At 70.4% G+C, this 112,699-nt stretch carries 111 protein-coding genes and 1 pseudogene (2 of these 112 only partly in view); 71 read left to right on the top strand and 41 right to left on the bottom strand.

Features of this window, described 5'->3' with window-relative positions; genetic code table 11:
* Positions 1–9, bottom strand: the 5' end (the start) of a protein-coding gene (locus ACIBL4_RS06815; protein ID WP_399407208.1) for a DUF4307 domain-containing protein. The gene continues 390 nt to the left of window position 1, outside the view; 9 of the gene's 399 nt are visible here — the first part of the coding sequence; it begins with the start codon at positions 7–9; its stop codon lies off the left edge, out of view.
* A 147-nt stretch (positions 10–156) separates the two neighbouring features.
* On the opposite strand from ACIBL4_RS06815, the gene mca reads away from it, so the two are divergent.
* Both mca and ACIBL4_RS06805 read left to right on the top strand, forming a co-directional pair.
* Positions 157–1,038 (top strand): mycothiol conjugate amidase Mca, encoded by an 882-nt coding sequence (mca, locus tag ACIBL4_RS06810; RefSeq protein WP_399407206.1) that lies wholly within the window; start codon positions 157–159, stop codon positions 1,036–1,038.
* On the top strand, positions 1,031–1,318 hold the full coding sequence (locus tag ACIBL4_RS06805) for a hypothetical protein (protein ID WP_399407204.1): 288 nt from the start codon (positions 1,031–1,033) through the stop codon (positions 1,316–1,318). Before mca ends, ACIBL4_RS06805 begins: the two co-directional genes overlap by 8 nt.
* 336 nt (positions 1,319–1,654) lie before the next feature.
* Here ACIBL4_RS06805 and ACIBL4_RS06800 read toward each other — a convergent pair whose 3' ends face one another.
* Positions 1,655–4,852, bottom strand: coding sequence for a tetratricopeptide repeat protein (locus ACIBL4_RS06800; RefSeq protein WP_399407202.1), 3,198 nt, complete (start codon positions 4,850–4,852; stop codon positions 1,655–1,657).
* Positions 4,853–5,079: 227 nt separating this feature from the next.
* Here ACIBL4_RS06800 and ACIBL4_RS06795 point away from each other — a divergent pair, with 227 nt between their 5' ends.
* Together ACIBL4_RS06795 and ACIBL4_RS06790 are read left to right on the top strand one after the other, a co-directional pair.
* Positions 5,080–7,113 (top strand): thioredoxin domain-containing protein, encoded by a 2,034-nt coding sequence (locus tag ACIBL4_RS06795; RefSeq protein ID WP_399407200.1) that lies wholly within the window; start codon positions 5,080–5,082, stop codon positions 7,111–7,113.
* Between the two features lie 116 nt (positions 7,114–7,229).
* Positions 7,230–8,660, top strand: a complete 1,431-nt coding sequence (locus tag ACIBL4_RS06790; protein WP_399408102.1) for a galactose oxidase-like domain-containing protein — start codon at positions 7,230–7,232, stop codon at positions 8,658–8,660.
* Positions 8,661–8,736: 76 nt separating this feature from the next.
* Here ACIBL4_RS06790 and ACIBL4_RS06785 read toward each other — a convergent pair whose 3' ends face one another.
* From ACIBL4_RS06785 to ACIBL4_RS06775, 3 genes are all read right to left on the bottom strand, one after another.
* Positions 8,737–9,468 carry a Mut7-C RNAse domain-containing protein gene (locus ACIBL4_RS06785; RefSeq protein ID WP_399407198.1) on the bottom strand — a complete coding sequence of 244 codons (732 nt, stop codon included), beginning with the start codon at positions 9,466–9,468 and terminating at the stop codon, positions 8,737–8,739.
* A 33-nt stretch (positions 9,469–9,501) separates the two neighbouring features.
* Complete coding sequence (locus ACIBL4_RS06780) at positions 9,502–10,122, bottom strand: TetR/AcrR family transcriptional regulator (RefSeq protein WP_399407196.1); 621 nt, start codon at positions 10,120–10,122, stop codon at positions 9,502–9,504.
* 104 nt (positions 10,123–10,226) lie between these two features.
* Positions 10,227–10,940 (bottom strand): hemolysin III family protein, encoded by a 714-nt coding sequence (locus ACIBL4_RS06775; RefSeq protein ID WP_399407194.1) that lies wholly within the window; start codon positions 10,938–10,940, stop codon positions 10,227–10,229.
* Positions 10,941–11,267: 327 nt separating this feature from the next.
* Between ACIBL4_RS06775 and ACIBL4_RS06770 the strand changes: the two genes are divergently transcribed.
* On the top strand, positions 11,268–13,097 hold the full coding sequence (locus ACIBL4_RS06770) for a phosphoenolpyruvate carboxykinase (GTP) (RefSeq protein ID WP_399407192.1): 1,830 nt from the start codon (positions 11,268–11,270) through the stop codon (positions 13,095–13,097).
* Positions 13,098–13,405: 308 nt separating this feature from the next.
* Here ACIBL4_RS06770 and ACIBL4_RS06765 read toward each other — a convergent pair whose 3' ends face one another.
* Positions 13,406–13,828, bottom strand: coding sequence for a hypothetical protein (locus ACIBL4_RS06765; RefSeq protein ID WP_399407190.1), 423 nt, complete (start codon positions 13,826–13,828; stop codon positions 13,406–13,408).
* Positions 13,829–13,939: 111 nt separating this feature from the next.
* Positions 13,940–15,151: a pyridoxal phosphate-dependent aminotransferase gene (locus ACIBL4_RS06760; protein WP_356927985.1), complete on the bottom strand. Its 1,212-nt coding sequence runs from the start codon at positions 15,149–15,151 to the stop codon at positions 13,940–13,942.
* A 126-nt stretch (positions 15,152–15,277) separates the two neighbouring features.
* On the opposite strand from ACIBL4_RS06760, the gene ACIBL4_RS06755 reads away from it, so the two are divergent.
* Positions 15,278–16,036 (top strand): hypothetical protein, encoded by a 759-nt coding sequence (locus ACIBL4_RS06755; protein ID WP_399407188.1) that lies wholly within the window; start codon positions 15,278–15,280, stop codon positions 16,034–16,036.
* Positions 16,037–16,292: 256 nt separating this feature from the next.
* On the top strand, positions 16,293–17,219 hold the full coding sequence (locus ACIBL4_RS06750) for a serine protease (protein WP_399407186.1): 927 nt from the start codon (positions 16,293–16,295) through the stop codon (positions 17,217–17,219).
* Between the two features lie 30 nt (positions 17,220–17,249).
* Here ACIBL4_RS06750 and ACIBL4_RS06745 read toward each other — a convergent pair whose 3' ends face one another.
* Together ACIBL4_RS06745 and ACIBL4_RS06740 are read right to left on the bottom strand one after the other, a co-directional pair.
* Positions 17,250–18,860: an amidohydrolase family protein gene (locus ACIBL4_RS06745; RefSeq protein ID WP_399407184.1), complete on the bottom strand. Its 1,611-nt coding sequence runs from the start codon at positions 18,858–18,860 to the stop codon at positions 17,250–17,252.
* A gap of 13 nt (positions 18,861–18,873) precedes the next feature.
* On the bottom strand, positions 18,874–20,151 hold the full coding sequence (locus tag ACIBL4_RS06740; RefSeq protein ID WP_399407182.1) for an amino acid deaminase: 1,278 nt from the start codon (positions 20,149–20,151) through the stop codon (positions 18,874–18,876).
* A gap of 145 nt (positions 20,152–20,296) precedes the next feature.
* Between ACIBL4_RS06740 and ACIBL4_RS06735 the strand changes: the two genes are divergently transcribed.
* From ACIBL4_RS06735 to ACIBL4_RS06715, 5 genes are all read left to right on the top strand, one after another.
* A complete protein-coding gene (locus ACIBL4_RS06735; RefSeq protein ID WP_399407180.1) occupies positions 20,297–21,331 on the top strand; it encodes a sugar kinase in 1,035 nt (344 codons plus the stop codon).
* A complete protein-coding gene (locus tag ACIBL4_RS06730; protein ID WP_356927992.1) occupies positions 21,328–22,089 on the top strand; it encodes an IclR family transcriptional regulator in 762 nt (253 codons plus the stop codon). The genes ACIBL4_RS06735 and ACIBL4_RS06730 overlap by 4 nt, the downstream gene beginning before the upstream one ends.
* Complete coding sequence (locus ACIBL4_RS06725) at positions 22,086–22,496, top strand: RidA family protein (protein ID WP_399407178.1); 411 nt, start codon at positions 22,086–22,088, stop codon at positions 22,494–22,496. Before ACIBL4_RS06730 ends, ACIBL4_RS06725 begins: the two co-directional genes overlap by 4 nt.
* Positions 22,497–22,601: 105 nt before the next feature.
* On the top strand, positions 22,602–24,080 hold the full coding sequence (locus ACIBL4_RS06720) for a GntP family permease (protein WP_399407176.1): 1,479 nt from the start codon (positions 22,602–22,604) through the stop codon (positions 24,078–24,080).
* Positions 24,081–24,145: 65 nt separating this feature from the next.
* On the top strand, positions 24,146–24,655 hold the full coding sequence (locus ACIBL4_RS06715) for a hypothetical protein (RefSeq protein ID WP_399407174.1): 510 nt from the start codon (positions 24,146–24,148) through the stop codon (positions 24,653–24,655).
* A gap of 12 nt (positions 24,656–24,667) precedes the next feature.
* On the opposite strand, the gene ACIBL4_RS06710 is transcribed toward ACIBL4_RS06715, so the two are convergent.
* Positions 24,668–26,020 (bottom strand): M14 family metallopeptidase, encoded by a 1,353-nt coding sequence (locus ACIBL4_RS06710; protein WP_399407172.1) that lies wholly within the window; start codon positions 26,018–26,020, stop codon positions 24,668–24,670.
* Positions 26,021–26,283: 263 nt separating this feature from the next.
* Here ACIBL4_RS06710 and ACIBL4_RS06705 point away from each other — a divergent pair, with 263 nt between their 5' ends.
* The 5 genes from ACIBL4_RS06705 to ACIBL4_RS06685 all read left to right on the top strand — a co-directional run bounded on the left by ACIBL4_RS06705 (position 26,284) and on the right by ACIBL4_RS06685 (position 30,844).
* Positions 26,284–27,405, top strand: coding sequence for an ATP-binding protein (locus tag ACIBL4_RS06705; protein ID WP_399407170.1), 1,122 nt, complete (start codon positions 26,284–26,286; stop codon positions 27,403–27,405).
* A gap of 46 nt (positions 27,406–27,451) precedes the next feature.
* Positions 27,452–28,363, top strand: coding sequence for an anti-sigma factor RsbA family regulatory protein (locus ACIBL4_RS06700; protein ID WP_399407168.1), 912 nt, complete (start codon positions 27,452–27,454; stop codon positions 28,361–28,363).
* Between the two features lie 286 nt (positions 28,364–28,649).
* A complete protein-coding gene (locus ACIBL4_RS06695) occupies positions 28,650–28,910 on the top strand; it encodes a hypothetical protein (protein WP_399407166.1) in 261 nt (86 codons plus the stop codon).
* Between the two features lie 186 nt (positions 28,911–29,096).
* Complete coding sequence (locus tag ACIBL4_RS06690) at positions 29,097–30,413, top strand: Nramp family divalent metal transporter (protein ID WP_399407164.1); 1,317 nt, start codon at positions 29,097–29,099, stop codon at positions 30,411–30,413.
* 17 nt (positions 30,414–30,430) lie between these two features.
* On the top strand, positions 30,431–30,844 hold the full coding sequence (locus ACIBL4_RS06685) for a hypothetical protein (protein WP_399407162.1): 414 nt from the start codon (positions 30,431–30,433) through the stop codon (positions 30,842–30,844).
* Positions 30,845–30,850: 6 nt separating this feature from the next.
* On the opposite strand, the gene ACIBL4_RS06680 is transcribed toward ACIBL4_RS06685, so the two are convergent.
* The 5 genes from ACIBL4_RS06680 to ACIBL4_RS06660 are packed head-to-tail and all read right to left on the bottom strand — an operon-like array spanning position 30,851 to position 34,906.
* Positions 30,851–32,539 (bottom strand): chitinase, encoded by a 1,689-nt coding sequence (locus ACIBL4_RS06680; protein ID WP_399407160.1) that lies wholly within the window; start codon positions 32,537–32,539, stop codon positions 30,851–30,853.
* Between the two features lie 31 nt (positions 32,540–32,570).
* Positions 32,571–32,960: a hypothetical protein gene (locus ACIBL4_RS06675; RefSeq protein WP_399407158.1), complete on the bottom strand. Its 390-nt coding sequence runs from the start codon at positions 32,958–32,960 to the stop codon at positions 32,571–32,573.
* On the bottom strand, positions 32,960–33,391 hold the full coding sequence (locus ACIBL4_RS06670; RefSeq protein WP_399407156.1) for a DUF3592 domain-containing protein: 432 nt from the start codon (positions 33,389–33,391) through the stop codon (positions 32,960–32,962). The genes ACIBL4_RS06675 and ACIBL4_RS06670 overlap by 1 nt, the downstream gene beginning before the upstream one ends.
* A 2-nt stretch (positions 33,392–33,393) precedes the next feature.
* Positions 33,394–33,948 (bottom strand): hypothetical protein, encoded by a 555-nt coding sequence (locus ACIBL4_RS06665; protein WP_399407154.1) that lies wholly within the window; start codon positions 33,946–33,948, stop codon positions 33,394–33,396.
* A gap of 19 nt (positions 33,949–33,967) precedes the next feature.
* Positions 33,968–34,906, bottom strand: a complete 939-nt coding sequence (locus ACIBL4_RS06660; RefSeq protein WP_399407152.1) for a hypothetical protein — start codon at positions 34,904–34,906, stop codon at positions 33,968–33,970.
* Between the two features lie 1,003 nt (positions 34,907–35,909).
* Between ACIBL4_RS06660 and ACIBL4_RS06655 the strand changes: the two genes are divergently transcribed.
* From ACIBL4_RS06655 to ACIBL4_RS06560, 20 genes are all read left to right on the top strand, one after another.
* Positions 35,910–36,743: a hypothetical protein gene (locus tag ACIBL4_RS06655; protein WP_399408100.1), complete on the top strand. Its 834-nt coding sequence runs from the start codon at positions 35,910–35,912 to the stop codon at positions 36,741–36,743.
* Between the two features lie 124 nt (positions 36,744–36,867).
* Positions 36,868–37,575 carry a Flp pilus assembly protein CpaB gene (gene cpaB, locus ACIBL4_RS06650; RefSeq protein ID WP_399407150.1) on the top strand — a complete coding sequence of 236 codons (708 nt, stop codon included), beginning with the start codon at positions 36,868–36,870 and terminating at the stop codon, positions 37,573–37,575.
* A 9-nt stretch (positions 37,576–37,584) separates the two neighbouring features.
* Positions 37,585–38,838, top strand: coding sequence for a CpaE family protein (locus tag ACIBL4_RS06645; protein WP_399407148.1), 1,254 nt, complete (start codon positions 37,585–37,587; stop codon positions 38,836–38,838).
* The gene (locus tag ACIBL4_RS06640; RefSeq protein WP_399407146.1) at positions 38,835–39,221 is read left to right on the top strand and encodes a TadE/TadG family type IV pilus assembly protein; all 387 of its coding nucleotides are present in this window, start codon (positions 38,835–38,837) and stop codon (positions 39,219–39,221) included. The genes ACIBL4_RS06645 and ACIBL4_RS06640 overlap by 4 nt, the downstream gene beginning before the upstream one ends.
* Before the next feature lies 1 nt (position 39,222).
* Positions 39,223–39,582 carry a TadE/TadG family type IV pilus assembly protein gene (locus ACIBL4_RS06635; protein WP_399407144.1) on the top strand — a complete coding sequence of 120 codons (360 nt, stop codon included), beginning with the start codon at positions 39,223–39,225 and terminating at the stop codon, positions 39,580–39,582.
* Between the two features lie 25 nt (positions 39,583–39,607).
* The gene (locus tag ACIBL4_RS06630) at positions 39,608–40,945 is read left to right on the top strand and encodes a CpaF family protein (protein ID WP_399407142.1); all 1,338 of its coding nucleotides are present in this window, start codon (positions 39,608–39,610) and stop codon (positions 40,943–40,945) included.
* Positions 40,946–40,956: 11 nt separating this feature from the next.
* The gene (locus ACIBL4_RS06625; RefSeq protein ID WP_399407140.1) at positions 40,957–41,901 is read left to right on the top strand and encodes a type II secretion system F family protein; all 945 of its coding nucleotides are present in this window, start codon (positions 40,957–40,959) and stop codon (positions 41,899–41,901) included.
* A gap of 18 nt (positions 41,902–41,919) precedes the next feature.
* Positions 41,920–42,807, top strand: a complete 888-nt coding sequence (locus ACIBL4_RS06620) for a DUF5936 domain-containing protein (RefSeq protein WP_399407138.1) — start codon at positions 41,920–41,922, stop codon at positions 42,805–42,807.
* A gap of 594 nt (positions 42,808–43,401) precedes the next feature.
* Positions 43,402–44,595 carry a sensor histidine kinase gene (locus tag ACIBL4_RS06615; RefSeq protein ID WP_399408098.1) on the top strand — a complete coding sequence of 398 codons (1,194 nt, stop codon included), beginning with the start codon at positions 43,402–43,404 and terminating at the stop codon, positions 44,593–44,595.
* A gap of 75 nt (positions 44,596–44,670) precedes the next feature.
* Positions 44,671–45,633 carry a response regulator gene (locus ACIBL4_RS06610; RefSeq protein WP_399407136.1) on the top strand — a complete coding sequence of 321 codons (963 nt, stop codon included), beginning with the start codon at positions 44,671–44,673 and terminating at the stop codon, positions 45,631–45,633.
* Between the two features lie 145 nt (positions 45,634–45,778).
* Positions 45,779–46,012 (top strand): Flp family type IVb pilin, encoded by a 234-nt coding sequence (locus ACIBL4_RS06605; RefSeq protein ID WP_399407134.1) that lies wholly within the window; start codon positions 45,779–45,781, stop codon positions 46,010–46,012.
* Positions 46,009–46,620 (top strand): pilus assembly protein TadG-related protein, encoded by a 612-nt coding sequence (locus ACIBL4_RS06600; RefSeq protein ID WP_399407132.1) that lies wholly within the window; start codon positions 46,009–46,011, stop codon positions 46,618–46,620. Before ACIBL4_RS06605 ends, ACIBL4_RS06600 begins: the two co-directional genes overlap by 4 nt.
* A gap of 37 nt (positions 46,621–46,657) precedes the next feature.
* Positions 46,658–47,236, top strand: coding sequence for a hypothetical protein (locus ACIBL4_RS06595; protein ID WP_399407130.1), 579 nt, complete (start codon positions 46,658–46,660; stop codon positions 47,234–47,236).
* Positions 47,237–47,316: 80 nt separating this feature from the next.
* On the top strand, positions 47,317–47,898 hold the full coding sequence (locus ACIBL4_RS06590; RefSeq protein WP_399407128.1) for an OmpA family protein: 582 nt from the start codon (positions 47,317–47,319) through the stop codon (positions 47,896–47,898).
* A gap of 112 nt (positions 47,899–48,010) precedes the next feature.
* Positions 48,011–48,292, top strand: a complete 282-nt coding sequence (locus ACIBL4_RS06585) for an Arc family DNA-binding protein (protein WP_399407126.1) — start codon at positions 48,011–48,013, stop codon at positions 48,290–48,292.
* Complete coding sequence (locus ACIBL4_RS06580; protein ID WP_399407124.1) at positions 48,289–48,681, top strand: hypothetical protein; 393 nt, start codon at positions 48,289–48,291, stop codon at positions 48,679–48,681. Before ACIBL4_RS06585 ends, ACIBL4_RS06580 begins: the two co-directional genes overlap by 4 nt.
* 311 nt (positions 48,682–48,992) lie before the next feature.
* On the top strand, positions 48,993–51,506 hold the full coding sequence (locus ACIBL4_RS06575) for a hypothetical protein (RefSeq protein ID WP_399407123.1): 2,514 nt from the start codon (positions 48,993–48,995) through the stop codon (positions 51,504–51,506).
* 46 nt (positions 51,507–51,552) lie between these two features.
* Complete coding sequence (locus ACIBL4_RS06570; RefSeq protein WP_399407121.1) at positions 51,553–52,305, top strand: hypothetical protein; 753 nt, start codon at positions 51,553–51,555, stop codon at positions 52,303–52,305.
* A gap of 280 nt (positions 52,306–52,585) precedes the next feature.
* Entirely contained in the window at positions 52,586–53,341 is a 756-nt protein-coding gene (locus ACIBL4_RS06565; RefSeq protein WP_399408096.1) for a hypothetical protein, read from the top strand.
* A gap of 442 nt (positions 53,342–53,783) precedes the next feature.
* Positions 53,784–54,080, top strand: a complete 297-nt coding sequence (locus tag ACIBL4_RS06560) for a hypothetical protein (RefSeq protein WP_399407119.1) — start codon at positions 53,784–53,786, stop codon at positions 54,078–54,080.
* Positions 54,081–54,121: 41 nt separating this feature from the next.
* On the opposite strand, the pseudogene ACIBL4_RS06555 reads toward ACIBL4_RS06560, so the two are convergent.
* The 3 genes and pseudogenes from ACIBL4_RS06555 to ACIBL4_RS06545 all read right to left on the bottom strand — a co-directional run.
* Positions 54,122–54,518: pseudogene (locus ACIBL4_RS06555) on the bottom strand (transposase); the annotation flags it as partial.
* 247 nt (positions 54,519–54,765) lie between these two features.
* A complete protein-coding gene (locus ACIBL4_RS06550) occupies positions 54,766–54,957 on the bottom strand; it encodes a hypothetical protein (RefSeq protein ID WP_399407117.1) in 192 nt (63 codons plus the stop codon).
* A 17-nt stretch (positions 54,958–54,974) separates the two neighbouring features.
* On the bottom strand, positions 54,975–55,826 hold the full coding sequence (locus ACIBL4_RS06545) for a helix-turn-helix domain-containing protein (RefSeq protein ID WP_399407115.1): 852 nt from the start codon (positions 55,824–55,826) through the stop codon (positions 54,975–54,977).
* A gap of 269 nt (positions 55,827–56,095) precedes the next feature.
* Between ACIBL4_RS06545 and ACIBL4_RS06540 the strand changes: the two genes are divergently transcribed.
* The 6 genes from ACIBL4_RS06540 (at position 56,096) to ACIBL4_RS06515 (ending at position 61,875) form a co-directional block, all read left to right on the top strand.
* Complete coding sequence (locus ACIBL4_RS06540; RefSeq protein WP_399407113.1) at positions 56,096–56,599, top strand: ATP-binding protein; 504 nt, start codon at positions 56,096–56,098, stop codon at positions 56,597–56,599.
* A gap of 99 nt (positions 56,600–56,698) precedes the next feature.
* Positions 56,699–59,134 carry a Tox-REase-5 domain-containing protein gene (locus tag ACIBL4_RS06535; RefSeq protein ID WP_399407111.1) on the top strand — a complete coding sequence of 812 codons (2,436 nt, stop codon included), beginning with the start codon at positions 56,699–56,701 and terminating at the stop codon, positions 59,132–59,134.
* A gap of 15 nt (positions 59,135–59,149) precedes the next feature.
* Positions 59,150–59,890: a hypothetical protein gene (locus ACIBL4_RS06530; protein ID WP_399407109.1), complete on the top strand. Its 741-nt coding sequence runs from the start codon at positions 59,150–59,152 to the stop codon at positions 59,888–59,890.
* 61 nt (positions 59,891–59,951) lie between these two features.
* On the top strand, positions 59,952–60,386 hold the full coding sequence (locus tag ACIBL4_RS06525) for a hypothetical protein (protein ID WP_399407107.1): 435 nt from the start codon (positions 59,952–59,954) through the stop codon (positions 60,384–60,386).
* A gap of 100 nt (positions 60,387–60,486) precedes the next feature.
* Positions 60,487–61,143 (top strand): hypothetical protein, encoded by a 657-nt coding sequence (locus ACIBL4_RS06520; RefSeq protein WP_399407105.1) that lies wholly within the window; start codon positions 60,487–60,489, stop codon positions 61,141–61,143.
* Between the two features lie 177 nt (positions 61,144–61,320).
* Complete coding sequence (locus tag ACIBL4_RS06515) at positions 61,321–61,875, top strand: hypothetical protein (RefSeq protein ID WP_399407103.1); 555 nt, start codon at positions 61,321–61,323, stop codon at positions 61,873–61,875.
* Positions 61,876–62,105: 230 nt separating this feature from the next.
* Here ACIBL4_RS06515 and ACIBL4_RS06510 read toward each other — a convergent pair whose 3' ends face one another.
* Positions 62,106–62,471, bottom strand: a complete 366-nt coding sequence (locus tag ACIBL4_RS06510) for a DUF192 domain-containing protein (RefSeq protein ID WP_356929341.1) — start codon at positions 62,469–62,471, stop codon at positions 62,106–62,108.
* A 318-nt stretch (positions 62,472–62,789) separates the two neighbouring features.
* Here ACIBL4_RS06510 and ACIBL4_RS06505 point away from each other — a divergent pair, with 318 nt between their 5' ends.
* From ACIBL4_RS06505 to ACIBL4_RS06480, 6 genes are all read left to right on the top strand, one after another.
* Positions 62,790–63,449, top strand: coding sequence for a hypothetical protein (locus tag ACIBL4_RS06505; RefSeq protein ID WP_399407101.1), 660 nt, complete (start codon positions 62,790–62,792; stop codon positions 63,447–63,449).
* Positions 63,446–64,474 carry a hypothetical protein gene (locus ACIBL4_RS06500; protein WP_399407099.1) on the top strand — a complete coding sequence of 343 codons (1,029 nt, stop codon included), beginning with the start codon at positions 63,446–63,448 and terminating at the stop codon, positions 64,472–64,474. The genes ACIBL4_RS06505 and ACIBL4_RS06500 overlap by 4 nt, the downstream gene beginning before the upstream one ends.
* A gap of 225 nt (positions 64,475–64,699) precedes the next feature.
* The gene (locus ACIBL4_RS06495; protein WP_399407097.1) at positions 64,700–65,107 is read left to right on the top strand and encodes a hypothetical protein; all 408 of its coding nucleotides are present in this window, start codon (positions 64,700–64,702) and stop codon (positions 65,105–65,107) included.
* Between the two features lie 78 nt (positions 65,108–65,185).
* Positions 65,186–66,064 (top strand): LLM class flavin-dependent oxidoreductase, encoded by an 879-nt coding sequence (locus ACIBL4_RS06490; protein WP_399407095.1) that lies wholly within the window; start codon positions 65,186–65,188, stop codon positions 66,062–66,064.
* A gap of 90 nt (positions 66,065–66,154) precedes the next feature.
* Complete coding sequence (locus ACIBL4_RS06485) at positions 66,155–66,607, top strand: GNAT family N-acetyltransferase (protein WP_399407093.1); 453 nt, start codon at positions 66,155–66,157, stop codon at positions 66,605–66,607.
* Positions 66,604–67,404: a class I SAM-dependent methyltransferase gene (locus ACIBL4_RS06480; protein WP_399407091.1), complete on the top strand. Its 801-nt coding sequence runs from the start codon at positions 66,604–66,606 to the stop codon at positions 67,402–67,404. Before ACIBL4_RS06485 ends, ACIBL4_RS06480 begins: the two co-directional genes overlap by 4 nt.
* 28 nt (positions 67,405–67,432) lie before the next feature.
* Here the strand turns inward: ACIBL4_RS06480 and ACIBL4_RS06475 are convergent, their stop codons facing one another.
* On the bottom strand, positions 67,433–68,617 hold the full coding sequence (locus tag ACIBL4_RS06475) for a winged helix DNA-binding domain-containing protein (protein WP_399407089.1): 1,185 nt from the start codon (positions 68,615–68,617) through the stop codon (positions 67,433–67,435).
* Between the two features lie 555 nt (positions 68,618–69,172).
* Between ACIBL4_RS06475 and ACIBL4_RS06470 the strand changes: the two genes are divergently transcribed.
* The 4 genes from ACIBL4_RS06470 to ACIBL4_RS06455 all read left to right on the top strand — a co-directional run bounded on the left by ACIBL4_RS06470 (position 69,173) and on the right by ACIBL4_RS06455 (position 74,797).
* A complete protein-coding gene (locus tag ACIBL4_RS06470; protein ID WP_399407087.1) occupies positions 69,173–69,946 on the top strand; it encodes an isoprenyl transferase in 774 nt (257 codons plus the stop codon).
* A gap of 944 nt (positions 69,947–70,890) precedes the next feature.
* On the top strand, positions 70,891–72,216 hold the full coding sequence (locus tag ACIBL4_RS06465) for a PhoH family protein (RefSeq protein ID WP_356929349.1): 1,326 nt from the start codon (positions 70,891–70,893) through the stop codon (positions 72,214–72,216).
* 419 nt (positions 72,217–72,635) lie between these two features.
* Positions 72,636–73,340: a transglycosylase SLT domain-containing protein gene (locus tag ACIBL4_RS06460; protein WP_399407085.1), complete on the top strand. Its 705-nt coding sequence runs from the start codon at positions 72,636–72,638 to the stop codon at positions 73,338–73,340.
* 137 nt (positions 73,341–73,477) lie between these two features.
* Entirely contained in the window at positions 73,478–74,797 is a 1,320-nt protein-coding gene (locus ACIBL4_RS06455; protein ID WP_399407083.1) for an AI-2E family transporter, read from the top strand.
* A 158-nt stretch (positions 74,798–74,955) separates the two neighbouring features.
* Here the strand turns inward: ACIBL4_RS06455 and ACIBL4_RS06450 are convergent, their stop codons facing one another.
* Positions 74,956–75,489, bottom strand: a complete 534-nt coding sequence (locus tag ACIBL4_RS06450) for an alkyl hydroperoxide reductase (protein ID WP_397628169.1) — start codon at positions 75,487–75,489, stop codon at positions 74,956–74,958.
* Between the two features lie 6 nt (positions 75,490–75,495).
* A complete protein-coding gene (locus ACIBL4_RS06445; protein WP_399407080.1) occupies positions 75,496–76,050 on the bottom strand; it encodes a peroxiredoxin in 555 nt (184 codons plus the stop codon).
* A 139-nt stretch (positions 76,051–76,189) separates the two neighbouring features.
* On the opposite strand from ACIBL4_RS06445, the gene ACIBL4_RS06440 reads away from it, so the two are divergent.
* Positions 76,190–77,134: a LysR substrate-binding domain-containing protein gene (locus tag ACIBL4_RS06440; protein WP_399408094.1), complete on the top strand. Its 945-nt coding sequence runs from the start codon at positions 76,190–76,192 to the stop codon at positions 77,132–77,134.
* 28 nt (positions 77,135–77,162) lie between these two features.
* On the opposite strand, the gene ACIBL4_RS06435 is transcribed toward ACIBL4_RS06440, so the two are convergent.
* The 5 genes from ACIBL4_RS06435 to ACIBL4_RS06415 all read right to left on the bottom strand — a co-directional run bounded on the left by ACIBL4_RS06435 (position 77,163) and on the right by ACIBL4_RS06415 (position 82,038).
* Positions 77,163–79,502 carry an ABC transporter permease gene (locus ACIBL4_RS06435; protein WP_399407078.1) on the bottom strand — a complete coding sequence of 780 codons (2,340 nt, stop codon included), beginning with the start codon at positions 79,500–79,502 and terminating at the stop codon, positions 77,163–77,165.
* A complete protein-coding gene (locus tag ACIBL4_RS06430; RefSeq protein ID WP_399407076.1) occupies positions 79,499–80,188 on the bottom strand; it encodes an ABC transporter ATP-binding protein in 690 nt (229 codons plus the stop codon). The genes ACIBL4_RS06435 and ACIBL4_RS06430 overlap by 4 nt, the downstream gene beginning before the upstream one ends.
* Positions 80,185–80,709, bottom strand: coding sequence for a PadR family transcriptional regulator (locus ACIBL4_RS06425; RefSeq protein WP_382590125.1), 525 nt, complete (start codon positions 80,707–80,709; stop codon positions 80,185–80,187). Before ACIBL4_RS06425 ends, ACIBL4_RS06430 begins: the two co-directional genes overlap by 4 nt.
* A 127-nt stretch (positions 80,710–80,836) precedes the next feature.
* Positions 80,837–81,106, bottom strand: coding sequence for a hypothetical protein (locus ACIBL4_RS06420; RefSeq protein WP_283969479.1), 270 nt, complete (start codon positions 81,104–81,106; stop codon positions 80,837–80,839).
* Positions 81,103–82,038, bottom strand: coding sequence for an SPFH domain-containing protein (locus tag ACIBL4_RS06415; protein WP_390988197.1), 936 nt, complete (start codon positions 82,036–82,038; stop codon positions 81,103–81,105). The genes ACIBL4_RS06420 and ACIBL4_RS06415 overlap by 4 nt, the downstream gene beginning before the upstream one ends.
* 260 nt (positions 82,039–82,298) lie before the next feature.
* On the opposite strand from ACIBL4_RS06415, the gene ACIBL4_RS06410 reads away from it, so the two are divergent.
* Both ACIBL4_RS06410 and ACIBL4_RS06405 read left to right on the top strand, forming a co-directional pair.
* A complete protein-coding gene (locus tag ACIBL4_RS06410) occupies positions 82,299–84,599 on the top strand; it encodes a transglycosylase domain-containing protein (protein ID WP_399407073.1) in 2,301 nt (766 codons plus the stop codon).
* A 12-nt stretch (positions 84,600–84,611) separates the two neighbouring features.
* On the top strand, positions 84,612–84,977 hold the full coding sequence (locus tag ACIBL4_RS06405; RefSeq protein ID WP_399407071.1) for a hypothetical protein: 366 nt from the start codon (positions 84,612–84,614) through the stop codon (positions 84,975–84,977).
* 111 nt (positions 84,978–85,088) lie between these two features.
* Here ACIBL4_RS06405 and ACIBL4_RS06400 read toward each other — a convergent pair whose 3' ends face one another.
* From ACIBL4_RS06400 to ACIBL4_RS06385, 4 genes are all read right to left on the bottom strand, one after another.
* Complete coding sequence (locus tag ACIBL4_RS06400) at positions 85,089–87,233, bottom strand: SpoIIE family protein phosphatase (protein ID WP_399407069.1); 2,145 nt, start codon at positions 87,231–87,233, stop codon at positions 85,089–85,091.
* A gap of 322 nt (positions 87,234–87,555) precedes the next feature.
* On the bottom strand, positions 87,556–88,248 hold the full coding sequence (locus ACIBL4_RS06395; RefSeq protein WP_399407067.1) for a DUF402 domain-containing protein: 693 nt from the start codon (positions 88,246–88,248) through the stop codon (positions 87,556–87,558).
* Between the two features lie 83 nt (positions 88,249–88,331).
* Complete coding sequence (locus ACIBL4_RS06390) at positions 88,332–89,720, bottom strand: class II fumarate hydratase (protein WP_399407065.1); 1,389 nt, start codon at positions 89,718–89,720, stop codon at positions 88,332–88,334.
* 290 nt (positions 89,721–90,010) lie between these two features.
* Positions 90,011–91,681, bottom strand: coding sequence for a fumarate hydratase (locus ACIBL4_RS06385; RefSeq protein ID WP_399407063.1), 1,671 nt, complete (start codon positions 91,679–91,681; stop codon positions 90,011–90,013).
* Between the two features lie 179 nt (positions 91,682–91,860).
* Here ACIBL4_RS06385 and ACIBL4_RS06380 point away from each other — a divergent pair, with 179 nt between their 5' ends.
* Entirely contained in the window at positions 91,861–92,547 is a 687-nt protein-coding gene (locus tag ACIBL4_RS06380) for a DUF1707 domain-containing protein (RefSeq protein ID WP_399407061.1), read from the top strand.
* 174 nt (positions 92,548–92,721) lie between these two features.
* A complete protein-coding gene (locus tag ACIBL4_RS06375) occupies positions 92,722–93,096 on the top strand; it encodes a WhiB family transcriptional regulator (protein ID WP_078945338.1) in 375 nt (124 codons plus the stop codon).
* A gap of 98 nt (positions 93,097–93,194) precedes the next feature.
* Here the strand turns inward: ACIBL4_RS06375 and glpX are convergent, their stop codons facing one another.
* A complete protein-coding gene (gene glpX / locus ACIBL4_RS06370) occupies positions 93,195–94,229 on the bottom strand; it encodes a class II fructose-bisphosphatase (RefSeq protein ID WP_020275873.1) in 1,035 nt (344 codons plus the stop codon).
* Positions 94,230–94,356: 127 nt separating this feature from the next.
* Between glpX and ACIBL4_RS06365 the strand changes: the two genes are divergently transcribed.
* Complete coding sequence (locus ACIBL4_RS06365; protein WP_399407059.1) at positions 94,357–94,881, top strand: DUF4245 domain-containing protein; 525 nt, start codon at positions 94,357–94,359, stop codon at positions 94,879–94,881.
* A 71-nt stretch (positions 94,882–94,952) separates the two neighbouring features.
* Here ACIBL4_RS06365 and ACIBL4_RS06360 read toward each other — a convergent pair whose 3' ends face one another.
* The 3 genes from ACIBL4_RS06360 to xseA all read right to left on the bottom strand — a co-directional run bounded on the left by ACIBL4_RS06360 (position 94,953) and on the right by xseA (position 97,147).
* Positions 94,953–95,543 carry a malonic semialdehyde reductase gene (locus ACIBL4_RS06360; protein WP_399407057.1) on the bottom strand — a complete coding sequence of 197 codons (591 nt, stop codon included), beginning with the start codon at positions 95,541–95,543 and terminating at the stop codon, positions 94,953–94,955.
* Positions 95,544–95,683: 140 nt separating this feature from the next.
* A complete protein-coding gene (locus ACIBL4_RS06355; RefSeq protein WP_399407055.1) occupies positions 95,684–95,929 on the bottom strand; it encodes an exodeoxyribonuclease VII small subunit in 246 nt (81 codons plus the stop codon).
* A 9-nt stretch (positions 95,930–95,938) separates the two neighbouring features.
* Positions 95,939–97,147: an exodeoxyribonuclease VII large subunit gene (xseA, locus tag ACIBL4_RS06350; RefSeq protein WP_399407053.1), complete on the bottom strand. Its 1,209-nt coding sequence runs from the start codon at positions 97,145–97,147 to the stop codon at positions 95,939–95,941.
* Between the two features lie 442 nt (positions 97,148–97,589).
* Here xseA and ACIBL4_RS06345 point away from each other — a divergent pair, with 442 nt between their 5' ends.
* Both ACIBL4_RS06345 and ppgK read left to right on the top strand, forming a co-directional pair.
* Positions 97,590–98,615, top strand: a complete 1,026-nt coding sequence (locus ACIBL4_RS06345; protein ID WP_399407051.1) for a 4-hydroxy-3-methylbut-2-enyl diphosphate reductase — start codon at positions 97,590–97,592, stop codon at positions 98,613–98,615.
* Between the two features lie 79 nt (positions 98,616–98,694).
* Entirely contained in the window at positions 98,695–99,441 is a 747-nt protein-coding gene (gene ppgK, locus ACIBL4_RS06340) for a polyphosphate--glucose phosphotransferase (protein ID WP_399407049.1), read from the top strand.
* A gap of 6 nt (positions 99,442–99,447) precedes the next feature.
* On the opposite strand, the gene ACIBL4_RS06335 is transcribed toward ppgK, so the two are convergent.
* Complete coding sequence (locus tag ACIBL4_RS06335) at positions 99,448–100,053, bottom strand: DUF6542 domain-containing protein (RefSeq protein WP_399407047.1); 606 nt, start codon at positions 100,051–100,053, stop codon at positions 99,448–99,450.
* A 169-nt stretch (positions 100,054–100,222) separates the two neighbouring features.
* On the opposite strand from ACIBL4_RS06335, the gene ychF reads away from it, so the two are divergent.
* On the top strand, positions 100,223–101,311 hold the full coding sequence (gene ychF / locus ACIBL4_RS06330) for a redox-regulated ATPase YchF (RefSeq protein WP_399407045.1): 1,089 nt from the start codon (positions 100,223–100,225) through the stop codon (positions 101,309–101,311).
* Positions 101,312–101,444: 133 nt separating this feature from the next.
* On the opposite strand, the gene ACIBL4_RS06325 is transcribed toward ychF, so the two are convergent.
* From ACIBL4_RS06325 to ACIBL4_RS06310, 4 genes are all read right to left on the bottom strand, one after another.
* On the bottom strand, positions 101,445–101,708 hold the full coding sequence (locus ACIBL4_RS06325; protein ID WP_033311173.1) for a type II toxin-antitoxin system RelE/ParE family toxin: 264 nt from the start codon (positions 101,706–101,708) through the stop codon (positions 101,445–101,447).
* Complete coding sequence (locus ACIBL4_RS06320; protein WP_399407043.1) at positions 101,701–101,970, bottom strand: type II toxin-antitoxin system Phd/YefM family antitoxin; 270 nt, start codon at positions 101,968–101,970, stop codon at positions 101,701–101,703. The genes ACIBL4_RS06325 and ACIBL4_RS06320 overlap by 8 nt, the downstream gene beginning before the upstream one ends.
* A gap of 73 nt (positions 101,971–102,043) precedes the next feature.
* On the bottom strand, positions 102,044–102,829 hold the full coding sequence (locus tag ACIBL4_RS06315) for a sulfite exporter TauE/SafE family protein (RefSeq protein WP_399407041.1): 786 nt from the start codon (positions 102,827–102,829) through the stop codon (positions 102,044–102,046).
* A 160-nt stretch (positions 102,830–102,989) separates the two neighbouring features.
* Positions 102,990–103,895 carry a LysR family transcriptional regulator gene (locus ACIBL4_RS06310; RefSeq protein ID WP_399407039.1) on the bottom strand — a complete coding sequence of 302 codons (906 nt, stop codon included), beginning with the start codon at positions 103,893–103,895 and terminating at the stop codon, positions 102,990–102,992.
* 99 nt (positions 103,896–103,994) lie between these two features.
* On the opposite strand from ACIBL4_RS06310, the gene ACIBL4_RS06305 reads away from it, so the two are divergent.
* The 3 genes from ACIBL4_RS06305 (at position 103,995) to ACIBL4_RS06295 (ending at position 107,324) form a co-directional block, all read left to right on the top strand.
* Positions 103,995–104,825 (top strand): oxidoreductase, encoded by an 831-nt coding sequence (locus tag ACIBL4_RS06305; RefSeq protein ID WP_399407037.1) that lies wholly within the window; start codon positions 103,995–103,997, stop codon positions 104,823–104,825.
* A 77-nt stretch (positions 104,826–104,902) separates the two neighbouring features.
* Positions 104,903–105,508 (top strand): dihydrofolate reductase family protein, encoded by a 606-nt coding sequence (locus ACIBL4_RS06300; RefSeq protein WP_399407035.1) that lies wholly within the window; start codon positions 104,903–104,905, stop codon positions 105,506–105,508.
* A 235-nt stretch (positions 105,509–105,743) separates the two neighbouring features.
* The gene (locus ACIBL4_RS06295) at positions 105,744–107,324 is read left to right on the top strand and encodes a S8 family peptidase (RefSeq protein WP_399407033.1); all 1,581 of its coding nucleotides are present in this window, start codon (positions 105,744–105,746) and stop codon (positions 107,322–107,324) included.
* 20 nt (positions 107,325–107,344) lie between these two features.
* Here the strand turns inward: ACIBL4_RS06295 and ACIBL4_RS06290 are convergent, their stop codons facing one another.
* The gene (locus ACIBL4_RS06290; protein WP_399407031.1) at positions 107,345–108,562 is read right to left on the bottom strand and encodes a serpin family protein; all 1,218 of its coding nucleotides are present in this window, start codon (positions 108,560–108,562) and stop codon (positions 107,345–107,347) included.
* 98 nt (positions 108,563–108,660) lie between these two features.
* Between ACIBL4_RS06290 and ACIBL4_RS06285 the strand changes: the two genes are divergently transcribed.
* From ACIBL4_RS06285 to ACIBL4_RS06260, 6 genes are all read left to right on the top strand, one after another.
* A complete protein-coding gene (locus ACIBL4_RS06285; protein ID WP_399407029.1) occupies positions 108,661–109,830 on the top strand; it encodes a DUF4190 domain-containing protein in 1,170 nt (389 codons plus the stop codon).
* Between the two features lie 147 nt (positions 109,831–109,977).
* Positions 109,978–110,730: a GntR family transcriptional regulator gene (locus tag ACIBL4_RS06280; protein ID WP_356928479.1), complete on the top strand. Its 753-nt coding sequence runs from the start codon at positions 109,978–109,980 to the stop codon at positions 110,728–110,730.
* A 340-nt stretch (positions 110,731–111,070) separates the two neighbouring features.
* Entirely contained in the window at positions 111,071–111,265 is a 195-nt protein-coding gene (locus ACIBL4_RS06275) for an SPOR domain-containing protein (protein ID WP_399407027.1), read from the top strand.
* Positions 111,266–111,332: 67 nt separating this feature from the next.
* Positions 111,333–111,773: a (deoxy)nucleoside triphosphate pyrophosphohydrolase gene (locus ACIBL4_RS06270; RefSeq protein ID WP_399407025.1), complete on the top strand. Its 441-nt coding sequence runs from the start codon at positions 111,333–111,335 to the stop codon at positions 111,771–111,773.
* A gap of 118 nt (positions 111,774–111,891) precedes the next feature.
* A complete protein-coding gene (locus tag ACIBL4_RS06265) occupies positions 111,892–112,323 on the top strand; it encodes an ATP-binding protein (protein ID WP_399407023.1) in 432 nt (143 codons plus the stop codon).
* Between the two features lie 252 nt (positions 112,324–112,575).
* Positions 112,576–112,699, top strand: the beginning of a protein-coding gene (locus ACIBL4_RS06260; RefSeq protein ID WP_356928475.1) for a SpoIIE family protein phosphatase. 2,513 nt of this gene lie beyond the right edge of the window; the window shows 124 of its 2,637 coding nt (coding positions 1–124); it begins with the start codon at positions 112,576–112,578; the stop codon falls past the right edge of the window.

Below are 112,699 nucleotides of genomic sequence, written 5' to 3'. Positions count from 1 at the left end.
CGTACTCATGATCGTCCTCCAGACAGGGCCGGGACGAACGTCCCGTAAGGCGACCCGGGACCGGGGCCCGGAATTATTCGCCCCCCGGTTCGGTCACTATAGAAGCCGCTGATTGCGCCGACGCACACAGGGCGCCGACTTACTGAGGAATGAGTCTTGACTGACCAGTTGCGACTGATGGCCGTTCACGCCCACCCCGACGACGAGTCGAGCAAGGGCGCGGCGACCATGGCCAAGTACGTGTCCGAGGGGGTGGACGTGCTGGTCGTGACCTGCACGGGCGGGGAACGCGGCTCCATCCTCAATCCGAAGCTCCAGGGGGACAAATACGTCGAGGAGCACATCCACGAGGTACGCAAGAAGGAGATGGACGAGGCCCGGGAGATCCTGGGCGTCAGGCAGGAGTGGCTCGGCTTCGTCGACTCGGGCCTGCCCGAGGGCGACCCGCTGCCGCCGCTGCCGGAGGGCTGCTTCGCCCTGCAGGACGTCGACCACGCGGCCGGTGAGCTGGTACGGAAGATCCGCGCCTTCCGTCCCCAGGTGATCACGACCTACGACGAGAACGGCGGCTACCCGCACCCCGACCACATCATGACCCACAAGATCTCGATGGTGGCGTTCGAGGGGGCGGCGGACACCGAGAAGTACCCGGAGGCCGAGTACGGCCCCGCGTACCAGCCGCAGAAGCTCTACTACAACCAGGGCTTCAACCGCCCCCGCACCGAGGCGCTGCACCAGGCGATGCTCGACCGGGGTCTGGAGTCGCCCTACGGGGACTGGCTCAAGCGCTGGGACGAGTTCGGCATGAAGGAGCGCACGCTCACCACGCACGTGCCCTGCGGTGATTTCTACGAGATCCGCGACAAGGCGCTGATCGCGCACGCCACGCAGATCGACCCGGACGGCGGCTGGTTCAAGGTGCCGATGGACATCCAGAGGGAGGTCTGGCCGACGGAGGAGTACGAGCTGGCGAAGTCCCTCGTCGATACCTCCCTCCCCGAGGACGACCTCTTCGCGGGCGTCCGCGACAATGCCTGATATGAGCGCAAGCGCAAGCCTGGCAATGACGCACCTCGTCACCTTCGCCAAGGAGGTCGACGAGGACAAGGTCACCCCCGGCGTCCTCGGCTTCATCGTCTTCGCGGCGATGGCCCTGGCGGTGTGGGCCCTGATGAAGTCCATGAGCCGGCACATGAACAGGGTCGACTTCACACAGGTCCCGGACCCCAAGGCCGAGCAGGCGGAGCAGGCCGAGCAGGCGGAGCCGGAGTCCGCGGACGCGGAGACCTCCGGCCAGGGCAAGCAGAAGCAGGGCTGACCTCCCTCCCGGGGCGGGGCGATTCCTCCCTCCCCGGGAGGACACCCGTCGGCGGCCGACCGCCGCTGACGGGTACGTCGCGCGCCTGCCCTGGGTGTGTCCCTAGGGGTGTCCGCAAAGTCCCGCCTGCCCTGCGACGCCCGGCACGCTCCCCCACTGCCTTAAGGGCGTGGGAGGTGCCCCCCACTCGCCGCACCGGTCGAACACCCGCGTGAAACCAGTACGCGGGCGTCCGCCCGGCACTCCCCCAGCCTTCGGCCGGGGGGACCCCAGAGCACGCACCGGACGCCGCATGGCCCGCCCTCCGGGCGGACGACGGGACTTTGCGGACACCCCCTAGGCCTTCGACTCCACGGCCACCCCCATCACCTCCCGCGCATGCCGGTTCGGCACCATGCCCAGGCGCCAGGCCTGCCAGCCCGCCTCCAGGGTCACGCCGCGCTCCAGCAGCAGGGCGTACGCGTCGAGGTAGTCGTCCAGTTTCGGGTCGCGCAGCGGATGGCTCGCGCGGGACAGCTGGGCCAGTTCCTCCTGGGCCACGGCCGTGCCGACCTCCATGCCGCCGGGGGCCGCGTACGGCAGCAGGGTGCAGCGCAGGAAGCGGGCCCAGTCCTCGCCCCGGCGGTCGCCGTACGACGCGAAGAGGCCGGCCGCCTCGTCGCACAGGGCCAGGGCCTGCTGGGTGCGGGCGTTGCCCGCGTCCACCACCGCCAGCTCCAGGCAGGTCCACGCCTCGCCGTGGGCGACGCCGATGCGCTGGAAGTCGGCGCGGGCGTCCACCAGCAGCTGGCGGGCGAAGCCGGAGTTGCGCAGGGAGCCCGTCTGGGCGGCGCGCTGGTCGCGGGTGACGCGGGCCGAGTGGTGGCGGGCGCAGGCCAGGCCGTAGACGTCCCGCATGCGGGAGAACATCGTGCGGGAGCGTTCCAGTTCGCGGACGGCCTGGTCCAGGTTGCCCGTCTCCTCCAAGGCCTGGCCGAGGTAGTACAGCGTCCACGCCTCGCCGCGCGCGTCCTCGTTCTCGCGGTGCCGGGCGGCGGCCCCGCGCAGTTCCTCCACGGCCGGCGACGCGTCACCGGCGACCAGCAGGGCGCGGGCCAGCTGGGTCAGGGCCCAGGCCTCGCCGCGGGCGTCACGGGTGCGGCCGTACAGCTCCAGGGCCGCCCGCAGCTCGGCCTCGGCCCGTGGGACGTCGCCCATGCGCAGGCCCAGCTGGCCGAGCTGGAAGTGCGCCCAGGCCTGGCCGTGCACGGACTCGCCCCGCCGGTGCAGCACCAGCGACTCGGTCAGCAGGTCCAGCGCCTCCGCCACCCGGGCCCGGTCCCGCTCCACCGCCGCGAGGGCGTGCATCGTCCACGCCCGGTCCGTCGCCAGCTCGGGGGAGGACTGCATGGCCAGCGCCTCGCGGAGCTTCGCCGACGCCTCCGTCAGATTGCCCTGGTGGTGCAGGGTGATGCCGAGGGAGCACAAGGCCCGGGCGGCCCCCGCGTCGTGATGGGCCTCCCGGTACAGGTCGACGACCGAGGCGAGGGTCGTCCGCGCCTTGTCCAGTTCGCCGAGCTGCCGTGCCGCGATGCCGGTGCGCCACTGCACGGAGCGGACCAGCAGGCCCTCGTCCACCGCCTGGGCCAGTTCGCTGATCTCGCCCAGGCGGTAGAGGTCACCGCGCAGCAGGCAGTAGTCGCACAGGGCGCCCAGGAGGTTCAGTACCGCCGCCTGGTTCACGCCCTCGGCGTGCCGCAGGGCCGCTGTGATGAAGCTCGACTCGTCGTCCAGCCAGCGCAGCGCCTCGTCGAGGGAGGGGAAGCCGTACGGGCTGAAGCGGTTCGTGCGCGTCGACATGTTGCCGTCGACCATGCGCAGCACCGAGTCGGCCAGCTCGGCGTAGTTCACGATCAGCCGTTCCTGCGCCGCCGTGCGCTCGGCCGGTTCCTCCTCGTCGAGGAGCCGGGCCCGGGCGAAGGCACGGACCAGGTCGTGCAGCCGGTAGCGATCGCCCCGGACGTGGTCGATCAGACCCGCCCGGGTCAGGGCCTGGAGGTGGCGTGTCGCCTCGGCCTCGTCGGTGGCCAGCAGGGCGGCGGCCGCGGCGGCGCCCAGCGAGGCCCGGCCGGCCAGGGCCAGTCGGCGCAGCAGCCGCCGTACGGGCTCCGGCTGGTCGGTGTAGCGCAGCCACAGGGCGCGCTCGACCGGATCGACCGGGCCGTACGCCCCGAGGTCCGTGGCGAGCGCGCGCGGGGAGCGCGGGCCGAGGCACGAGCCGGCGATGCGCAGCGCCAGCGGCAGCCCGCCGCACAGCTCCCGGACCCGGTCGGCGGACTCGGCGTCGTACGGCCCGGACCGGTCCTGGGCCGCCGCGCCCAGCAGTTCCTCCGCACCCGCGGCGTCCAGCGGCGCTACCGCCAGCTGGTGTACCCGCGCGGGCAGCTCGCCCAGCTCCAGCGGGCCCCGCGCGGTCACCAGCACCAGGCTGTCGGACCGCTCCGGGACCAGGGCGCGGACCTGCCCGGCGTCCGAGGCGTCGTCCAGGACGACCGTGACCGGCAGGCCGGTCAGATGCTGGTGGTACAGCTCGCCCAGCCGCTTGACCTGCTGGTCGGGGGAGGAGCGCTCGCGGAACAGCAGTTGCTCGCGGGGCGCTCCGAGCCGGTTGAGCAGGTGCAGCAGGGCGTCGCGGGTGGACAGCGGGGACTCGCCCGGGCCGTCGGCGCGCAGGTCGACGACGCAGGCGCCGCGGAAGTAGTCCTTCAGTTCGTGCGTGGCGTGCACGGCGAGGGTCGTGCGGCCGCTGCCGGGCGTGCCGTGCAGGACGACCACCGTCGGCTGCGTCTCCGTGCTCGCTCGGGCCGCCTGCACCCACTGCCGGATCTGCGCCAGCTCGTGTCGCCGCCCCGCGAACGGCTGAGCCGGTTCGGGGAGCTGCGCGAAGGACTGCTCCAGCACGTTGCGCCCGCGCGCCGCCGCGCTCTTGTCGGCGCCCCGCAGCCGCGGCCCGGTCTTCTTCGGCCCCGTGGAGGCGGCGAGCACCCGCTGCTGGTCCAGGAACGGCCGGATGCCCCGCACCTCCAGTGCCGTCAGCCACTGCAGCCGCAGCTGTTCGGGCCCGCCCGGCTGGCTCGCGGCCCCGGCCCGGTGGTGTGCGGCCGGCAGATGCGAGCCGACGACCTTCACGACGGTCGCCGCGGCGCCCACGACACCCACGGTCAGGCCCGCGCCCAGCGCCGTCCCGGTGTCCGTGCCGAGGGCCATGTCGGCGACGACGGCCGCGACCGCCGCGACCGCGGCCACCAGCAGCGGTGTCCCGCCGCCCTCCCGGGCGTAGCGCTGCCCGAAGGTGAGCTGACCGGCCGCCGCCTCGTCCAGGGCACGCGTGTAGGCCTCGTACTCCTCGGCCGCGCTCTGCGCCATGGTGTCGAGCGCCCCGCGCGCCCGCGCGAGCAGCACCTTCCCGTCCGTGCGCCCGCCCGTCCGGCGCACCTCCTCCTCCACGGCCCGTGCCAACAGCCGCTCGGCATCCGCCCGATGACTGTCCCGCATGTCACGTCCCCCTCCGGCGGCACCGGCGTACCTAGGTCGTCGTACCGGTCGTTTCCTTGGTCAAGTGTGCTGCCCGCGGCGCATCGGGGCGAGGGGGCGTGCCCGGCCCGATTATGTGAAGACACGGGCGGGTTGAGGTGCCGTGCGTCCGTCGGGCGTGCGTCCCGGACGGCGCCCGTGCGGCGCCTGACGCGTGCCGGACCGGGTACTGCGGCAGGATGGGAACCATGCCGAACCGACTGGCGCACGAGACGTCCCCCTACCTCCTTCAGCACGCCGACAACCCCGTGGACTGGTGGCCCTGGTCGGCGGAGGCCTTCGAGGAGGCCCGTAAGCGGAACGTGCCCGTGCTGCTCAGTGTCGGCTACAGCAGCTGTCACTGGTGTCACGTGATGGCTCACGAGTCCTTCGAGGACCAGCAGACCGCCGAGTACCTCAACGCGCACTTCGTGAGCGTGAAGGTCGACCGCGAGGAGCGCCCGGACGTCGACGCGGTCTACATGGAGGCCGTGCAGGCGGCGACCGGCCAGGGCGGCTGGCCCATGACCGTCTTCCTCACCCCGGACGCCGAGCCGTTCTACTTCGGCACGTACTTCCCGCCCGCCCCGCGCCAGGGCATGCCGTCCTTCCGGCAGGTGCTCCAGGGCGTCCACCAGGCGTGGGAGGACCGGCGGGACGAGGTCACCGAGGTCGCCGGGAAGATCGTCCGGGACCTGGCCGGGCGGGAGATCTCCTACGGCGACGCGCAGACGCCCGGCGAGCAGGAACTCGCGCAGGCGCTGCTCGCGCTCACCCGTGAGTACGACCCGCAGCGCGGCGGATTCGGCGGGGCGCCGAAGTTCCCGCCGTCGATGGTGCTGGAGTTCCTGCTGCGGCATCATGCGCGGACCGGCGCCGAGGGCGCCCTGCAGATGGCGCAGGACACCTGCGAGCGCATGGCCCGCGGCGGCATCTACGACCAGCTCGGCGGCGGCTTCGCCCGCTACTCGGTCGACCGCGACTGGATCGTGCCGCACTTCGAGAAGATGCTGTACGACAACGCCCTGCTGTGCCGGGTCTACGCCCACCTCTGGCGTGCCACCGGCTCGGAGCTCGCCCGCCGGGTCGCCCTGGAGACCGCCGACTTCATGGTGCGCGAACTGCGCACCGCCGAGGGCGGGTTCGCCTCCGCGCTGGACGCCGACAGCGACGACGGAACGGGCAAGCACGTCGAGGGCGCGTACTACGTGTGGACGCCGGAGCAGTTGCGCGAGGTGCTCGGCGAGCAGGACGCCGAGTTCGCGGTCCAGTACTTCGGGGTGACCGAGGAGGGCACCTTCGAGCACGGTCAGTCCGTCCTCCAACTGCCGCAGCAGGACGGGCTGTTCGACGCCGACAAGATCGCCTCCATCCGGGAGCGGCTGCTGGCGGCGCGGGCCGGGCGTCCTGCTCCGGGCCGGGACGACAAGGTCGTCGCCGCCTGGAACGGGCTCGCGATCGCCGCCCTCGCCGAGACCGGCGCCTACTTCGACCGGCCCGACCTCGTCGAGGCCGCCCTCGCCGCCGCCGACCTCCTCGTCCGGCTGCACCTCGACGAGCAGGCCCGGCTCACCCGCACCAGCAAGGACGGTCACGCCGGCGCCAACGCGGGCGTGCTGGAGGACTACGGCGACGTGGCGGAGGGTTTCCTCGCGCTGGCGTCCGTCACGGGGGAGGGTGTCTGGCTGGAGTTCGCCGGGTTCCTGCTCGACCACGTCCTGGCGCGTTTCACCGACGAGGAGTCGGGCGCGATGTTCGACACGGCCGCCGACGCCGAGCGGCTGATCCGCCGCCCGCAGGACCCGACCGACAACGCCGCCCCGTCCGGCTGGAGCGCGGCGGCGGGCGCCCTGCTGAGCTACGCCGCGCACACCGGGTCGGAGCCCCACCGCACCGCCGCGGAGAAGGCCCTGGGCGTCGTCAAGGCGCTCGGGCCGCGCGTGCCGCGCTTCATCGGCTGGGGGCTCGCCGCCGCCGAGGCCGCGCTGGACGGGCCGCGCGAGGTCGCCATCGTGGGGCCGTCCCTCGATCACGAGGGGACGAGGGCCCTGCACCGCACGGCACTTCTGGGCACCGCGCCGGGCGCGGTCGTCGCCGTCGGCGCCCCCGGGAGCGAGGAGTTTCCGCTGCTCGCGGACCGTCCGCTGGTCGGCGGTGAACCGGCCGCGTATGTCTGCCGTAACTTCACATGTGACGCTCCGACGACCGAAGTCGAGAGGTTGCGGGCGGCGTTGACCAACTGAAGTCGGGAATCAGCGGAAGCATGCTCTTTATCTGAACAGGCCCCAGGCTTCACAGTTCCCCCTTGATCTCTGCACAGTGCCGTGACGGATGAGGTAAGCCGTCACGGCGGGGGGTTCTGGGATCTGGGGGGATCTGTTTGCTGACGTCTGTCTTCATCGCTGCCGTTTCACTGGCCCTGTTCTGGATGGCGGCGTTCACCCTGTGGTGGCAGATGCACGCCTGGCGAAGCCCGGCCCTCAGCGACGACGAGGGCACCTACCTCGCCCAGGCCTGGTCGGTCCAGCAGGGCGACGGCCTCGCCCACTACACCTACTGGTACGACCACCCGCCGCTGGGCTGGATCCAGATCGCCGTGCTGACCTGGATCCCCGCGCTGATCAGCCCCGAGTCGATGACCGTCGGCACCATGCGCGCCACGATGCTGGTGATCAGTGGCATCAGCGCGGTCCTCGTCTACGTCCTGGGCCGCCGCCTCGCCCTGCCCCGCTGGGCGGCCGCGCTCGGCATGGTGTTCTTCGGCCTCTCGCCGCTGGCGGTCGTCCTCCAGCGGGAGATCTTCCTCGACAACCTCGCGGTGATGTGGACGCTGCTGGCCTTCACGCTGGCCGCCTCCCCGAGCCGGCCCGTCCCGCAGACCGGGAACCAGGGCAAGATGTACGTCTCCGCCGTGCTCCTGCCCGACGGCAAGGTGCTGGAGACGGGCGGCGCGCTGCACAACCGCGCCAACCCGGTCTACGAGACGTCGGTCTTCGACCCCGAGTCGGAGACCTTCGACCCGGTGGCCGTCGACCCCGAGGCGCGCGGCTACCACTCCTGCGCGTTCCTGCTCCCCGACGGCCGCGTGATGACCACCGGCGACAACCCGGGCAACGGCTCCTGGAACCACGACGTGTCGGTCTACAGCCCGCCCTACCTGTTCAAGGGCCCGCGACCGGCGATCACCTCGGTGATCGACACCGAGTGGAACTACGGCGACACTCAGCGGATCACCGTCGACCGGCCCATCGCCAAGGCCGAGCTGATCCGCCCGGCCGCCGTCACCCACTCCTCCGATCCGAACCAGCGGCTCGTGGACCTGCCGCTGTCGGTCGACGGGAACAACGTCGACCTGAACGTGACGAGCAACCCCAACCTCGCCCCGCCCGGCTGGTACGTGCTCTTCGCGGTGGACGCGAACGGGGTGCCGTCGGTGGCGAAGTGGGTGCACCTGAAGGGCCCTCAGGCCCTCGAGGCGACGGACGCCTCGGCCCACGTCCACGACTTCGCGGACGCCCCGGAGGGCAAGGTCGCGGGACCGGGCAAGAAGCGCACGTCGCAGAAGGTCAGCCCGACGATCTCCGGCTGCGACCGCCACTACGGCTCGGTCAACGTCTGCGTGCCGACCGGCTTCCCGACGGAGGTGAAGAAGACGACGGCGTCCCGCTGCGCGTGGCTGAAGGCGAACGACTACGGCCGCCTGAAGGTCAACGGCAGGGACGATCCGCTGGGCCTGGACCGCGACGGGGACGGGATCGCCTGCGGCAAGAAGGACGTGGCCAGACGCTAGAAAGCGCCCCCGAAGGGGCGCGGGGAACTGCGCGACCAGCCACGACGGCCGCGCAGTCCCCCACGGCGTTCAACCGTCAACGGCGCTCGGACCGAAACTCCAACGCCCGCTCCACGATCGCCTCGAGCTGATCGTGATGCGCACCCTTCCAATACGCTCGACCGCACTCGGCACACTGCGCGAACACGTCATACGTGGCGTGCGTCCCGTGCTTCAGCTGGTCGGCGACCTCGTCCTTGGTCGCCTTGCGCAGCAGCCCGTTGCAGGCCGTGCACCGCGTCCAGGGGAGCAGCTCGGGCCGGAACCGGTCCAGCACGTCCCGGAGCTGCTCCTCGGGGCGCGTGCTGTAGACGAACGCCCCGGCCCACAGCTCCCGGCGCCGCAGCAGGCCCCGGTCCCGGCTCAGCATGACCCGCTGTTCCGCCGCCGACCGCGCGGCCAGCGCCGGGTCGCCGATGTCGGTCGACTCGTAGGCCGTGTCGACACCGAGCAGCCGCAGCCGGCGGGCCAGCGTGCCGAGGTGTACGTCGAGGAGGAACCGCAGGGGCGCGCCCGGCACCCGCTGGGGGCGGGCCACGGTCCGTACGGTCACCGACTCGCCGGCCGCCGGGACGTGCGAGACGGGCACTTCGCGGCCGTCCACGACCAGGGCGCCCACCTCGGTCAGCGGCACACCCAGCGACTCGACGACATGGCCCAGGCTGGAGACGCCGTCCGTGGTGGCCCGCAGGGTGCCCGCCCGCCGGGCCTGGGGGACGAACACGTGCAGCTCGGGGGCGAACTCGACGTGGATCTCGGGACCGTTCACCCGGTCAGGATGTCACGGCGGCGGGCGCCGGCCTCAGGGTTTTCGGGTCGGCAGGCCGTGTTCCAGGACGTCCAGGGCACGGTCGACCAGTTCCCGGATGTCGTCCCGGTGGCCGGTCTCGGCCCAGTAGCGGGAGACCTCCGTCAGCCCGCCCAGCACGGACATGGCGAAGACCCGTAGCTCCAGGCTGTCGGGGTCGAGCCCCGAGCGCTCGGCGAGGGCCTCGCGGAGCAGCCGCCCCGTCGCCGCCATGCTCTCCATCATCCGGGCCCGGACGGCGGGGACCTCGACCGCGAGCCGGCTCCGCAGCCGGGTCACCCCGGGCTCCTCGGCGAGGCTCAGGTCGAGGGCCGTGCGCATCACGTGCCGCAGGACGTCGGCCCATGACTCGTCCTCCGGCCGGGCCCGCATTTCCGCCAGTATCACCGGGTCCCACTCGTCCGTGACGACGATGTCCTCTTTGGTCGGGAAGTACCGGAAGACGGTCGACGGCGACACCTCGGCCCGGTCGGCGATCCGCTCGATCGTCGCGGCGTCGTAGCCCTGCTCCTCGATCAGCGCGTAGGTCGCGGCGCGGATCGCCTGGCGGGTCTTGATCTTCTTCCGCTCCCGGAGCCCCAGTGGGGGCCGGTCGGCGGGGGTGACACTAGCCATGAACTGACAGTAACTTTCAGTCATCACCCACTGTCAATTTCGCCTCGGGTGCAAGGAAAACGGCCACGGCTCGAAAGCCGTGGCCGGGAAGGTGGAGCGGATTTCTATCCGTGCTGGTACGCCACCAGTGAGATCCCCACGTAGTGCGCGATGAAGGCCGCCAGGGTGAAGGAGTGGAACACCTCGTGGAAGCCGAACCAGCGCGGTGACGGGTTGGGCCGCTGGAGCCCGTAGATCACGCCGCCCGCGCTGTAGAGCAGGCCGCCGACGACGACCAGGACGAGGACGGCGACGCCGCCGGTCCGCATGAAGTCCGGCAGGTAGAAGACGGCCGCCCAGCCCATGGCGATGTAACAGGGCGTGTAGAGCCAGCGAGGGGCGCCGACCCAGAAGACGCGGAAGAGGATGCCGGCCGCCGCCGCGGCCCAGATGCCCCACAGCAGCCACTCGCCCTTGGCGCCCGGCAGGAGCAGCATGGCCAGCGGTGTGTAGGTGCCCGCGATGATCAGAAAGATGTTGGCGTGATCCAGGCGGCGCAGCACGCCGTCCATGCGCGGGCTCCAGTCGCCCCGGTGGTACAGCGCGCTCACACCGAACAGCAGGCACGCCGTCAGGGCGAAGATCCCGCAGGCGATGCGCCCTCTGGTCGAGTCGGCGAGGGCGGTCAGCACCAGGCCGGCGACCAGGACGGCCGGGAACATACCGAGGTGGAGCCAGCCGCGCAGCTTGGGCTTCACCGGGTGCGGCAGGGAGAGCGCCGTGGGACCACGGCCGTCGGCCGGCGTGTCCGAAGGCGCGTCGGGGGCGAACGCAGTCATGCCGGAATGGTAGCTACGGAACCGTAAGTGACCCATCAGTCGAGTCGATTGGCCGATGAAGAGTGGCCATCCTCTCACCGTGGCCGAAGGGTGGTTACGCAAACGGACGGTCAGGTGAACCCAACGTGCATGCAAAAGGGGCGCGAGAAACCGTGGCGATCCTCACGTCGCTCACTTGTGCGCTCCTCTGGACAGATGGGCGCAGGCGTCGGATGATCAAATGAGTGCGGTCGGCACCGGATGAGCGCCAAGTTGCACCGTGAAGCATCCGGGTCGCAGCCCCCACGGGGCCTCCACATCAAAAAAATCCCTCATTTAGGAGCAATCGTGGCGCGCGACATCGCGGCTCCCACCGTCCCCACCACCCACCAGGGCCTGATCTCGTGGGTCAACGAGATCGCCGAGCTGACGCAGCCGGACAACGTGGTCTGGTGTGACGGGTCCGAGGCCGAGTACGAGCGACTGTGCGAGGAGCTCGTCCAGAAGGGCACCTTCCGCAAACTCGACCCGATCAAGCGCCCCCACTCCTACTACGCGGCTTCCGATCCCACCGACGTCGCCCGCGTGGAGGACCGGACGTTCATCTGCTCCGAGAAGGAGGCGGACGCGGGCCCGACCAACCACTGGAAGGCCCCCGCCGAGATGCGGGAGATCTTCCAGGGCTCCGGGGGTCAGGGAGGCCTGTTCCGCGGCTCGATGCGCGGCCGGACCATGTACGTGGTGCCGTTCTGCATGGGCCCGCTCGGCTCGCCGCTGTCCGCGCTCGGTGTCGAGATCACCGACTCGGCGTACGTCGCCGTCTCCATGCGCACGATGACGCGCATGGGCCAGGCGGTGCTCGACGAGCTCGGCTCCGACGGCTTCTTCGTCAAGGCCGTGCACACCCTGGGCGCCCCGCTGGAGCCCGGCCAGGAGGACGTCCCCTGGCCCTGCAACACGACCAAGTACATCTCGCACTTCCCCGAGGACCGCGAGATCTGGTCCTACGGCTCCGGCTACGGCGGCAACGCCCTGCTCGGCAAGAAGTGCTACGCCCTGCGCATCGCCTCCGTGATGGCCCGGGACGAGGGCTGGCTGGCCGAGCACATGCTCGTGCTGAAGCTGACCCCGCCGCGCGGCGAGGCCAAGTACGTCGCCGCCGCCTTCCCGAGCGCCTGCGGCAAGACCAACCTCGCCATGCTCGAGCCGACCATCCCCGGCTGGACGGTCGAGACCATCGGCGACGACATCGCCTGGATGCGCTTCGGCGAGGACGGGCGGCTGTACGCCATCAACCCCGAGGCGGGCTTCTTCGGTGTCGCGCCCGGCACCGGCGAGCACACCAACGCCAACGCGATGAAGACGCTGTGGGGCAACGCGGTCTTCACCAACGTCGCGCTGACGGACGACGGCGACGTCTGGTGGGAGGGCATGACCGAGGAGCCGCCCGCCCACCTCACCGACTGGAAGGGCAACGACTGGACGCCGGAGTCCGAGACCCCGGCCGCCCACCCCAACGCCCGCTTCACCGTCCCCGCGGCCCAGTGCCCGATCATCGCGCCGGAGTGGGAGGACCCCAAGGGCGTGCCGATCTCGGCGATCCTCTTCGGCGGCCGCCGCGCCACCGCCGTACCGCTGGTGACGGAGTCCTTCGACTGGAACCACGGCGTCTTCCTCGGCGCCAACGTGGCCTCCGAGAAGACCGCCGCCGCCGAGGGCAAGGTCGGCGAACTGCGCCGCGACCCCTTCGCGATGCTGCCGTTCTGCGGCTACAACATGGGCGACTACATGGCCCACTGGATCGACGTGGCCAAGGACAAGGACCAGTCCAAGCTGCCGAAGATCTACTACGTCAACTGGTTCCGCAAGGACGACGAGGGCAAGTTCGTCTGGCCCGGCTTCGGTGAGAACTCCCGCGTCCTGAAGTGGATCGTGGAGCGCCTGGAGGGCAAGGCGGAGGGCGTCGAGACCCCGATCGGCATCCTGCCGACCAAGGACGCCCTCGACACGAACGGCCTGGAGCTGGCCGACTCCGACCTGGAGTTCCTGCTCACCGTCGACAAGGAGGTCTGGCGCGAGGAGGCCGCCCTGGTCCCCGAGCACCTCAACACCTTCGGCGAGCACACGCCCAAGGAGCTGTGGGACGAGTACCGCGCGCTGGTCGAGCGCCTGGGCTGAGACAGCCCTCCACCGACGCCGCGGCCGGCTCCGATCGTGCCCTGACCAGCAACATCGTCACGGCCGGCCGCGGTGACAGCACCACAGGAGGCAGGGGTTCGCACAACGGCGTGCGGGCCCCTGCCTCCGCCGTTCAGGGGCGCGGGCAACTGCGCGACCAGCCACACCCAGCCCGCACAAACCCACACCCAAGAACCACAACGGCGCTGAACAGCCCAAGTCAACGCAGTGCTGTCGTGGCGCCCGGTCCGCGCGTCGCTGAGGGTGCGCGCGGACCGGGGCCGTCAGGGGGGAGCCCAGGAAAGGGCTCAGCGGGACGCGAGTTCGCGCGGCCCCAGGGCCGCGGCGTGCGCGTCCATCCGCTCGGCGGACAGGATGGCGGCCGCCGTGTCGGCGCGGGAGGCGGCGACGACCAGTGCGCGGCCCGCCAGGGCGTGCGCCCGCCGGTGCAGGGCCGCCACGCCGCGCTCGCGGCGGGCGCCGCTCATCGGGGCGCGGACGGGCGTGCGTCCTCCGCGCAGCCGGCTCACCTGCTCCGCGAGCCGTTCCGCCGCGGTGTCCAGGTCGGTCGAGCTCTCCGCGGCCCGCAGCTCGTCCGTGACGGCGAGCAGGGCGGCGAGATGGCCCGCGAGCTGGATGTCCAGCTCTTCCTCGCGGGAGCGGTGGGGAAAGTCGGGGGCGGGGCCGTCCACCGTGCTGTGGACCGACTTGGTGCGGATCGGTTCGTACATGGAAGGCCTCCTGTGTGCTTACAGGAAGCCATCCTAGCTTAGATTTCGTCTAAAGTTGAGTTGTTCGCAATTCCGGACTGGCCGTACACGTACGGTGAACGAGGCGTCCGGTCAGGCCTGGCTGTAGCCGTCCAGGAAGTGCCCGATCCGGCCCACCGCGTCCCGCAGGTCGCCGACCGTCGGCAGGGTCACCACGCGGAAGTGGTCCGGCTCCGGCCAGTTGAAGCCGGTGCCCTGGACGACCATGATCTTCTCGCGCCGGAGCAGGTCCAGGACCATCCGCCGGTCGTCCTTGATCTTGAAGACCTTGGGGTCCAGGCGCGGGAAGAGGTACAGCGCCCCCTTGGGCTTCACGCAGGTCACGCCGGGGATCTGGGTCAGCAGCTCGTAGGCGACGTCCCGCTGCTCGCGCAGCCGGCCGCCCGGCAGCACCAGGTCGTTGATCGTCTGGCGTCCGCTGAGCGCCGCGACGACGCCGTGCTGCCCCGGCATGTTCGCGCACAGCCGCATGTTCGCCAGGATCGTCAGGCCCTCGATGTAGGAGTCGGCGTGTGCGCGGGGCCCGGAGATCGACATCCATCCGACCCGGTAGCCGGCCACCCGGTACGCCTTCGACATGCCGTTGAAGGTGAGGGTCAGCAGGTCGGGGGCGACGGCGGCGGTCGGGGTGTGCGCGGCACCGTCGTAGAGGATCTTGTCGTAGATCTCGTCCGAGCAGATCAGCAGGTTGTGGCGGCGGGCGATGTCGGTGAGCCCCTTGATCATCGCCTCGTCGTAGACGGCCCCGGTCGGGTTGTTGGGGTTGATTATCACGAGCGCCTTGGTGCGGTCGGTGACCTTGCGCTCGATGTCGGCCAGGTCCGGCATCCAGTCGGCCTGCTCGTCGCACCGGTAGTGCACGGCGGTGCCGCCGGACAGGGAGACGGCGGCGGTCCACAGCGGGTAGTCCGGGGCGGGCACGAGCACCTCGTCCCCGTCGTCCAGCAGGCCCTGCATCGCCATGACGATCAGCTCGGAGACGCCGTTGCCGATGAAGACGTGCTCGACGTCGGTCTCGATGCCGAGGGTCTGGTTGTGCATGACGACCGCGCGGCGGGCGGCCAGCAGGCCCTTCGCGTCCCCGTAGCCGTGCGCCGAGGAGACGTTGCGGAGGATGTCCTCCAGGATCTCGGGCGGGCACTCGAAGCCGAACGCCGCCGGGTTGCCGGTGTTCAGCTTGAGGATCCGGTGACCGGCCGCTTCCAGCCGCATCGCCTCCTCGAGCACCGGGCCCCGGATCTCGTAACAGACGTTGGCGAGCTTGGTCGACTGGATCACCTGCATGTCTGGGAGCTTACGGCGCGGTAATGCGCCACGGGTCGTGTTTTCCGCCACGTGAGACGCAACGGTTTGTGCGGATATCGCCGCGCGCTGTCCCACCAGCACTGTTGATGTCTAGAATTCGCCGCCATGTTCAGGCCATCCGAGTACGCCGACGGAGTGACGAGCGGCGAGCCCCAGGGCCCGCCGAACGTGTACGTGCCGCAGGCCGACCCGCCCCCGGCGTACGACGCGTACCCCGATCCGGCGGCGGCGCACGGATGGCAGGACGACGTGTACGACCCTCAGGACGCCACGCGAGGCAGGGGCGTCACACGGGGTATGGGCGCCACGCAGGGCATGGACGCCACACGCGAGCTGCCGCCGGTGCCGGTGTCGATGCCGGCGCACGGCCGGTCCGCCGCGGGCCGCCACTCCCGGCGAGGGCGAGGGCGAGGGCGAGGGCGGGGGTCGTGGCGTGCCCGGCGCGTGGCGGTCGCCGCCGGAGCCGTGGGTGCCGTGTCGGCCGCCGCGCTGATCGCCGGTCTCGGCTTCTCGGACGCGCCCTCCGGCGGGACGCGCGAGGGCGGCGGCGGCCGGACGGGACCGACGGCGGAGGAGTCGCCGACGGCGCCGTCCGCCGGCACCGGTCGGACACCGACCCCCGGGACCCCTCTCGGCGCCCCGCCGGCGAACAGTGACGAGCCGTCCGGCGCCGCGTCCGCGAGCCCGTCCACCGCGGCGAGCCCCACCCCGTCCGAGTCCGGGCCGGACACTCCGAGCCCCTCGGCCGGCAGCCCCACGACCGGTACCCCGACGACCTCCGCTCCCACCGTCATTGCCACGCCCCCGGGCCGGACCGAGGGAAAGCCCGGGCATGGTCCCGGCGGCACGAAGGGTCCCAAGTAGTCATTTTTTCAGGGGGTTTTGGCGGGGGCGGGCCGATCGGAACCGATGGCCGTCGACGGCACACGGTCCCGGCGGCACCGAGGGCCCCAAGTGATCCGTCCGTCAAGGCGGTTGAGTAGGGTCATACCGGACGGGCTGGTTCCGCACGCGGAACAACTCCTTGCCTCATCCGCCTTGCGACGATCACAATGCGCATGACAACTGTGCAGGCGGCCGGAAGTTTTCCGGCCGCCTCCGTCGCAAGAGGGGACCCCCCATGAGAAAACCTCTCGCAGCCGCGTTCTGCGCCCTGGCGATAGCCGGGGCCGGCGCGGCTCCCGCGACCGCTGCCGATGCCGCCCCCACGGGCGTCGGCAAGGCCGCGGACGCGGGCGCGGTCACGTCCGCCGTCTCGGACGTGGTCACGTCCGCAGCGGAGACCGTGTCCGGGCTCACCAACCCGGCGCCCAAGGGCGTGAACTTCGCCGGCACGGTCGCGCTCAGCAACTGCTCCGGCTCCGTCGTCCGCATGCCGGACTCCGAGGCCGACGACCCGGCGCTGGTGATGACCAACGGACACTGCCTGGAGTCCGGCTTCCCCGGTCCCGGCGAGGTCCAGGTCGACAAGGCGTCCAGCCGCACCTTCAGCCTGCTCAACGCCTCCGGCTCGCGCGTGGCGACCCTGCGCGCCGCCAAGCTCGCGTACGCCACGATGACCGACACGGACGTCGCGTTCTACCAACTCACCACCAATTACGGGCAGATCAAGAGCTCGTACGGCATCAGCCCGCTGACGCTGAACGACACGCACCCGGTCGCCGGCACCGCCATCAGCATCCCGTCCGGCTACTGGAAGCGGATCTACAGCTGCGACATCGACGGGTTCGCGTACCGCCTGAAGGAGGGCGACTGGACCTGGAAGGACTCGGTCCGTTACACCTCCGCCTGCAACACCATCGGCGGCACGTCCGGTTCGCCCGTCGTCGACCAGGCCACCGGCAAGGTCGTCGCCATCAACAACACCGGCAACGAGGACGGCGAGCGCTGCACGGTGAACAACCCCTGTGAGGTCGACAAGAGCGGCAACGTGACCGTCCGCAAGGGCATCAACTACGCCCAGGAGACCTACCAGATCCCGTCCTGCTTCGGCATCGACAACAAGCTCGACCTGAGCGCGAGCGGCTGCACCCTGCCCAAGCCGTAAGGCCGGGGCAGGTCCCTCCGGGTCGGGCGGTCACGCGGGAGTCCTGCGGATCGCCCGGCCCGCCAGGGCGTCCGTGCGACGCCCGTCCTCGATCACGAACCGCCCGCCGACCAGTACGTACGGGATGCCCGTCGGGAGGACGCGCGGCTCGGCGAAACTCGACCCCGCCGCGACCGTCGCCGGGTCGAAGAGCACCAGGTCGGCGACGTACCCCTCGCGCACCAGGCCCCGGTCCGGCAGCCGCAGCCGGGCCGCCGGGCGCGAGGTGAGGTGCGCGACGCACTCCTGAAGCGACAGCACCCCCAACTCCCGCACGTAGTGGCCGAGATAGTGCGGGAACGTGCCGTACGCGCGCGGGTGCGGCTTGGCGCCCTGGAGGATGCCGTCCGAGCCCCCGGTGTGCACCCGGTGGCGCATGATCGCCCGGACGTTCTCCTCGTGGCCGACGTGCTGGAGGATCGTCGGCGCCAGCCGGTCGGCCAGCAGCAGCCCGCGCGCGGTCACCCAGGGGGCCTCGCCCCGCCGGTCCGCCGACTCCTGGACCGTCCGGCCGACGTAGTCGGCCAGGGCCGGGTCGCCCACGCCGGAGATCTCGATCGTGTCCCACTCGATGGGCACGCCGTGGCAGCCGTCCGAGCCGGTGACCTCCAGGTCGTGGCGGATCCGTTCGGCCGTGCCCTCGTCCGCCAGCCGCTTGAGGGTCTCCTCCGGCCCGCCCTCGCTCGCCCAGCTCGGCAGCATGGCCGCCAGCGTCGTACAGCCCGGGGTGTAGGGGTAGGTGTCGAGGCTGATGTCCGCCCCGGCCGCCAGCGCCTCGTCCAGCAGGGCCAGCAGCTCGGGCGCCCGGCCCTTGTTCACGCCGAAGTTCATGGTGGCGTGGGCGAGATGCAGGGGGCAGCCCGCCTCCCGGGTCAGCGTCACCATCTCCCGGTACGCCTCCAGGGCGCCCGCGCCGTAGGAACGGTGGTGCGGGCAGTAGTAGCCGCCGTACGACGCCACCACCCGGCACAGTTCCGTCAGTTCGGCGTCCTTCGCGTACATGCCGGGCGTGTACGTCAGCCCCGAGGACATGCCGACGGCGCCCTGCTCCATGCCCTCGGCGACCAGCTGCCGCATCCGCTCCAGCTCCCGCGGGGTGGCCTCCCGGTCCTCCCAGCCGACGGCGAGCGCGCGGACCGTGCCCTGGGGGATGAGGTAGGCCGCGTTCACGGCGATCCCGCGGTCGAGGCGGTCGAGGTACTCGCCCACCGTCCGCCAGTCGAAGTCGATGTCGTCCCCGGGGCCGTTCCACCCGGCGATCGCCCGGCGCACCTCGCTGAGCGTCCGGTCGTCGACCGGCGCGTACGACAGCCCGTCCTGGCCGATGACCTCCAGTGTGACGCCCTGCGCGGCCTTGGCGCTGTGGTCGGGGTCGCGCAGCAGGGCCAGGTCGCTGTGGGCGTGCATGTCGACGAAGCCGGGCGACAGGACCAGGCCTTCGGCGTCCAGCTCCCGGCGTGCCTTCGGCCGCTGGCAGCCGGCCGCCGCGGCCTCCTTGACGATGGACACGATCCGGCCGCCGTCGACCACGACATCGGCCCGGTAGGAGTCCGCGCCGGAGCCGTCGACGACGTCCGCGTCCCGGATGACGAGTTCTTCCATCGCTCCCGGCCTCCTAGAAGAACGTACGGACGTAGTCGACGACCGTGCCGTCCGCCTCGGCGACCGGGATCAGCGGCCACTTGTCGAACGACGTGCACGGGTGGGACAGCCCCAGGCCGACCCAGTCACCCACCTCCAGATCCGCTTCCGGTGTGGTGCTCAGCCAGGCGTGCTGGTCGGACAGGGCCGTCACCGACACGCCGGTCGCCGGGCGCTCGGCGCCGTCCCGGCGGATCAGCTGGGCGAAGGGCAGGTCGAGGTCGTAGGCCGCGTCCCGCTTGCCCGCGTTGACGAAGGCCTGCTCGGCGGTGGGCCGCGACACCACCTGCGTCCACAGCCGGAACGCCGGCTCCAGGGACCCCTCCTCGGGCACCCGGTTGAACGGGGTCAGCTTGCGGTAGTGGCCGTCGTCGTGCGAGACGTAGGCGCCCGAACGCAGCAACTTCAGGACGGGATGGGAGAGTTCGGGGATCTCCGCGAAGGCGTCGGCGACCGCGTCGAACCAGGCGCTGCCGCCCGCGCTGACGACGATCTCGTCCACGTCCGTGAAGCGCCCCGCCTCGTCGAAGCCGGCGGCGAGCGCGACCAGCCGCCGCAGCCACGCCGTCACCCGCTCCGGGTCGGCCTTCGGCACCTCGCCCTCGTAGCCCGCGACGCCGACGAGCCGCAGGGTCCGCGTGCCCGCCACCGCGTCCGCGACCGCCGCGCACTCCGCCTCCGTCCGCACACCGGTACGGGCCCCCTCCCCGGCGGCGAGTTCGACGACGACGTCCAGCGGGCGCCGGGCCTCGCCCAGCGCGGCGTCCATCAGCTCCACCCCGCGCACCGAGTCGACGTAAGCGACGAAGCGGAACTCCGGGTCGGCGTCGAGCTCGGCGGAGACCCAGCGCAGGGCCGCCGCGTCGACCAGCTCGTTCGCCAGGAACACACGCCGGATCCCGAACGCGCGCGCCACCCGCACCTGATGCGGCACCGCCAGCGTGATGCCCCACGCCCCGTGCTCGATCTGCCGCTGGAACAGCTGCGGCGCCATGGAGGTCTTGCCGTGCGGCGCGAATGCCAGGCCGTGCCGGTCCGCGTAGGTCTCCATGAGTCTCAGGTTGTGCTCCAGGCGCTCGGCGGACAGCGCGAGCACGGGCGTGGCGAAACCGCCCGTGAACAGGTTCCGGCGCTGGGCTGCCAGCTCGCCCACGGTCAGGCCGTCGGCGTCCGGCGGGAGGCCCTTGAAACGGTGGTCGACGTGCTCGGCGGCGAGCCGGGCGAGGGACTCGGCGGCGGTATCGGCTGGCATGGAGCCTCCCTGATCAGGGGTGTTGCACTTACTGCAACATTCATTGCGTATATCGCTCAACGCTGTCTAACATCTCGGCCACCCGGGGTCAACGCAAGCGGCCGCACCCGCCGCCCCCGCCGAGCGACCAGGAGCTACGAGCATCGTGACCCCCACCGGACCCTGCAACGCCCCCGACGTCGTGGACGTCGTCGCGCTCGGCGAGTCCATGGTCACGTTCCTGCCGTCCCGGCCGGGACGGCTCGCCGACGTCCCCTCCTTCGACCGGGGCATCGGCGGCGCGGAGTCCAACACGGCGTGCGTGCTGGCCGCCGCCGGGCACTCCGTGCGGTGGGTCAGCCGGGTGGGGGACGACCCGTTCGGCGACCACCTGGTCGAGGCGATCGGCGGGTACGGGGTCGACGTGGCCCACGTCCGGCGCGACCCCGCCCGCCCCACCGGCATCTACTTCCGCACCGCCGGGGACCGGGCCACCGACGCGCACGAGGTGGCCTACTACCGGGCCGGCTCAGCGGCCTCGGCCATGTCGGCCGGCACCGTGGACCTGGACGCGGTCCGCGCCGGCCGCGTGCTGCACCTGTCCGGGATCACGGCCGCGCTCTCCGGGACCTGCCTGGACCTGATGCGCGAGCTGACCGCGCGCCGGCCCGGCCGCCCCCTGGTCTCCTTCGACGTCAACCACCGGCCCGGCCTGTGGCGCGACACGGACGCCCCGGAAGTGCTCCGGGACCTCGCGCGGGGCGCGGACCTCGTGTTCGTCGGGCAGGACGAGGCCTGGGGGCTGCGCGGCGCCGAGGCCGTCCGCGCCGCCCTCCCCGAACCCGAGGTGCTGGTCGTGAAGCAGGGCGCCGCGGGAGCCACCGTCTTCGAGAGGCGGGACGTCACCTTCGTGCCCGCCCCGCGGGTCGACGTCGTCGCCGCCGTCGGCGCCGGGGACGCCTTCGCCGCCGGGTTCCTCTCCGCCACCCTGCGCGGACTGCCCGTCCGGGACCGGCTGCGGCACGGCCATCTGCTGGCCGCCGCCGCGCTCACCGTCCCGGGCGACCTCGCCGCGCCGCCCGCGCGGGAGCACGCCGACCGCCTCGCCGCCCTGGACGACGCCGCATGGGGGAGACTGCGACTCGGCCCGGGCTGGACCGATGACACACAGCGGGCCCCCGAGGAGGTACGTACGCCATGAGCCAGACCGTCGACCGCGCGCTCAGCATCCTGCCGCTGCTCGCCGAGGGCCCCGCCGACCTGGGGCAGGTCGCAGACCGCCTCGGCGTGCACAAGTCCACCGCCCTGCGCCTGCTGCGCACCCTCCACGAGCACGGCCTCGTCTACCGCCAGTCCGACCAGCGCTACCGCCTCGGCGCCCGCCTCTTCGCGCTCGCCCAGGAGGCGATGGAGAACCTCGACGTCCGCGAGATCGCCCATCCCCACCTGGTCCGCCTCAACGAGAGCTGCGGGCACACCGTGCACCTCGCCGTGTACGAGGAGAACGAGGTCCTCTACATCGACAAGGTCGAGAGCCGCTACCCGGTGCGGATGTACTCACGGATCGGCAAGCCCGTCGCCATCACCGTCGCCGCGGTCGCGAAGCTGCTTCTGGCCGACCTGCCCGAGCACGAGCGGCGGGCGGTGGCGGAGAAGCTCGACTACCCCGCGTACACGGCCCGTTCGACACCCAACGCCACCGCGTTCCTGCGCGAGCTGGAGAAGGTGCGCGAACAGGGCTGGGCCACCGACCTCGGCGGCCACGAGGAGTCCATCAACTGTGTCGCGGCGCCCATCCGCGGCGCCGACGGCCGGGTCGTCGCCGCGATGTCGGTCTCCGCGCCGAACGTCGTCGTCACCGCCGACGAACTCCTCACCCTCCTGCCGCTGGTGCGCCGTACGGCGGACGCCATCAGCGGCGAGTACTCCGGCAGAACACCAGTGAAGGGCACCGCATGACGGACAAGACCGCACTCACCCCCAAGACCCACACCACCCCGCCGGCGAAGTTCTCGCACGGCGTGAGGAAGGGCAACATCCTCCAGGTCGCCGGACAGGTCGGCTTCCTGCCCGCCGAGGAGGGCAAGCCGCCCACGCCCGCCGGGCCGACCCTGCGCGAGCAGACCCTCCAGACCCTGGCCAACGTCAAGTCCGTCCTCGAAGAGGGCGGCGCCGGCTGGGACGACGCCATGATGATCCGCGTCTACCTCACCGACGTGGCCCACTTCGCCGAGTTCAACGAGATCTACAACGCGTACTTCGAGGAGCAGGGCCTGACCCAGCCGCCCGCCGCGCGCACGACGGTCTACGTCGGCCTGCCCGCGGGTCTCCTCGTCGAGATCGACGCGCTGGCCGTCCTCGGCTGACCCACCCCCCACTCCCGCACGTCCGTGAGGCGCGGCGCCCCCGATGCGCCGCGTCGCGCTCCCCCCTACCCAGAAGCTGCATGCATTTACGTAGAGGACCCCCGAATGTCCCTTCCGCTCGCCGCGTCCGCCCCCGCCGAGACCCCGCCCCACACCGGAGGCCTGCTCCTCCTGGTCGACGGTACGGCCGGACTCCTGCTCACCGCCGCGCTCGGCATCGGGCTGCTGCTGTTCCTCATCATCAGGATGAGACTCCAGCCGTTCGTCGCCCTGCTCGCGGTCTCCATAGCCGTCGGCCTCGCTGCCGGCCTGTCGGTCACCGAACTCTTCGGCACGGTCCAGAAGTCGGACGCCGTCTCCACGATCGAGTCCGGCATGGGCGGCATCCTCGGCCATGTCGCGATCATCATCGGCCTGGGCACCATGCTCGGCGCGATCCTCGAAGTCAGCGGCGGCGCCGAGGTGCTGGCCGGTCGCCTGCTCGGAATGTTCGGCGAGAAGCGCGCCCCGCTCGCCATGGGCCTCACCGGCCTGATCTTCGGCATCCCCGTCTTCTTCGACGTCGGCATCTTCGTCCTGGCGCCCATCGTCTACGCCGCCGCCAAGCGCTCGGGCAAGTCGATCCTGCTCTACTGCCTGCCCCTGCTCGCGGGCCTGTCGGTCACGCACGCCTTCCTGCCCCCGCACCCGGGCCCGGTCGCCGCAGCCGGCCTGCTCCACGTCGACCTCGGCTGGGTCATCCTCATGGGCATCGTCTGCGGTCTGCCGGCCGTGGCCGCCGCCTGGGCGTACTCGGCGTGGATCGGCCGCCGCATCTTCGTCGCCGTGCCGCAGGACATGGTCGAGGCCGCGGAGGAGGCCAAGCAGGCCGTCGTCGACGAGCAGCGGGCGGCCGGCACGGAGCCGCGCGAGCAGCCCGTCTCCCTCGGCACGGTCCTCGGCATCATCGGCACCCCTCTGGTCCTCATCCTGGCCGCGACGTTCTCCTCGATCGCCCTGGACCCCTCCACCCTCCGCTCGGTGATCGAGTTCTTCGGCAACCCGTTCGTGGCGCTCACCCTCGCCCTGTTCCTCGCGTACTACCTGCTCGGCATCCGGCGCGGCTGGTCCCGCAAGTCGCTGGAGACGGTGTCCACGGCGTCCCTGAAGCCGGTCGGCAACATCCTGCTCGTGGTCGGCGCGGGCGGCATCTTCGGCGCCGTCCTCAAGGCCAGCGGCGTCGCCCAGGCCCTGTCGGACACGTTCAACGACGTGGGCCTGCCGGTGCTCGTTCTGTCGTACCTGATCTCCGTGGTGCTGCGCGTCGCCCAGGGCTCGGCGACGGTGGCGATCGTGACGACGGCGGGCATCGTGGCGCCCCTGCTGTCCGAGGGGGACCACTCCCAGGCCTTCGTCGCCCTGGTCATCATGGCGATCTCGGCCGGCTCCATCTTCGCTTCGCACGTCAACGACGGCGGCTTCTGGATGGTCGCCAAGTACTTCGGCATCAGCGAACGGGACACGCTCAAGTCGTGGACCGTGCTGGAGAGCGTGCTGTCGGTGGCCGGGTTCGCGGTGGCGGCGGTATTGAGCCTGTTCGTGTAGGCGTCTGATAACGAAGTCGGGACCGGCTGTGTGCGGCACAGGTTTGTCGACCATACTGCTCCGCTGTGGAGCAGCAGCGCATAGGTTCGAGCAGTCAGCCCCTGGAGGGCGCCGGATTCGACCCGGCCTTCATCCCCGGGCTCACGTCACCCGCGTCCGGACGGACGGAGGACGACGAGCCGGAGAAGGAGCCCGAGGCCGCCGCGGCCGAGGTCGCCGAGGAGTCCGTCCCCGAGCCGGAGGAGACGGCTCGGGCGGCCGCCGCCGAGCCGGAGGAGGCCGACGTCGACGGCCCCGTCTTCGAGGCGTCCGACCGCCGCGCGAGAATAGTCGCCGACCGCAGAGGCGTACGCCTGTCCCTGGACGACCAGGAATGCGAGTTCCGCTGGGACGAGATCGGGGCGGTCGAGACGGAGACGGCCCGCTTCGGCAAGCGCTACACCGTCACCGTCCACACCCCTGACCGGCGCTGGTACCCGATCGAGATCGAGGCGCCGGCCAGGAGCCGATTCACGGAGTGGGACGAGCAGTTGGACGCGGTTCTGGACGCCTACTTCGACGAAGACGCGGAGTAACCGGCCGGGCGGCTACCGGCAGTACTGGGTCTCCTTCCCGATGGCCCGGTACATGCAGTCGGCGTTCTCCAGGAGTTGCAGCACCGCGTCCCGGTTACGGGAGGTCTCCCGCTCGATCACCTCGTCGGGCGGGTAGAACCCCCCACCGCCGGACCTCGGGTACATCTCGAAGGTGTACCCGAAGATCTTGTGGGTGCCCCAGAGGTAGTCGTCGATCGACCCGTCCGTGATGTACAGGTCGCTGGACTGCTCCGCCGTGTACCCGTTGCTCGCGGCCATCTTCTGCCCGACCGCCTTGAACGCCGCGTTGTCGTCCGCGGTCATCCCGGTCGTCGTGTCGGAGTACGTGTAGCCGAACGGCCACAGCACCAGCTCGCTGTACGTGTGGAAGTCGATGCCGGCCTTGATCTGCTGCACGCCGCCGACGACCCGGCTGCGCACGAAGTCGGCGACGACCTTCACCTCGGGTGCCGACTCCGCCGCCCGGCCCCGGTAGGTCTCGGAGGACGTCGAGCCCGAGGAGCCGCCGCAACATCCCCAGCGGTAGTTCCAGTTGCGGTTGAGGTCGGTCCCGACGTACGAACTGCCGCTGTTGGGCTGGCGGTTCTTGCGCCACGAGCGGTACGACCCGGTCGCGATGTCGTACTCGCCGCCGTCCGGGTTGATGTCCGGGACGATCCAGATCTCACGGTTGTTCACCATGCCGGTGACGCGTGAGTCGGAGCCGTAGTCGGAGGTCAGCTCGCGCAGCAGGTAGAGCGCCATCTCGACGGTGAGGTGCTCGCGGGCGTGCTGGTGGTGCGTGAACAGCACCTCCGGCTCGGCCTCGTCGCTGCCCACGTTGTCGCTGATCTTGACGGCGACGATGTCCCGGCCCTGGTACGACGTGCCGATCACGCGCCGGCTGGCGATGGACGGGTTGGCCGCGACGATCGAGTTGATCTCGCTCGTCATCTCCGCGTAGTTGTGGTAGCGCGAGTCGGCGGACGGGAAGTCGAAGACCCGGACGTCGCCCTTCCCGGCGGACCGGTCGGGCACCGCGCCGAGCGGGGTGACCTCGTAGCCCAGCGCGCGCAGCTTCCTGATCTGGTCCGCGCGTCCGGAGACGACGACACCGTGGCCGTGGGCCTCGTCCACGGTCACTCCGGTGCGCTGGAGCGCCGTGCGGTCCTCGGCCGTCGCGTGCAGGTGGATCTCGTACTGCCGGACGTCGTCGGCCGACGGGGCCGCCTTGCGTGCGCTGTCGGCGGTGGCGTCCGAGGTCGTCGCGGACAGGGGTGCCGCGAGGGCGAGTGCGAGGAGGGCGGCGAGGGCGGCGGTGCGTCTGCCGGTGCCGGCACCGGAGCCTCGTATGCGAAGTCGCATGAAATCTCCTTGTGGGAGGCGGGGTTGTTCCGTGCGACGTACGTGGTGCGGGTGGCGCACATCGTTCTGCCAATGGCATGAGCAGGTCAAGACGGAAAGCGGTCGCGCATGGTACGCGGGCTGCGCGGCGGTCGAGCTGTCCTGGTGGAAGTACACCCACGGGTGTGACCCGGGCGTGCGTACATGTACGCAGCGGTGGAGAGTGAGGACCCGCGCCAGGGCCTGTCGGCCCTCGCACCGCACCCCCAGAGGACTGGCTGATCATGGGCGGATCAGCGCCACGACGGGACCCCCAACTGCCGGTCGAGACGACCAGCTTCGTCGACCGGCGTGGCGAACTGACCCAGGGCCGCGAGCTGATGGCCCGCGCACGGCTGGTGACGCTCACCGGGCCGGGCGGCGTCGGCAGGACCCGGCTCGCCGCGCGCATCGCGGCCCGGGTGCAGCGGGCCTTCCCGGACGGCGTGCGCTTCGTGCACCTCTCCGGGCTGCACGACCCGGCGCTCGTGCCGCTCGCCGCCGCCGACGCGCTGGGACTGCACGACCACTCCGCCCAGCCGCCGCTGGACGCCCTCGTCGAGCAGGTGCGGGACCGGCGGCTGCTGCTCGTCGTCGACGACTGCGAGCATCTGGCGGGAGCGTGTGCGCGGCTCGTCGCGGCCCCGCTGCACGGCACGGAGGGCGTCCGCGTCCTCGCCACCAGCCGGCACCGGCTCGGCCTCACCGAGGAACACCTGCTGGAGGTGGTGCGGCCCCTGCCGGTGCCCGACCCGGACGGTGACCTCTCCGCCGCCGAGGGCTGTCCGGCCCTCACCCTCTTCGCCGACCGGGCCACCGCGGTCGTCCCCGGCGTCCGCCTCACCCCGGACAACCGCGCCTTGGTGGCCCGCCTGTGCCACCGCCTGGACGGCCTCCCGCTCGCCATCGAACTCGCCGCCGCCCGGATGCGCGTCCTGGACGTCGACCAGCTCCTGGACCGCCTCGACGACCGCTACCGCTTCCTCACCACCGGCAGCCCCGCCGCCCTGCCCCGCCTCCAGGCCCTGCGCGCGGCGGTCGCCTGGAGCCACGACCTGTGCACCGGCCCCGAGCAGTTGGTGTGGGCCCGGCTGTCGGTCCTGGCGGGCAGCTTCGACCTGGCGACGGCGGAGGCGGTGTGCGCGGACGACACGGCCGAGCCCGACGCCGGGCGGGGAACGGGCCCGGCACCGGCGGAGGCGCTCCTGCCGGGCGGAGCGGGCGCGGATCGTGTCCCGCGCCCGGCTCGTCGCCGAAGGGCTCGCCGACCAGCAGATCGCCGACCGTCTGGTGATCGCCCGCCGCACCGCCGAAGGCCATCAGCAAGCTCGGCTTCAGCAACCGCAGTCAGATCGCCGCCTGGGTGACCGCCCAGCGCTGACCCGCCCGCACCGCGAACCCCGAGGGGAACCCATGACGACCCGACAGCCCCCCACGCCCGCCGCGTTCGACCACCGCATGGCCGTCTTCGGCACCGACGACGACTTCGTGGTGGCCGCCCTGCCCTTCCTCGGCGAAGGCCTCGCCGCGCCCGGCGAACCACCCCCCGTGGCCATCGCCGACCCCCGCAACCTGGACCTCCTGCGGGACGCCCTCGGCGGGGACGCCAAGGACGTCACCTGCATCCCGCACACCGACTGGTACACCGGCTCCGCCGCCAACGCCGTCGCCCAGGCCGCCTCCTACCTCACCGCCCACGCCGGTCCCGGGGGCAGGATCCACCTCCTCATGGAGCCCGTCTGGAGTGGCCGGGCCGGCCGCTCGGCCCGCGAGACCACCGAGTGGATCCGCTACGAGGCCCTCCTCAACCTCCTGTTCGCGCCCATGGCCACCACCGCCCTGTGCGCGTACGACACCCGCACCGCCGGCCCGGCCGTCGTCGCGGCGGCCCGCCGCGCCCACCCCGACACGGAGGTGTACGAGGAACCGGTGCGGCTCGCGGCCGAACTCGACGCCTTGCCGCTGCCGCTGCCACCGGCGGACGCGCAGCCGCTCGCGGAGCCGCACGCCGCGGCCGTGCAGGCCTGGGCGCGGGCCCGGGGGCTGCCCGCCGCCGACGCGGAGTTGTTCGCCGCGGCCGTCGCGGAGACCGCGGCGGCCCTGGCGCCCCTCGACGGCACCGCCTGGCTGTGGGGCGAGGCACCCGCCTGCGTGTGCGAACTGCGCTCGTCCCGCCCCGTAGGTGACCCGCTCGCCGGCTTCGTCCCGCCGCCCCCCACGGGCCCGGAACCCGGCCCGGGCCTGTGGTACGCGCGGCAGGTCTGCGCGTACGTCGACATCCGCGACGACACCCAGGGAGCCACGGTCCGCCTCCAGTACGCGTAACCCACCCACCTGCGCAAGCAGGTAGGGGATCGGGTAGTCCTCCCCCTGCGCCGGACCGGCCCCCGGGACACCCTGGAGCCATGCTGCGACTCTCCGGGCGCCACCTCCCGGACCCCGACGTCCGGTACGGCCCGTTTCCCGCAACCACCCCTGGGAGCAGGCCACCTGAGCGTCGAGTACGACCCCGGCCCCTCCGCCGTCCGCGAGGCACGCGCGCAGGTGCGCAGGCAGCTGGAGGGCTGGGGGCTCGCGGAGCGCGGTGAGGTGGCGGACGTGGCGGAACTGCTTGTCGGTTGAACTGGCCACCAACGCCCTGGTGCACGGCGAGAGCCGCTTCAAGCTCACGCTCTTCGCCGCGCACGGCGTCCTGCGCTGCGAGGTGGCCGACACCGAGCGTCGGTCCCGGTGGCAGCCCCAGCGCTGGGCCAGCGTCCACCAGGAACGTCCCACGGCCGTTCTCCCCGGTGCCGGCGTCGGGCCGGGCAAGACCGTGTGGTTCGAGCTCGGCCCGTGCGGATCGGACGGCTGTGGTCGGCGACAGCCGTGACGCTCCGCTGGGTTCGGCCGTCCCCGGGGCTCGCCCAGCCGCCGGGGGGGCGTTCCCGTCCGCGGGTCCGTCGTGGTTGATCGCGCCCACGCGGCGGAGCCGCATATCGATACAGCCCCGCGCCCCTAGGGGGTTTGCGCTCATGCCCTCTTGTCGGGCCGGGCTCTTTGCGGTTTGTTGACCTGCATGGCGAAGACCACGGGAAACACCAAGGGCCACGAGGCGTCGCAGCACCCCCAGCCTCGTAAGGCGAGTTGGAAGTACATCGGTCCGGGCATCGTCGTCGCGGCGACCGGTGTCGGCGCGGGCGACCTGGTCGCCACGCTGATCGCCGGCAGCAACTTCGGCTACACCCTCCTGTGGGCCGCGATCATCGGCTGCCTGGTGAAGATCTCCCTGGCCGAGGCGGCGGGCCGCTGGCATCTGTCCACGGGCCGCACGCTGTTCGACGGCTGGGCGAGCCTCGGCCGCTGGACGACCTGGTTCTTCGCCGTCTACGTCGTGGTCTGGGGCTTCGTCTACGGCGCGGCGGCGATGTCGTCGAGCGCGCTGCCGCTCCAGGCGCTGTTCCCCGGCGTGATGGATCTGAAGTGGTGGGGCATCGCCTGCGGACTGGTCGGTCTGGTCTTCGTCTGGTTCAACAAGTACGCGGTGTTCGAGAAGGTCATGACCGTCCTGGTGGGTGTCATGTTCCTGGTGACCGTGTACCTGGCGGTCCGGGTCACGCCCAACATCCCCGACGCCTTCGCGGGACTTCTACCGGTCCTCCCGGACGAGAAGGACTCGATCCTCAACACCCTGGGCCTGATCGGCGGCGTCGGCGGCACGATCACCCTGGCGGCCTACGGCTACTGGGTCAACGCCAAGGGCTGGACCGACACCGGCTGGATGAAGGTCATGCGCCTGGACAACCGCGTCGCTTACGCCACGACCGGCATCTTCGTGATCGCCATGCTCTTCGTCGGCGCGGAGCTCCTGCACTCGGCGAACGTCGCGATCGCGAGCGGCGACAAGGGCCTGATCCAGCTGGGCGACATCCTGGAGGACGAGTACGGCGCGGCGACGGCCAAGTTCTTCCTGATCGGCTTCTTCGCCACGTCGTTCACCTCCCTGATCGGCGTCTGGCACGGAGTGAGCCTGATGTTCGCCGACTTCGTGGCCCGGCTGTCGGGCAGGGGCCAGGCCAAGGGCGAGGAGGTCGCCTCGGGGACCCGCGAACGCTCCTGGCCCTTCCGCGCCTACCTGCTCTGGCTGACCTTCCCGCCCATGATCCTCCTCTTCGAGGGCCAGCCCTTCCGCCTGATCATCATCTACGGCGTCCTCGGCGCGGCCTTCCTGCCCTTCCTCGCCGGCACGCTGATCTGGCTCCTGAACTCCTCCCGCACGCCCAGGGAGTGGCGCAACGGCCCGCTCAGCAACGTGATGCTCGCCGTCGCGGGCCTGCTGTTCCTGGTCCTGTGCGTGAAGCAGATCTGGGACCAGCCGTGGGGGGAGTTCTTCTAGGGCGGGAGAATGGCCGGATGACCCAGCACCCGCCACCCGGCCCGGGCTTCGGCCCGCCCCCGCCGCAGTACGCGCCGGCGCAACCCCTGTACGCCCCCGCACAGCCTCCGTACTCCCAGGCTCCGCCGCCGCCTCAGCAGCAGGTGGCGGCCGGCCCGGACTTCCTGGCCGTCGACAAGCGCAACGCGGTCGTCGTCGACGCGTCCGGCGTCGCCTTCGAGACCTCAGGCCTCACGGTCGAGTTCCGCTGGCCGGAGATCCGCGGCGTCCACTACAGGGCGAGCCCGGACGGCAAGGCGCTGATGGTCGCCGTGGTCCACATGGACGGCAGGTTCTACGAGTGCGTGGTGGAGGCCAGGCCCAGGACGCGGCTTCAGGAGTGGTTCCCGCAGCTGGCCTGGGTCCTCGGCCACTACCGTCCGATGGGATAGGGGCCGCTACGGCAGCCCGTGCACATGCGGCCCCACCGCGCCGGACCACGCGTTGCCGGCCGTCGCGTCCCAGTTGGTCGACCAGGTCATCGCGCCCCGGAGGTCCGGATACGTCCGGGGCGGCTTGAACGAGCCGCAGCCCGAGCCCCTGGTCAGGCAGTCCAGGGCGCTGTTCACCACGGACGGTGCCACGTACCCGCTGCCCGCCGCCCGGGTGGAGGCCGGCACGCCCAGGCCGACCTGGGACGGGGCGAGGCCGTTCTCCAGCTGGATGCAGGCCAGGGCGGTGAGGAAGTCGACCGAGCCCTGGCTGTAGACCTTGCCGTCGCAGCCGAGCATGGAACCGCTGTTGTAGTACTGCATGTTGACGACCGTGAGGATGTCCTTGATGTTCAGCGCCGTCCGGAAGTAAGCGTTGGACGTCGACTGCATGTCGATGGTCTGCGGCGCCATCGTGATGATCAGCGACGAGCCCGCCTTCGCCGAGAGCGACCGCAGCGCCTGCGTCATGTAGGTCGCGTTCAGGCCGTTCTCCAGGTCGATGTCGACGCCGTCGAAGCCGTACGTCTGCATCAGGGAGTACACCGAGTTCGCGAAGTTCGCCGCGGACGCCGCGTCGTTCACCGCCACCGTGCCGCGTTCACCGCCCACCGAGATGACGACCTTCTTGCCGGCCGCCTGCTTGGCCCTGATGTCCGCCTTGAACTGGTCGACCGTGTAGCCGTTCAGCCCGGCCGAGTCGAGGGTGAAGGTCACCGCGCCCGGCGTGGCCGTCGCGTCCGCGAACGAGACGGCGATGATGTCGTAGTGGGAGGGCACGTCGGCCAGCTTCTGGACCGCCGCCCCGTTGTTGAAGTTCTGCCAGTAACCCGTCACCGCGTGCTTCGGAAGCGCGGGGCCCGGGCCGTTCGGCTTGCTCGTGGTCCCCGTCACCGCCGCCGACTTCGGCGACTCGCCCGCCGCGTTCGTCGCCGTGACCTGGAAGGAGTACGACGTGGAGGCCGCGAGGCCGGTCACCGTCGCCGAGGTGCCGGTCACCGCCGTGACCTTCGTGCCGTCGCGGTAGACGGTGTAACCCGTCGCTCCCGAGACCGCGTTCCAGGCGAGGGACACCGACGAGGACGTCGTACCCGAGACGTTGAGGCCGCTCGGCGCGGCCGGGACCGTCGGGCCCGGGTCCGTGCCGCCGCCCCCGTCGGGGCCGAACACCGACACGTCGTCCGCGTAGTACGCCGCCTGCCCGTACCAGCCGTGCGTGTACACCGTCACCGTCGTCGTCGACGAACCCGTGGTGAACGTCGTCGACAGCTGCTTCCAGGAGGCGGAGTCCGGCGTCCAGGTGGACACGTCCGTCGTGCCCGTGCCCGAGACCCCGAGGTAGGCGTAACCGCCCCGGACCCAGGCGCCCAGCGTGTACGTCGAGCCGGGCTTCACCCTGACCGTCTGGGCGCACCGGGCGTTGTCCTGCCCCGCCGGGGTCGCCTTCAGCGCCGCCGTGCCGGTGCGCACCGGGGAGGAGACGGTCGTCCCGCTGCCCGCGGAGCAGGTCCAGTCGCTCAGGCCCGACTCGAAGCCGGCGTTCCTGGCGTTGTTGACGTCGGCGGCGGACGCCTGGCCGACGGTCGTGACAGTGAGGGCCAGGGCCGCCATGAGGGCGCCCGACCACAGCCGCAGGGATCGTCTGTATCTGGACATGACAAGAAAATGGTCCAGACCAACGACGCTGTCAAGAGGTCCAGACCAACCTGTCCAGCAGCAGCCCGACCGCACATCCCGCCAGCAGCACGCCCGTCGACATCCACAACGCCGGCCCCGCCGGGTCCAGCACACCCGGCCGCAGCGCCAGCAACAGCACCTGCGCCGCCGCGGGAGCCGCGCACGCCGCGGCCAGATGCCGCACCGGCATCTCGCGCCACGGTTCCGGATGCACCCGCGCCGCCGCCCAGGTGGCGAGCACGACACAGACCAGGTTCGGCAGGTGCACCAGCGCCAGGGCGGCACCGAACGAGCCGACGCCCCGCGGGCCGACGAACGGGCGGTACACCAGCGTCATCTGGACGTACTCGCTGACGACCAGGACGACGATGCCGACGGCCCAGCAGCGTACGAGCGCCATCAACCGCTCCGGAAGATCTCGACGTAGAGGAGGACCGCGAAGCCCAGCGCGGCCATGCCGCAGCCCGCGACCAGGGCGAGCGCCTGGAGCACAGGGGACCAGCTGCCCCGGCCCGCCACCGTCGCCGTGCCCCGCGGATCGCGCGGGTCGTAGGTGACGGTGACCCGGGTGCCCTCCGTCGTGGACCAGCCCGCGAGGTCCTCGAACTCGACCGGCGTGCCGTCGGCCGTACGGAAGGCGAAGAAGTGCCGCCGGGCGTCCGAACGCTGGTACGGCTCCGTCTCCACCCGGACGCACTCGCCCTCCGCCCGCGCCCCGCGACGCAGCACCCGCGCCACCGTCACCAGGCGCCGCGCGTACTTCCACGCCAGCGCGCCGAACAGCGCCACGAGCAGCGCGAGCACGCCGTAACCGGCGCCCGGCACCTCCATGGCTAGTGCACCTCGACCGAGTCGATGATCCGGTCCAGGTCGCCGTCCGGCAGGGACCCCCGCTGCGCGTCGACCCGGATGGCGAAGGCGGTGTCGGCCGAGTCGAGACCGGCCAGGATCACGCCCTCGACCGGGGTGCCCTTCGGCGGGCCGCCGTCCTCGCCGGTCGCCTTGAAGGTGAAGTCGATCCGCTTCGCCCCGTCCGCGCCGGCCAGCTCCACGTCCTTCTGGCCCTTGACGTCCGCGCCCATCTGGATGCCCGCCTCGGCGGCGATCGCGGCCTGCTCGGCGGAGTTCGCCTCGGTGAACCCGAGCTGCACGGTGATGACCGAGACCTTCCTGCCGTCCTCCGTGCGCACCGCCGCGGCCGCGTTGTGCTTGCCGCGCTCACCTGCGCTCTGCTCCTCGTACCCCTTCGGATACGAGACGTCGACGCCCTTGGTCCTCAGGGTGCCCCAGCCGTCGGGCACCGAGCCGGCGTCGGAGCCCCCGCAGCCGGTCAGGGCCAAGGAGGCCGTCAGCAGGGCGGCGGCCAGGAGGGCACGGCGGGTCTTCATCGGCTTGGACTCCGTCTCGTCAGTTCGCACAGTAGCTGTAGGGAAGATAGGAGCGACCGTCCCCGCGGGGCGCCCCCAGGAACTGGGCGTCGGTCAGCGTCTCCGACTTCTTCTCCGTGCTGATCGTCATGCCCAGACTGAGCCCGAGATTCAACTCGAAGCCGTACTCGGCCGCGTTCACCTCGCCCGTGTACGTCATGCGGCTCGACCTGCCCTTGTCGAACATCAGCTGCCCGAAGGGATCGTCGGCGCCCGGGCGGGAGGTCGGCGCGTGGTCGTCGAACATGTACTGGAAGGGCGTGGCGACCTGCTCGTTGTTGCTGTCCAGCCACCGCTCCCCGATCGCCCGGTCCGCGTCGCCCTCGGGGCCGGGGTCGAAGCTGACGGAGTTGGTGACGATCTCGATGCCGGTCTGCGAGTCCGTGCCCTTCACGCCGGCGTTTCCGCCCCGCTTGTCGCCGTCCTTCTTGCCGTTGTCACCGCCGGCCTTGGCGCCGTCCTTCTGGCCGCCCTTCTCGACGGTGCGGGTCATGTCGATGCGGACCAGCTTGCCGGTCCCCTTGTCGTAGGTGACCGTGATGGTGCCGGTCTGCGTCGTGTTCGCCGCATACTCGCCGCTGAGCGGGCCCGCCTCGTAGCCCACCTTGGAGCCGTACTCGATGGACGAGGAGTACGTGTACGACTTGGTGTTCTTGTAGGCGTTGTCCGTCCAGGTGATGTCGGGGGAGTACTTGAAGGTGCCGCCGAGCGCGGCACTCAGCTTCTTCTCGTCGCCCGCCGAGATCTTCAGGCCCGCCGACGCCGAGGCCTCCAGACCCACCTTGCCGTAGGTGATCTTCCGTTTGTCGCCCAGCTGGTCCTTGATCCGGTTCTGCGTGTCCTCCTCGTCCTTGAGCGGACCGGTGCCGAAGAGATAGGCGATGCTGTCGCCGAGACCGGCCTCCGCGCCCCCGGGCATGGTGCGCCGCATCTCGACATCTGCAGCTTCTCCACGTCGTCCCGGAACCGCTGGGCCTCCTCCGGGCTCTGGAAGACCCAGGTGTCGCCGTTGGTCACCTTGATGCCGAGGCCGAGCTCCACCTTGTCGGTGCCGAACCTGCCGACCTTCATGCCCGGCTTGAAGTCCTTCTTCGCGGCGACGGACGCGGCATCCGTGAAGGTCAGATAGACCAGCTGGTCCTTGCCGTCGACCGTGCCGTCGCCGTTGACGTCCGTGTTCGCCTTGATGTGCTGCTCCTGGAAGCCGTACTCCTTGCCGATCTCCCAGAAGAAGATCTTCGCCTTGGAGCCCGCCTTGTCCGTGACGGAGGAGACCTGGCACAGCGCCGGCTCGAAGTCGGCGTCGGTCAGGGGCTTGCCCGGCCCGGTCCCTCCCGCCCCGCAGTCGCCGTCACCGGCCACCTCGCAGATCTGCGCGGCGATCTTGTCGTGGACGAGCTGCCCGACGCCGGTGGCCGAGACGGCCAGGACGATCGCCGCGCTGACGACGACCATGCCGAGGTACTCGGTGCCGGTCGCGCCGCGATCGTCGAAGACCGGTCTGTGTCCGTACGTCCGTATGCCACCCCCGCCGGCCATACGGCACCCCTCCTTGCCCGAACCATGTGCCTTGGACGGTGAGAGTAGGTACGCGCACCGGCGCAAGGCGTGGGCCTCAGGGCCCAAACGGAGGCCCACCGTCAACACTGGGCTCTCCGGGACCACCGGCCGGGACCACCCGAGCCCCCGCCCGCGACCGGCAAGATGCTCAACCTGCCCCGTTTTGACGCATCTTGTGCAACGACAGTTGCTCCTCAGCTACACAAACGCTGTTCTCCGGTCACAGAGCCGTGGATACAGTGCTGAGGTAGTCACGCAGTGAAGTCACCGAGGTGTGCCGCGGTAACAAGGCGGCGCGCCGACGGGCATGGGGAAACGGGGAGCTGCGCGTGCCAACTGCCATTGCCGTGACCAGTGCCGACATGGCACTGCCGCCACAGGACGAACGCACCCTGCCCGCCGTCGTGCTGCGGGAGGTCGACCGGCGCCCGCTGGAGCAGGCCCTCGCCGACCTGCAGACCCTGGTCGAGCACCACGGGCATGTGATCGTGGTCTGCTCCCAGGCCGCGCCCCTCGCCGTGCAGCGACGGCTGTACACCCTGCGCTCCCTCATGGAGACCGACCGGATCGCCCTCTTCCATCCCGATCTGCCCCCGCTCGGACTCGCCGTCCTGGCCCGCCAGTTACGACAGCTCGCGTCCTGCGACATCAGCCCCGGCGTACTCGCCTCGGCGGGGCGGCTGCTCGTGCACTACATCCACGCCGGCGCGCTGCTCAACTCGGTCGCCCGGCTCGACCGGGTCCCCGTCGGCCTGAAGTCGCACGCCAAGTCCTGGGTGCCCGGCAGCCAGTTCGGCGTCCTCGCCCACCCCGAGCCGCAGCTCGTCAGGATCACCCCCGAAGCCGCCCTGCCCGGCCCCGAGTTCGGCACCTGGATGCTGGTCGCCAAGGGGCAGCTCCAGTCCGACTGGGTCACCGGCACCCTGGCCCCGTCCTGGAAGGTGCAGGGTCTGCGCGAGACCCCGCTCCCGGCCGAGTCACCGGGCTGGTGGGGCACCGGCAAGCTGATCGAGTTCTGCAGTTACCTGCCCGACCTGTCGGTCCTCTACCAACTGGTCACCTCCGTGCGGCGGACCCTCTGCCACTGGTGCGGCATCGACGTCATCGGCGACCGCTGCGTCTTCTGCTCGGCCACGCCGCCCGTCGACGACCAGCCCCGCCAGAACCCGCACGAGAACCGAACGCCCGTCGGGTGAGTCCTGAACCACGGGACGCGCCACGGGACTCGCGTCCCGGGGTCCTGGTTCCGGCCCGTACGGACCACCGCTCACACCCATTCGTTTCCGCTCGACCGATATCCCCAATGAGGTTGTACGGTTCATGAACTCCCGTCAGCGCCGCGGCGTGATTCTCCTGCTCCTGTCGGTCGTCTGCGCCCTCGGCGCCTTCACCGGCGTGCTGTCCGTCATCAGCGACGTGAAGTCCAAGGTCGGCCCCGAGGTCACCGCCTACCGGCTCAAGTCGGACGTACCGCCCTACACTACCCTCAGCACGGGCCAGTTCGAGAAGATCAAGATGCCCGAGCGGTGGCTGTCGGACAACGCCGTCACCGACCTGCGCGAGATCCAGGGCAAGATCGCCGTGACCACGCTGCAAGCGGGCTCCCTGCTCCAGTCCGACATGATCGTCCGCCAGCCGGCCCTCCAGCCCGGCCAGCAGGAGGTCGCCATCATGATCGACGCGGCGACCGGCGTGGCCGGCAAGATCACGCCCGGTTCCTCGGTCAACGTCTACGCCACCTTCGAGGGCAAGCGCGAGGGCGACCCCGACCAGTCGAAGATCATCGTGACCAACGCCAAGGTCCTCGACGTCGGCGAACTCACCGCGCTGGAACCGGACGAGAACAACCGCACCCAGCAGCCCACCGACGCCGTCCCCATCACCTTCGCGCTGTCCGCCCTCGACGCCCAGCGCCTCACCTACGCCGAGTCGTTCGCCCAGCGGGTCCGGCTCGCCCTGGTCGCGCCCGGCAGCGACACCACCGTCCCCGAGCAGGACCGGACGTACGAACTCGCGAAGGACAAGTGAGAGGCCCGCATGCCCACGAGGATCCTCCCGGCAGTCGGTGACGCGGACGCGGTCCGGTCGATCACGACGCTCCTCAGCCAGCTCCCGGACGCCGAACCGGTCGCCCCGGTGGTCGACTCCACCCAGCTCATCGACACCCTCGCGCGGCTGGCCGCCGAGTCCGTCGACGAACTGCCCGAGGTCGTGGTCGTGCACGAGCGCATCGGCCCCGTCCCCGCACTGGAACTGATCCGCGAAGTCGCCCTGCGCTTCCCGGCCGTCGGCGTCATCCTCGTCACCTCGGACGCGAGCCCCGGCCTCATGCAGGCCGCCATGGACTACGGCGCCCGCGGCATGGTCGCCCTGCCCCTGAGCTACGAGGAACTCGCCAGCCGCGTCCAGGCGGTCGCCCAGTGGTCCGTCGGCGTACGCCGGCACCTGGGCGCCGGCGCCGACGTGTTCACCGGTGTCGGAGGCACGGTGGTCACGGTGAGCGGAGCCAAGGGCGGCGTGGGCACGACCCTGACGGCGATCCAACTGGCCCTCGCAGCCCAGGCCTCGGGGCGCAGTACGGCGCTGGTCGACATGGACCTGCAGACCGGTGACGTTGCCTCGTACCTGGACGTCCAGTTCCGCCGGTCCGTCGTCGACCTGGCCGCCATCACGGACATCTCCCCGCGTGTCCTGGCCGACGCGGTCTTCCGCCACGACACCGGACTCGTCCTGCTCCTCGCCCCGGCCGAAGGGGAACGCGGCGAGGACGTCACCGACCGCGCCGCCCGCCAGATCGTCAGCGCCCTGCGCTCCCGCTACGAGGTCGTCGTCATCGACTGCGGCGCCCAGCTGAACGGCGCGGGTGCGGCCGCCGTGGAGATGGCAGACAGGGCCCTGCTGATCACGACGCCGGACGTGGTCGCCGTACGGGGCGCCAAGCGGGCGGTGCGGATGTGGGACCGGCTCCAGATCCGCAAGGCCGAGGAGACGACCGTCGTCGTCAACCGGTACTCGCGCGGTACGGAGATCCAGCCGCCACTGATCCAGAAGATCACCGGCACGGCCGTCGCGGCCACCGCGGTCCCCGCCAACTTCAAGGAACTCCAGAGCGTCGTGGACGCGGGCCGCATCCACGAACTGGAGAGCAAGAGCACGGTGAAGCAGGCCCTGTGGGGCCTGGCCGGCGAACTGGGGCTGGTCAAGGTCCCCGAGGGCGCCCAGAAGGCGGGCCGGTCGCGGGGGGACCGGGGGTCGGTGAACTTCCGGCGGCGGAAGGAGGGAGGGGGATGACGATGCCCAGGTCAGCGAGACAGCGGGACGACGGCCAGGTCACCATCGAGTTCCTCGGCATGATGCCGACGATCATCGTGACGCTGGTGGTGCTGTGGCAGCTCGTGCTGGTGGGCTACACGTACACGCTCGCGGGGAATGCCGCGGATGAGGCGGTGCGGGCGGGGACGGCGGCGGAGTACGACCGTCCGGGCAAGTGCGAGCAGGCGGGACTGGACAAGCTGTCGGACGCGTGGAGGGCCGGCGCCGAGGTGGGCTGCACCACCGGGGGCGGCTATGTCACCTCCGACGTCGACCTCCAGGTCCCCGTCCTCTTCCCGGGCGCGATCGCCTTCCCGTTCACGGTCGAGGGCCACGCGGGTGCGGTCGAGGAGGCGAAGTGAGATGGCGTACGTCCGTAGAGAGCGCGACCGCGGCCAGGTCGCCATCGAGTACCTCGGGTTCCTGCCGATCCTGCTGCTCGTCGCCATGGCGGCCGTACAGCTGGGGCTGATCGCCTACACGGCGCAGCAGGCGGGGACGGCGGCACGGGCGGGGGCGCGCAGCGCCTCGCTGGACGGACCGCACGAGCGGGACTGCCAAGCCGCAGTGAGCGACTGGCTGGCCCGGACCACCAGATGCCCCGCGTCGTACGGCGGCGAAGAGGTCACCGTCACCGCCGAGATCACCATCCCGTCGATCATCCCGGGCAAGGGCGACTTCGGCACGGCCCGCAAGACCGCCACGATGCCGCTCGACCACTGAACGACGAGCAAGGAGCACCGGACGTATGAGCCTGCGAGCACGCATCAACTCCCCGGAGGAGAACGGCAACCGGGGCGAGGACGGCCACATGGTCGCCTCCTACCGGGCCAAGCTCCTGGAGGAGATCGACCTCGCGGAGATGAGTTCGCTGGTCGCCGCCGAGCGCAGGGCGCGGCTGGAGCGGGTGCTCGGGCACATCATCAGCCGTGAGGGCCCGGTCCTGTCGACGGTGGAACGCTCGCAGCTGATCCGCAGGGTGGTGGACGAGGCGCTGGGCCTCGGCATCCTGGAGCCGCTGCTGGAGGACGCGTCCATCACGGAGATCATGGTCAACGGCCCGGACGCGATCTTCGTGGAGCGCGGCGGCCGGGTGGAGCAGCTGCCGATGCGCTTCGCCTCGAACGACCAGCTGATGCAGACGATCGAGCGGATCGTCTCGACGGTCAACCGCCGCGTGGACGAGTCGAACCCGATGGTCGACGCCCGCCTCCCCTCCGGCGAGCGCGTCAACGTCATCATCCCGCCCCTGTCCCTGACGGGCGCCACGCTCACGATCCGCCGCTTCCCGCGCTCCTTCACGCTCCAGGAGCTGATCGGCCTGGGCTCGCTGGACGAGCACATGCTGTACCTGCTGGCGGGCCTGGTGCAGGCGAAGTTCAACGTCATCGTCTCGGGCGCGACGGGCACGGGAAAGACGACCCTGCTGAACGCGCTCTCCGGGCTCATCCCCGAGGGGGAGCGCATCATCACCATCGAGGACTCGGCCGAACTCCAGCTCCAGCAGGCGCACGTGATCCGCCTGGAGTCCCGCCCGGCGAACGTGGAGGGCAAGGGCCAGATCACCATCCGCGACCTGGTCCGCAACTCCCTGCGTATGCGCCCCGACCGCATCGTCGTCGGTGAGGTCCGCGGCGGCGAGTCGCTGGACATGCTCCAGGCGATGTCGACGGGCCACGACGGCTCGCTGGCCACCGTCCACGCCAACAGCGCGGAGGACGCGCTGATGCGCCTGCAGACCCTGGCATCCATGTCGGAGGTGGAGATCCCGTTCGTGGCGCTGCACGACCAGATCAACAGCGCGGTCGACGTCATCGTCCAGCTCACCCGTTTCGCGGACGGCGCCCGCCGTATCACCGAGATCGCGCTGCTGGAGAGCCACGGCAGTGAGCCGTACCGACTGGTCACGGTCGCCCGCTTCAACGCCCGGCCCATGGCGGCGGACGGCCGTATCCACGGCGCCTTCGAGTACCACCCCCTCCCGCGCCGCACCGCCGACCGCCTCTACATGGCGAGCCAGCCCATCCCCCAGGCCTTCGGCATCGCCCAGTCCGCGGACCAGCTAGCCACCCGAGAAGCCAGGTAGGAACCGTCCCCATGGAACTGCACACGCTCATCACGCTCACGACCGGCATCACCTTGCTGACCTGCGTCCTGGCGGTCATGGGCCTGCACTCCTACGCCATGGGCAAGGCGCAGCGGCAGGCGCTCGTCGACCGCCTGTCCACCACCGGCCAGATCCCGGTCGGCGGCCGACGCCGGAACTTCCGCGGGATCGACCGCCGCCTGCGGCGCACCAAGCTCGGCAAGAAACTGGAACTGCGCCTGGCCGCCACCGGCCTGGACATCACCCCGGGTGAGTTCTTCGTCTACATGCTCGCCACGGTGGCGGGCCTGTGGCTGATCGGCCAGGCGGCCCTGGCCCCGTTCTTCGGCCCGCTGGCCGGTCTGCTGGGCATCTGGGCGGCCCTGCAGTTCCTCAACTGGCAGCGGCAGAAACGGATCGAGAAGTTCATCAACCAGCTTCCGGAAATGGCCCGCATCCTCGCCAACGCGACCCAGGCCGGACTCGCGCTGCGCACGGCCATCGGCATGGCCGCGGAGGAACTGGAGGCCCCGGCGGGCGAGGAACTCGGCAAGGTGGCCGACCAACTGGCGATCGGCGCGTCGATGGACGACGCCCTGGGCGAACTGGCGGACCGCCTCCCCTCCCGTGAACTGGTCGTCCTGGTCACCACGCTGGTGCTGTCCAACCGCGCGGGCGGCCAGGTGGTCAGCGCGCTGCGGAACCTGACGGAGACACTTGAGGAACGCAAGGAGACGCGACGGGAGGTCCGTACCCAGCTGTCGCAGGTGAACATGACGTCGTATGCGGTGCCGGTGCTGGGGGTGGGCGCCTTGTTCATGCTGAACGCCATCGAGGACGGAGCGCTGGACCGCATGACCGGGTCGCCGGTCGGTCAGGCCAGCGTGATCATCGCCTTCGGTCTCTACGCCATCGGGTTCTTCCTCATCCGCCGCTTGTCTCGCATCGACGTCTGAGAAGGCCGGAGCCGAATCATGGGACTTCTTCTCGCACTAGTCATGGGCCTCAGCGTGTGGGGCATCTTCGTCGGCATACGCATCTACCGTGCAGAGGCAAAGCTTCCCGGCGACCTCGCGTTGGCACTGGAGGTCGGCGCGTCCCGCACCAGCGCCGTCGGCTCGCTCGTCGACCGGCTTGGCATGCGATACGCGCCCGCCGTCCTGCGTCTGATGGGCCCCAAGCAGGTCGCCAAGTACCGCCGCAAGATCGACCTCGCGGGCAACCCCGGCGGCCTCACCATCGACCGCTACGCGGCCAGGCGCGCGGTATACGGGGCGATCGGGGGACTGGGCGGTCTCATCGCGCTCAGCAAAGGAAGCCTCTTCAGTGCCGTCATCATGTTCGCCTTCGCGGCCTTCTGGGCAGAGGTCGGCATTTGGGCGGCGATCCGCGTCCGCAAGGACGCCATCGAGCGGACACTGCCTGATTTCCTGGACGTACTTGCCGTTGTGGTCAGCGCGGGCCTCGGATTCCGCCAGGCGCTGGAACGCGTCGCCTCCAAGTACGAGGGCCCCTGGGCCGACGAACTCAGCATCACCCTGCGCCAGATGGACCTCGGCATGAGCCGCCGCGACGCCTTCACCGAACTGCGGCGACGCAATGACTCGGAGCAGGTGGCCATGTTCGTGACGGCGCTGCAACAGGGTGAGGAGCTGGGTGCCCCGATCGTGGACACCCTGGTCGCACTCGCCAAGGACATGCGCCGCACGGATGCACAGAACGCTCGTCGAAAAGCCGCACGCGCGGTTCCCAAGGCCACTTTGATGATCACGACGTTCATGGTCCCGGCCACGATGATCCTCCTCGGCGCGGGAATGCTGCTCGGTTCCGGTACGGACTTCAGCACGATCACGGGCCAGTAGGACGGGGGTGGCGACAGCATGTCGGCAACGAGGGAGCGGACGGGGTTGCTGCGCCGCCGTCCGAAGACACCGGAGATCACGACACCGCCGGCGGGCACAGTCCTGCCGGATCACGTCAGGACGGGAGCCCGGGACGTCCCGGTGACCTACGTGACTCCGGCCCTCCCACCAGGATGGATCCCGGCAGACGCCCCGGCCCCGACGGACACCGCTGGGCCGGACGCGGGCGGGACCGCCGTGCCCGAGCGGACGGTGCGGATCAGGCGGGGACTTCGGCGGGATGGGACGGCCCGGACGAATGCCACGGCGCCGCGCTCGCAGGGCAGAACGGCGGCACCGGCGAACGACCGGCCGACGGCGGACACGAAAGGCGGGCCGGCGGCACAGGCGAAAGGCGAGTCGGCGGCACGGACGAAGGGTGAAGGTGCCACCGACCGCGTGCAACCACCACCGGGGCCACCCGCACTCGGCCCCGAAGGCCGCACTGCAGGTGCGGATGAGAGCCCGAACGCGGCCGTACGCCGAGTGACCCACCCCATACCCGCGGCCGCGGACAGCCCCACCATCCCCATCCAGATCAACGCTCTCCAGGCCATGTGCCGTCAGGTTTTCGGCTTCCGCCTGGCCATGATCGCTCTGGCCGCACCGGCGGCCATCCTCAACGCCGGTCCAGGCCTGCCCACCCGCCTGGTGGCCGTCGCCGTCGTCATCACCTTCATGGGCTCCTACGTTCTTTTCCGGGACTGGGAACGATTCGGCCCTCTCCTCCTCCGCCATCCCTCCCTCCTGGCCCTGGACACCCTCTTCGGCTCCCTGCTCCTCATCTCGGCGGGCCCGGACACCACCCTCGCCTACGTCAGCGTCTGCACCCCCCTCCTCGCCGGCCTGGTCTACGGCTGGCGTGGCGCAGCCGTGTTCGCGTCGCTCCAGTCGCTGATCCTCGTCCTGGTCTACGCGACAGCGACGGACCTGCAAGCCGGCATCGCCGAGTCATCCCTCCTTCCGGGCCTCTGCCTCATCGCCGGAGCCGTGGGTTCGAACCTCCGCAACCTCGTGCTCCGCTTCGGCTCAGCCACCCAGGCTCTGACAGCGGTTCAGGCCCGCCTCGCCGTCACGGAAGCGGTCAGCGCCGAACGCGCCCGTCTGGCCCGAGAGATGCACGACTCGGTCGCGAAGACCCTGCACGGCGTGGCCCTGGCCGCCGATGGCCTGGCAGGCTCGGCAGGGGCCGACCGCATGAATCCGGCCCTGGTGAAACAACAGGCCGAACTGGTCGCCCGCTCCGCTCGCCGCGCCGCTGCCGAGTCGCGAGAACTCCTCGCCGACCTCCGCCGGGAGACAGACCCCGACCACGCCACGGACGTACTGGTGGAACTCGCCGCCCGCACTCGGGACTTCAGCGGCCGCACCGGCCTCCCCGCCGCCTACCGCCCGACCGGCGAGCACACAGTCCCTCCGGTCCCACCCGCTGTGGCCCGTCAACTCCTCACCATCGCCACGGAGGCCATGGAAAACGCCTACCGTCACGCAGCGCCCACCCGCGTTGACGTGCGCGCAGGCGTCCACGGCGACCTGCTCCGCATCAGCGTCTACGACGACGGCCGTGGCCTCCCCTCGGGCACCACCCTCGAACAACTCCGCCGAGCGGGGCACTTCGGCCTGGTCGGCATGGTCGAGCGGGCCGCCTCGGTCGGCGCACGGATCCGTATCGGCCGCGGTAGCCATCCCAGAGGCACGGAGGTACGCCTGGAACTGCCTCTCGCGGCTCTGACGACACCGCGCGCATAGAACCAAAGGAACGCCTGAGAAGGAACGCCTGAGTACGCCGCACCCGTCCCCGCACCACGAGAGGAGGCCGCACCGATGCCGGACCCGACTCCCCACCCCGGCTCTCAGCAGCCGCTCCAACCGCCACCGAATCCGTTCGACGACTTCCCGACGGCCCGACAACCCGCCGCTCTGCGCGTCGTCGTCGCGGACGACAACCCGGTGGTCCGCGCCGGCCTCACCGCCCTGCTCTCCGGCCGCGAGGACATCACGGTCGTGGCGGAGGCGGCCGACGGCCGCGGGGCCTACGAGGCAGCACGCCACCATCGCCCCGACGTCGTCCTGCTGGACGTCCGCATGCCGGGCGTGGACGGCATCTCCGCACTCCCGTACCTGGTGCAGATCGCCCCGGTCCTGATGCTGACGTACAGCAGGGAGTCGGAGATCGTCCAGGAGGCCCTCCGTCGAGGAGCAGGCGGTTACCTGGTCCACGGTGAGTTCACCTCGGACGAACTCGTCTCCGCTGTAAGGGACATCAAAGAGGGCAGGGCCCACTTCACACCCACGGCGGCAGGCGCCCTGCTGGCGCAACTGCGTCAGGGGCAGGGAACGGCGGGTCCGTCGCTACCCGAAGGCCTGGGGCAGATGGATGCGACTGCATACGGAACAACGGCGTCCGCAATGCCGCATACTCAGGCCCCAGATCTCACTCCACCAGGGAATTCGCATCTACCGCGCGTCCCGGCTCCGCCTGCTTCGCCCGAAAACCTTTCGCAACTGCAACCAGATGTGGGACAGTCTTCGTCTGGGTGGATGAGCGGCCGTCCGGCCGCTCCCGACAGGTCGCGGTTCCAACTGAGCACGAGGGAGGCGGAGATCATGGACCTCATCGCATCCGGCATGAACAACCAACAGATCGCCGCCACCTGCTTCATCAGCGAGAAGACGGTCAAGAACCACATCAACCGCATCTTCGCCAAGCTCCACAGCACCAGCCGCTCCGAGGCCGCGGCGAAGTGGCTCGGCACGGCACCGGGCTCACACCGAGGACTGGGGTGACCTTCGGTGACGGTATGGGGGGAGAATTCGTTGGGCCCGCACGATTGGGCCCTGGATTGGGTCCTGGGACCCTCTGGCGGACGGGATGTTCCGCCGTACGTTTCTCGTGTCGAAAGCGGCACCGCCGAAACCGGAGGGGAACATCATGAGCGACCTGATGCTGAAGACGGCTGTTGCGACCAAGGTCCGCGTGAACGGCTGGAAGAACACCACGGTCGAGGCCATGCAGCGCCGCGCCGGCGACAAGGGGCAGACCGCGGTCGAGTACCTGGGCATCATCGCGGTCGTCGTGGCGATCGTCGTGCTGATCGCTTCTACGAACCTCGGTCAGACGATCGTCGACAAGCTCACGGCTCAGATCGCCAAGGTCGCTCCTTGATCCGACCTCGCAGGTACGGCGACGCAGGGCAGGCATTCCCCATCTACATCACCGTGGTGGGGAGCCTGCTCTTCCTCGCGTTCGCGTACTTTGCGGTCGGCCAAGCCGCGGTCAATCGGAACGGCGCCCAGACGGCTGCGGACGCAGCCGCTCTCGCGGCGGCTCAGGACACCCGGGACAAGCTCGCCGGCAAGTGGGTGGAGGACGTACTCGACCCGAGCAAGTGGCAGGGCATTTTCGAGGGTAAAGGAGCGGTCCTGGACGGCTGTTTCCGTGCGCACCAGCTCGCTTCCCAGAACGATGCGCATGTGGATGCCGCCGCCGGTGGTTGCCAACCGAAGTTGCCCTTGAGCTACACGGTCCATGTCCAGACCGACAAGCCCGTCGGAGACTCCGTCCTCCCCGGCACGGAGCACAGGTACGCGCATGCATCGGCCACAGCGGTGATCAAATCACGCTGTGAGTTCAAGCCCCTTGCCGAGGGCGCCGGTGACGATGTGCTTCCGGGACTCACCTGCAAGGGCACGCACTGGGACCTGAAGCCGGGCAACCTCACCGACTTGCCGGGACCCGAGGACCTCTTCGAGGTCTATTTGGCCGACCAATAAGCGAACGCGAACGACGAGTGAAGAAGGAAGCAGAGGCATGAGCATTCGGTTCACTACGAAGGCCCGCAGGGGGATGGTCGCGATGACCGTTGTGGCTGGACTGGCTCTCGGCGTGGCCGGCTGCAGCGGAGGCGGCGACGACAAAAAGCCGAACGCATCGGCGTCCGCCTCCAAGGGTGGTGGATCCCAACCGAGTGCTCAAGAGGGACAGGCAAGCGAGCCACTGGCCGAGTTGAAGGGCCCCAGCGGGCTGCTCCTCCAGATCACATCTGCCGTCCGCGACTCAGGTGGTTTCGTGACGTTGAGCGGCGATCTGAAGAACGACGGCTCCGAGGTCACGGTGATTCCAGCAGCGCTGAGCGGCAATGAGACCGAGATTCTCAACAATGGCAGGTCACTCGGTGGTGCCACGCTCGTCGACTCGAAGGGCAAGAAGCGGTACTACGTACTGCGCGACACGGATGGGCGCCCGCTGACGACCACGGGCTTCTCGACGATCAAACCGGGTGACACGATGGACGTGTTCCTGCAGTTCCCGGCACCGCCGTCGAGCACTACCGAAGTCAACTTCCAGTTGCCGCTGTTCGCCAGCGCCGCCATCCAGATCTCCGGGTGAGGCCCACCGTGACCTACACCCGCACCTCTGTCCGAACAGCGTCTCACCGCCTCGCCTGGCCAGTCCCCGTCGTCTCGATCATGGTCGCGACAAGCATCTTCAGCGCCGCAACCGCCCACGCCGACGAAAGCCCCAGTGTGCCCCCGGGCACCGAAGCGACGGCCACGGCCCCCGTCAAGGTCGACCCCAACGACCCCGACCTCAAACTCCCTGAGGGCGCCACCCTGGCCGCCGCCAAGGTCCTCGACATCAAACAGGTCGTAGAAGACCAAAGCGGCGACGAACGCCGGGAAGACACCAACGCCGACGTCAAGTTCGCCCTCCAGGCCGAGGTCCTCTTCGGCAAGGACAGCGCGAAGCTCGGCGCCCAGGCGAAGGCCCGCATCTCCGCGATCGCCGAGGAGATCAAGACCCAGAACGCGACGAAGATCCGCGTCTTCGGCTTCACCGACAACCTCGGCTCCTCCGCCCACGGCGACGTCCTGTCCAAGCAGCGCGCCAACGCCGTACAGGAGGTCCTGGACCAGGAGCTGAACGACTCCAACGTCACCTACGAGGTACGTGGCTACGGCGAGCAGTACCCGATCGCGGACAACTCCACGGAGGCCGGCCGCAAGAAGAACCGCCGCGTCGAGGTCTCCTTCCCCCGCACGGAGAGCTGAGCGCCGTTCGGACGCCGGAGGCCCTCTCCCACAACCGCGAACTGGGAGGGGCTTCTGGCGTGTGCGGCGCAGACAGGGAGCGCTCGGCGTATACGTCACGTATACTCTCCGCATGTCCGACGTCATGATTCGTGTGCCCGCCGAAGTCCGTGACCAGCTCGCCGCCGTGGCGGAGGCGCGAGGGACCAGCCTGCGCGCCCTCATGCAGGAGATAGCTGCTCAGACGTTGACTCCCGAGCAGATCAAGGAACGGGCCGAGCACACCCGCGCCGTGCTTGCGGAGCGATTCGGGCATTATGTGACGGACGCGGAGTCTGCGGAGATGCGGCGCAAGATGCGTGAAGCCACTGCCGCTCATCGGGCCGCGCTCGCCGAGGCGGAGCCGTCGCGTTGAACTTCACCGAACACTATGTCCTCGACACTGCCACGCTCCTGGCGATGGGAGGCAACAAGCAGGTCTCCGGTCTCATCCATGCGGCGGCGGCCAGCGATGACGTGCGCCTGTGGGTGCCAGTTCTGTGCCTCCTCGAGGCTGAGCGCGAGCGTGGGGGGATCGTCGCTCACGCCGGTGTGCTGCTGGACGTACTCCGCATCGTCGATGACGACTACGCGATGGCTGTGACCGTTGCCGAGCTGTGCCGCGACGGTCTTGACTTCGGCGTAGCGGCAGCCGTACATACTGCGCGGCCGAACCCGATGCTCCCCGACGGAGGGCTCGTGACCACCGTCGCGCCGGAACTCTATGCCGGGCTCGGAGTCGGGGTCATGGACCTGAACCGCTGACCAGCCCGACTCCGGGCGCCGCGCAGGCAACGCCTACAGCGGGTGGTCCGCCTTACCGGCTTTGATGTCCGTCTCGTGACGCCCGCGGGTGCCGCGCCGTGAGTGAACTCGGGGGCAACTGCGGCCGCGGGCCCAGGGTTGGGCCCAGGGGCCCATGTGTCAGTAATCGATTCTCATTAGCCTCGGCCGGGTGTCCGCCTTGAATCGCCGCCCGCGAACTGAGGTCACCTATGTCCGGTGCCGGTAGCCCGATACCCCCGAGCGGGATGTGGGGCGCACAGAACACCCCCTCCTGGGACCGGCGTTCGCCATTGCCACGCGAACTGGGCTGGGCGCAGGTACTCCTGTGGGTGCAGTTCGCGCTGACGGTCCTGTACGTGGTCACCGTGCTGTCGGTGGTGACGTACTACTCCGGGGAGATCTTCGGGATCCTGGTGTACGACTCGCTGCCCAGCGTGGCCGGGGTCTACCTGGCCCGGCGCCTGTGGCGGGGCGGGGTGTGGACGAGCCGCGCACTGATCGCCATACAGGCGTGGATCGTGTGGCTGTCGCTCGGCACGCTGTTGCACGGCGATCTGCGGGGCATCACGCAGGCGGCGATGCCGATCGCGGTCATCGTGCTGTTGCGCCGGGCCCGGTCGCGAGAGTGGTTCGAGATCCCTCCCCAGGACAGGGAGGAGCGCCGGGCGTTCAGCCTGGCGAGAATGATCCGCTGGCGGCGGGACGACGGCCAGACCGCGGTGGAGTACGCGGGGCTCATCGCGGTGGTCGCGGCGATCATCGTCGCGCTGTCGGTGGGCGGCCTCGGCGGGCGTATCGCCGACGGCATCCAGTCGGCGGTCTGCTCGGTGACGGGCACGGCCTGCCCCGCTCCGCAGGGCGATGGCACGGAGACGGGTGCGGCCGGGGACAACAACGACGATGCGCAGCAAGACGGTTCGGAGACCGGCACCGGCACCGGCACCGACGGCGGCAACGGCGCGGACCCGGACGGCCGCGCGAACGCGGACGGCGGCGCGAACGCGGACGATGGCACGGGGTCAGATGGCGCTGGCGGCGCGAACGGCGAGACAGGTACGGAAGGCGACTCGGGCACCCAGGCCGGTCCCGGCGGCCAGGAAGGCACGACCGCCGACGGTGGGACGGGCGGCAACAACACCGACGGCGGTCCGGCCTGGTCGACTCGGATCATCACCTACGAGGGCGCGGGGACGAACGACACGGTCCCTCTCGCTCCGGGGCCGTTCGACCAGAGGTCGCTCTGGGACGACGTACACGACCAGGAACGCCACGACAGGACGTTCATGGACCACGTCCGTGGCTTCTTCGTGGCCCCGACCAAGAGCTTCCTGGCCAGCACCATGGACGTCGTCAGCGACCCGGTCGGCTCGATCAAGGACAGCTGGAACGGCCTGAAGGGCTACACCACGAACTGGTGGGGCGACAAGGCCGACGAGCTGGGCAAGGAGTGGGACAAGGGGAACTACGTCTCCTCCGTATGGGGCTGGGTCAACTCGCCCGAGGACTTCGTGTCCGACCTTGCGACCGACACGTTGATCGACAAAGAGAACTGGGAGAAGGGCAACTACGGCGCCTCCATCGGCAACACCGTCGTCGGCGTCGTCGGCATCTTCAGCCCGAAGACCATCACGAAGTTCACCAAGTTCAAGAAGCTGGCCGAGGTCGGTGAATCCCTCGACAAGGCGGCGGACGCGGCCGAGAAGGCCCGCAAGGCGGCGAAGGCGGGCGACTTCGCCGGCGCGAAGAAGGCCGCGGACGAGGCCCAGAAGCACGCCGACGAGACGAAGAAGAAGGCCGAGAAGAACGGCAGCTGCACCATCGCGATCGGGCGCGTCCCGTACGGCGGTGGCGGCAGCCTGCGCGGAGTCCCGGGCACCGGCACCGGCGTCCTGGCGGCCCCTCAGGGCGGCCGGATCGTCGTCGCCGAAGGAGGCGGCAAGGAGTGCACGGGCGACGACGCCGACGACGCGCGCCAGGCCCAGCAGGAGGCGCTGGACGCGCGGGCCGAAGCGGCGAAGGCCGCACTGCGGGAGCGGGGCTCTTCGGTGCCTGACGACCAGATCGACGGGCTCGTCAACCGCGCCAAGGACCCCCCGGAACCCGGTGAGATCAGCATGAAGGACGCGGCTGACTCGCTCGACGAGATCACCGACCTCGCACGCCGCGGAAACGTCAACGGCGATGCCGCCGCGGCGCTGGAAGGCAAGGTCGCCAATGCCTCCGACGCCAACAAGCTCGCCCAGGCACGCGCGGAGGTGAACGCCGTACGCCGCGCTGCCGACGACGCGGCCCCCGGAACCCACGTGGACGCCGGAGTCGGCGGCAAGATGAACCGCAAGGAGGCTGACTTGGGCAACGGGGAGAAGGTGAATCTCGACGAGATCCCGGACGCGGACGTGGTCTACAAGGACAAGAACGGCACCGTGCACGTCAAGGAGGTCAAGAACGCCGGCTCGGCCACACGCAAGGCGGACTTCGCCAATCAGGTCGAGAGGCTCAAGGAGTGGGCGAGCAAGGAGCCGCGCCGCAAGGCCACCGTGGAGATCGAGACGGCGGACCGCTGGACGTCGGTCTTCAGCGAGTTCAAGCCCGCCCGGAACGGCAAGCCGGCGAGCGACACCAGAACGGCGGCCGGTGAGATGGCCAAGAACGGTGTGGACGTGAAGGTGGCGGGCCAGGGTCTGTCCGCCGACCAGCTCGGCAGGATGCAGCGTGCCATCGACGAGCGGACGGCGAACGGCACGATGGACTGGAGGAAGATGAAGGATCCGGACAGCGCAAAGGCGTATCTGGGCATCGAATAAGACGAACGAGTGGACGACAGCCACGAGACGTGGCAGGACGGCGAAAATGAGCGAGTCGGACGCGGAGCTGAGTGCCGAGGAGATGTGGGATCCGCAGGTCGCGCGATGGCGTGATCCGGAGGGTGACTACGTTCTGCCCCGCGCCCTTCGATCCTTGCCACAGCCTTGGGACGAGGGCGACTGGGATCGGATCGGGGACCTGCCGCGCACCGATGAGCGGGTGGCGGAGGCTCGGCAGGTGGTGACCGAGCTGCTGGAGGACCCGGAGTTGGCGCCGGATGTGCCTCAGCCGCCGTCTCCGGGCCTGTTGTGGCACGTGTGGGAGGAGTTCCACCAGGCGGTGGGGGAGAGGATGCCCCGCACGAGCCAGGTGACGTGGGCCGGTGTGGACGAACTGGTGCGCGAGTGGCGGGGGCGGGAGAGGCTGTACCCGCTTCAGCGGCATGTCGTTGATCACGTCGAAGCGGCGATACTCGCCATGATCCCGCGGCTGCGGGACGACACCGCCGACTCGGTGTTCCGCTGGCTGGCCCTGGACTCCGACCCCGGCCGTTTCGCCGACTGGGCGGTGGATACGGCCGAGCGCTGCGTGATCGAGGACATCGGCGCGGACTCTGCCATCGAGCTGCTGGGCGCGATGGGGAGTCCTGAGGCCAGGGCAGCTCTGGATCGCCTGTCGGTGAAGCCGGGCGGTCCGGCGAGTTGGGACAACGCGGAGGCGGCACAGGGGAAACTCTTCGATATGGGGAGGGAGAGGCGGAGCGGTAGTAGGCGCGGAGCTGAGGGAAAGGACGATTAGCCTCTCCTGCTCCCACCTGCACAAGAGCTTCCCTGCACGTGGGGCTCCGGCTTCCGCTGGCCGCTGCGAAGGGGCGTGCCAAGCTGCTGCCGGACAACAACACGCACGAGATCAACGGACGGACCTATTGAGTAGAGGACACCGGAACCGTCTTTCCGGTCCCCGGCCCTGGCTTGGTCGCCATGGACCGCATTGAATACGCTGAGTGATCGCGAATCTTTTCACCGTCGCGGAGACAGAGCCGTCGCGGCTCCGCGGGGCGCTGGCTCAGTTGCTGGCCGTGACGCCCGAAGCGGTCGACGTCGCCGACACGGACGGGGACCAGGAAGCGCGTCGCTGGGACTCACCTGTTCTGTGCACGTACCGCGTGCTGCCGCCCGGTGACCTGGCGCTGGAGCTCGACATCTACGTCGAGGACGAGACGGCCGGAGCTCTCAGTGAGGCGGACTTGGCGCAAGGGCTCGCGGTCCGTACGACGACCTCGGTCCTCTTCCCCTCGATGGACATCGACCTGGACTCCGCATACTGGGTCGCGGTGCCGGATGGACGCCTCGTGAGATGTCGGCTGGAGGCGATCGACGCCGATGAGGACACGAGATACCGGGTCGACGCGGTGGAGGAGAAGGTGGCCGATCTCCCTCGCGCGAAGGTGGAGTGGCTCCCCGAAGCTCTCGAATACGAGCCCATCGGGACGCCTCTCTCCGATGCCTTCCTGGCCCCGTATCCGACGGACACGGCGGCGAGCGTCGAAGGGCGCGTCCACTACAGCCTGCGCGTGTGGGAGAGGCTGGTGCGCCGGTTGGAGTCCGACGGGAGCCCTTCTGGCCGGTACCGGGAAGACCTCTTCCGGCGTGATCTGGAGGCCCGGGACACTCTGGCGCGTCTCTTGCGCGAGGTCGACGACGTATACGCCGGCGGCCTGAGATCCGCTGTGACGCGATTGGACGGCATCTTCCGTGCATGCACCGAGCCCGGGAACGACGAGAAGGCCGAGCGCTGGTGGTGGTGTCGGCGTCCAAGGCATGTTCCATGGTGAGCCCGCGAGGACGAGAAGGAGCGCGGCACGCCCTTGGAGCGGAACTGCTCACTGTCCTCCCCCGACGGTTATGAACCGGTGACGCTCACACTTGCGCACCTGCACTGGGCCTTAGCATCAACTCAGTGGGCGCAGACATAGATGGTGTGATCGAGACTCGCTCGGCCGACGGACACTGGGAGATGGCGGTCGACCTTCTGGACCTGCAACTGTGGCGGGACCACGAGGCGTGGGGGTGTCTCTTCAACTTCGGCGGGACGGGGGGTGTGGATCGTCCCCTCTTTGCCGACCGCGGGCTTCCGAGCGACCCCTCGGATCCGGTACGGGATACCGGAGGCGAGGACTATCAGCACAGCCACACGTATGCCACCTGGGCCGAAGTCGCCGTGGTCGACTGGGACGCCCCGCTCGCCGACGAGCCTGCTTATTACTGGGCAGGCCTGTGGCGCCTGGTGATGACGGCGAGCTCGTCCAGCACGACATCGTGTGGGGCTCAGCCACGCCCGGCCTGGATGAGGCCGCGGCCGATGCTTTCGGCGAGGATGTGTACAGCCCAGCGGAATGGCCGCAGGGCGGCGAGGTCCACCTGGACGGCGCCGTGTACCGCCCCGTGATTCTCACAGCGCGGATGCTCGCTCCTCCGGCTCAGGCACCCTGGTCCCGGGTCTGGAATGCGATGCGGGACCTCGTCGACAAGCACGGGGACGACAACGTACGTCTGGTCGTCTGGTTCGGTTGACAACGGCTCCGGCGTGCCCCAGGGCCTGTGTGGTGTCGTGATCAATCGGCTGCTTCCAGGAGACCTCCGAGCCAGATCATCGAGGCGCGGAGTTCGAGGCCGGCGAGGTAGCTCTCGGGCGTCTTGTCGATGCGTGTGGCGATGCCGCGCCAGTCCTTCATCCGGTTGATCAGTTGCTCGACAGTGTTGCGACCACGGTAAAGACCGGCGTCGAAAGTGACGGGACGGCCGCCTCGGCTGCCCTTCTTCTTGCGGTTGGCCACATGGTCCTTCTCTCCGGGATGACCGCTCTGATACGGCGTTTGCACAGGTGGGAGTGGTTGGCGCGGGACGAGTACGCCTTGTTCGCGGCAACTGGGCCCGGCCGGTTGCGGGGCCGGCCCCGACCGGCAGACGAACCCGGATCGTCTTCAGCACGGGGACGAACTGAGGGCTATCCGCCCCGGCCATTGTGGGCGGCTGGGCATCGACGTGGAGGAAACGGATCCGGAGGCTTTCGCCGAATGCTGGCCAACCCGCATCGGCGAGTTTCTGGCACGGGGCGTGCTCGAATGGCTGTGGCGTGAGGACTGCTTCGCCCCCTGGGCGCTGGATCTGGCCATGCGCTACATCGACCGGAACGTCGCCGTCGCCGAAGCGACCCGCCTGCTGACCGAGGCAGCGGAGGCCGGCTCGGAGTGGGGGCCTACAGCAGATGGTCGGCCTTGCCCGCCTTGATGTCCCGGATAAGCGCCCGGAGGGCATCGCGGCTGTCGGTCAGATGGCGCTCCTCCTGCCCGGCGACAGCGATGTAGGCGTTGCCATCCGCATCGGTGCCTATGCGGAAGCAGTTGTTGCCCTCGCCGCAGTACGGGTCTTCCCAGTCGATGCCGGTCACGGTGGCTTCCTTTACGGTCAGAATTCGCGGACGACGCTGCGAATGAGGTCACGCGAGGCCGCCGTCGGCAGCGCTGCGTCGTCCATCCAGTCCAGATGAGCACGGTACTTGGTGAGCTGCGCCTCCGCGCCGGTGAATTCCGGCCCGTGTGCGGAGTCCAGCTGCACAGTGTCGAGTTGGGGCACGTCCCCGTCCGCGTACAGGAGCGCGTGCCCCGCCCCGGGGAACCCACCCACGCTCGTCGGGATCACCCGTACGTCGATCGCGTCGTGTTCGGACCGCTCGGCCAGGTGCTCCAGTTGTTGCCGGGTCACCTCGACGCCGCCGTACGGCATACGGAGCGCGGCTTCGTGGACGTACGCGACGTACGGCAGTGACTCGGGCCGGTCGAAGACCTGCTGCCGCTCCATGCGGTGCGCCACGCGCAGCTCCACCTCCAGCCGGCTCAGCGTGGGGAGGACGGCGGCGAAGACGGCACGGGCGTACTCCTCGGTCTGGAGAAGTCCTGGCACGTGCATGACCTGTGCGGTCCGTACGCGCGTCGCATGCCACTCCAACTCGGCGATGTCCAGCAGCCCGGCTGGTAGCGTGCCGCGGTGGCGCTCCCACCAGCCCCGCTCTTTGCTGTCGGCCATGGCGACCAGCGCCTCGACGTAACGTGCGTCCGCACATGCGTAGTTGCAGGCGAGCGTGCGGACACGGTCGGCCGAGAACGGGCGGATCCCCGACTCCATGTTGGACAGCCGGGTCCGGTCGATGCCCAGCAATCCGGCGGCGTACTCCGTGGTCGCCCCCGCCGCGAGTCTCATCTTCCGCAACTCGGCACCCAGACGCTTCTGTCGCTCCGTCGGCGTACTTCTCGTGGCCATGCCGCCCCTTCTTCAGCTGTGGTGGCCCTCAGTCTGCCGGTGCGCGACGCCAAGGTCCATCGCGGTAGGGGTAATTATCTCCAATCCGATGGACACTGTGACTCTACTCCCTATACGGTCAGTGACAGATCGACTACACAACTCTCCGCCGCAAACGGAAGCGCATCACGCGTGCCCGCCCACACACTCCTGCCCTGGGAGCGGTGGGCCCGCGTCAGGGAGACGAGCCACCCGCGGAGCAGAATCCCCCGACGACCAAGGGAGTTGCCATGCCCGCGTCCGTGACCACCTGCTCGTCCCCGGCCACCGCGCCCACACCCCCGACCCCCGAAACCCTCACCTACAGCCTCACGCTCCCTGCCGCACTCCAAAGCCCGGCCATCGCCCGCACGGCGACGCGGACGATCCTGCGAGCCCACAGCCTGGAGGACGTTACCGACGCAGCCGTGCAAGCGGTCGGCGAACTCGCGGCCTGTGCTTGCCGATTCACACCCTCCGCAGAGGTCTACATGTCGCTGCGCTACCGGGAGTCCGCCCTGCGCGTGATCCTCTACGACGGCCACCCGCGTCACACGAATCCCCACTTGGCGGCGGCGTGCGACACCCGCCGCCGAGCGGCTCTGCGGGTGCTCGCCTGTGTGGTCAAGGCGTGCGGCGGCAACTGGGGTTTCGGCGATGCGCGCGAGCCGGGCGGCGGTACGCGCATGTGGGCCGTGCTTCCGCACCACGGCGCCCGGGCGTACGTACGCGGCGCCGGCGTACTCGAGCGATAGGCCCCGTCATTTAGGCCCCGTTTTGGGGCCACGGGCCCATCCCGTCCCGCCGTCCCCTTCCTACCCTCGGGCCGTGTCGTAGAACGAAGGTGGGGGGACATGGCCTCGATCGGGGGAGCGCCGGAGTTCGGGGCCGGGTGGCCGTCGGGGAGTGGTGGGCGGCGGGACCTGCCCGGCTCGCTCGCGACGGCGCTGGTCCTCGTCCACACCCTCTTCGCGGTCACGGTCGTCGGTGGCCTCGGCCTCCTGCTCACCGCGGCCTCGTACGACGCCCTGGACGGCGGCGTACTCGCCCTGACCGCCTACGCCGCCGCCCCAGGAGCAGTCGGCTGGTGGTTGGCCCGACGTACCTGGGAGGGCGGAGCGAGGATCAGGGGCGGGCTGATCGCCGTACAGATCTGGCTGATCCTCGGCTCGATATCCAACATCACCGACGGATCACCGCGCGGCTACACCCAGCTCTTCCTCCCCTCGCTGATCCTCTACTTCCTCACCCGCCGGGACAGCCGCGACTGGTACCGCCTCCCCGAGTCGGCCAGGGCCGAACGCCGCCCCTTCTCCCTGGCCCGGATGATCCGCTGGCGCCGGGACGAGGGCCAGACGGCGGTGGAGTACGTGGGGCTGGTGGCCGTGGTCGCGGCGATCATCGTCGCTCTGCTGGTCGGTGGTCTGGGAACGCAGATATTCACCGGCATTCAGTCGGCGGTGTGCAAGGTCACCGGAACGTCGTGCCCGGCGGAAGCGGGAAACGGCGGGGAGGAGGTTCAGGCCGGCGACGGCGCGAACGAGACCGACGGTGACGGCGCAGCCGGCCAAGGCCAAGGCAGTCAGGGCAAGGGCGGCCAAGCCGCCGAGAACGGCGGATCCGCTGACGGTGACACGGGGAGCGGCGACACAGGCAACGGCGACACAGGCAACGGCGGCACCGGCGACGGCGGCACCGGCGACGGCGGCACCGGCAACGGCGGCACCGGGAACGACGGCGCCGGCGGAAACGGGCCCGGCGGAGCCGATTCCGGAGGCCAGGGCACCCCCGGGTCCGACTCGGGCGGCCAGGTCGGTGAGGAAGGCGTCGACAACGGCTCCGCCTCGCAGGGCCGCGAGGACACCACCGTCTCGTACCCCGAGGAGACCGACGAGGAGAAGAACGACGCAGCTGAGGGCGAGCCAGGATGGGAGGAGGACGAGCAGGCCGCCGGGAACAGCGGCGACGACGACGGCGACGACGGCTGCACCTCCGGTGTCGGGGCCTTCTTCGGCTGTGTGGGGGACCAGTTCAAGCAGGTGGGGCAGGGCCTGTTCGTCGACGGCATCTGGGGTGACGTCACGGGCATCTGGGACACGGTCACCAACCCGGGTGAGGCGTGGGAGGGCCTGAAGGACTACGGCAGCTCGCTGGGCGACCAGTGGTCCGAGGACGCCAAGGACGCAGGCGAGAAGTGGGACAACGGCGACTACTTCGACGCGCTCACCGACTGGGGCGGCGCGTCGTTGAACACGGGTGTCAAGGTCCTGGACGACACGTTCGTGGGCGACGAGGTCCGTGACCAGTGGGACAACGGCGAGAAAACCCGCGCGGTCACCAACGTCGTTTGGAACGTCGGCTCGCTCTTCATCCCCGGTTACGGCGAAGCCAAGATCGTTCAGAAACTCGGCAAACTCGGGAAACTTGGCAAAGTCGGCAAGCTCACCGAGAAAGCCGCGAAGGCGGCGGAGGACGCCAAGAAAGCGGCCAAGGCCGGTGACGCCGACGCCGCAGCGAAGGCGGCGAAAGAGGCCGACGAGGCGGCGGACGCGGCCGAGGAGAGGGCGAGGAAATCCGGCTGCACCATTGCCTCTGCTTCCGGCCGCCGCGTCCCGTACGGCGACATCCCGGGCCTGACCGGGTCCGCCGGCAGCGGCACCACGGTCCTCGCCGCCGGCGGGTCCCGCGCCCCCTATGTCGTACTGGCCGAAGGCGGCTGCGACGAGGAGGCCAAAAAGCAGGCGGAGGAAGCCCGCAAGCAGGCCGAGGAGGCCGAGGCGGCCGAGAAGGAGGCGAAGAAGGAAGAAAGCCGCAAGAAGGTCGCCAAGTGGAAGAAGCCCTCCTGGTACAACGACCTGAAGAACCCGCGAAAGGGCTCCAAGGACGGCGGTGACGGCCAGTGGAAGGCCAAGAAGGCGGTGGCGTACTGGCCGAGCATGGAGCGCTGGATGCGCTACCAGGAGCAGGTCACCAATGTGAAGCGGGGCAAGGAATACGCTGTCAAGGATCCGAGGACGGGCAGGGACGTCGACTTCGATGGCTGGGACTCGTCACGGCAGACTTACATCGAGGCGAAGTTCGGATACGGCAAGAAGGTCGGCGAGGACGGGACTCTTCAGAAGGCCCAGGCGGACAAGTTCATCGAGCAGGCGCAGCGCCAGCTGCGCGCTGCGAACGGCAAGCCCGTCGAATGGAACTTCTCCAACAAACGGGTGGCCGAGGCCGCACAGAAGGCGTTCGACGACGCCGACCTGGACGTAGTGGTCAAGCACATCCCGGCGGAGAAGTAGGAAAGAGGAGCGCGCATGTCGGGCGAAGTGGTCGTGAAGGTCTCCTGGGGGCCCAGGCCGGAGACGCCTGAGCAATTGGCTCAGCGGTGGCTGGAGCTCCTGACCGGCCTGTCGGAGCTGTCAGAGCTGTCGGAGGGGGCGCCGGCCGAGTGGCGCTGGGAGGAGGATTCCGGCCCGGGGCAGCTCGTACCCGTGGAATCCGAGGGTTTGGCGGCGGCACTGGAGGCGGCCAATACCCAGGACGACCGGGACATCCTCGGCTACACAGCCAACGTTGTGGCCACTCAGTCGGACGGCGCATACGTGCGGGCCAGGGTGATCGCGGGAGGCTCGAACGAATACTCCCCGTTCACGGCGGTGGTGCACCTGTTCCCCGCGTCCGATTCGGCGGCCGTACCCCTGACGGGCCGGTTCACCGAGGTGCTGGCGCTTCTGGCGGACGTGTGGGACGCGGACCATGGGCTGACTTACGACCGGCCGCTGTACAACGAGCTCAGGTCGGCCTACGGCCTGCGGGCCTCCCACCCACGCGCGGGGTGGGCGGTCTACCTGTCGGAGAGCCGCGCCGCGCGCGTCCCGGACGACTTCTCCGCTCTGCGGCGCCTGCCCGGCAGGCACGGCGGAGTTGTGCTGGAGATCGCGGACAGCTCCGGCGGAACGCCGTCCACCCAGGCGGTGCTCGCCGCTCACAAGACGCTTGCCGGGACCGGTGCTCTGGACCCCCTGCCGGTCCCGGCCACGGAGGCGAAGCTGTGACGGTGCGGGTCGGTGAGCGGTTCAAGATCTCGGTGAACGACGAAACAGTGAGTGCCCCTCGATGAGCGTGCAGCAGTACATCGCCCGCATCGACGAACTCCTGGCCCGCCCCCTGACCGGCGGCGACGCCTACCACCTCGTGACCCTGCGCGAGAGCAGGGACTTCGCTCCGCCGAACGACGACTGGAACGAACTCATGCGGACCAGCGAGGAGTTCGAGGCGGAGCTGAAGGACCTGGCAGCGGCGTTGGACGCCCGGTGGGGTCCGCACGGGTCCATGTCCATGGAGGACTACGCCAACGCCTTCCTGGACCCGGACGACGACGAGCTCCCGCCCTTCTTCCGGGAGCTGTGCGAGAGCGGATACTTCGGCGACCTCCTGTACTGGCGGGTCGGCGACCGCCTGGTCGCTGCGAGCGTCGGCCATGAGGACAAAGAGGAGCCGGTCGTGCTGTTCGCCGGGGTGACCCGTTCCGATGAGGGGTTCCCCGACTAGGACGCCCACGAGGGCTTTTCCATCGCGGCGTTGCTCCCATCGCGGGATAGCTTTGGTTCGTTCGCTGAAGCCAAGCCTCGCCTCTCACCGGGAGCCGACCGTGAACCGCCGCCCCACTTTCCTCGCAGCGCTCACGCTGACTGCCGCCGCGGCCCTGACGCTGTCCGCGTGCGGGAGCGATGACAGCTCCCAGGGCAAGGACAACGACAAGATCGCGGGAGCCGATACCGGTGCTGGCAACGCCTCGCCCAGCGCATCGGTCCAGCAGGCCGCCGGTCGCCCGGAGATCAAGCTGCCGTCCGACCTGACCATGACCTTCGAAGGCGGCAAGACGGATGACGCCGTCAAGGACGCCGTACTCGCTGACAACGCCGAGCGTATGCGCTCGGTCAACGCGGCGATTGCGGGAACGGACCCCAAGGCCGAGGCGCTGAACTTCTACAACACCGGCAGGGCGCTGGAGGCGGCCGCGGTCTGGGTGGACAAGTTCAAGAAGGCCGATCTCGGCATCACGGGCACCATCCGGTACTACGACCGGACCGTGACACTCGATGGCAGCAAGGCGGCCTCGGTCGTGTTCTGCGCCGATGAGAGCAAGGGCTACGCCAAGGACCTCAAGACGAACAAGCCGAAGGTCACCACGCCCTCCGATGAGGACTTCATCCTTTACAACACGCGGTTGGAGAAAACCAGCGAGGGGGTCTGGCAGACCACGCGCATCGTTTCGACCGCAGGAGCGAAGCAGTGCCTGAAGTGAAGCGGAGCGCGCTCGGAGGCCTGGGGGTCTGACCAGGACGACTCCGTTCCTCGCCCAGTTCGCCGATGAGGTAGCCGCGGCTGCCGGGCGCATGGCGCCAGCGACACGAGGGAATACTGCCTGCCGAACACCGGAGCCGAGGCATGCACGCCGGAGCACAGCACACGGGGGAAGTCCATGGCCGCGACGGCAGCACGCGGACTGCGCAGAAGTGGAGTTGTACTCGCCGCACTGATCGCCTTGACGGCGGCGGCCGGCTGCGGAAGCGACTCGGACGAGCCCGCGAAGGCATCGTCGTCCGCACCCGGTGAGCGGCCCTCGAAGGCCGATTCCACGAAGCAACCCAAGCCCACTCCCGAGCCCAAGCCCTCGGTGTCGGCCGCGGACGGCCGTGACATCACCGCCTGCGCGGACGGCAACTGCGAGATCGCTGTCTCCGAGTCGGTGAACATCCCCTTCACGGGTCCGCGCGGCCCGGCCACCCTGTCCGTCACCGAGGTCGGCCCGAACAGCATCGCGTACACGGTGAAGTCGGGCAGAGGCCAGTCCAAGGGCAGCGCGAGCGGCCCGGGGCAGGGCTGTATCACCGTCCTCCGCAGCAACGGCAGCGGCAACTCGTGCGGCGGCCTCGGGGACGCTGATCGCCCGAGCCCGCAGCCGGACGCGGTGGTGATCCAGGCGGCGGCCGGGGAGGACGGTACGGCCGTGCTCCAACTTGTGTCGGACCGATGACCGCGCGGCTTTCCGCGCTTCATGGCTTCATCCTGAAGGCCCTGCCGGCCTGAGCTGCCGGGCGGCCGAACGTACGCGTCGGGCGGGCCGCCGTGTCCCAGGCGAGATCTGTCCCGGGGCCCGGGCCGTGTCGGAGCAAGCCCCGGCCAAGAAGGTTGAAACTCGACATCTACGTGGAGGACGCCCTGGTCAACAGGAGAGCCTGTCCGCGCCCGGCTGGGGGTGAAGTGCTAAGTGATGACCTCGACCGACACACCTCCCCGCACCCCCCACCCCGCCATCACCCCTGCCTCCGCCTCCACAACATGCCGGGCACGCAGCCGCGGCATCCCCAACCGCCCCGGCCGCATGGTCCGCACGGCGATGACGCGAAGGTGCCGATCGAGATAGGCGACATCGATCGGCATGCGCATACGAAAGGTGTGCACGCTGTTGGCGGGGGAGAGCAGGATCGCCCCCTCGACGGAGTCCCGCCCCAACAGCCCCTTCGTCCGGGCGCGGTAGGAGGTGGCGATCTCCAAAGGAACAGTGACAGGCCCTTCACCACCCCCATGCACGACCAGTTCCCCGCGACCGTCCCGCCAACGCCGCCCCATCCGGGCCCCCTCCGACCGCGCCGCCTGCCACTTGCCAACGGCTGTACGAACCCGAACGTATCCATGGAGGCGTAGGCCTCACATGGGTCCACGGGCCCACGCCCTTTGCTGGTTCCTGAGTGAAACGCCCGGCATGCTGTCACGCCTGACGGACGGATTGGCGCGTTATGCAACCGTTACGGCTTGAACTGGTCAGCGAAACGCCGATTCCTCCGCATACACCCCGTGAGTTGACAACCTTCACTCTGGTGCGGCTCCACACCGCTGTATAGCTTTGGTTCGCTCAAGAGAAGCCTCGCCTCTTAACGGGAGCCGACCGTGAACCGCCGCCCCACCCTCCTCGCAGCGCTCACGCTGACCGCCGCTGCGGCCCTGACGCTGTCCGCGTGCGGGAGCGATGACAGCTCCAAGGGCAAGGACAACGACAAGATCGCGGGAGCCGACACGGGAAGCGAGACCTCGGCGTCCCCGCCCAAGTCCGACCCGGTTGCCGCCGAACGTCCGAAGATCGACCTGCCGTCCGACCTGTCCTACACCTTCGACTGGCCCAAGACCGGGGACAAGGAGGAGGACGCGGTCCTTTCGGACAGCGAGCAGTCCATCAAGGCTGTGGACTTGGCGATCGTCAACCAGAACGCGCTCGACAAGCCGTACCTCTACTACTACGAGGGCGAAGCCGCCGCCACGACGCAGAAGTTCATTCAGAACTACGTCGATAACAAGGCCGCCATCACGGGCGCCTACCGCTTCTACGCCCCCCAAGTGGCGGTTGACAAGGACGGTACGGCGTCGCTCAGTTACTGCGAGGACCAGGGCAAGGCGTATGTGAAGTACCTCAAGACCGACAAGGTCAAGAAGACGAAGGTCACTGCCAAGAGCTACGTCATCTACCACACGTCGCTCAAGAAGAACGACAAGGGTGTCTGGATGATCCAGAAGGTCGTTTCGCAGAGCGGGAGTCCCAAGTGCCAGCCATGACACGTCCGTTGCCGACGCTCTCGACGCTGGTCATAGCCGGCACGTGCTGGTCTGTCCTTGCATTTCCCGGCGTTGCCCACGCTGACGACACACTGGGTGACGGCACACAGGGCGCCGAGCAGGGCGCCAACGCCAGCAAGGACGGCACCCTTTCCGTCACTGCGGGCGGCGTCGTCTTCGACCGTTCGAAGAACGGAAGCGGTAACTCCGCGGGCGCACTGACGTCGTCCACGTCCTGGACGCCCCCGCCGTGCTGGTACGCACCGAAGTACACCCCGGAACAGCTGCAGAAGTACCTGGAGCCGACCTGGGAGGCTGGTTCGACGGGCTACGAGTGGGACGCCAAGCAGCGGGACCGCTACGTCAAGGGGCATCCCTACAAGGACTTCAACAAGGACAAGACCGGCAAGGGCTACTTCTGGGACTCCTTCGTCAACAAGGCCTTCCCCCCGGGCTGGGACTCCTGCGACGAACCCATCTTCTGGGTGGACCAGGGCGACCCCCCGCCCGCGAACATCAAGAATGCCGTCACCCCGAAGATCCTCGCCGAACTCGCCTACGCGGAGATCCGCGTCCCCAGCACCAAGGTGACCCTGGCCCCCGCCCAGGCGACCAAGGTCAACCTGCCGACCTGGGCCTGGCTGGACGGCGCCGAGTTCCAGCCGGTCTCCGTGACCGCCTCCGTCCCGGTGCTGGGCATCCAGGCGACCGCGACGGCGGAACCGGTGTCGCTCAGGATCGAACCGGGCACCAAGGACGCCGTGACCTACCCGGCCTCCGGCGTCTGCGACATCGACAACGGCCGCATCGGTGAGCCCTACGCCAAGGGCAAGGCGGACCGGACCCCGCCCTGCGGAGTGAAATACCTGCGCTCCTCGGGCGACGGCACCTACCCGCTCCAGGCCACCGTCACCTGGGAGATCCGGTGGACCGGCACCGGCGGAGCGGGCGGCGACTTGCCCGACGGCACCTTCGGCGCCACGCAGAACGTGGTCGTACAGGAGGTCCAGGCCGTCAACCGCTGACACCGAGGTCTGGTTCGCCGGGGATCCCCGCTTCGCGGCGTCATTGCTGTCCCCGGACGTCGACGCCTCTATGTCATCTGCCAGCGCTCGAGCTACGGAGGCATTCCTGCAGGAGCACAAGCAGCCGGCCCGCAGGCTGTCGAACGCGCCCGTCCCGCAGGTATCCGGGGTCGAGGGTGCGTCCTCAGGGGTAGCGGGTGCCGACGGCCCTCATGGTCACTTGCTGTGCAGGCACGGCGCATCCTGAAGGCGTATCCCTGGCAGACACACAAGACCCCGGAGAGCGGGATCGGGCAGATTCCCGGAGCGAAGCTCGGCGACGTTTGGCTGGCGTTCCCCAACCCGGACCGGCCTGACGATGGTGTTCACATCATCCTTCACGGTCATGCGCGGTCCGCATGGTGGCGCCGTCGTCTCGGGCGCGGTTATGTGATCGAGAAGACAGCCCAGGTGGCCGACATCTGGTCCGCGGGTGACCCACGATTCGCCGGAGTCATCGCGGTACCCGGTCCCAAGCGCCTGTTCGTGCTTTACCAGCTCGCCGGGCTGAACGCCCGTGCCGACGGGGAGCGGAGCGCTTCTCCCGAAGCGGTGGAGCGGGACCGCCGTGCCGGGGGCCGTCTGTCCACCTGACGTCGGCGTTCACCGGACCGTCTCCTCAGCTCTTGCAGGTGTTGTTCGTCGCCTTTCGGACTGGGTATGAAGGGCCCCATGACCACACTCGGCGCCGTCTTCCGACCCCAACTCGCCCCCGAGCGCCTGCGATCGGTCTGTGAAGTGGCAGACAGTGCGGGCCTCGAAGAGCTCTGGCTCTGGGAAGACTGTTTCAGAGAGGGTGGCATCTCCACCGCCGCCGCTGCCCTCGCCTGGACCGAGCGCGTGCGGATCGGTGTCGGGCTGCTGCCCGTGCCGTTGCGGAACGTTGCCATCACCGCCATGGAGGTGGCCTCGCTGCACCGGATGTTTCCGGGGCGGGCCATCGTCGGTGTGGGGCATGGCGTGCAGGACTGGATGGGGCAGGTGGGGGCGCGGGTCGAGTCGCCGGTGACCTTGTTGCGGGAGCATCTCGTCGCGCTGCGGGCTCTGCTGGGCGGGGAGCGGGTGACCACCGACGGGCGGTACGTCAGGCTCGACGACGTCGCCCTCGACTGGCCGCCGGAGGGTGGCGGGGGCGGGGTGCTGGCCGGGGCCACGGGGCCGCGTTCGCTGCGGCTCACCGGGGAGGCCGCCGACGGGACCATTCTCACCGCCGCCACCAACCCGGAGGGCGTGTGCAAGGCGCGGCAGCTCATCGAGGAGGGGCGGGAGACGGCCGGTCGCGGGGCCGGGCCGCACCCGGTCGTCGTGTATCTGCTCACCGCCACCGGGGCCGACGCCGCCGACCGGCTGCGTGCCGAGCTGGCCGACGAAGGGCTCGAATCCGTTCCGGACCTCGGTGTCGCCGGGGACGCGGGTGCCGTGGCCAAGGCCGTCGAGCGGCTGGTCGAGGCCGGGGCCGACACGGTGGTCCTCCAGCCCACCGGTGACGAACCGGACCCCGAGGGTTTCGTGCGGTTCGCCGCGGAGGAAGTACGGCCGCTCGTTCCGTAGGCCCAAGGCCCAAGGCCCTGAGGCGAGGTGGGGCCCGCGGTGCGACGGCTCCGCGGCGCCGTTGTCAGTGGCCGGTGCCACACTCATGGCATGACTACCGAAGACGTGCGGCTGCGCGATGTCGTGGAAGACGATCTCGAAGCGTTCTGCGCCTACGAGCAGGATCCCGAGGCAGCCCGGCGGTCGAGGTTCACGCCCCGGCCGCGGGAGGCCTTCATGGCGCACTGGAAGCAGCGGGTCCTCGGCGACGACGCCAACTGCGTGCAGACCGTGACCGTGGACGGTGAGGTCGCCGGCAGCTTCGTCGCCTGGTGGGATGAGGACCGTCGCTTCCTGGGGTACTGGCTCGGGCGCGCGTACTGGGGACGCGGCATCGGCACCAGAGCCCTGGAACTCTTCCTGGAGCGGGAGCGGAACCGGCCCCTGCACGCCGATCCCTTCAGCGGTAACACCGCTTCCGTACGTCTCCTCGAGAAGCACGGCTTCCGTCCCGCCGGCACCGTCCAGTACGACGACGAGCATCTCCTGCTCGTTCTGACGTGACCGGGCACCGCACGTTCGAAGACCTCGTCGCCGAAGGCGCCTCCGTCCCCACCGAAGGCTGGGACTTCTCCTGGTTCGAGGGGCGGGCCACCGAGGCCCGGCCCTCCTGGGGGTACGCGACGTCGGCGGCCGCGCGGCTGGGGCGGGCGTCAGCCGTGCTCGACATCCAGACCGGCGGCGGGGAAGTGCTGGACTTCGCTCTCGCCCAGGCCCCGAAGCGGCCCCCGCTCGTCGTCGCCACCGAGGGCTGGCCGCCGAACGTGGCCAAGGCGACGGCCCTGCTCCGTCCGCGCGGAGTCGCGGTCGTCGCCGCGCCCGAGGACGCCCCGTTGCCCTTCGCCGACGGTGCCTTCGACCTGGTCCTGAGCCGGCATCCCGTCCGTCCGCACTGGGCTGAGATCGCCCGCGTCCTCCAGCCCGGAGGGACGTATTTCGCCCAGCACGTGGGACCGGCCAGCGTCTTCGAACTCGTCGAGCACTTCCTCGGGCCCCAGCCGGACGAGGCGCGCAGCGGGCGGCACCCCGAGCGCGAGCGGGCCGGCGCCGAGGCCGTGGGGCTCGACGTCGTCGATCTGCGGGCGGAGCGGCTCCGCATGGAGTTCCACGACATCGGCGCGGTCGTGCACTTCCTGCGGAAGGTGGTGTGGATGGTGCCCGGCTTCACCGTCGAGGCGTACGAGCCGCAGCTCCGCGCACTGCACGAGCGGATCCAGGCCGACGGGCCCTTCGTCGCCCACAGCACCCGGCACCTCTTCGAGGCTCGCAAGCCGGGCAGTCCCAGCGCCCCACCCACCTGACTCAGCCGCGCCTCACCGCAGCCGCCCCTCACGCATGCGGGCCCACCCTCACCTCTCCCACCACCAACTCCGCCTTCGCCTCCAGCACCTCGCCCACCCGCTCCACCTGCTCACCCAGCTCCCGTTCCTGCCGTGCCGTCAGCCGGACGAGGGGCTCGACGGTGACGGTCGTACGACGGCCCTGGCGCCGCTGGTGCCAGACGCCCGCCACCACCCCGTCGACCAGCAGCACGGGATGGTTGCCCGCCTGGCCGCCCGCCAGGGCACGCTCGTAGGCCGCACCGGGGAACAGCCGCTCGCGGGGCTGCGCGGCGATGACGTACGCGTCGAAGTACGGCAGCAGCCGCACGCCCCGCGGGGGCCCGTCAGGGAAGTCGGTGTCGCCCGCGGCCACCCACGCCCGCGTGCCCTCGAAGTCGACCTCCTCGATGTCACCCGCGGCGGCCAGCTCCCGGAACACGGTGCCGGCCCAGCCGGCCGCCGCCGCCAGCCACTTCGCGAAGTGCTGCGGCGTCGCCGGTCCGTACGCATACAGGTAGCGGCGCACGAGCGCCCCCAACGCCCCGCCCGTCCCTCCGCCCGTCCCCCCGGCTGGGTCCGCTGCCGGATCCACGGCCGGCGGGCGCGTGTACGTTGCCTTCCGGCCGCGGTTCGGGCCGAAGCACAGCGTGCCTGCCCAGCCCGCCCGGTGCAGCACCTGCCGCCAGCGCGGCCAGAGGTCCTGGAAGGCCGGCATCACGCGGTCGCCGGCCCACGGGCCCGTCCGCGCGACGATCTCCTCGGTCAGTTCGTCGAGCGTCAGACACGTGCCGTCGAGTGCTTCCCCGATCGCCGCCACGACCTGTGCGGACTGTTCCTCGGTGAGCCGTACGTCGGGCGGGAAAGGGCTCGGCCCGGTCGGGATCGCGGTCAACGCGGCCGACCAGAGGGGGAGTTCCCGGGCCGGGAGGAGATGCACGGTGCCGCGCGGACCGTACGTCTTGATCAGTGACCGTTCGTCCCAGAGAGCCGTCCGTACGTCAGCCCTGGTCAGCGCGGACGTCCGCACGCCCACCGACACCTCGGCCGCGGACAGCACCTGCGCGTGCGCCCCCATCATCACCCCGACCACCTCGGCGACCTGCGTCCCGTCCCCCGTCGGCGCGGCCAGGAACTGCCGCTCGGTCCGCCGTGCGCTCGCCGCGTCCCACGTGATCCCAGAGATGGTCGTCATGGCACGACGCTAGCCCCGAAAGAGGACAGAAAGTGACCTACTCCGGGTGTGGGGGTCAAGGACATGTTCGGGGTCGACGTCACCCATTTGGGGGATACGGTGGACAAGTCGGCGAGCGAGCCGCAAGATGCAGCAAATCATCAGGATCCCGCCTCAGGGCACACGATTCCCCTGCGTATGGGCTGTGTAGGGGTTGCGTTTCGGCCAGGGGTAAGCCATGAGCGAGAGGTTCCGCGGGCATCACGGCGTCGTCGGGTGGCTCCGGAGAGTAGTTGTGGCACGCCGATGCACGCAGCATCACTTACAAAGGGTTATGGTGGAAACCCCCCCTCGGGCCGGTCCGTATCCCCCCCACGGACCGGCCCGTTTTTTTGTGCGCCGTGGCCGTCCGGAACACCGGCCGGAATTCTCCGTTCCGCACCCGCGGGCGGCCCACGGCGGCAGCGGGGGTAGGCTTCGCCTCCGGGGACTGCCACACGGACAGGGACCGCCCGCGGCCACGACCGGGCCGCATGCCGCGGCCTGTCCGATCCGTACGGAGGGGCTGACGATCACGTGAACCTGCGCGACAAGCTGCGTGGCCTGCTGGTCAGGCTGTACGCACGCCGGGTGGAAGGCCACCTGGACCACGCTCAGGTGCCCAAGCACATCGGCGTCATCATGGACGGCAACCGGCGCTGGGCGAAGGCCGCCGGTTCCAGCACCGTCCACGGTCACCGGGCCGGTGCCGAGAAGATCGAGGAGTTCCTCGGCTGGTGCAGTGAGACCGACGTCGAGGTCGTGACCCTCTGGCTGCTGTCCACGGACAACTTCGACCGGCCGCAGGAGGAGCTCGTCCCGCTGCTCGGCATCATCGAGGACGTCGTGCGCACCCTGGCCGCCGACGGTCGTTGGCGCGTGCACCACGTGGGCACGCCCGATCTGCTGCCCTCCGGGATGCAGACGGTGCTGAAGGAGGCCGAGGAGGCCACCGCGCACGTCGACGGGATAGTGGTCAACGTCGCCATCGGCTACGGCGGCCGCCAGGAGATCGCCGACGCCGTGCGCTCCATGCTGCTCGACGCCCAGGAACGGGGCACCTCGATGGAGGAGCTCGCCGAGGCCGTCGACATCGACATGATCGGGCGTCACCTCTACACCAGCGACCAGCCCGACCCCGACCTGGTGATCCGCACCAGCGGTGAGCAGCGCCTGTCCGGATTCATGCTCTGGCAGACCGCGCACTCCGAGTATTACTTCTGCGACGTGTTCTGGCCGGCCTTCCGCAAGGTCGACTTCCTGCGCGCCATGCGCGACTACGCCGCCCGCCACCGCCGCTTCGGCGGCTGAACCGCGCTACGTCGGCCCGCTCCGGGCGGCGATGGCGGCTGGACCGCGCTCTGCCGGCCCGCTCCCGGTGGCAACGGCGGCTGAGACGTGCTACGTCAGCCCGTCCCCGGCGGCCATGGCGGCTGAACCGCGCTACGTCAGCCCCCCGGCGGCAACGGCGGCTGAACCGCGCTACGCAGCCCGCTCGGGACGGCGACGGCTGCTGGACCCCGCTCTGCAGGCCCGCTCCCGGCGCTTCGGCGCTGAGACGTGCTACGTCAGCCCGTCCCCGGCGGCCATGGCGGCTGAACGTGCTACGTCGGCCCGCCCCGGCGCCATGACGGCTGACCGTGCTACGCCGCCCGCTCCCGGCGGCGACGGCGGCTGGACCGCTGGACCCCGCTCCGCAGGCCCGCTCCCGGCGCTTCGGCGGCTGGATCGCGCTTCACCGCCCGCCCCTGGCGGCCATGACGGCTGAACCGCGCTACGCCACTTGACTGAACCTCGCTATGCCGCCCACCCCCGGCAGATGGACCGCGCTGCACCGCCCGCCCCGGCGCCCACGACCGCCGGGCCGCGCTCCGGCGCGCGCCGCCGGACGCGGGACTTCGCGGGGCCGCGCGGGCCGCCCGGTACCGCGGTCGCTGCACGTCGTAAACCTTCCCGGTACCCCTCCCAAGGAGCGTGTAACGCGGAGTTCACCGGACCGCCGTCATATGCCGTGGCATGGCGACGCCCGTTCGAGGGCATAAGCCAGTCAGGTCGACGCCCGAACCCCGGGTGTCGGATCTCAGCGGACGGCACGGGGCCGTCCGCCCGGGAGGCCCTTTGCACCAGCCCGATCGTGCGGTCACAGCACGGACGAAGAGGCGGAGGGCCGGTTCTCGGCCCGCGCAGGGCGGCCGACGACCGGTCCAGCTCCACTCCGTCGCTCCCCGACCTCATCCGAGGGGGTACGTCCTTCCGTGGTGACCAGCACAAAGCGCCACAAGCCCGACCGGCGCACGTATGTTCTCGACACCAGCGTCCTGCTGGCCGACCCGAACGCCCTGAGCCGCTTCGACGAGCACGAGGTCGTGCTTCCCATCGTCGTGGTGACGGAACTGGAGGCCAAGCGGAACCATCCCGAACTCGGCTACTTCGCCCGGCAGGCCCTGCGTCTGCTCGACGACTACCGGGTGCGGTACGGCCGCCTCGATGCCCCCATCCCCACCGGGGATCTCGGCGGAACCGTCCGTGTCGAGCTCAATCACTCGGACCCCAGCGTGCTGCCCAGCGGCTACCGCCTGGGGGACAACGACTCCCGCATCCTCGCGGTCGCCCGCAACCTCCAGGCCGAGGGGTTCGACGTCACCGTCGTGTCCAAGGACCTCCCGCTCAGGATCAAGGCGTCCTCGGTCGGGCTCCTCGCCGAGGAGTACCGCGCGGAGCTCGCCATCACGGACTCCTCCGGCTGGACCGGAATGTCCGAACTGACCCTGACCGGCGAGCAGGTGGACATCCTCTTCGAGGAGGGGCACGTCTACGTCCCCGAGGCCGCCGACCTGCCGGTGCACACGGGCCTGATGATCCAGTCGGAGCGCGGCAAGGCGCTCGGGCGGGTCACGGCCGAGGGCAACGTCCGTGTCGTACGCGGGGATCGCGAGGCGTTCGGCATCAAGGGCCGCAGCGCCGAGCAGCGGATCGCGCTCGACCTGCTGCTCGATCCGGACGTCGGGATCGTGTCGATGGGCGGCCGGGCCGGCACCGGAAAGTCGGCGCTGGCGCTGTGCGCGGGTCTGGAGGCGGTGCTGGAGCGCCGCCAGCACCAGAAGGTGATGGTCTTCCGTCCGCTGTACGCGGTGGGCGGCCAGGAGCTCGGCTATCTGCCCGGCTCCGAGGCGGAGAAGATGAGCCCCTGGGCGCAGGCGGTGTTCGACACGCTGTCGGCGGTCACCAGCCGGGAGGTCATCGAGGAGGTCACCGCCCGCGGGATGCTGGAGGTGCTGCCGCTCACCCACATCCGCGGCCGCTCGCTGCACGACGCGTTCGTGATCGTCGACGAGGCCCAGTCGCTGGAACGGAACGTACTTCTTACCGTTCTGTCCCGTATCGGGGCCAATTCACGTGTGGTTCTCACCCATGACGTGGCGCAGCGGGACAATCTGAGGGTCGGTCGGTACGACGGAGTCGTCGCCGTCGTCGAGAAGCTGAAGGGGCATCCGCTTTTCGCGCACGTGACCCTGACCCGGTCCGAGAGGTCGCAGATCGCTGCTCTTGTGACCGAAATGCTCGAAGACGGACACATCTGACCGTCCTGCCCTGAACGGGGGCGGTTACGCAGTAGTTGGCGCCGTCCGGAGAGGCGAAGAGCCTAGCCGGGCGGCGCCTTCGCGTGTGGACTTTTCTGTGAATCTCCCGCGTCAAACGGGATGTGAGCTTTCACACGCAACTCGGAATTGCCTAGCCCCGTCGAGTTGCGGCAGAGTCTCACTCCTGTCAGGCCCCGCATACGACACACCTGTACCCCCAGCGGTACGGCACCACTAAGAGCACAGCTTCAACTTCATAGCGATGTCGTATGCCGCCCGAGCACTACGCGGCGCTCCCGTGAGGGAGTTGCCCACCGGGCCCGCGCCTCCCGTGACCCCGCAGTTGGGGAGGCCAGTGCCAGGGGCACGATTGCGTCCGCGAGGGTCACCGAAGCGGGCGATGCTGGAAGGAAAACCGTGTGAGCCGGATCTCGGTCCGGGGATTCGCAGTGGCCTCGGCCACGGCGGTCACCGCTGTCGGAAGCGTCGTCGGCGTTGCCTCGGGCAGCACCGCGCAGAACAACGACGCCGAAGCGACGGCCAGCGGCACCACGCTGCTCGCAGACATTCCCGCGGGCCAGCAGGCCCAGGTGCAGACGGCGTCGCTGACGCAGCAGGCCGACGCACAGGCCATCGCCGCCGACGCGAGCGCGAAGAAGGACGCCGAGGAGGCCGCCCGCAAGGCTGCCGCCGAGACGGCCATCGCCAAGAAGAAGGAAGCCGCCGAGAAGGCCGCCGCGGCCGAGAAGGCCGCCAAGGAGCGCGCGGAGGCCAAGGAGGCCGCCGCCAGCCGCTCCAAGGACATCTCCGACTTCCCCGTCGCGACCTCCTACTCCATCGCGCAGATCCAGGCGATGGCGCGGCAGATGGTGCCGGCGGGTCAGTTCCAGTGCTTCAGCAACATCGTGGACCACGAGTCCGACTGGAACTACAAGGCGGTCAACCCTTCCTCCGGGGCCTACGGCATGTTCCAGGCGCTGCCCGGTTCCAAGATGTCGTCCGTCGGTGCCGACTGGCGGACCAACCCGGCCACCCAGATCAAGTGGGGCCTGAACTACATGAACGACCGCTACGGCAGCCCGTGTGACGCCTGGTCGTTCTGGCAGGCCAACAACTGGTACTGAGCCCGCGGCCCTTCAGCCGCAGCCATCCTCAGCGCGAGCCCCTCACCGTCGTACGGTGAGGGGCTCGCGCCATGTACGGTCTTGACGGACGACTCCAGGGGGGAGTGGTGCGGAGAGACGGGGGAAAAGGACGGATCATGTCGCGAGTGCCAGGGTGGCTCGGCCGGCTCGGTGCCGAACTGACCGAGATGAGCGAGCGGTGGAACGAACGCCGCGCCGAGGCCGAACGGGAGCGGGACGAGGCCGAGTCCCGGACGTCGTCCGACGAACACGTGCCGCCGCCCCCGGACTACGCGCCCGACGTACCCGCCCGGCCTGATCCCGCGCTGGCCGTGCCGTGGGGGGTGCGGGTCGCCGCGGAGGCCGGCTGGCGGCTGCTCGTCCTCGCGGGCACGCTGTGGGTGCTGATGCGGATCATCAGCGCCGTCCAGCTGGTGGTGCTGGCGTTCGTGAGCGCGCTGCTCATCACCGCGATCCTCCAGCCGACCGTGGCGCGGCTGCGACGGCTCGGGGTGCCGCGCGGGCCGGCCACGGCGCTGACCGCGATCCTCGGCTTCGTCGTCATGGGGCTCATCGGCTGGTTCGTGACCTGGCAGGTCATGGAGAACATCGACGACCTCTCGGGCCAGATCCAGGACGGCATCGACGAGTTGCGGAACTGGCTGCTGAACAGCCCCTTCCACGTCACGGACAAGCAGATCAACGAGATCGCCAAGAACCTGCGGGAGGCGGTCGGCGCGAACACCGACCAGATCACCTCGGCGGGACTGGAGGGCGTGACGGTCGTCGTCGAGTCGCTGACGGGGATTCTGCTGGCGGTCTTCTCCACCCTGTTCCTGCTCTACGACGGCAAGCGGATCTGGGAGTGGACGCTGAAGCTGGTGCCGGCGGCGGCGCGGCCGGGGGTGGCCGGGGCCGGGCCGGCGGCGTGGCGGACGTTGACGGCGTATGTGCGGGGCACGGTGGTCGTCGCCCTGATCGACGCGATCTTCATCGGGCTGGGGATCTACTTCCTCGACGTCCCGATGGCCGTGCCGCTGGCGGTGTTCATCTTCCTGTTCGCGTTCATCCCGCTGGTGGGTGCGGTGGTGTCCGGGGCGCTGGCGGTCGTCGTGGCGCTGGTCACCCAGGGGGTGTTCACGGCTGTCATGACCCTCGTGGTGGTGCTCGCGGTGCAGCAGATCGAGGGCCACATCCTGCAGCCGTTCATTCTGGGGCGGGCGGTGCGGGTGCATCCGCTGGCCGTGGTGCTGTCCGTGGCGTGCGGGGGGATGGTCGCCGGGATCGGGGGCGCGGTGGTGGCCGTGCCGTTGGTGGCCGTGACGAACACGGTGGTGGGGTATCTGCGGGCGTACTCCCGGAAGTCGGCGTTGCGGCATTCGGTTCGCCCGCGGGGTGCGACAGCGGTGGGGGCGGTGGATCAGCCCGGCACTTCTTCCGAGGCGCCGTCGGAGTAGCCCGGCTCCCAGGGGGCTCCGCCCACTGGCCCCCCCCGGACCTATGCCCACCCGCCGCCCGACACGGTCGGACAAGAAGCAGCACTCGAAGAGCCAACAGGGCCCCGCCCACCGGTCAGGTGGGCGGGGCCCTGCAATGCGGGGCGTACAGCCGGGGGTTACTCGGCCAGTACCGCCTCGGCGTCCAGCGTCACGCCGACCGCCTGGATCACGGACGCGATCTTGAACGCCTCCTGGATGACCTCGCGGTCGAGGCCGGCCTTGCGCAGGACCTGCTCGTGGGAGTCCAGGCACATGCCGCAGCCGTTGATGGCGGAGACCGCGAAGGACCACAGCTCGAAGTCGACCTTGTCGACGCCCGGGTTGCCGATGACGTTCATCCGCAGGCCCGCGCGCAGGTTGCCGTACTCGTGGTCCGACAGCAGGTGCCGCGTGCGGTAGAAGACGTTGTTCATCGCCATCACCGCGGCGGCGGACTTGGCGGCCGTGTACGCCTCGGGCGACAGGTTGGCCTTCGCCTCCGGCTCCAGCTCGCGCAGCACGATCGGGGAGCGCGAGGCGATCGCGGTCGCCAGGACCGTGCCCCACAGCTGCTGGGCCGGCAGGTCCGAGTTGCCGATGACCGAGCCCAGGTTGAGCTTAAGGTCCTTGGCGTAGTCCGGTATGGCGGACTTGAGTGCGTCGAGGGACATGTCAGATCACTCTCCGGCGAGCAGCGCGACCGGGTCGAGGGTCTCGTCGCCCTTCGACCAGTTGCAGGGGCACAGCTCGTCCGTCTGGAGCGCGTCCAGGACCCGCAGGACCTCCTTCGGGTTACGGCCGACCGAACCCGCGGTCACCATCGAGAACTGGATCTCGTTGTTCTGGTCCACGATGAACACCGCGCGCTTGGCGAAGCCGTCCTCGTCCTCGATGCCGAGCTCGCGCATCAGCTCGTGCTTGGAGTCGGCCATCATCGGGAACGGCAGGTCGCGCAGGTCGTCGTGGTCCTTGCGCCAGGCGTGGTGGACGAACTCGGAGTCGCCGGAGAAGCCGAGGACCTGGGCGTCGCGGTCGGCGAACTCGTCGTTCAGCTTGCCGAAGGCGGCGATCTCGGTCGGGCACACGAAGGTGAAGTCCTTGGGCCACGCGAAGATGACCTTCCACTGACCCTCGTAGGTCTTGTGGTTGATCTGCTGGAACTCCTTGCCCTTCTCCAGCGAGACGCAGGCGGTCAGATCGAACTCGGGGAACTTGTCACCGACAGTGAGCACACGCTCTCCTTGCAGCGAAGAAAGACCCGGATTGCGGGTGTTTCCCATGGGTTGGACGTTATTGATGTTGGCACAGGGGCGATTGATTACGGAAATAGCTACACTCGGTCGAGTTGATCGGAGGTAGTTATCAGTGACTGTGGGTAATAAGCGCAGGCAGCCGAGCCTCGCCCAGCTGCGAGCCTTCGCGGCGGTCGCCGAGCACCTGCACTTCCGGGACGCCGCAGGGGCCATCGGCATGAGCCAGCCCGCCCTCTCGGGCGCCGTCTCGGCGCTGGAGGAGACACTCGGAGTGACGCTCCTCGAGCGTACGACGCGCAAGGTGCTGCTCTCACCCGAGGGCGAGCGGATCGCCGTACGGGCCAAGGTGGTGCTGGCCGAGGTCGGCGCGCTGATGGAGGAGGCCGAGGCGGTCCGGGCGCCGTTCACGGGCGCGCTGCGGCTGGGGGTCATCCCGACCGTGGCGCCCTATCTGCTGCCCACCGTCCTGCGACTCGTCCACGACCGGTATCCGCACCTCGACCTCCAGGTGCACGAGGAGCAGACCGCCAGCCTGCTCGACGGCCTCACCAGCGGCCGGCTCGACCTGCTGCTGCTCGCCGTACCGCTGGGCGTGCCGGGTGTGGCGGAACTGCCGCTGTTCGACGAGGACTTCGTCCTCGTCACCCCGCTCGACCACCCGCTCGGCGGACGCGAGGGCATCCCGCGCGAGGCGCTGCGCGAGCTGAACCTGCTGCTGCTGGACGAGGGGCACTGCCTGCGCGACCAGGCCCTCGACATCTGCCGGGAGGCCGGCCGCGAGGACGCGCCGGTCACCACGACCGCCGCCGGGCTGTCCACCCTGGTGCAGCTCGTCGCGGGCGGGCTCGGCGTCACGCTGCTGCCGCGCACCGCCCTCAAGGTCGAGATCTCCCGCAGCAGCCAGCTCCTGACCGGGTACTTCACCGACCCGGCCCCCACCCGCAGGGTCGCTCTCGCGATGCGGGCGGGGGCCGCGCGCGGCGCGGAGTACGAGGAACTGGCGGCGGCCCTGCGGGAGGCGCTACGGCCGTTGCCCGTACGGGTCCTGGACCGGGACGCCTGACGGTCCGGCGCAGAAGAGCCTGCGGCTCCTACTCGGTCCGTAGCCCGTCCGGCCGCATCAGCTTCAGCAGCGGCGGCAGGCTCAGCAGCGTCACGACCAGGACCACGCCCGCGCCGATGCCGGTCATCGACAGCACACTCGGCCAGTCGACCCGGACCGACGTGTTGGTCATCCGCAGCAGGACCGCGCCCAGGGCCATGCCCACCGCCGCGGCGAGCAGCAGTCCCAGCCCGATCGGGATCGCCGTCTGCCACAGCACCGACAGGCTGAGGGTGCGGCGCCGGGTGCCGAAGGCCACGAGGGCCGACAGCAGCTTGCGGCGTTCGCGCAACTGCTCCAGCTGCGAGACCAGCAGGCTCGCCCCGATCAGCGCGAGCACACAGGCGGCTCCGACGGACAGACCGGTGCGTATGGTGGCGTAGCGGTCGTTGCTCTCGATGCTGCGCCAGGTCATCGGCTGGATCGTCGGGTCGAACCGCGCGGCTGTGTTGCGCACGTGGTCGTACGCGTCCGGCACCGAGGGGTCCACGCTCAGGAAGAGCTGCGTGGAGGTCAGCGCCCCGAGCTTCTCGGGCAGCGCGCCGGGGGTGAGCAGAATGCCGCCGCGTTCGTACCCGGTGGGGTCCTCGCGGGACTGGGCCTGCCGGATGTTCCGCGGCACGGTCCAGGAGACCGAGCGGTCGCCGGGGCGGTCGGAGTCGTCCGGCTCGGCCCACAGGGTCGTGCCGGGCTTGGCCAGGTGCTCGCCCTCGCTGTCGTACGCCGAGCCCTTGACCGCGAAGACGTCACCGTCGTGGCAGGAGGGGAGCGTGGCCACCTCGCGCAGCGACGCGCAGTCGGCCACGGTCAGCTGGATGATGGCCTCCGCCTCGCCGCGACGGTCGCCGAGATGGACATCGGACAGGGCGGTGACCTCGCGCACGCCGTCGGTGTCGCGGTACTCGGCGACGGTGGACGCGGTGTCGCCACCGTCCGGCACGTCCACGCTCATCTGGGCCCGGCTGACGTCGTACTGCGACGCCCTGGTGTAGGTGCCCTCCACTCCCGCGAAGAGCATCTGCAGGGCGATCGCCCCGGCCACCGCCACCGCGATGCCGTTGACCATCCGGGCCGCCGCGCCACTGCTCAACTGGAGCCTGCGAACGGCCAGTTGCCAGGCCACCCCGCCCGACCCGAGCCGGGCCACGACCGTCTCCACCACCCAGGGCAGCAGGGCCGTGACGCCGACCAGCAGGAGCATCACCCCACCGACGACGAGGTACTGGTTGAACTCTCCGCCGTCGTCGCCCTGCCCGACCATCGGGAAGAGCAGCGCGAGCCCGCCGAGCGGCAGCAGCAGCCGCCACCACAGCCGGCGCCGCGCGGGCCTGGCCGTGCGCACCACGCCGAGTGGCTCGATGACCACCCCGCGCAGGGCGAGGATCGTCACCACGACCGCGGCCGCCGGCACGGCCAGCGCGACCAGGACGGCCAGCACGGGCGAGGGGTTGAGATAGCTCGGGAACACGCTGACGCGGTACACCTCGGCCGATGCGGCCAGTTGCCGTCCGAGCAGGAAGAACCCGGTGCCGAGGACGAGCCCCAGCACGGAGCCGGCGAGTGCCTCGCCGGCGGCGATCCGCCGGGTCATCCGGCTGTCGGAGCCGACCAGCCGCAGCGCCGCGAGCCGGCGGTCACGCCGCTCGCCTCCGAAGCGCACGGCCGCGGCGATGAACACGGCGACCGGCATCAGCAGCACCACGAAGACGACCAGGACCAGCAGGAGCAGCACCGGGTCCCACGGGTCGGACGGCGCGAGGTCCGGGTTGCCGAAACTGTCGATCCGGGCCCCGCTCGCCGGGCCCTCGAGCCGTTCCGCGAGCCCCGTGCCGCCCGCGAAGTAGGCGAGTTCCTGCGAGCCGACCAGCCCCTGCTCGCCGATGGTGCCCGTGATCCGGTAGTCCAGCCGCTCCCGCAGCAGCTTGCCGTCGTCGGAGGCGAGCAGCTCCTTCAGCGCGGGGGAGACGACCATGTCGCCCGCCGCAGGGAACTCGGCGACCCCCGGAGGCAGCGGAGCCCGCGGGCCCTCCGCCTCCAGCAACCGGCCGCGCACGTCCCGGTCCCGGAACGTGGTGTCCGAGTCCAGGACGATCAGAGTGTCGTCGGCCTTCGGTATCTTCTGCTGGCCGAAGGTGTGGTCGCTGCGCGCCTCCTCGCGCCGGTCCCGTTCCGCCAGGGCGTTCGGGATGGCGGTGGTGAGCAGCAGCAGTGCCACGCCGAGCCCGACGCCGACGGCCGTCAGCAGGGCCCGGGTCCACCCCTCGCGTCCGCCGGCGAAGGCGAACCGCGCCCCCATGGCCAGGTCCCGGGCCCACTGCCCGACGCTCATACGACGCGCTCCATGTCCCGCGACCGGCCGTCCCGTACGACGATCTCGCGGTCGGAGTACGCGGCCACCCGCGCCTCGTGCGTGACGAGCACCACGGCCGTGTTGGCCGACCGGGCGGCGTCCGTGAGCAGCTCCATCACGCGCTCGCCGTTGAAGGAGTCGAGGGCGCCGGTCGGTTCGTCGGCGAACACCACGCGCGGGTTGGTGACCAGCGCGCGGGCGACGGCGACCCGCTGGCCCTGGCCGCCGGACACCTCGCCGGGCCGCTTCTTGCGCAGCTCGTCGACCTCCAGCCGCTCCATCCACGCCAGCGCGGTCCGCTCGGCCTCCTTGCGGGACGACCCGTTCAGGCGCATCGGGAGCGCCACGTTCTCCACGCAGGTGAGTTCGGGCACGAGCTGGCCGAACTGGAACACGAACCCGAACTCCGAGCGCCTGAGCGCACTGCGTTCGGCGTCGCTCATCGCCGTCACCTCACGCCCGTTGTACGTGATCGAGCCCGAGTCGGGCGTCACGATCCCGGCGAGGCAGTGCAGCAGCGTCGACTTGCCCGACCCGGACGGACCCATCACGGCGACGACCTCGCCCGGGTGGATGGAGAACTCGGCACCGTCGAGCGCGGTGGTCGGCCCGTACGCCTTGCGCAGGTCCTGGGCGGTGAGCAGCGAACCAGCGGGAATCGTCACCGGGCCACCGCCTCACGGAGCTTGTCCAGGCGGGCAGCGGTCAGTTCCAGCCAGCGCAGGTCCGCCTCCAGGTGGAACAGGGCGTGGTCGCAGATCAGCTGGTCGGCCAGATCGCCCTTGCGCTTGCGGTCGGTGAGGATCCGCATGCTGCGCAGGTGCTCCGAGCGCTGGGTGTCGAGGATGTCGGCGGCGTCGCGGTGGGTGAGCAGCGCGAGGACGACCTTGGTGTAGAGGGTCGACTGGAGGTACGGCTCCGGCTTCTCCGGCGTCGCGAGCCACCGCTCGACGTCGGTGATGCCGGCCTCGGTGATCGCGTACCGCTTGCGCTCGGGGCCGCCGCCGGCCTCGATGCCGTCGACCTCGACGAGCCCGTTCTTCAGCAGCCGGGACATCGTCGAGTAGACCTGGCCGTAGTGCAGCGGCCGGTCGTGACCGAACTTCTCGTCGAAGGCCCGCTTCAGGTCGTAACCGTGGCGCGGGCCGGACTCCAGGAGTCCCAGGAGGGTGTGACCGATGGACATGTGATGACTCTACATACCGTGTATACGCCGGATGTATACGCCGAGTGTGTAGGCCATGGCGGGCGGTGCCGCCGTGCAGGTCGGGCCGGGTTGTCACGGTTTCGCAACAGCCCCGGAGCCGGTCCGTTCAGGCCGGTGGGGGTCCGGGGGGCGAGCCTCCGGGAGACCCGGGCGGCCGTCCCCGCCGGGGCAGCGGCCCGGTCTCCCGCGGCAGCCGGCCCGCCTCCGCCAGCGCCCTGCGCAGCAGGAACTCGATCTGCGCGTTGGCCGACCGCAGCTCGTCCCCGGCCCACCGCGCGAGCGCCTCGTACACCGCCGGGTCCAGCCGCAGCAGCACCTGCTTGCGCTGCTGCTGCGGCCGGCGCTGAGGGCCCGGACCCTCGGGAGGGACCGTCACTGGTAGAGGGACCCGGTGTTGAGGACCGGCTGCGCGGCACGGTCACCGCACAGCACGACCATGAGGTTGGAGACCATCGCCGCCTTCCGCTCGGAGTCCAGCTCCACGATGTCCCGCTCGGTGATGCGGGCGATCGCGGCCTCCACCATGCCCACCGCGCCGTCCACGATCTGCCGCCGCGCCGCGACCACCGCTCCGGCCTGCTGCCGCTGGAGCATCGCCGAGGCGATCTCGGGGGCGTAGGCGAGGTGCGTGAAGCGGGACTCGATGATCTGCACGCCGGCCGCCTCCACGCGCGCGTGCAGTTCGACGGCGAGCTTCTCGGTGATCTCCTCGGCGTTGCCGCGCAGCGAGAGGCCGTCCTCCTCGTGGGCGTCGTAGGGGTACTCGATGGCGATGTGCCGCACGGCCGCCTCGGTCTGGGTGGAGACAAACTCGATGTAGTCGTCGACCTCGAAGGTGGCCTGGGCGGTGTCCTCGACGCGCCACACCACGACCGCGGCGAGCTCGATCGGGTTGCCGTAGGCGTCGTTGACCTTCAGGACGGCCGTCTCGTGGTTGCGCACGCGCGTCGAGATCTTGGTGCGCGAGGTGAAGGGGTTCACCCAGCGCAGGCCGTCCTGCCGGATCGTGCCCCGGTAGCGGCCGAAGAGCTGGACGACCCGGGCCTCGCCCGGCGCCACCATGTTCAGCCCGCACATGGCGAGGAAGGCCGCGAGCGCGACCAGGATGCCGCCGATGATCAGCCCCGCCTGCGCGCCGGTCGCGTCCACCGAGGTGGCGACCGCGATCAGACCGGCGCCGGCCAGCAGTCCGAGGAGGCCGAGCAGCAGGGCGAGCCCGCCGCCGATGCTGTGTGCGGTGAACTCCCGCACCCGTGGCGCCGGCATCTCGGGCACGTCGGCCGTGACCTGCGTGTCGTGCGTGGACATGGGTGGTCCCCCGTTCTTCGGTCGAAGCCACTCCTGCATAGCTTCCATCTATCTAAGTGATATCACTTTTTCGCGTCCTGGCAACCCTACGCGTGTCTCGAACGTCGGTTCCGTTGGGATGGGTGCTGATTGTCACGCCCGCGAAGGGCCGGATCGGCAGCCCTCTCTCTTGTCTCCCGGTGTTAGCTTTCTGAGCTGACCTGAGCGGCGAACCCGTGTGACATGTGAGCACACACGAACGAAGCGGAGCGGTCGGACCCATGGGACGAGCGGAAGAAAGACGCGCCAGACAGCGCGGTGGGCGCCGGGCGGCACCCAAGCGCCGCCGTTCGTCGGGCGCGGCCGGGAAGAGCGGCATACGCAGGCTCTTCACCTGGAAGAAGATCCTCGGCACCTTCTTCGGCCTGTGCCTGCTGGGCATGGGGGCCTTCATCGTGCTGTACATGATGATCGGTATCCCCGAGGGGAACGCCGACGCCAAGCGGCAGAGCAACATCTACAAGTACAGCGACGGCGCCATCATGGCCCGCGACGGCAAGGTCAACCGCGAGGTCGTCGACCTGGCCAGGGTCTCCAAGGAGGTGCGGCTCACCTTCGTCGCGGCCGAGAACAAGACCTTCTACAAGGACGCCGGCGTCGACCTCAAGGGCACCGCCCGCGGCCTGTTCAACACGCTCGCGGGCCGGGGCGCGCAGGGCGGTTCGACGATCACCCAGCAGTACGTCAAGAACTACTACCTGACGCAGGAACAGACCGTCTCCCGCAAGCTGAAGGAACTGGTCATCTCCCTGAAGCTGGACCGGGAGAAGTCCAAGGACTACATCCTCGCCGGCTACATCAACACCAGCTACTACGGCCGCAACGCCTACGGCATCCAGGCCGCCGCCCAGGCCTACTACCGCACCGACGCCGAGAAGCTCGACGTGGCGCAGGGCGCCTACCTCGCCGCGCTGCTCCAGGCCCCCAGCCAGTACGACTGGGCGGCCGCCTCCCCGACGGGTAGGAAGCTGGTGAAGGCCCGCTGGAACTACGTCCTGGACAACATGGTCGACGAGGGCTGGCTGAGCCGGTCCGAGCGTGCCGGCATGAAGTTCCCGGTGCCGAAGGAGCCGAGGCCCGCCCCCGGCATGGAAGGCCAGAAGGGCTACCTGGTCAACGCGGCCAACGCGGCCCTGGAGAAGCAGCTCGTCGCCGAGGGCACCGCGAGCAACGCCAAGGAAGCCGAGGCGATGGTCAGCGCCGGCGGCTGGACCGTCACGCTCAACATCGACAAGAAGAAGCAGGCGGCGCTGGAGAAGTCCGTCAAGCAGCAGCTGACCAGCAAGCTGGACCCCGAGAAGCGCAAGGTCGACGGGGACATCCAGGCCGGTGCCGCGTCGGTGAACCCGAAGACGGGCGCCGTGGTCGCGATGTACGGCGGCGTGGATTACTTCAAGCACTACACCAACAACGCCACCCGCTCCGACTACCAGCCCGCCTCCACGTTCAAGCCGGTCATCCTCGCCGCGGCCCTGGAGGAGCAGGCCGAGACGCAGGACGGCAAGCCGATCACCGCGAACACGGTCTACGACGGCACGAGCAAGCGCCAGGTCGTGGAAAACGGCAGCGAGGTCGGCTTCGCCCCCGAGAACGAGGACGACAAGAACTACGGCCCGATCTCCGTTCAGACGGCGATGAACAAGTCCGTCAACTCCGTCTTCGCGCAGATGGGCGTCGACGTCGGCATGACCAACGTGGTCGACGTCGCCGGCAAACTCGGCATGGACACCAAGAACATGGAGGCCGTGCCCGCTCAGACCCTGGGCAGCATGGGTGCGAGCCCCCTGGAGATGGCGGGCGTCTACGCGACCCTCGCCAACCACGGCAAGAAGGTCACCCCGGCCCTCGTGAAGTCGGCGGAGCACCTGAACAAGACGGTCACCATGCCCGACCCGGTCGGCGACCAGGCCGTCAGCCGCGAGGCCGCCGACTCGGTGACCTCGGTGCTCACCGGCGTGGTCGACGACGGTACGGCGCAGAAGTCGGTGCGTGACAACCCCGGGCGCGACGGCCAGCAGGTCGCGGGCAAGACGGGTACGTCCGACAACAACAAGTCGGCCTGGTTCACCGGCTACACACCGAACCTGGTCACCTCCGTCGGCCTGTTCGGCGAGGACGCCAAGACCCACGCCCAGGTCCCGATGTACAAGGCCGCCGGCGAGCCCCGGATCAACGGCGGCGGCTTCCCGGCGCAGATCTGGGCGTCGTACACCTTCGGCGTGATGGGTGGCGTCAGCAAGTTCGACCTGGACACTGAGCAGGGCGCGGCCGTCCAGCCGACGTGGACGCCGACGCCCACGCGGGAGCCGACCAAGGAGCCCACGCAGGAGCCGACGACCGAGGAACCGTCGTCGTCACCGCCGCCGACGACGGAGGAGCCGAGCAGTTCCCCGCCGGCGAGTCCCTCGACGACACCGCCCACCATCACCCCGCCCGCGTCCCCGCAGACGTCACCGCCGGACGACGGTGGCGGCGACCCGTTCGACCCGGTCAAGCCGGGCGATGACCGACAGGACGAATAGCAGGAGACGATCATGCTGGTCGTCGTGCTCGCCACCACCGTCTTGGCCATCGGCGTTCTGATCGCCAAGGTCATCATGTTCTCGTGGACCAGGCGGGTGCTGCTGGCGGACATGGCCCATGGAACCCTGGCGGAAGCCGCGGTGCTCCTCGCGAGTGTTGCCTGGTTGATCAACGTGTACGGCGTGGCCTCGGTGTTCGGGGACCGTGGCCGGGCCGTCTCCTTTCTCCCCGCCCGCCAGGTCCGTCATACGGACCATGGCGTCATCGACCTTGTTCCCGCCTGGATCGCGCCCACCGTGGTGGCACTGTTCGCCGCCGCCGCCCTCTGTCTCCTCCTCGCCGCGGGGCTGGCCGTACGGAGCGGGAAGATCCCATGATCGACCCGCCGTGCCAGGAAGGCGGCGGCAGCCCGCCGGCGACAGAAGGACCGCCCCCGAAGAAACTCCGGGGGCGGTCCTGTGCCGGTCGGCGTCACGCGGCCGAGACGGTCAGTTGCGGTTGAGTTCGAACCAGACGACCTTGCCCGTGCTGAGCCGGGTCGCGCCCCAGCGCCGGGCCAGGCGGTTCACCAGGTACAGCCCGCGTCCGCCCTCGTCCGTGGCGCGCGCCTGCCGCAGGCGCGGCAACTGCGGGACGTCGTCGCCCACTTCGCAGCGCAGCACGTCCGTGCGCAGCAGCCGGAGCGTGACCGGCCGGGAGGCGTACCGCACGGCGTTCGTCACGACCTCGCTGACCAGCAGCTCGACGGAGTCGCTGAGCTCCTCCAGGCCCCAGCGCTGCAGTGCGCGCCGGGCCAGGCGGCGGGCCCGGCCGGGCGCGGCGTCCTCCGGCTCCAGGAACCAGTACGCCACGTCGCTGGGCGCGATGCCGTCGAAGCGGGCGGCGAGCAGCGCGATGTCGTCGTCCCGGTCGCCCGGGCCGAGCATGTCGAGCACCTCGTCGCACAGCGCTTCCAGGGGCGGCGGATGGTCCGGCCCGGTGAGCTGCGCGGTCGCGGCGAGCTTCTCCCGCAACTGCTCGATGCCGGTCCACACGTCCCGCAGCCGGGACTCGACCAGGCCGTCGGTGTACAGCAGCAGGGTCGCGCCGGCGGGCGCGTCCAGCTCCACGGCCTCGAAGTCGACGCCGCCGACGCCGATGGGGGCACCGGCCGGCACGCGCAGCACCTCGGCACGGCCGCCCAGGTGGAGCAGGACGGGCGGCGGGTGACCGGCGTTGGCGATGGTGATGCGGTGCGATACCGGGTCGTACACGGCGTACAGGCAGGTCGCCATGCGGTCCACGCCGAGGCGCTGGGCCTGTTCGTCGAGGTGGTGCAGGACCTCCTGCGGCGGCAGGTCGAGACCGGCGAGGGTCTGGGCGGTGGTGCGCAGCTGGCCCATGATGGCGGCCGAGGTCATGGAGTGGCCCATGACGTCGCCGACGACCAGGGCGACCCGGCTGCCGGGCAGCGGGATGGCGTCGTACCAGTCGCCGCCGACCCGGGCGGTCTCCGCGGCCGGCAGGTAGCGGGAGGCGAGCCGCACGCCCGTGGGGCGGGGCAGCGTCTCGGGCAGCATCGTGCGCTGGAGCTCGTCCGCGATGTAGGCCTCGCGGCCGTACAGCACGGCCTTGTCGATGCCCAGGGCGCTGTGCGTGGCGAGCTGGGCGGCCACCAGCAGGTCGTCCGGCTCGAAGGCGATGCGTTCGGGGCGGCGCAGGAACAGGGCGGCACCGATGACGCGGCGCCGGCCGCGCAGCGGGGCGAGGATCGCGCGCTGGCCGTCCGGCACGGCGAACTCGCCGCCGTCCCCGAGCAGTTCGGGCAGCGCGGCGCGCGCCGCGGGCGCGTCCGTGAACACCGGGCGCACACCCCGCAGCACCTCGGCGAGCGCGCTGCCGGGCCGCACCTCGCACAGTTCGGCGCCGACCGCGTCCAGCTCGTTCGGCTCGGGCTGCGTGGCCGGCAGGAAGCCGTTCTCCGTGTCGCGTTCGGCCGGTATCCGGTCCGTGCGGCGCAGCCGCAGCACCAGCGGGCCGGTGGGCCGCTCGTCGCCGACGGGCAGCGGGTCGCGCAGATAGACCAGGATCGCGTCGGAGAACGTGGGCACGGTGGCCCGGCACAGCCCCATCACGATCTCGTCGAGATCGATGCCGCGGGCGATCCGCCGGGTGGCGGCCCCCACGAAACGCAGCCGGTCCCCGTCCCGCCGCATCGGCGTGGGCCGGCCGGGCGGCAGACTCTGGCCGCTGCGGCGCTCCTGCCCGTCCGGGCCCGGCGTCGGCCGGTCCTGTTCGTCGGCCGGCTGGACCGGAATGCCCTCGGGGGCGGGCCGCGGCCGGGGGGTGTCGCGCTCGGCGGTCTGCTCGGTACCCGGCTGGGAGTGCTCGGAGGCGGGGTCGCTCACGGTGTCCTTGCCCTTGCCGAACGGCGTGGAGGTGCCCGGCTCCGACGTGCCCGGCGTGGTGTGCGCCGTCGTGAGCGGAGCGGTGACGTCGCCGCCGCAGCGGCCCTGTACCGGTAAGGCGCCCGCGCCGGGCGCACGCGCCGGTGTCGGGGTATGCAAGAGCCCCCCGCGGGGGTCCGCGGGGTCGACGCCCGGTTGTGGGCGTTCGAAGGAGGTCGGCTGCTCCGTCACGCGTGTCGCATCCATCCGTCCGGGGCTGCACGCCAGAGGTGCAGTGGGTCCCGCCGAAACTCCGATACCCGGAATACGTGTCCCAGGAACGGAATTCCCGCGTGGTCAGAGGTTGTTCCTGTGCAACCGGCGGACCGTCTGCGGCCCTCAGGGGCCTTCTGCCGGCCCCTGGGGCCCGTGGCGCAGGCCCTGCCGGTGTTGCCCTCGTACCCCTCGCTCACGTCCTGCCGCCCCTCGGTGACGATCGGTCAAGCTCAGCGCGTGCTCCGTCAGTTGCCGCCGCGCGCCCTTGCGGAGGACGATCCTACGTTTCTTGCCCGGGGGCGCATCAAGGGTCTCATGAGGACACATGCGCGGGCGTACGGTCCCAGTCCTCCGGCAGTGACGGTACCGCCCAGGACGGATCCGGGCGCCAGTGCTGCCAGCCTTCCGAGAACGGCGGCCCCCAGGCCCGGATCATCTCCACGGCGGCCCGCCCGGCCGCCCGTACCTTCTCGGCCTGCTGATCGTCCATCAGCCCGTCCCGCAGGGCCTGGGCGAACTCGTCCTCGTCACGCCAGTGCCACGTGCGGTCCGGGTGCACGGAGATGTCCAGGAAGTGGTCGACGGAGTCCACACCGCCCTCCCAACGGGCCAGCGGCTCCTCCAGGTTCACGTACCAGTTCTTGAACCGCCAGCCCGGCTCCCAGAACAGCCACACCGACCAGGGCTCGGCCGGCCGGGCCAGCTTCAGCACGCCCGTGCCGAACCAGCGGTCGCGCTGCACGGCCCGCGGCTTGGTGTAGCGGGACTCCAGCGGCTCCAGGTGCACGGGGGTGCCGTCGGCGAGCACGGGCCGCATACACTCCGTGCCGGGCGCCAGCCACACGGCGAGCAGCTCGGCGTCGTCCCGTACGACGGTGACCGGACGCGCGATGTGGAAGCGCGCGCCGCCGTTCTCCCGGTACCGCCACAGGATCTCGCTCCCGGGCTCCCAGAAGCCTGCCGCACCACCCGTTTCCACGCGTCTCACCGCTTCACCGTCTGCCATGCACAGATATTAGGTGCCCTGGGCATACGACGCTGCGGCGCGTGTCACGGTTCACGCGCCGGGCGCGCCACGGCGGCGGATCGTCACGGATGCGTCATCCGCAGGACATCAAGCGCCTCGTCGAGCTGCTCCGGGGTCAGGTCGCCGCGCTCCACGTACCCGCCGTCCAGGACCACCTGACGGATGGTCTTCCGCTCGGCCAGCGCCTTCTTGGCGACCTTCGCGGCCTCCTCGTAGCCGATGTACTTGTTGAGCGGCGTGACCACGGACGGGGAGGACTCGGCGTACTCCCGCGCCCGCTCGCGGTTCGCGGTGATGCCGTCGACGGTCCGGTCGGCGAGCAGCCGCGTGGCGTTCGCGAGCAGCCGCACGGACTCCAGCACGTTCTTCGCGATGACGGGCAGCATGACGTTGAGCTCGAAGTTCCCGGCCGCGCCGGCGGTGGAGACGGTGGCGTCATTGCCCACGACCTGCGCGCACACCATGAGCAAGGCCTCCGGAATGACCGGATTCACCTTGCCCGGCATGATCGAGGACCCGGGCTGGAGGTCGGGCAGGGCGATCTCGGCGAGGCCCGTGCGCGGCCCGGAGGACATCCACCGCAGATCGTTGGCGATCTTCGTCAGCCCGACCGCGATGGTCCGCAGCTGCCCGCTGGTCTCGACGATGCCGTCCCGCGCGCCCTGCGCCTCGAAGTGGTTCCGGGCCTCGGTGAGAGGCAGCCCGGTGGTCCGGGCGACCTCCTCGATCACGGCGGCGGAGAAACCGGGCGGGGTGTTGATCCCCGTGCCGACGGCCGTACCCCCCAGGGGCAGTTCGGCGAGCCGGGGAAGGGACGCCTGAAGCCGCTCGATCCCGTACCGCACCTGTGCGGCGTACCCACCGAACTCCTGCCCCAGCGTCACGGGCGTGGCGTCCATCAGGTGGGTCCGCCCCGACTTCACGACATCGGAGAACTCCTCGGCCTTGCGCTCCAGGGAGGCGGCGAGGTGGTCCAGGGCGGGGATCAGATCACGGGTGACGGCGGCGGTCGCGGCGATGTGAATGGAGGACGGGAACACGTCATTGGACGACTGGGAGGCGTTGACGTGGTCGTTCGGGTGGACACTCCTGCCCAGCCGCTCGGTCGCGAGCGTGGCGATGACCTCGTTGGTGTTCATGTTGGACGAGGTCCCGGACCCGGTCTGGAACACGTCGACGGGGAAGTGCTCGTCCCACTTCCCCTCGGCCACCTCGCCGGCGGCCTCCTGGATCGCGCCGGCGACGTCCTCGTCGAGCACCCCGAGCCGCGCGTTCACCTTCGCCGCGGCGCCCTTGATACGGGCGAGAGCCTCGATGTGCGCCCGCTCGATCCGCTGCCCGGAAATCGGGAAGTTCTCGACAGCGCGCTGCGTCTGAGCCCGCCACTTGGCGTCGGCCGGGACACGTACTTCACCCATGGAATCGTGCTCGATGCGGTATTCGTCGCTCATACCGCCTATAGCGATCGAGAGGGCGGTGATGTTCCTGGGTGGGCCGAATGAGGGTGTGACGATCCGTGAGGGGGCGGGCCGAGGTTCAATGAGGGGCCCGGGACCCGAGACCCCTGAGGGGTGCACGGGACGTAGTCCCCGCCGGGCCCAGGCCTCACGTCCGAACCGTGTTGGGCGATGCCGGGGTCCAGGGGGCGGAGCCCCCTGGCGGGTCGAAGGGGCGGAGCCCCTGGGGATGGGACGGGTAGGGGCGGCGGGGGCGAGAACCACCCCGCCGCACCCACGGGGCACTACGCCAGCCCCGGCCCCCGCACCGGAATGCTCGTGAACGTGGGCGCCGGCGCCGGGTCCTGGAAGAAGTCGTTGCCCTTGTCGTCGACGACGATGAACGCCGGGAAGTCCTCGACCTCGATCTTCCAGACGGCCTCCATGCCGAGTTCCTCGTACTCGACGACCTCGACCTTCTTGATGCAGTCCTGGGCGAGCCGGGCCGCAGGACCGCCGATGGAGCCCAGGTAGAAGCCGCCGTGGGACGCGCACGCGTCCGTGACCTGCTTGCTCCGGTTGCCCTTGGCCAGCATCACCTTGGAGCCGCCCGCCGCCTGGAACTGCTCGACGTAGGAGTCCATCCGGCCGGCCGTGGTCGGGCCGAAGGAGCCCGACGCGTACCCCTCGGGCGTCTTGGCCGGACCCGCGTAGTACACCGGGTGGTCCTTCAGGTACTGCGGCATCTCCTCGCCCGCGTCCAGCCGCTCCTTGATCTTGGCGTGCGCGATGTCGCGGGCGACGACCAGCGGACCGGTCAGCGACAGACGGGTCTTGACCGGGTACTTCGTCAGCTCGGCCAGGATCGTGTCCATCGGCTGGTTGAGGTCGATCTTGACGACGTCACCGGCCTCGTCGAGGTGCTCGTCCGTCGTCTCCGGCAGGAACCGCGCCGGGTCCGTCTCCAGCTGCTCCAGGAACACCCCCTCGGCCGTGATCTTCGCGACGGCCTGGCGGTCGGCGGAGCAGGACACGGCGATCGCGACCGGGCAGGAGGCGCCGTGCCGCGGCAGCCGGACCACGCGCACGTCGTGGCAGAAGTACTTGCCGCCGAACTGCGCCCCGATCCCGATCTTCTGCGTCAGCTCGAAGACCTTCTGCTCCAGCTCCTTGTCCCGGAAGCCGTGCCCGAGCTCGGAGCCCTCCGCCGGGATCTCGTCCAGGTAGTGCGCGGAGGCGTACTTCGCGGTCTTCAGCGCGTACTCGGCGCTCGTACCGCCGACCACGATCGCCAGGTGGTAGGGCGGGCAGGCCGCCGTACCCAGCGAGCGGATCTTCTCCTCCAGGAACTTCATCATGGAGGCCTCGTTCAGGACGGCCTTCGTCTCCTGGTAGAGGAACGACTTGTTGGCGGAGCCGCCGCCCTTCGCCATGAACAGGAACTTGTAGGCGCCGCCGTCGGCCGCGTACAGCTCGATCTGCGCGGGCAGGTTGGAGCCGGTGTTCTTCTCCTCCCACATGGTGAGCGGAGCCATCTGCGAGTAGCGCAGGTTGAGGTTCTGGTACGCGTCGTAGATGCCGCGGGACAGGGCTTCCTCGTCGCGCCCTTCCGTCAGCACGTTCTGACCGCGCTTGCCCATCACGATCGCCGTGCCCGTGTCCTGGCACATCGGCAGGACGCCCGCCGCCGCGATGTTCGCGTTCTTCAGCAGGTCCAGCGCCACGAACTTGTCGTTGCCCGACGCCTCGGGGTCGTCGATGATGCGGCGCAGCTGCGCGAGATGGGCCGGGCGCAGGTAGTGCTGGATGTCGTGGATGGCCTCCTCGGCGAGCTTGCGCAGCGCCTCCGGCTCCACCTTGAGGAAGGTCCGCCCGTCCGGTCCCTCGACCGTGGAGACGCCCTCGGAGGTCACCAGCCGGTACGGCGTGGTGTCCTCCCCTTGGGGAAGCAGATCGGTGTACGCGAACTCAGGCATCTCAGCCCATTCCTCACTCGACGGACGGCGGCCCGCCTCCTTTGGCGAGCGCCAACAGCCTAGAACCTGCCTCCGGCAGTGACCCCCTGAGGTAAGGCTCAGTTCGTCACACTCGGCCGCGACACAGAGGCGTCGCGCGGGGGGTGTCGCGATCTATCGTGTTTGGGTACGCTGCTGCCGTGGACCTTCAGAAGCAGACCGCGCCCGCAGTCTCCGAGCTCCGTGCCTCCGACGCCGAGCGCGACCGCATCGCCGACATCCTGCGCGACGCCCTCGCCGAGGGCCGTCTCACCGCGGACGAGCACGCCGAGCGCGTCGAGGGGGTGCTGCGCGCCAAGACGGTCGGCGAACTGGACGTCTTCATACGGGATCTGCCCGCCGCCCACCGCCAGGGCCCCGGCCCCTCGCCGGCCCCGGCTCCGTACCGCCCCACGGCCGGCGCCATCCCGATCGACCCGGACGACAACGTGGTCGCGATCTTCAGCAGCGCCGTCCGCAAGGGCCGCTGGCGCACGGGCCGCCGTATCCACGCGTACTCGATCTTCGGCAGTGTCGAGATAGACCTCAGCGAGGCGCTCTTCGACCACCAGCAGGTCATGATCAAGGCGTTCTCGGTCTTCGGCAGCGTCGAGATCCGCGTCCCGGAGAACGTGTCGCTGCGCGGCATGGGCGGCGGCGTGCTCGGCAGCTTCGAGGTGGACACGCTCGACTCGGGCGACCCGGAGGCCCCGATCGTCTACGTCGACGGCTGGGCCGTCCTGGGCAGCGTCGAGGCGCGGCCCCGGCGCGGCAAGGTCGTCGCGGACATCCTCGACCGGGTGCAGCGCAAGGTCGACAAGAGTTTGCGCAAGCACCTCAACCATTGACAGTCGCGAATCCACCGGGGGTCGGGGCAAAACGGCCCACCGGTGACGCCGCTCGACGGAACGCGGAAACGGGGGCGAAACCAGCGCTTCGGAACTCAGTGCATAGGCGCGCGCACAGCGGGTAGGCCTTGCTGCATCGTCTCTCGCTCGCGAAGCCGTCGTCAGGAGTAGACCGTGCTGCAACCGCCGCATTCGTCCCTGGTAGCTGCCGTTCCGGCCCCGCGGGTGCCAGCGCGAGACAGGGACCAAGACGCCCCGTGGCACACCGAGGCGGTGTGCCGGCGTGACGAGGCGGGCCTGTTCTTCGCCCCCTCCAAGGAGCCGACCGCCGCCCGGCTCTCCCGGGAGGAGGCGGCGAAGCGGGTCTGCGCCCGCTGCCCGGTGATGGTCGAATGCCGCGAGCACGCCCTGCTCCAGCCCGAGCCCTACGGCGTCTGGGGCGGCCTCACCGCCGCCGAACGCCGCGTGGTCCTGGCCCGACGCCGCCGCCGGGACCTGGAGTTGAAGAAGGCGGCCCGCTCGGCGAGCACGATAGCCGCGGCCGGCTGATCGCCCGCACGACGAAAGGGCGCCCCCACCGCACCGGGGGCGCCCTTTCGTCGCGGGGTGAGCTGACCGAGCCCCACCCCCTCTACGGCTCTACGGCGCTACTTCCCCTTGTCGAAGTCGATCGCGCTGTACGCCCGCAGCTTGCTCAGCCGGTGCTCCGAATCGATCCTGCGCACCGTCCCCGACCGCGACCGCATCACGATCGAGTCGGTCGTGGCCGTCTCGGCCCGGTACCGCACGCCCCGCAGCAGCTCGCCGTCGGTGATCCCGGTCGCCACGAAGAACACGTTCTCCCCGGTGACCAGGTCCTCCGTCATCAGCACCCGGTCGAGATCGTGGCCCGCGTCGATCGCCCGCTGCCGCTCCTCGTCGTCCTTGGGCCACAGCTTGCCCTGGATCGTGCCGCCCAGGCACTTCACCGCACAGGCCGAGATGATGCCCTCCGGCGTACCGCCGATGCCGAGCAGCAGGTCGACGCCGGTGCCCTCGCGCAGCGCCAGGATGGAGCCGGCCACATCGCCGTCGGAGATCAGCTTGATGCGCGCGCCGGTGTCCCGGATCTCCTTGATGATGCCCTCGTGCCGCGGCCGGTCCAGGATCACCACCGTCACGTCCTCGGGCGCGGACCGCTTGGCCTTGGCGACCCGGCGGATGTTCACCGACACCGGCGCGTTGATGTCGACGAAGTCGGCCGCCTCGGGCCCGGTGACGAGCTTGTCCATGTAGAAGACGGCGGACGGGTCGAACATGGACCCACGCTCGGCGGCGGCCAGCACCGCGATCGCGTTCGTCATGCCCTTCGCGGTCAGCGTGGTGCCGTCGATCGGGTCGACGGCGATGTCGCACTCGGGCCCGGTCCCGTCGCCCACGCGCTCCCCGTTGAACAGCATCGGGGCTTCGTCCTTCTCGCCCTCGCCGATGACGACGACGCCGTTCATCGAGACGGTGGAGACGAGGGTCCGCATGGCACGCACCGCGGCACCGTCGGCGCCGTTCTTGTCACCCCGCCCGACCCAACGGCCTGCGGCCATCGCCGCTGCCTCGGTGACCCGGACCAGTTCCAGGGCGAGGTTGCGGTCGGGGGCCTCGGAGGGCACATCGAGTTCGGACGGCAAGTGATGATGCTCGGTCATCGGAGCGCACCTTTCTGTACGACGACGGCCGGATGAGGGTGTTGTTGCCCGACTCTATCGCCGAGACCGCAAAATGAGCAGGGGCCCCCACGGATGAGCGCACCGGAGACCTGCGACGATAGGGGGCGTGGCAGGCACGAACGGCAAGCAGAAGACGGCGCGGGACATGATCCTCTCTCTGGGAGTCATCGTCCTCGTGGCGGGCGTCATATACCTCTTCATCCCGCACGACGACAGCGCGCCCGACCTCAAGCGCGTCGACTACCGGGTCGAGCTGCTCACGGCGCGCCGAGCCGCCTCGTACCCCATCGCCGCGCCGCAGGGCCTGCCCGACGCCTGGAAGGCCACCTCCGTCCGTTTCCAGGGGGACGAGTTCGACGCCTGGCACCTCGGTTTCCACGACCCCGAAGGGGAGTACGTGGCCGTCGAGCAGTCCACTCAGCGGCGCCCCGTCTTCGTCGACGAGGCCACCCAGGGCGCGCGGGAGACCGGCAGGACCGAGAAGATCGACGGCCGGACCTGGACCCGCTACGAGGGCGGCCGGTACGACGCGCTGGTCCTGGAGGGCACCAAGGGCTCGACGACGGTGGTGACGGGCACCGCGTCGTTCGCACAGCTGACGAAGATGGCGGACGCACTGAAGACGGAGTGAGCCCCCCATCCATGACGAAGGCCCCCGGCGTGCACCGGGGGCCTTCTCGTGTCCGTTCTTGCGTCCGTCGGTCAGACGGTCGTGACGACCTGGTCGAACTCCAGGCGCGGGGAGCGCGGGTACCAGGCGTCCGGGCCCGGACGGCCGATGTTGAGGACCATCAGCGGGGTGTGGTCGTCGTCCAGGAACTCCTTGCGCACGCCCTCGAAGTCGAAGCCGGTCATCGGGCCGGCGGCGAGACCGGCGGCGCGGACGCCCACGATGAAGTACGCGGCCTGGAGGGCGGCGTTCAGCGTGGCGGCGTTCTCGCGGACCGGGCGCTCGGCGAAGAAGAGGTCCTTCACCTGCGGCATGGCCGGGAAGAGGTGCGGCAGCTCCTCGTGGAACTCGTTGTCCGCGGAGAGGATCGCGACCAGCGGGGCGGCGGCCGTCTTGGGCCGGTTGCCCTCGGCCATGTGCCGCACCAGGCGCTCGCGGGCCTCGGGGGAGCGGACCAGGGTGATGCGCAGCGGGGTCTGGTTGAAGGCGGTCGGGCCGTACTTGACCAGGTCGTAGATCGCCTGCACCTGCTCGTCGGTCACCGGCTCGTCGGTGAAGGCGTTGGCGGTACGGGCCTCGCGGAACAGCAGGTCCTGCGCGGCGGGGTCAAGGGCGAGAGACATGGGTGAACCTTCTGAACCTTCTCGAGCGGGTATGTCGGATGTCCCCGACCGTACGACAGTAAAGTTCAACCTTCAACCAACTGTGGGGTGTCGTGTCTCACTTCACAGTGAACCGCCCGTACCGCTCCGCGCCCGCTTCGCTACTCGGCGTCCGTTTCGCCCGAGGTCTCCTCCGCCAGCGCCGCGTCAAGCCGCGCCCGCGCCCCGTCCAGCCAGCGCCGGCACACCTTGGCCAGCTCCTCGCCGCGCTCCCAGAGCGCGAGGGACTCCTCCAGCGTCGTACCGCCCGCCTCCAGGCGGCGGACGACCTCGATCAGCTCGTCCCGCGCCTGCTCGTACCCGAGCGCCTCGGTCATGCCCGGTGTCTCATCAACCTCGCTGGTCATCCACCCACCCTATGTGTCCACTCGTACGGAGAACTCACCCTCGGAGACCCGTGCGCGCAGGGCCTCGCCGACCGCCACCTCGCCGGGATCGCGGACCGCGTGCCCGTCCGCCTTCTGGAGCACGGCGTACCCGCGCTTCAGGGTCGCGGCGGGGGAGAGAGCCACCACGCGCGCGTGCGTGTGCGTCAGCTCCGAGTCGGCCCGGTCGAGCTGGTGCCGCAGACAGCGCCGGCCCCGGTCGAGCAGGTCCGCCACGTGGTCGGCACGCTCGTCGATCATCCGGTGCGGATCCTCTATCGACGGCCGCGCCAGCGCGTGGGCCAGCCCGCGCTCCTCCCGCTCCACCAGCGCCGCCACGCACCGCCGCGCCCGGTCCCGCAGCAGCCGCACCCGCTCGTACTCCTCGCCGACGTCCGGCACGACCTTCTTCGCGGCGTCGGTCGGCGTGGAGGCGCGCAGGTCGGCGACGAGGTCGAGGAGCGGGGTGTCGGGCTCGTGCCCGATCGCGGACACCACGGGCGTACGGCACTCGGCCACCGTCCGGATCAGCTGCTCGTCGGAGAACGGCAGCAGGTCCTCCACGCTGCCGCCACCGCGCGCGACGATGATCACGTCCACGGCCTCGATCGCGTCGAGCTCCTTCACGGCCTGCACGACCTGCGGCACGGCGTGCACGCCCTGCACGGCGACGTTGCGCACCTCGAAACGCACGGCCGGCCAGCGGTGCCGGGCGTTCTCCAGCACGTCCCGCTCGGCGGCCGAGGCCCGTCCGCAGACCAGCCCGACGAGCTGCGGCAGGAAGGGCAGCGGCTTCTTGCGCTCCGGCGCGAACAGGCCCTCGCGCGTGAGGGCCTTCTTCAACTGCTCCAGGCGGGCGAGCAGCTCACCGACCCCGACGGGCCTTATCTCGGCGGCCCGCAACGACAGCTGCCCCCGCGGGGCGTACCACTCGGGCTTCGCCAGGACAACGACCCGGGCACCCTCGCTCACCACGTCCGCGACGGCGTCGAACACCTGCCGGTAGCAGGTGACGCTGACCGAGATGTCGTACGACGGGTCCCGCAGCGTCAGGAACACCACACCGGCGCCCGGCCGCCGCGACAACTGCGTGATCTGCCCCTCGACCCACACCGCCCCGAGCCGGTCGATCCACCCCCCGATCAGCCGCGACACCTCACCGACGGGGAGCGGGGATTCCGCAGACGTGTTCACAGCCATGCCGCGAGCGTAGTGGCCGCCGCTGACAACACACCTCACCCACCCGGCGACGCGGGCGGGTGCCCTGCACCGCCGGGCGCACCGCTCTTGGGCCGTTCGGGGGCGACGCCATTCCCGCCTGCCGGGCCCGGCCCGCACCGTCGGCCGGGGAAGCCGGTCCCGCTGCTTGCGCGCCGCGGCCAGTGCCCCAACGGCCGAGCGCCGCAGCGCCACCGGGGACACCCCGGCGTCCGCGCGGGGCAGCACGTGCGGCAGCGGCCGATTCCCCACCATCGCGAACAGCAACCGGCCCGCCGGGGCCTGTCGGCCGACACGACGAAGACGGCCCCCGCCCGAGGGGGGAGCACCCCCACCATCCGGGCGTCACTCACCTCGCCCCCCGTCGGTCTTCCCGGGGACTCCACACGGATGCGATCTTCGACCCGCCGGACGCGGCCTTACGATGGGACGCATGTCTGCTTCGCCTGGCCGCCGTGTCCTGCTCGCCGCCCCCCGTGGCTACTGCGCGGGTGTGGACCGCGCCGTGATCGCCGTCGAGAAAGCGCTGGAGCAGTACGGCGCTCCGGTCTACGTCCGGCACGAGATCGTCCACAACAAGTACGTCGTGCAGACCCTGGAGAAGAAGGGCGCGATCTTCGTCGAGCAGACGGAGGAGGTGCCCCCGGGGAACATCGTCATGTTCTCCGCGCACGGCGTGGCCCCGGTCGTCCACGAGGAGGCCGAGCGCGGCCGCCTCGCCACCATCGACGCCACCTGCCCGCTCGTCACCAAGGTCCACAAGGAAGCCGTCCGCTTCGCGAACGAGGACTACGACATCCTCCTGATCGGCCACGAGGGGCACGAGGAGGTCATCGGTACCTCCGGCGAGGCCCCCGACCACATCCAGCTCGTCGACGGCCCGGGCGATGTGCAGAAGGTCGAGGTCCGCGACCCGTCCAAGGTCGTCTGGCTCTCCCAGACCACGCTGTCCGTCGACGAGACCATGGAGACCGTCGACGCCCTCAAGGAGAAGTTCCCGCAGCTCATCTCCCCGCCCAGCGACGACATCTGCTACGCCACGCAGAACCGCCAGCTGGCCGTGAAGCAGATGGGCGCCGAGTCCGACCTGGTCATCGTGGTCGGCTCTCGCAACTCCTCCAACTCCAAGCGGCTCGTTGAGGTCGCCAAGATCGCCGGAGCGCGCGCCGCGTACCTCGTGGACTTCGCCGACGAGATCGACGAGGCCTGGCTGGAGGGCGTCTCCACGGTCGGCGTCACCTCGGGCGCCTCCGTCCCGGAGGTCCTGGTCGAGCAGGTCCTGGAGTGGCTGTCCCAGCGCGGTTTCGAGGACGTCGAGATCGTCAAGGCGGCCGAGGAGTCCATCACCTTCTCGCTGCCCAAGGAGCTGCGCCGCGACCTGCGTGAGGAGGCGACGGCGCTGGCCGCCGAGCGCGGCGGTGCCGGAACCGGTGAGGATTCCGGGGAGTGATCGGGGAGTGATCGGGGAGTCGCCGGGCGGGTTCGCCATCCGGCCGGTGACTGTCTGTCCCTCGTCGTAACGTAGGGCCATGCAGATCTTCGGCGTGGACATCGGCGGTTCCGGGATCAAGGGTGCCCCGGTGGACCTGGACAAGGGCGACTTGGCGCAGGAGCGCCACAAGGTCCTCACCCCGCAGCCGGCTACGCCCGACGGGGTGGCCGACGGCGTCAAGCAGGTCGTCGACCACTTCGGCTGGACGGGCCCGGTCGGGGTCACGTTCCCGGGCGTGGTCACCGACGGAGCGACGATCCGAACAGCGGCGAACGTCGACGACAGCTGGATCGACACCGACGCGCGCGTGCTGCTCGGCGAGCGGCTGGGCGGACTGCCGGTGACGGTGGTGAACGACGCGGACGCGGCGGGTGTCGCCGAGATGCACTTCGGCGCCGGCCGCGGCCGCCGGGGCACGGTGATCGTGCTCACGTTCGGCACGGGCATCGGCAGCGCGGTCTTCGTCGACGGCGTCCTGGTCCCCAACACGGAGCTGGGTCACCTGGAACTCGACGGGCACGACGCGGAGAAGCGGGCCTCCAGCAAGGCCCGGGAGGACCACGACATGACGTGGGAGCACTGGGCGGTGCACCGCGTGCGCAGATACCTCGCCCACGTCGAGATGCTGTTCTCGCCGGAGCTGTTCATCATCGGCGGCGGCGTCAGCCGTAAGTCACAGAAGTTCCTGCCGCACATCGAGGGCATCAAGGCGGAGATCGTCCCGGCGCAGTTGCAGAACAACGCGGGGATCGTGGGGGCGGCGATGCGGGCGGCAGGGCATTAGAGCCGGTCAGAGCCGGGGCGTCACACCGGCGGACGGACGGGCTCCGGCCGCCGTCCGTCGCCGGTGCACCAGCCGGATGCGCCGGGCGATCACGATCAGCCCGACGATGAGCGTGCCGCCGTACAGCCACCCGGCCTGCGTGGCGAGCGCCGTCACCAGGCCCATCAGCTTGCCGCCGGTCCCGCCGTCGCCGTCCGCCACCGGCACCAGCCCCACGGCGAAGGCGATCGGCACGACGACGGGCGCGGTCATCAGATCCCCGCGCCGCACCCAGACGGCGGTCAGCACGCACACCGGCAGGAACAGCACCCCGTACGCCGTCAGCGACGCCCCGAACAGCACGGCGCAGAGCCCGCCGAGCAGGAACATCACCAGCGCGCAGAACAACCCGCTGCCCAGCCCGGTCAGCCGGGGGTTGGGAAACCTCGCCGCGGCGGGTGCCGGGGCGGGGGCCGGCCGACGTACCGCCGGGTGACGTCGCTGCGGTCCCGGCTGCCGGACCGCTCGCACCGCACCGCCGCCCGCTCCCCGTCCTGCCTGCGGCGGCAGGGACGATCTCGGCCGGTCACGTCGCGGTCCGTACTGGGCAGGTCGCGTCCTGTATTGCTCCACTGCACCAACTTAGGTCGTTCAATATGCCGAATAGGCCTTCAGACACGCCGTGGACCGAGGCTTGGCCAAGCGTTCGATACGCCGCCGGGACGGTTCCGGGTACGCCGTAGACTGGTGGATCGGCCGGTCTCCCGGCCTCCTGCCCTCTCCACTCACGGGAAGTCGCAACGTGTCGCTCACGATCGGAATCGTCGGTCTGCCGAATGTCGGCAAGTCGACCCTGTTCAACGCCCTGACCAAGAACGACGTGCTGGCGGCCAACTACCCGTTCGCCACGATCGAGCCGAACGTCGGTGTCGTCGGCGTCCCCGACCCGCGGCTCGGCAAGCTGGCCGAGATCTTCAAGTCGGAGCGGATCCTCCCGGCCACGGTCGACTTCGTCGACATCGCGGGCATCGTGCGCGGTGCGTCCGAGGGCGAGGGCCTGGGCAACAAGTTCCTCGCGAACATCCGTGAGTCCGACGCGATCTGCCAGGTCATCCGCGCCTTCAAGGACGAGAACGTCGTGCATGTCGACGGCAAGGTCTCGCCCAAGGACGACATCGAGACGATCAACACCGAGCTGATCCTCGCCGACCTCCAGACCATCGAGAAGGTCCTGCCGCGTCTCCAGAAGGAGTCGCGGATCAAGAAGGACATCCAGCCCAAGGTCAAGGCGGTCGAGGAGGCCAAGGAGATCCTGGAGAAGGGTGACACGCTCTTCGCGCATGGCATCGTCCAGGGCAGCGAGCGCGCCGAGCTCCTGCACGACCTGCACCTGCTCACGACCAAGCCCTTCCTCTACGTCTTCAACGTCGACGAGGACGAGCTGACCGACGAGGACTTCAAGAACGAGCAGCGCGCCCTGGTCGCACCCGCCGAGGCGATCTTCCTCAACGCCAAGCTGGAGGCGGACCTCGCCGAGCTCGACGACGACGAGGCCCTCGAACTCCTCCAGTCCGTGGGCCAGGAGGAGCCCGGCCTCGCGACCCTGGCCCACGTCGGTTTCCGCACCCTCGGCCTCCAGACCTACCTGACGGCAGGCCCCAAGGAATCCCGCGCCTGGACCATCAAGAAGGGCGCCACGGCCCCCGAGGCCGCCGGCGTCATCCACACCGACTTCCAGAAGGGCTTCATCAAGGCGGAGGTCATCTCCTTCGACGACCTGGTGGAGTCCGGCTCGGTCGCGGAGGCCCGCGCGAAGGGCAAGGCCCGCATGGAGGGCAAGGACTATGTGATGCAGGACGGGGATGTGGTGGAGTTCCGCTTCAATGTGTGACTAGTTCGTTACTGTACGCGACGTGATTCCGCAAGTGTGCAGGTCGGAAGGGGTCGACTCCTCCAGGGGTCGACCCCTTCGCCGTCACCGTGCTGGATGGGTGCTGGATATTCTGACGCCGGATCAGTTGGTATCAAGTGTCGTAGACGGTCGAGCGGTGTCCGACGTGCACGACCCACACCACGAGCTCTCCGTTGTCGATCGTGTAGACGACGCGGTAGTCGCCGACCCGCAGGCGACGGCGTTCTGGCTGCGATACGAGCGCCGTAGTGTTGAATCCGAAGGGGTCGCTCTCCAGCTCGGTCAGCTTGGCCAGGATGCGCAGCGCCATGTCGCGGGGGATCTTGCGAAGCTCGGCCTGTGCCTCGGGGCGGAAGACGGTTCGGTACTCACTCACCGCGCGCCAGCGTCTCCCTCATGATGTCCTCGATCGGGATGCCGGGTGCCGGGTTGGCCATGCGCTCATCGATGATCCGGTTGATCTCGCGCTCTTCCCACTCCTGGTACTTGCGCAGCACCTCGATGGAGACGACGGCGGCTACTTCCTTGCCCCGGCGCGTGATCACTGTGGGGACGTCGTCGCGATCGGCGCGCTCCACGACCTCAGCCAAGTGCGCGCGTACATCACGGATGGACTCTCTGGGCAGCGGCCGCGTCATGCGCCCAAGGGTACCGAGTGTCTCATGTGTACACAATGCGTCGCTGTGGCGGGCGGACGGGTTTCCAACGCGGTCAGTCCAGGGTCTGGGCGGCGTACAGCATGCCGACGGCCGTGGCCAGGATGCCGAGGAGGAGGCGCAGGGTCCGGTCGGGCAGGTGGGGCTGGAGGCGGGCGCCGAGGTAGCCGCCCATGAGGCCGCCCGTGCCGCAGGCGAGCCCGAGCCACCAGTCGGGGGCGACCTCTCCGGAGCTCATCAGCGACAACACCACATAGGTGGTGGCGCCGACGAGCGACGTGGCGAACGTGGCGGCGAGCGCGGCCGGGGCGACGCGGGCGACGGGCAGGCCGCGTCCGACGAGGACCGGGCCGAGCAGGGAGCCGCCGCCGATGCCGTAGATGCCGCCGACGACGCCGACCGCCAGCGCGAGGCCGGTCAGCGTGCGCGGGGCCAACTCACCCGCGGATGATGGACGGTGGCGGGCCGGGGCGAGGGCGCACAGAGACAGCCACAGGCCGAGCGGCAGCAGCAGGGCGGCTGCCAGGAGCCGGAAGACGCCCGGGCCGGGGAGCGCGAAGACCCGGACGGCGGCGCCGAGGACGACGCCGGGCAGCGTGCCCAGCACCAGACGCCGGGAGAGGTCGCCGCGCAGGGCGCCGTCGTGACGGTAGCGCCACAGGGCTCCGGGGCCGGCGACGACGTTGTACAGCAGGTTGGTCGGGGTGACCGCCGGGTTGGGCACACCGAAGACGCTCAGCTGGACCGGGAGCAGGAACACCGCCCCGGAGACTCCGACCGGGGCGGTCACGGTCGCGATCACCAACCCGGCGGCCAGCCCTCCCCACACCGTCCAGTCCACCGCCGCCCCGCATCCCCTGGCCCTTCGAACGTGCGGTCAGTATCAGCGGCCCGGAGGGCTACGGGGGTGGGCTGCAACGAGACGTTCATGAGAGGCCGGCGTGAGCGTCGACGGGTGGTGGCGGCCCGGTCGGAGCCGGAGCCGGAGCCGGAGCACTCGGCTACTCCCGGCCCGTGACCCGCCTGCAGGCGTCCGCGTACGCCCGGACCAGCGGTCGTCGCCCGTCCTCCCGGCGCCAGGCCAGGACATAGCGGCTGGGTGTGACACCCCGCACCGGGCGGGCGGTCACGCCGCCCAGGGTGAGCAGGGGGACGTTGCCCGCGGCCACGAGGCACACGCCGAGACCGGCGGTCAGCGCCTCGTACGTCTCCTCCGTGCTCGCGATCTCGGCGCCGATCCGGGGAGGGCGGCCGTCGCGGGCGTCCAGGGCCAGCCAGAAGTCGCGCAGCGGGCCCGTGCTCTCGGGCAGCGCGAGGAACGGCTCGTCGAGCAGGTCCGTGAAGTCGACCTCGGCGCGGCCGGCGAGGGGATGCGCGTCCGGGAGGGCGACCATGAGCGGTTCCTCGGCGACGACCGTCCAGTCGTAGCGCTCCTGGCCGGGCAGCGGCAGCCAGACGAAGGCCACGTCCGCGGCGCCGTCGGCGAGGCCCGCGGTCGGGTCCTCCCAGTTGACCTGCCGCAGCCGGATGAGCGTCTCCGGGTGCGTGGCCGTGAAACGGGAGCGGATCGCGGGCAGCAGGCCGCCGCGGACCGGGCTGGTGCTCATGCCCACGACCAGCGTGCTGCGCTGCGCCGCCCGGGCGGTGTCCATCGCGGCCGCACCCTCCTCCCATGCGTCCAGCACCCGGCGCGCCTGCGGCAGCAGTGCCGTACCGGCGTCGGTGAGGGCCACGCCGTGCCGGTCACGCCGGAACAGCTCGATGCCCAACTGCCGCTCCAGCGCCCGGATCTGCTTGCTCAGCGCGGGCTGCGACACGTACAGGCGCTCCGCGGCGCGGGTGAAGTGCAGTTCCTCGGCCACCGCCACGAAGTAGCGCAGGTCGCGCACATGAACGTCCAGGGTCATAGCCATTGGTTATCACCAAAAGTCTTGGACCGGGCGGCGGCCCGGGCGAGAGGCTGATCGGCGTAACGAGGATGTGACGACGTGGGACGGGGAGCTGTCATGAACAAGGTGTGGCTGATCACGGGTGCGAGCAGCGGTTTCGGGCGGGCGATCGCCGAGGCGGCCCTCGCCGCGGGCGACGTGGTGGTCGGCGCGGCCCGGCGCCCGGAGGCGCTGGACGACCTGGCCGCCGCCCACCCCGACCGGGTGGAGGCGCTGCGCCTGGACGTCGCCGACACGGGCGCCGCCGAGGCCGCCGTACGGGACGTCGTGGCCCGGCACGGACGGATCGACGTCCTGGTCAACAACGCGGGCCGGACCCATGTCGGTGCCTTCGAGGAGACCACCGAGGAGGAGTTGCGGGCGCTGTTCGAGGTGCACGTCTTCGGCCCGGCCGCCCTCACCCGGGCCGTGCTGCCGTACATGCGCGAGCGGCGGTCGGGCGCGATCGTGCAGATGAGCAGCATGGGCGGACAGATGTCCTTCGCGGGCTTCTCGGCGTACAGCGCCACGAAGTTCGCCCTGGAGGGCATGTCCGAGGGACTCGCGGACGAGGTCGCGGAGTTCGGCGTCAAGGTGCTGATCGTCGAGCCGGGCGCCTTCCGCACGGGCCTGTTCGAGACCGGGCGGGCCGGTACCAGTGCGGACAGCGGCGTGTACGGCAAGGTGAGCCGGACCCGGGGAGCGGTCGCCGGCGGTGACGGCACCCAGCCCGGCGACCCGGCCAAGGCCGCCGCCCTCATCCTGGCCGCGCTCGACGCCGACACCACGCCGCTGCGCCTGCCCCTCGGCGACGACGGCGTCAGCGCGGTCCTCGGCCATCTCGACCAGGTACGCGACGAGGTCCTGGCATGGGAGAAGCGCTCCCGGGCCACGGGGTTCGGCGACTGACCGCGCCGCGCCGCGCAAGGTCCGCCGATGAGTTTCCGGTGGTGGTGTGGTCTATCCGTCGACGAAGGGAGCACACCATGCGCAAGATCATCGTTTGCACGTTCCTGACGCTGGACGGCGTCATGCAGGCGCCGGGCGGTCCGGATGAGGACCCTGAGAGCGGCTTCGAGCACGGCGGCTGGCAGAAGCCGGTGGTCGACGACGAGGTCGGCTCGGCCATCGCCGGTTGGTACGAGCACTCCGAGGCGATGCTGCTCGGCCGCAAGACGTACGAGATCTTCGCGTCGTACTGGCCGACCGCCGATCCCGGCAACCCGTTCACCGGTCGGATGAACAGCATGCGCAAGTACGTGGCGTCCCGGACCCTGACGTCCGTCGAGTGGCAGAACTCCACGCTGCTGGAGGGCGACACCGTCGATGCCGTACGCGAGCTGAAGGAGTCCGACGGCGGCGACATCAACGTCGTCGGCAGCGGCGACCTCGCCCAGACCCTCATGCGGCACGGCCTCGTCGACGAGTACCGCCTGACCATCCACCCGGTGATCATCGGCACCGGTAAGCGGCTGTTCGCCGACGGAGCGATCCCCACCGCGCTGGAGCCGGTCAGCGTCTCGACGACGAAGGGCGGCACCGTCGTCGGCGTCTACCGGCCGAACGGTGAGCCCGGCTACGACAGCTATTAGGCGGTCTCGTACCGTCCCCGACCACCAGGCCGGAGGAGTTCGGCGCCCTGGCGCAGGGCGCCGAACTCCTCCGGCCTCGGTCGTGCAGGGCCCTTGTGCAATTCCTGTGGAGGCCTCAATCTTTCGGCTGACGCACAGGAGTCGCCCAGATTTGACATGACCATGACTCCAGGGTGGCTTCGACGGGCGTGCACCACTCCCCACAGCGCACCACCGATTGAGGAGGACCCCTCAGATGGCAGTGATGCGTACTCCCCACGGATCCACCCGGCGAAGACTGGCCGCGCTCGGCGCGACGGCCACCGCGGCGCTCGTCGCGAGCCTCGTCTCCGCCCTCCCCGCCGGCGCGGCACCGGCCGTCTCCGAAGGGCGCGTTCAGTACGAGGGCGCGGCGAACGCCGTCGCCGACAGCTACATCGTCACCCTGAAGACGCAGAAGGCCGGTTCCGCCGCGGGCCGGGCCCTGGCGCACAAGTACGGCGTCGACATCGAGCGCACGTACACCAAGGCCCTGAACGGCTACGAGGTCGAGGCCTCCGAGACCGAGGCGAAGCGCCTCGCCGCCGACCCGGCCGTCGGCTCCGTCGTCCAGAACAGGACGTTCCGCATCACCGGGACCCAGCCCAGCCCGCCGTCCTGGGGCCTGGACCGCATCGACCAGAAGAACCTGCCGCTCAACAGCTCGTACACCTATCCGGACAAGGGGGGTGAGGGCGTCACCGCGTACGTCATCGACACCGGCGTCCGCATCACGCACAGCGACTTCGGCGGCCGTGCCTCCTACGGCTACGACGCCGTCGACAACGACAACACCGCCCAGGACGGCCACGGCCACGGCACGCACGTCGCCGGCACGGTCGCCGGCGGTGCCTACGGCGTCGCCAAGAAGGCCAAGGTCGTCGGCGTCCGGGTGCTGAACAACTCCGGCCAGGGCACCACCGCCCAGGTCGTCGCCGGCATCGACTGGGTCGCCCGGAACGCGGTCAAGCCGGCCGTCGCGAACATGTCCCTCGGCGGCCCCGGCGACACCGCCATCGACACGGCCGTACGAGGCGCCATCACCTCCGGCGTCACCTTCGTGGTCGCGGCCGGCAACGAGTCCACCAATGCCTCCACCCGGTCCCCGGCCCGCGTCACCGAGGCCGTCACGGTCGGCGCGACGACGTCGAGCGACGCGAAGGCGAGCTACTCCAACTACGGTTCGGTCCTCGACCTGTTCGCGCCCGGCTCGTCCATCACCTCGGCCTGGAGCACGAGCGACTCGGCGACCAACACCATCTCCGGTACGTCGATGGCGAGCCCGCACGTCGCCGGAGCCGCCGCCCTGCACCTGGCCGACAACCCCACGGCCACCCCCGCGCAGGTCTCCGCCGCGCTGACGGCCGCCGCCACCACCGGCGTCGTCACCAGCCCCGGCACCGGCTCGCCCAACCGGCTCCTCAACGTCGGCGGCGGTACGACCACCCCGCCCGGCCCGCGCTTCGAGAACACCGCCGACCAGGCCATCGCCGACAACGCCACCGCCGAGTCCCCGGTGACCGTCACCGGCGTCTCCGGCAACGCGCCCTCGGCCCTGGCCGTCGAGGTCCACATCGTCCACACCTACATCGGCGACCTCCAGGTCCAGCTGATCGCCCCCGACGGCACGGCGTACACGCTGAAGGGCTACGGCACCGGCGGCAGCGCGGACGACATCGACACCACGTACACCGTGAACGCCTCGTCGGAGGCCGCGAACGGCACGTGGAAGCTGCGGGTGAGCGACAACGCCCGCTTCGACACCGGTCGGATCGACGCCTGGGCGCTCCAGTTCTGACCTGGTTCGGTGACCGGCCGTCAGTTTCCTGACCTGGCCGGCACGTAGGCGTCCTCGTCCTCCGGGAAGGGCTTCGGGTCGGCGACCCAGCCCGCCGCGAGGACGAGGTTCGTCTCGCGGTGGACGGCGAGCAGGCCGAAGGGCCGCTCGAAGACCGCCACCGCCCTGACCGTCTCGTACGGCGGCTCCTCCAGCGCCCGGCCCCGGTAGAGGGTACTCATCGTGGTCACCGCCGTGGCTTTGAAGCCCTCCGCGCCGAAGGTGGCCGTCATGGCCTGCCGCGCCGAGCGCAGCACGAGCGGCGTGGGGCTCACTCCCGGGAAGGGGATGAGGCCCGGGGTGTCCTGGGCGGCCGTGGTCAGGCCGAAGAGCGCGCCCGACGCCAGCAGATCGTGATCCGCCCGCAGGGTGAACTCCACGGTGAACAGGGTCAGGGACGGCGGCTCGGCGGTGTGGGTGCGCCGCTTGTGGACGGACAGGCCCGGGCCGGCGGCACCCTCCGGGAGGCGGCTTCCCGGGACCGCGTCGAGCGTGCCCGCCAGCAGGTCCGTCCCGGCCGCCAGCACCTCTCCCGGCCCCATCCGCTCCGTGCCGAGCAGCAGATGGACGTCGACGCCCGTGTCCCCGCGCACGACCACGCGCGTCACGGCTCCCGGCCCGGCCCGGGCCACCGAGACGCTGTCGATGTCCGGCACCTCCCGCACGAGCCCGGCCGAGCCGTAACGGCCCAGCCAGCCGCCGAAATGCCCCTCGAACGGCACCTCCCAGTCCGTCCGCAGGACCAGCGCACTCGCCAGCACCAGGGCCGTGTCCGGCCGCAGCGCCACCGGCATGTGCTCGATCGCACCGCCCGTCCGCCGCGCGGCCCACGCGTCCAGGGCCCGCCGGTCGGCCTCCGGTTCGCCCCTGAGCACCCCGTGCGCTCCCACCGGAAGCCGCTCCGCCCACTCCTCCCGCAGTTCCACGGTCCGCTCGCTCCACAGCCCCAGCGCGGACTCCAGGCCGTCCACCTCAGCCAGCATCCCGAGCAACTCCCGCCCGGCCTCGCCCGCCCGGTCCGCCGGCAGGCCGAGTGCCTCCGTCAGCTCCTCGCGTGCCCGGCCCGTCGCCCCGGCCGCCAGGAAGGCCAGCAGCGGCCAGACTCCGGCCGCCGAGAACACCGTGCCCGCGCGGATTCCCGACGCCCAGCGTGCCGTCAGGCGGTTCACCGCTGCTGCCGACGTGTCGATCGTCCGCATTCCGCCCCCGTCACCGTGCCGCTTACGATGCGGCCAGCCGTACGTCGGTTTCCGCACGGCCGCTCTCTCCCACCGCCTCAGCCAGGAGCACCGTACCCGTGTCGATACCCCCGCCCTCCGGGAACCAGCAGCCCGGGGACCCGTACGGCCCGCCGCCTGCGCACTGGCCCCAGGGAGGCCAGGGTTACGGCCCCTACGGCCCCACCGGCAGCCCCTACGGCCCCACCGGCCGCCCGTACGGCGCCCCGGTCTCCGTCAACGCGCTCGCCGTCGCCGCGCTCGCGCTCGGCGTGCTCTGCTTCCTGCCCGCCGCGGGGCTCGTGCTGGGGCTGATCGCGCTGCGGCAGATCAGGCGGAACGGCCAGAGCGGCCGGGGGCTGGCGATCGCCGGGGCCGCGCTGTCGTCCGTCGGGATCGCGCTGTGGGCGGTGGCGCTGTCCACGGGTGTGCTGTCCGAGGCCTGGGAAGGCTTCAGGGACGGCGCGCAGGGCAACGAGAGCCTCTCGCTGAGGAAGGGCGACTGCTTCGACGCGCCCGGTGGTCTGGAGGGCGACACCTACGACGTCGACCGGGTGTCCTGCGCGGGCGGGCACGACGGCGAGGTGTTCGCGGTCGTGACCCTGCCGGGCGGCGCCTTCCCGGGCGACGCCGAGATCACCGACATCGCCGACGAGAGGTGCTACGCGCTCCAGGACCAGTACGCCATGGACTCCTGGGCGATGCCGGCCGACGTCGACGTCTACTACCTCATGCCGTCCCGGGACAGCTGGCGCTACGGCGACCGCGCGATCAGCTGCGTCTTCGGCCACAGCGACGCGAAGGCGAAACTGACCGGCTCCCTGCGCGGCGACCCCACCACGCTCGACACCGACCAGGTCGTCTTCCTGTCGGCGGCCAACGCCGTCGACGCGGCGCTGTACGAGGAGCCCGAGGACACCGCCGAGGACGACCTCGCCGGGCACCGGGCCTGGGCCACGCAGGTGCACGACGTGATGGGCGAGCAGATCGAGGCCCTGCGCGGGCACTCCTGGCCGTCCGGCGCCCGAAAGCCCGTCGCCGACCTGGTGAAGGACATGGAGGACGCCCGCGAGCAGTGGGCGAAGGCGAGCACGGCCGGTGACCCGGACACCTACTACACGCACTACGACAAGGCCTACGCGTACGTCGACGGCGCGGCGACCGTCACCGCGCGCAAGGCCCTCGGGCTCGCGACGGCCCCGCCGGCCCCGGGCGAGACCGAGGGCGGGGACTCCGAAGCCGAGGTGTGACGGCGGCTATAGCGGGGAGAAAGTGCCTGCGTAAAGCCCTCGGGGCCCCCATGTCATCACATCGAGTGATTCTCTGGCCTTTGCTTGCACCGCACAACCTACGGTTGCCACGCTGTTGCTGTCTGTACAACCTGATGGGAGCGGCCAGTGACATTCGGTGAGCAGCCGGCGTATCTGCGCGTCGCGGGTGATCTCCGCAAGAAGATCGTCGACGGTCAGCTGCCACCGCACACCCGCCTCCCCTCCCAGGCCAGGATCCGCCAGGAGTACGGCGTCTCGGACACCGTCGCCCTGGAGGCCCGCAAGGTGCTCATGGCGGAAGGCCTGGTCGAGGGCCGCTCCGGCTCGGGGACGTATGTGCGCGAGCGGCCCGTGCCCCGGCGCATCGCCCGCTCCGGATACCGCCCGACCGGCGGGGCCACGCCGTTCCGCCAGGAGCAGGCCGACGGCGAGGGGCGCGGCACCTGGGAGTCCAGCAGCGAGCAGGCCGAGGCCAGTGTCGCGGTCGCCGAGCGGCTGGGCATCGAGCCGGGCGAGCGCGTGATGTGCACGAAGTACCTCTTCCGCGAGGGCGGCGAGGCGATGATGCTCTCCACCTCCTGGGAGCCCCTCGCCCTCACAGGCCGTACGCCGGTGATGCTGCCGGAGGAGGGGCCGCTCGGCGGCATGGGGGTCGTCGAGCGCATGCGCGCGATCGACGTGATCGTGGACAACGTCACCGAGGAGGTGGGTGCCCGCCCCGGCCTCGCCGAGGAACTGCTCGTCCTCGGGGGCGTCCCCGGCCATGTGGTCCTGGTCGTCCAGCGCACGTTCTACGCCTCCGGCCGCCCGGTCGAGACGGCCGACGTGGTCATCCCTGCCGATCGGTACCGGGTCGCCTACCACCTTCCGGTCAAGTAGCGAACGCTCACTTCAGTCCCGCGGCGCGCCCCCCGCGCGCCCCGCTCACACGATCACCGCTCCGGCCGTCCCCGGCCGGAGCGGTCGCTCTCTCCGAGCCGGTCGTCGTTCTCCCAGGTCGGTGGCGGCGTATGCGGTAGGCCTCCGGCCGGGCGCGTCGAGGTACGCGGACGGCGCATTCGTTGTCGTGCGCCCCTGTGTTCTGGCCGGTTGCGTACCTCTTTGTGAAAAGCCGTATTCGCTGCGTGAAGGTTAGGCGTAGGCTCGGGCATATGCGCATTGCGGTTTCCTTATCGGGTGGGGCACGGCACAGGCCGCGAGTGGGAAGTGGAGGGGCGCGATGAACGACAGCACGATCACTCTTCCCTGGCTCGTGATACGCGAAGACGACAACGGCAACCGCTACCGCGTCGGCCGGTACGCGACCCGGGCCGAGGCCCAGAAGATCGCGGACAGCCTGGACGGCCGCGGCCACAAGCAGCTGTACTGGGTCGAGCGGCTCGGCCAGAACGGGTCGGGGGCGGCGCACGACTGACCCGCGCCCTGTCGTCCGGATCGGATCGCGGTCGGAGCACTCGCAGCAGTCGTCGTAGGCTCCCCGCATGAGTGAGCGGATCGTCGTCGTGGGTGCCGCGCTGGTCGACGACGGGCGGCTGCTGGCCGCCCGGCGCAGCGCGCCCGTCGAGTTGGCCGGGCGCTGGGAACTGCCCGGCGGCAAGGTCGAGCCGGGGGAGACGGCCGACGCGGCGCTCGTACGGGAGCTGCGCGAGGAACTCGGCGTCGACGCCGAGGCCGGCGGTCGCGTCCCGGGAGAGTGGCCGCTGAAGTCGCCGTACGTGCTGCAGGTGTGGACCGCGCGACTGCGGCCCGGCTCCGCCGCTCCCGAGCCCCTTCAGGACCACGACGCGCTGCGCTGGCTCGGCCCCGACGAGATCTGGGACGTGGACTGGCTCGACCAGGACGTGCCCGCGCTGCGGCAGACACTCGCGTACCTGGGGCCTCTCGACGGCGTCCCCCGTACCGGAGAAGTGCCCGGCGCCTGAGGCCGGCCGAGGGCGTGCGAGGTCCGAAGACGACTGTGTGCGCGCCACAGTGCGCTGCCCCGTGCGGTACTCCGCCCCGGATATCGGGTATGTGCCCATTAACCCCATGAAACAGGACATGGGTGGACCCGCTGCCGGGGAAGTGATCGGCGTGATCGACACCGAAGGTGACCGCGCCGAGTGGACGTTTCCCGCCGAGCCGGGCGCCGTGCGCACCGCACGTCAGGCCGTCCGCGGCCGGCTCCTCGGCTGGGGCCTCGACAGCCTCGCCGACCTCACGGCGCTGTTGGTCAGCGAGTTGGTCACCAACGCCCTGCGGCACGCCACGGGCCCCATCGGCGTCCGCCTGCTCCGCCCCTCCGAACTGAACGGCGTCCTGCTGGTGGAGGTCTCGGACCCGCTCCCCGACCCGCCCCGCGAGCGCGCCGCGAGACCCGAGGACGAGAGCGGCCGCGGGCTCCAACTCGTGGCCTCCTCCTGCCGCCGCTGGGGCACCCGGCCGGGCAGCGTGGGAAAGACCGTGTGGTTCGAACTCGCCGTTCCGGAGTGAAAAATCGGTGTACGTCCGCCCGGCCGCTGTCGAGCGAATGGTTCAGGCCAGTGGCGGTTGCCGACGGACGGGATTCGACGACGTGTCCCCTGGTTAGAAGACGGGAAGTGTTGTCACGGTCCGGACCGAAAACCATCGGGACCGTGCTGTGATCGTGAACACCGTGTTGTGCGGCACCGTAGTGCTGGATACTGCGGGCAGCCGCCCCCGGTGACCGGTGCCGGACGCGGTGAGCTGGAGGGGACGGTTCGCGTGAGCGAGATACCAGCGAAGGCCACGGAGTCCGAGGACCCGTCGGAGGGCGCGAGGGCGATGGCCGCGGACGGCCTGGCTTCCGCGGTGGGAGGTGCGCTCGCGGCCGACGGCGTGCAGCCCG

This window comes from Streptomyces sp. NPDC050416 (assembly GCF_044458845.1).
Lineage (GTDB): Bacteria > Actinomycetota > Actinomycetes > Streptomycetales > Streptomycetaceae > Streptomyces.
The sequence above is the reverse complement of the archived record's forward strand: the minus strand, read 5'-3'. Positions and strand labels throughout refer to the sequence as shown.

Coding starts and splice junctions, on each gene's coding strand:
- ACIBL4_RS06310 (WP_399407039.1), bottom strand. CDS start 103,895: ATGACCCTGGACGTTCATGTGCGCGACCTGCGCTACTTCGTGGCGGTG.
- ACIBL4_RS06705 (WP_399407170.1), top strand. CDS start 26,284: ATGGGCGGATCAGCGCCACGACGGGACCCCCAACTGCCGGTCGAGACG.
- ACIBL4_RS06290 (WP_399407031.1), bottom strand. CDS start 108,562: ATGCGGACGATCGACACGTCGGCAGCAGCGGTGAACCGCCTGACGGCA.
- ACIBL4_RS06395 (WP_399407067.1), bottom strand. CDS start 88,248: ATGGCAGACGGTGAAGCGGTGAGACGCGTGGAAACGGGTGGTGCGGCA.
- ACIBL4_RS06640 (WP_399407146.1), top strand. CDS start 38,835: ATGACGATGCCCAGGTCAGCGAGACAGCGGGACGACGGCCAGGTCACC.
- ACIBL4_RS06535 (WP_399407111.1), top strand. CDS start 56,699: ATGGCCTCGATCGGGGGAGCGCCGGAGTTCGGGGCCGGGTGGCCGTCG.
- ACIBL4_RS06675 (WP_399407158.1), bottom strand. CDS start 32,960: ATGGCGCTCGTACGCTGCTGGGCCGTCGGCATCGTCGTCCTGGTCGTC.
- ACIBL4_RS06590 (WP_399407128.1), top strand. CDS start 47,317: ATGGTCGCGACAAGCATCTTCAGCGCCGCAACCGCCCACGCCGACGAA.
- ACIBL4_RS06740 (WP_399407182.1), bottom strand. CDS start 20,151: ATGCCAGCCGATACCGCCGCCGAGTCCCTCGCCCGGCTCGCCGCCGAG.
- cpaB (WP_399407150.1), top strand. CDS start 36,868: ATGAACTCCCGTCAGCGCCGCGGCGTGATTCTCCTGCTCCTGTCGGTC.
- ACIBL4_RS06620 (WP_399407138.1), top strand. CDS start 41,920: ATGGGACTTCTTCTCGCACTAGTCATGGGCCTCAGCGTGTGGGGCATC.
- ACIBL4_RS06515 (WP_399407103.1), top strand. CDS start 61,321: ATGGCCGCGACGGCAGCACGCGGACTGCGCAGAAGTGGAGTTGTACTC.
- ACIBL4_RS06510 (WP_356929341.1), bottom strand. CDS start 62,471: ATGGGGCGGCGTTGGCGGGACGGTCGCGGGGAACTGGTCGTGCATGGG.
- ACIBL4_RS06435 (WP_399407078.1), bottom strand. CDS start 79,502: ATGAGCGTCGGGCAGTGGGCCCGGGACCTGGCCATGGGGGCGCGGTTC.
- ACIBL4_RS06685 (WP_399407162.1), top strand. CDS start 30,431: ATGACCCAGCACCCGCCACCCGGCCCGGGCTTCGGCCCGCCCCCGCCG.
- ACIBL4_RS06670 (WP_399407156.1), bottom strand. CDS start 33,391: ATGGAGGTGCCGGGCGCCGGTTACGGCGTGCTCGCGCTGCTCGTGGCG.
- ACIBL4_RS06720 (WP_399407176.1), top strand. CDS start 22,602: ATGTCCCTTCCGCTCGCCGCGTCCGCCCCCGCCGAGACCCCGCCCCAC.
- ACIBL4_RS06295 (WP_399407033.1), top strand. CDS start 105,744: ATGGCAGTGATGCGTACTCCCCACGGATCCACCCGGCGAAGACTGGCC.
- ACIBL4_RS06690 (WP_399407164.1), top strand. CDS start 29,097: ATGGCGAAGACCACGGGAAACACCAAGGGCCACGAGGCGTCGCAGCAC.
- ACIBL4_RS06645 (WP_399407148.1), top strand. CDS start 37,585: ATGCCCACGAGGATCCTCCCGGCAGTCGGTGACGCGGACGCGGTCCGG.
- ACIBL4_RS06745 (WP_399407184.1), bottom strand. CDS start 18,860: ATGGAAGAACTCGTCATCCGGGACGCGGACGTCGTCGACGGCTCCGGC.
- ACIBL4_RS06585 (WP_399407126.1), top strand. CDS start 48,011: ATGTCCGACGTCATGATTCGTGTGCCCGCCGAAGTCCGTGACCAGCTC.
- ACIBL4_RS06610 (WP_399407136.1), top strand. CDS start 44,671: ATGCCGGACCCGACTCCCCACCCCGGCTCTCAGCAGCCGCTCCAACCG.
- ACIBL4_RS06755 (WP_399407188.1), top strand. CDS start 15,278: ATGTTCAGGCCATCCGAGTACGCCGACGGAGTGACGAGCGGCGAGCCC.
- ACIBL4_RS06700 (WP_399407168.1), top strand. CDS start 27,452: ATGACGACCCGACAGCCCCCCACGCCCGCCGCGTTCGACCACCGCATG.
- ACIBL4_RS06805 (WP_399407204.1), top strand. CDS start 1,031: ATGCCTGATATGAGCGCAAGCGCAAGCCTGGCAATGACGCACCTCGTC.
- ACIBL4_RS06345 (WP_399407051.1), top strand. CDS start 97,590: ATGGGACGCATGTCTGCTTCGCCTGGCCGCCGTGTCCTGCTCGCCGCC.
- ACIBL4_RS06800 (WP_399407202.1), bottom strand. CDS start 4,852: ATGCGGGACAGTCATCGGGCGGATGCCGAGCGGCTGTTGGCACGGGCC.
- ACIBL4_RS06665 (WP_399407154.1), bottom strand. CDS start 33,948: ATGAAGACCCGCCGTGCCCTCCTGGCCGCCGCCCTGCTGACGGCCTCC.
- ACIBL4_RS06530 (WP_399407109.1), top strand. CDS start 59,150: ATGTCGGGCGAAGTGGTCGTGAAGGTCTCCTGGGGGCCCAGGCCGGAG.
- ACIBL4_RS06265 (WP_399407023.1), top strand. CDS start 111,892: ATGGGTGGACCCGCTGCCGGGGAAGTGATCGGCGTGATCGACACCGAA.
- ACIBL4_RS06390 (WP_399407065.1), bottom strand. CDS start 89,720: ATGAGCGACGAATACCGCATCGAGCACGATTCCATGGGTGAAGTACGT.
- ACIBL4_RS06635 (WP_399407144.1), top strand. CDS start 39,223: ATGGCGTACGTCCGTAGAGAGCGCGACCGCGGCCAGGTCGCCATCGAG.
- ACIBL4_RS06485 (WP_399407093.1), top strand. CDS start 66,155: ATGACTACCGAAGACGTGCGGCTGCGCGATGTCGTGGAAGACGATCTC.
- ACIBL4_RS06775 (WP_399407194.1), bottom strand. CDS start 10,940: ATGACTGCGTTCGCCCCCGACGCGCCTTCGGACACGCCGGCCGACGGC.
- ACIBL4_RS06625 (WP_399407140.1), top strand. CDS start 40,957: ATGGAACTGCACACGCTCATCACGCTCACGACCGGCATCACCTTGCTG.
- ACIBL4_RS06300 (WP_399407035.1), top strand. CDS start 104,903: ATGCGCAAGATCATCGTTTGCACGTTCCTGACGCTGGACGGCGTCATG.
- ACIBL4_RS06660 (WP_399407152.1), bottom strand. CDS start 34,906: ATGCCCGGGGGCGCGGAGGCCGGTCTCGGCGACAGCATCGCCTATCTC.
- ACIBL4_RS06765 (WP_399407190.1), bottom strand. CDS start 13,828: ATGTACGAACCGATCCGCACCAAGTCGGTCCACAGCACGGTGGACGGC.
- ACIBL4_RS06455 (WP_399407083.1), top strand. CDS start 73,478: ATGTCGCGAGTGCCAGGGTGGCTCGGCCGGCTCGGTGCCGAACTGACC.
- ACIBL4_RS06320 (WP_399407043.1), bottom strand. CDS start 101,970: ATGACGCGGCCGCTGCCCAGAGAGTCCATCCGTGATGTACGCGCGCAC.
- ACIBL4_RS06595 (WP_399407130.1), top strand. CDS start 46,658: ATGAGCATTCGGTTCACTACGAAGGCCCGCAGGGGGATGGTCGCGATG.
- ACIBL4_RS06545 (WP_399407115.1), bottom strand. CDS start 55,826: ATGGCCACGAGAAGTACGCCGACGGAGCGACAGAAGCGTCTGGGTGCC.
- ACIBL4_RS06605 (WP_399407134.1), top strand. CDS start 45,779: ATGAGCGACCTGATGCTGAAGACGGCTGTTGCGACCAAGGTCCGCGTG.
- ACIBL4_RS06450 (WP_397628169.1), bottom strand. CDS start 75,489: ATGTCCCTCGACGCACTCAAGTCCGCCATACCGGACTACGCCAAGGAC.
- ACIBL4_RS06415 (WP_390988197.1), bottom strand. CDS start 82,038: ATGTCCACGCACGACACGCAGGTCACGGCCGACGTGCCCGAGATGCCG.
- ACIBL4_RS06780 (WP_399407196.1), bottom strand. CDS start 10,122: ATGGCTAGTGTCACCCCCGCCGACCGGCCCCCACTGGGGCTCCGGGAG.
- ACIBL4_RS06500 (WP_399407099.1), top strand. CDS start 63,446: ATGACACGTCCGTTGCCGACGCTCTCGACGCTGGTCATAGCCGGCACG.
- ACIBL4_RS06360 (WP_399407057.1), bottom strand. CDS start 95,543: ATGTCTCTCGCCCTTGACCCCGCCGCGCAGGACCTGCTGTTCCGCGAG.
- ACIBL4_RS06490 (WP_399407095.1), top strand. CDS start 65,186: ATGACCACACTCGGCGCCGTCTTCCGACCCCAACTCGCCCCCGAGCGC.
- xseA (WP_399407053.1), bottom strand. CDS start 97,147: ATGGCTGTGAACACGTCTGCGGAATCCCCGCTCCCCGTCGGTGAGGTG.
- ACIBL4_RS06680 (WP_399407160.1), bottom strand. CDS start 32,539: ATGTCCAGATACAGACGATCCCTGCGGCTGTGGTCGGGCGCCCTCATG.
- ACIBL4_RS06475 (WP_399407089.1), bottom strand. CDS start 68,617: ATGACGACCATCTCTGGGATCACGTGGGACGCGGCGAGCGCACGGCGG.
- ACIBL4_RS06730 (WP_356927992.1), top strand. CDS start 21,328: ATGAGCCAGACCGTCGACCGCGCGCTCAGCATCCTGCCGCTGCTCGCC.
- ppgK (WP_399407049.1), top strand. CDS start 98,695: ATGCAGATCTTCGGCGTGGACATCGGCGGTTCCGGGATCAAGGGTGCC.
- ACIBL4_RS06655 (WP_399408100.1), top strand. CDS start 35,910: ATGGCACTGCCGCCACAGGACGAACGCACCCTGCCCGCCGTCGTGCTG.
- ACIBL4_RS06425 (WP_382590125.1), bottom strand. CDS start 80,709: ATGTCCATCGGTCACACCCTCCTGGGACTCCTGGAGTCCGGCCCGCGC.
- glpX (WP_020275873.1), bottom strand. CDS start 94,229: ATGACCGAGCATCATCACTTGCCGTCCGAACTCGATGTGCCCTCCGAG.
- ACIBL4_RS06795 (WP_399407200.1), top strand. CDS start 5,080: ATGCCGAACCGACTGGCGCACGAGACGTCCCCCTACCTCCTTCAGCAC.
- ACIBL4_RS06525 (WP_399407107.1), top strand. CDS start 59,952: ATGAGCGTGCAGCAGTACATCGCCCGCATCGACGAACTCCTGGCCCGC.
- ACIBL4_RS06615 (WP_399408098.1), top strand. CDS start 43,402: ATGTGCCGTCAGGTTTTCGGCTTCCGCCTGGCCATGATCGCTCTGGCC.
- ACIBL4_RS06405 (WP_399407071.1), top strand. CDS start 84,612: ATGCTGGTCGTCGTGCTCGCCACCACCGTCTTGGCCATCGGCGTTCTG.
- ACIBL4_RS06400 (WP_399407069.1), bottom strand. CDS start 87,233: ATGGATGCGACACGCGTGACGGAGCAGCCGACCTCCTTCGAACGCCCA.
- ACIBL4_RS06410 (WP_399407073.1), top strand. CDS start 82,299: ATGGGACGAGCGGAAGAAAGACGCGCCAGACAGCGCGGTGGGCGCCGG.
- ACIBL4_RS06540 (WP_399407113.1), top strand. CDS start 56,096: ATGCCCGCGTCCGTGACCACCTGCTCGTCCCCGGCCACCGCGCCCACA.
- ACIBL4_RS06305 (WP_399407037.1), top strand. CDS start 103,995: ATGAACAAGGTGTGGCTGATCACGGGTGCGAGCAGCGGTTTCGGGCGG.
- ACIBL4_RS06355 (WP_399407055.1), bottom strand. CDS start 95,929: ATGACCAGCGAGGTTGATGAGACACCGGGCATGACCGAGGCGCTCGGG.
- ACIBL4_RS06710 (WP_399407172.1), bottom strand. CDS start 26,020: ATGCGACTTCGCATACGAGGCTCCGGTGCCGGCACCGGCAGACGCACC.
- ACIBL4_RS06760 (WP_356927985.1), bottom strand. CDS start 15,151: ATGCAGGTGATCCAGTCGACCAAGCTCGCCAACGTCTGTTACGAGATC.
- ACIBL4_RS06750 (WP_399407186.1), top strand. CDS start 16,293: ATGAGAAAACCTCTCGCAGCCGCGTTCTGCGCCCTGGCGATAGCCGGG.
- ACIBL4_RS06270 (WP_399407025.1), top strand. CDS start 111,333: ATGAGTGAGCGGATCGTCGTCGTGGGTGCCGCGCTGGTCGACGACGGG.
- ACIBL4_RS06275 (WP_399407027.1), top strand. CDS start 111,071: ATGAACGACAGCACGATCACTCTTCCCTGGCTCGTGATACGCGAAGAC.
- ACIBL4_RS06725 (WP_399407178.1), top strand. CDS start 22,086: ATGACGGACAAGACCGCACTCACCCCCAAGACCCACACCACCCCGCCG.
- ACIBL4_RS06630 (WP_399407142.1), top strand. CDS start 39,608: ATGAGCCTGCGAGCACGCATCAACTCCCCGGAGGAGAACGGCAACCGG.
- ACIBL4_RS06570 (WP_399407121.1), top strand. CDS start 51,553: ATGAGCGAGTCGGACGCGGAGCTGAGTGCCGAGGAGATGTGGGATCCG.
- ACIBL4_RS06385 (WP_399407063.1), bottom strand. CDS start 91,681: ATGCCTGAGTTCGCGTACACCGATCTGCTTCCCCAAGGGGAGGACACC.